96 protein-coding genes, 2 tRNA genes and 2 pseudogenes (1 of these 100 only partly in view) are annotated in these 113397 nt (G+C 70.5%); 62 read left to right on the plus strand and 38 right to left on the minus strand.

Annotation, left to right across the window (positions count from 1 at the left end; all coding sequences use genetic code 11):
* Window positions 1-1723 (plus strand): annotated as a pseudogene (locus AB4112_RS25570) (chromosome partitioning protein ParA); the annotation flags it as partial.
* Between the two features lie 59 nt (window positions 1724-1782).
* Complete coding sequence (locus AB4112_RS25575) at window positions 1783-2556, plus strand: hypothetical protein (RefSeq protein WP_441723780.1); 774 nt, start codon at window positions 1783-1785, stop codon at window positions 2554-2556.
* Window positions 2557-2590: 34 nt separating this feature from the next.
* Here AB4112_RS25575 and AB4112_RS25580 read toward each other — a convergent pair whose 3' ends face one another.
* The gene (locus AB4112_RS25580; RefSeq protein ID WP_309798453.1) at window positions 2591-2794 is read right to left on the minus strand and encodes a phospholipase domain-containing protein; all 204 of its coding nucleotides are present in this window, start codon (window positions 2792-2794) and stop codon (window positions 2591-2593) included.
* Window positions 2795-2834: 40 nt separating this feature from the next.
* Window positions 2835-3071 (minus strand): annotated as a pseudogene (locus tag AB4112_RS25585) (phospholipase domain-containing protein); the annotation flags it as partial.
* Window positions 3072-3177: 106 nt separating this feature from the next.
* Here AB4112_RS25585 and AB4112_RS25590 point away from each other — a divergent pair.
* Complete coding sequence (locus AB4112_RS25590) at window positions 3178-4350, plus strand: enolase C-terminal domain-like protein (RefSeq protein ID WP_441723782.1); 1173 nt, start codon at window positions 3178-3180, stop codon at window positions 4348-4350.
* A 136-nt stretch (window positions 4351-4486) separates the two neighbouring features.
* Here the strand turns inward: AB4112_RS25590 and AB4112_RS25595 are convergent, their stop codons facing one another.
* Window positions 4487-5785, minus strand: coding sequence for a hemolysin family protein (locus tag AB4112_RS25595; protein WP_309798450.1), 1299 nt, complete (start codon window positions 5783-5785; stop codon window positions 4487-4489).
* Between the two features lie 326 nt (window positions 5786-6111).
* Here AB4112_RS25595 and AB4112_RS25600 point away from each other — a divergent pair, with 326 nt between their 5' ends.
* From AB4112_RS25600 to dapB, 4 genes are all read left to right on the plus strand, one after another.
* Window positions 6112-6738: a rhomboid family intramembrane serine protease gene (locus tag AB4112_RS25600; RefSeq protein ID WP_309798448.1), complete on the plus strand. Its 627-nt coding sequence runs from the start codon at window positions 6112-6114 to the stop codon at window positions 6736-6738.
* 162 nt (window positions 6739-6900) lie between these two features.
* Entirely contained in the window at window positions 6901-8817 is a 1917-nt protein-coding gene (gene dnaK, locus AB4112_RS25605; RefSeq protein ID WP_441723785.1) for a molecular chaperone DnaK, read from the plus strand.
* Window positions 8818-8950: 133 nt separating this feature from the next.
* The gene (dnaJ, locus tag AB4112_RS25610) at window positions 8951-10084 is read left to right on the plus strand and encodes a molecular chaperone DnaJ (RefSeq protein WP_309798444.1); all 1134 of its coding nucleotides are present in this window, start codon (window positions 8951-8953) and stop codon (window positions 10082-10084) included.
* A gap of 52 nt (window positions 10085-10136) precedes the next feature.
* Complete coding sequence (gene dapB / locus AB4112_RS25615; RefSeq protein WP_441723917.1) at window positions 10137-10934, plus strand: 4-hydroxy-tetrahydrodipicolinate reductase; 798 nt, start codon at window positions 10137-10139, stop codon at window positions 10932-10934.
* Between the two features lie 36 nt (window positions 10935-10970).
* Here dapB and AB4112_RS25620 read toward each other — a convergent pair whose 3' ends face one another.
* From AB4112_RS25620 to AB4112_RS25630, 3 genes are all read right to left on the minus strand, one after another.
* A complete protein-coding gene (locus AB4112_RS25620; RefSeq protein ID WP_441723787.1) occupies window positions 10971-11852 on the minus strand; it encodes a methylated-DNA--[protein]-cysteine S-methyltransferase in 882 nt (293 codons plus the stop codon).
* Window positions 11853-11916: 64 nt separating this feature from the next.
* Window positions 11917-12816, minus strand: coding sequence for a creatininase family protein (locus AB4112_RS25625; RefSeq protein WP_441723789.1), 900 nt, complete (start codon window positions 12814-12816; stop codon window positions 11917-11919).
* 17 nt (window positions 12817-12833) lie between these two features.
* A complete protein-coding gene (locus AB4112_RS25630; RefSeq protein ID WP_309798436.1) occupies window positions 12834-13424 on the minus strand; it encodes a DUF2244 domain-containing protein in 591 nt (196 codons plus the stop codon).
* A gap of 16 nt (window positions 13425-13440) precedes the next feature.
* On the opposite strand from AB4112_RS25630, the gene nth reads away from it, so the two are divergent.
* Window positions 13441-14085 carry an endonuclease III gene (nth, locus tag AB4112_RS25635; RefSeq protein ID WP_309798434.1) on the plus strand — a complete coding sequence of 215 codons (645 nt, stop codon included), beginning with the start codon at window positions 13441-13443 and terminating at the stop codon, window positions 14083-14085.
* Window positions 14086-14424: 339 nt separating this feature from the next.
* On the opposite strand, the gene AB4112_RS25640 is transcribed toward nth, so the two are convergent.
* Together AB4112_RS25640 and AB4112_RS25645 are read right to left on the minus strand one after the other, a co-directional pair.
* Window positions 14425-15978 (minus strand): calcium-binding protein, encoded by a 1554-nt coding sequence (locus AB4112_RS25640; RefSeq protein ID WP_441723792.1) that lies wholly within the window; start codon window positions 15976-15978, stop codon window positions 14425-14427.
* Between the two features lie 204 nt (window positions 15979-16182).
* Window positions 16183-17064, minus strand: a complete 882-nt coding sequence (locus AB4112_RS25645; protein WP_309798430.1) for an N-formylglutamate amidohydrolase — start codon at window positions 17062-17064, stop codon at window positions 16183-16185.
* A 138-nt stretch (window positions 17065-17202) separates the two neighbouring features.
* On the opposite strand from AB4112_RS25645, the gene AB4112_RS25650 reads away from it, so the two are divergent.
* The 9 genes from AB4112_RS25650 (at window position 17203) to AB4112_RS25690 (ending at window position 27383) form a co-directional block, all read left to right on the plus strand.
* A tRNA-Val gene (locus tag AB4112_RS25650) sits at window positions 17203-17277 on the plus strand.
* Window positions 17278-17511: 234 nt separating this feature from the next.
* On the plus strand, window positions 17512-18891 hold the full coding sequence (locus tag AB4112_RS25655; RefSeq protein ID WP_441723794.1) for an aldehyde dehydrogenase family protein: 1380 nt from the start codon (window positions 17512-17514) through the stop codon (window positions 18889-18891).
* Between the two features lie 101 nt (window positions 18892-18992).
* Complete coding sequence (locus AB4112_RS25660) at window positions 18993-20621, plus strand: NAD-dependent malic enzyme (protein WP_441723796.1); 1629 nt, start codon at window positions 18993-18995, stop codon at window positions 20619-20621.
* 440 nt (window positions 20622-21061) lie between these two features.
* Window positions 21062-21910, plus strand: coding sequence for a carboxylating nicotinate-nucleotide diphosphorylase (gene nadC, locus AB4112_RS25665; RefSeq protein WP_309798331.1), 849 nt, complete (start codon window positions 21062-21064; stop codon window positions 21908-21910).
* On the plus strand, window positions 21907-23994 hold the full coding sequence (gene phnN, locus AB4112_RS25670) for a phosphonate metabolism protein/1,5-bisphosphokinase (PRPP-forming) PhnN (protein ID WP_441723798.1): 2088 nt from the start codon (window positions 21907-21909) through the stop codon (window positions 23992-23994). The genes nadC and phnN overlap by 4 nt, the downstream gene beginning before the upstream one ends.
* A gap of 64 nt (window positions 23995-24058) precedes the next feature.
* Window positions 24059-25033: an ABC transporter substrate-binding protein gene (locus AB4112_RS25675; RefSeq protein WP_309798328.1), complete on the plus strand. Its 975-nt coding sequence runs from the start codon at window positions 24059-24061 to the stop codon at window positions 25031-25033.
* 50 nt (window positions 25034-25083) lie between these two features.
* Window positions 25084-25884 carry an ABC transporter ATP-binding protein gene (locus AB4112_RS25680; protein WP_309798326.1) on the plus strand — a complete coding sequence of 267 codons (801 nt, stop codon included), beginning with the start codon at window positions 25084-25086 and terminating at the stop codon, window positions 25882-25884.
* A 22-nt stretch (window positions 25885-25906) separates the two neighbouring features.
* Window positions 25907-26656, plus strand: a complete 750-nt coding sequence (locus AB4112_RS25685; protein ID WP_441723801.1) for an ABC transporter permease — start codon at window positions 25907-25909, stop codon at window positions 26654-26656.
* A gap of 4 nt (window positions 26657-26660) precedes the next feature.
* On the plus strand, window positions 26661-27383 hold the full coding sequence (locus AB4112_RS25690; protein ID WP_309798322.1) for an ABC transporter permease: 723 nt from the start codon (window positions 26661-26663) through the stop codon (window positions 27381-27383).
* Here the strand turns inward: AB4112_RS25690 and AB4112_RS25695 are convergent.
* Window positions 27380-28573 (minus strand): amidohydrolase family protein, encoded by a 1194-nt coding sequence (locus AB4112_RS25695; protein WP_309798320.1) that lies wholly within the window; start codon window positions 28571-28573, stop codon window positions 27380-27382. The genes AB4112_RS25690 and AB4112_RS25695 overlap by 4 nt on opposite strands.
* Before the next feature lie 135 nt (window positions 28574-28708).
* Window positions 28709-30208, minus strand: a complete 1500-nt coding sequence (locus AB4112_RS25700; protein ID WP_441723803.1) for a CoA-acylating methylmalonate-semialdehyde dehydrogenase — start codon at window positions 30206-30208, stop codon at window positions 28709-28711.
* Between the two features lie 112 nt (window positions 30209-30320).
* Between AB4112_RS25700 and AB4112_RS25705 the strand changes: the two genes are divergently transcribed.
* Window positions 30321-31232: a LysR family transcriptional regulator gene (locus AB4112_RS25705; RefSeq protein ID WP_309798317.1), complete on the plus strand. Its 912-nt coding sequence runs from the start codon at window positions 30321-30323 to the stop codon at window positions 31230-31232.
* Window positions 31233-31431: 199 nt separating this feature from the next.
* A complete protein-coding gene (locus AB4112_RS25710) occupies window positions 31432-32121 on the plus strand; it encodes a DNA-3-methyladenine glycosylase I (protein WP_441723806.1) in 690 nt (229 codons plus the stop codon).
* Between the two features lie 129 nt (window positions 32122-32250).
* On the opposite strand, the gene AB4112_RS25715 is transcribed toward AB4112_RS25710, so the two are convergent.
* Window positions 32251-32751: a MucR family transcriptional regulator gene (locus AB4112_RS25715; RefSeq protein ID WP_309798313.1), complete on the minus strand. Its 501-nt coding sequence runs from the start codon at window positions 32749-32751 to the stop codon at window positions 32251-32253.
* 229 nt (window positions 32752-32980) lie between these two features.
* A complete protein-coding gene (locus tag AB4112_RS25720) occupies window positions 32981-34360 on the minus strand; it encodes an HlyD family type I secretion periplasmic adaptor subunit (protein WP_309798312.1) in 1380 nt (459 codons plus the stop codon).
* A gap of 388 nt (window positions 34361-34748) precedes the next feature.
* Here AB4112_RS25720 and AB4112_RS25725 point away from each other — a divergent pair, with 388 nt between their 5' ends.
* A complete protein-coding gene (locus tag AB4112_RS25725) occupies window positions 34749-35684 on the plus strand; it encodes an MBL fold metallo-hydrolase (protein WP_309798310.1) in 936 nt (311 codons plus the stop codon).
* Window positions 35685-35725: 41 nt separating this feature from the next.
* On the opposite strand, the gene AB4112_RS25730 is transcribed toward AB4112_RS25725, so the two are convergent.
* Window positions 35726-36127: a hypothetical protein gene (locus AB4112_RS25730; protein WP_309798308.1), complete on the minus strand. Its 402-nt coding sequence runs from the start codon at window positions 36125-36127 to the stop codon at window positions 35726-35728.
* A gap of 680 nt (window positions 36128-36807) precedes the next feature.
* Between AB4112_RS25730 and AB4112_RS25735 the strand changes: the two genes are divergently transcribed.
* Genes AB4112_RS25735 through AB4112_RS25745 form a run of 3 tightly spaced genes read left to right on the plus strand, consistent with a single transcriptional unit; the run spans window position 36808 to window position 39340 of the window.
* Window positions 36808-37452, plus strand: coding sequence for a response regulator transcription factor (locus AB4112_RS25735; RefSeq protein ID WP_309798304.1), 645 nt, complete (start codon window positions 36808-36810; stop codon window positions 37450-37452).
* 53 nt (window positions 37453-37505) lie between these two features.
* Window positions 37506-38072 (plus strand): hypothetical protein, encoded by a 567-nt coding sequence (locus AB4112_RS25740; RefSeq protein ID WP_441723810.1) that lies wholly within the window; start codon window positions 37506-37508, stop codon window positions 38070-38072.
* Window positions 38069-39340, plus strand: a complete 1272-nt coding sequence (locus AB4112_RS25745) for a sensor histidine kinase (RefSeq protein WP_441723812.1) — start codon at window positions 38069-38071, stop codon at window positions 39338-39340. The genes AB4112_RS25740 and AB4112_RS25745 overlap by 4 nt, the downstream gene beginning before the upstream one ends.
* Window positions 39341-39393: 53 nt before the next feature.
* Here the strand turns inward: AB4112_RS25745 and AB4112_RS25750 are convergent, their stop codons facing one another.
* The 7 genes from AB4112_RS25750 to AB4112_RS25780 form a co-directional block, all read right to left on the minus strand.
* Entirely contained in the window at window positions 39394-39885 is a 492-nt protein-coding gene (locus AB4112_RS25750; protein ID WP_441723814.1) for a MucR family transcriptional regulator, read from the minus strand.
* A gap of 219 nt (window positions 39886-40104) precedes the next feature.
* Entirely contained in the window at window positions 40105-43578 is a 3474-nt protein-coding gene (locus AB4112_RS25755; protein ID WP_441723816.1) for a beta strand repeat-containing protein, read from the minus strand.
* A gap of 50 nt (window positions 43579-43628) precedes the next feature.
* Window positions 43629-46553 carry a beta strand repeat-containing protein gene (locus AB4112_RS25760; protein WP_441723818.1) on the minus strand — a complete coding sequence of 975 codons (2925 nt, stop codon included), beginning with the start codon at window positions 46551-46553 and terminating at the stop codon, window positions 43629-43631.
* Window positions 46554-46869: 316 nt separating this feature from the next.
* Window positions 46870-47481 carry a response regulator transcription factor gene (locus AB4112_RS25765; RefSeq protein ID WP_441723820.1) on the minus strand — a complete coding sequence of 204 codons (612 nt, stop codon included), beginning with the start codon at window positions 47479-47481 and terminating at the stop codon, window positions 46870-46872.
* 268 nt (window positions 47482-47749) lie between these two features.
* Window positions 47750-48541, minus strand: coding sequence for a DeoR/GlpR family DNA-binding transcription regulator (locus tag AB4112_RS25770; protein ID WP_309798292.1), 792 nt, complete (start codon window positions 48539-48541; stop codon window positions 47750-47752).
* A 144-nt stretch (window positions 48542-48685) separates the two neighbouring features.
* Window positions 48686-49093, minus strand: a complete 408-nt coding sequence (locus AB4112_RS25775) for a RidA family protein (RefSeq protein WP_441723822.1) — start codon at window positions 49091-49093, stop codon at window positions 48686-48688.
* A gap of 268 nt (window positions 49094-49361) precedes the next feature.
* Window positions 49362-49964 (minus strand): helix-turn-helix transcriptional regulator, encoded by a 603-nt coding sequence (locus AB4112_RS25780; protein ID WP_309798289.1) that lies wholly within the window; start codon window positions 49962-49964, stop codon window positions 49362-49364.
* A gap of 252 nt (window positions 49965-50216) precedes the next feature.
* Between AB4112_RS25780 and AB4112_RS25785 the strand changes: the two genes are divergently transcribed.
* The 3 genes from AB4112_RS25785 to AB4112_RS25795 are packed head-to-tail and all read left to right on the plus strand — an operon-like array spanning window position 50217 to window position 55096.
* Window positions 50217-51278: a dienelactone hydrolase family protein gene (locus AB4112_RS25785; protein ID WP_441723824.1), complete on the plus strand. Its 1062-nt coding sequence runs from the start codon at window positions 50217-50219 to the stop codon at window positions 51276-51278.
* Window positions 51279-51281: 3 nt separating this feature from the next.
* The gene (locus AB4112_RS25790) at window positions 51282-53555 is read left to right on the plus strand and encodes a penicillin acylase family protein (RefSeq protein ID WP_441723826.1); all 2274 of its coding nucleotides are present in this window, start codon (window positions 51282-51284) and stop codon (window positions 53553-53555) included.
* Window positions 53552-55096 (plus strand): GH3 family domain-containing protein, encoded by a 1545-nt coding sequence (locus AB4112_RS25795; protein WP_441723828.1) that lies wholly within the window; start codon window positions 53552-53554, stop codon window positions 55094-55096. Before AB4112_RS25790 ends, AB4112_RS25795 begins: the two co-directional genes overlap by 4 nt.
* Here the strand turns inward: AB4112_RS25795 and AB4112_RS25800 are convergent.
* Together AB4112_RS25800 and AB4112_RS25805 are read right to left on the minus strand one after the other, a co-directional pair.
* Entirely contained in the window at window positions 55093-55761 is a 669-nt protein-coding gene (locus tag AB4112_RS25800; protein ID WP_441723830.1) for an SOS response-associated peptidase, read from the minus strand. The genes AB4112_RS25795 and AB4112_RS25800 overlap by 4 nt on opposite strands.
* Before the next feature lie 17 nt (window positions 55762-55778).
* Window positions 55779-56378: a YIP1 family protein gene (locus AB4112_RS25805; protein WP_309798278.1), complete on the minus strand. Its 600-nt coding sequence runs from the start codon at window positions 56376-56378 to the stop codon at window positions 55779-55781.
* Window positions 56379-56524: 146 nt separating this feature from the next.
* Here AB4112_RS25805 and AB4112_RS25810 point away from each other — a divergent pair, with 146 nt between their 5' ends.
* Complete coding sequence (locus AB4112_RS25810; protein ID WP_441723832.1) at window positions 56525-57817, plus strand: class I SAM-dependent RNA methyltransferase; 1293 nt, start codon at window positions 56525-56527, stop codon at window positions 57815-57817.
* A gap of 137 nt (window positions 57818-57954) precedes the next feature.
* On the opposite strand, the gene AB4112_RS25815 is transcribed toward AB4112_RS25810, so the two are convergent.
* Together AB4112_RS25815 and AB4112_RS25820 are read right to left on the minus strand one after the other, a co-directional pair.
* Window positions 57955-58944, minus strand: coding sequence for an adenosine kinase (locus tag AB4112_RS25815; protein ID WP_441723834.1), 990 nt, complete (start codon window positions 58942-58944; stop codon window positions 57955-57957).
* A 206-nt stretch (window positions 58945-59150) separates the two neighbouring features.
* Window positions 59151-59873 carry a DUF6058 family natural product biosynthesis protein gene (locus AB4112_RS25820; RefSeq protein ID WP_441723836.1) on the minus strand — a complete coding sequence of 241 codons (723 nt, stop codon included), beginning with the start codon at window positions 59871-59873 and terminating at the stop codon, window positions 59151-59153.
* Window positions 59874-59964: 91 nt separating this feature from the next.
* Between AB4112_RS25820 and AB4112_RS25825 the strand changes: the two genes are divergently transcribed.
* The 5 genes from AB4112_RS25825 to AB4112_RS25845 all read left to right on the plus strand — a co-directional run bounded on the left by AB4112_RS25825 (window position 59965) and on the right by AB4112_RS25845 (window position 65124).
* Window positions 59965-60675, plus strand: coding sequence for an ArsR/SmtB family transcription factor (locus AB4112_RS25825; protein WP_441723838.1), 711 nt, complete (start codon window positions 59965-59967; stop codon window positions 60673-60675).
* 79 nt (window positions 60676-60754) lie between these two features.
* Window positions 60755-61453, plus strand: coding sequence for an EI24 domain-containing protein (locus tag AB4112_RS25830; protein WP_309800989.1), 699 nt, complete (start codon window positions 60755-60757; stop codon window positions 61451-61453).
* A 270-nt stretch (window positions 61454-61723) separates the two neighbouring features.
* On the plus strand, window positions 61724-62263 hold the full coding sequence (locus tag AB4112_RS25835; RefSeq protein ID WP_309800988.1) for a bactofilin family protein: 540 nt from the start codon (window positions 61724-61726) through the stop codon (window positions 62261-62263).
* Window positions 62264-62972: 709 nt separating this feature from the next.
* Window positions 62973-63923, plus strand: coding sequence for a glucokinase (gene glk / locus AB4112_RS25840; protein WP_309800986.1), 951 nt, complete (start codon window positions 62973-62975; stop codon window positions 63921-63923).
* Between the two features lie 16 nt (window positions 63924-63939).
* Window positions 63940-65124, plus strand: coding sequence for an aminotransferase class V-fold PLP-dependent enzyme (locus AB4112_RS25845; RefSeq protein WP_309800984.1), 1185 nt, complete (start codon window positions 63940-63942; stop codon window positions 65122-65124).
* A gap of 7 nt (window positions 65125-65131) precedes the next feature.
* On the opposite strand, the gene AB4112_RS25850 is transcribed toward AB4112_RS25845, so the two are convergent.
* Entirely contained in the window at window positions 65132-65551 is a 420-nt protein-coding gene (locus AB4112_RS25850; protein ID WP_309800982.1) for a secondary thiamine-phosphate synthase enzyme YjbQ, read from the minus strand.
* 92 nt (window positions 65552-65643) lie between these two features.
* On the opposite strand from AB4112_RS25850, the gene AB4112_RS25855 reads away from it, so the two are divergent.
* On the plus strand, window positions 65644-66786 hold the full coding sequence (locus tag AB4112_RS25855; RefSeq protein WP_309800979.1) for a DUF3095 domain-containing protein: 1143 nt from the start codon (window positions 65644-65646) through the stop codon (window positions 66784-66786).
* Window positions 66783-67112 (plus strand): cupin domain-containing protein, encoded by a 330-nt coding sequence (locus AB4112_RS25860; protein ID WP_309800977.1) that lies wholly within the window; start codon window positions 66783-66785, stop codon window positions 67110-67112. Before AB4112_RS25855 ends, AB4112_RS25860 begins: the two co-directional genes overlap by 4 nt.
* Window positions 67113-67264: 152 nt before the next feature.
* Here AB4112_RS25860 and ade read toward each other — a convergent pair whose 3' ends face one another.
* Window positions 67265-68971 (minus strand): adenine deaminase, encoded by a 1707-nt coding sequence (ade, locus tag AB4112_RS25865; RefSeq protein ID WP_441723843.1) that lies wholly within the window; start codon window positions 68969-68971, stop codon window positions 67265-67267.
* 195 nt (window positions 68972-69166) lie between these two features.
* Between ade and AB4112_RS25870 the strand changes: the two genes are divergently transcribed.
* Genes AB4112_RS25870 through AB4112_RS25880 form a run of 3 tightly spaced genes read left to right on the plus strand, consistent with a single transcriptional unit; the run spans window position 69167 to window position 72385 of the window.
* Window positions 69167-71677, plus strand: a complete 2511-nt coding sequence (locus AB4112_RS25870) for a response regulator (RefSeq protein WP_309800973.1) — start codon at window positions 69167-69169, stop codon at window positions 71675-71677.
* Window positions 71667-72059, plus strand: coding sequence for a response regulator (locus tag AB4112_RS25875; RefSeq protein ID WP_309800971.1), 393 nt, complete (start codon window positions 71667-71669; stop codon window positions 72057-72059). Before AB4112_RS25870 ends, AB4112_RS25875 begins: the two co-directional genes overlap by 11 nt.
* 11 nt (window positions 72060-72070) lie before the next feature.
* Window positions 72071-72385, plus strand: coding sequence for an Hpt domain-containing protein (locus AB4112_RS25880; protein ID WP_309800970.1), 315 nt, complete (start codon window positions 72071-72073; stop codon window positions 72383-72385).
* Between the two features lie 6 nt (window positions 72386-72391).
* On the opposite strand, the gene AB4112_RS25885 is transcribed toward AB4112_RS25880, so the two are convergent.
* Complete coding sequence (locus AB4112_RS25885; protein WP_309800968.1) at window positions 72392-72811, minus strand: OsmC family protein; 420 nt, start codon at window positions 72809-72811, stop codon at window positions 72392-72394.
* 192 nt (window positions 72812-73003) lie between these two features.
* Here AB4112_RS25885 and AB4112_RS25890 point away from each other — a divergent pair.
* Window positions 73004-73080: transfer RNA gene (locus tag AB4112_RS25890), tRNA-Arg, on the plus strand.
* Window positions 73081-73135: 55 nt separating this feature from the next.
* On the opposite strand, the gene AB4112_RS25895 is transcribed toward AB4112_RS25890, so the two are convergent.
* Together AB4112_RS25895 and AB4112_RS25900 are read right to left on the minus strand one after the other, a co-directional pair.
* The gene (locus AB4112_RS25895) at window positions 73136-73600 is read right to left on the minus strand and encodes a hypothetical protein (RefSeq protein ID WP_441723846.1); all 465 of its coding nucleotides are present in this window, start codon (window positions 73598-73600) and stop codon (window positions 73136-73138) included.
* Between the two features lie 115 nt (window positions 73601-73715).
* On the minus strand, window positions 73716-74180 hold the full coding sequence (locus tag AB4112_RS25900; RefSeq protein WP_441723848.1) for a cupin domain-containing protein: 465 nt from the start codon (window positions 74178-74180) through the stop codon (window positions 73716-73718).
* 282 nt (window positions 74181-74462) lie between these two features.
* On the opposite strand from AB4112_RS25900, the gene AB4112_RS25905 reads away from it, so the two are divergent.
* The 3 genes from AB4112_RS25905 to AB4112_RS25915 are packed head-to-tail and all read left to right on the plus strand — an operon-like array spanning window position 74463 to window position 78169.
* Window positions 74463-75491, plus strand: coding sequence for an iron ABC transporter substrate-binding protein (locus tag AB4112_RS25905; protein ID WP_441723850.1), 1029 nt, complete (start codon window positions 74463-74465; stop codon window positions 75489-75491).
* A 54-nt stretch (window positions 75492-75545) separates the two neighbouring features.
* On the plus strand, window positions 75546-77120 hold the full coding sequence (locus AB4112_RS25910) for an ABC transporter permease (protein WP_441723852.1): 1575 nt from the start codon (window positions 75546-75548) through the stop codon (window positions 77118-77120).
* Window positions 77117-78169 (plus strand): ABC transporter ATP-binding protein, encoded by a 1053-nt coding sequence (locus AB4112_RS25915; protein WP_441723854.1) that lies wholly within the window; start codon window positions 77117-77119, stop codon window positions 78167-78169. Before AB4112_RS25910 ends, AB4112_RS25915 begins: the two co-directional genes overlap by 4 nt.
* Here AB4112_RS25915 and AB4112_RS25920 read toward each other — a convergent pair.
* The 6 genes from AB4112_RS25920 to AB4112_RS25945 form a co-directional block, all read right to left on the minus strand.
* Complete coding sequence (locus AB4112_RS25920; protein ID WP_441723856.1) at window positions 78166-79137, minus strand: ABC transporter ATP-binding protein; 972 nt, start codon at window positions 79135-79137, stop codon at window positions 78166-78168. The genes AB4112_RS25915 and AB4112_RS25920 overlap by 4 nt on opposite strands.
* Complete coding sequence (locus AB4112_RS25925; protein WP_309800954.1) at window positions 79137-80114, minus strand: ABC transporter ATP-binding protein; 978 nt, start codon at window positions 80112-80114, stop codon at window positions 79137-79139. Before AB4112_RS25925 ends, AB4112_RS25920 begins: the two co-directional genes overlap by 1 nt.
* 6 nt (window positions 80115-80120) lie before the next feature.
* The gene (locus AB4112_RS25930; protein ID WP_441723858.1) at window positions 80121-81074 is read right to left on the minus strand and encodes an ABC transporter permease; all 954 of its coding nucleotides are present in this window, start codon (window positions 81072-81074) and stop codon (window positions 80121-80123) included.
* A gap of 4 nt (window positions 81075-81078) precedes the next feature.
* Window positions 81079-82041 carry an ABC transporter permease gene (locus AB4112_RS25935; protein ID WP_309800951.1) on the minus strand — a complete coding sequence of 321 codons (963 nt, stop codon included), beginning with the start codon at window positions 82039-82041 and terminating at the stop codon, window positions 81079-81081.
* Window positions 82042-82215: 174 nt separating this feature from the next.
* Window positions 82216-83931: an ABC transporter substrate-binding protein gene (locus AB4112_RS25940; RefSeq protein WP_441723861.1), complete on the minus strand. Its 1716-nt coding sequence runs from the start codon at window positions 83929-83931 to the stop codon at window positions 82216-82218.
* A gap of 99 nt (window positions 83932-84030) precedes the next feature.
* Window positions 84031-84285, minus strand: coding sequence for a sulfurtransferase TusA family protein (locus AB4112_RS25945; protein WP_309800947.1), 255 nt, complete (start codon window positions 84283-84285; stop codon window positions 84031-84033).
* An 89-nt stretch (window positions 84286-84374) separates the two neighbouring features.
* Here AB4112_RS25945 and AB4112_RS25950 point away from each other — a divergent pair, with 89 nt between their 5' ends.
* The 19 genes from AB4112_RS25950 (at window position 84375) to pnp (ending at window position 104672) form a co-directional block, all read left to right on the plus strand.
* Window positions 84375-84785, plus strand: coding sequence for a MucR family transcriptional regulator (locus AB4112_RS25950; RefSeq protein ID WP_309800945.1), 411 nt, complete (start codon window positions 84375-84377; stop codon window positions 84783-84785).
* Between the two features lie 193 nt (window positions 84786-84978).
* Entirely contained in the window at window positions 84979-85815 is an 837-nt protein-coding gene (locus AB4112_RS25955) for a GNAT family N-acetyltransferase (RefSeq protein ID WP_309800944.1), read from the plus strand.
* Between the two features lie 8 nt (window positions 85816-85823).
* A complete protein-coding gene (locus AB4112_RS25960) occupies window positions 85824-86666 on the plus strand; it encodes a lysophospholipid acyltransferase family protein (protein WP_441723864.1) in 843 nt (280 codons plus the stop codon).
* Between the two features lie 181 nt (window positions 86667-86847).
* The gene (miaB, locus tag AB4112_RS25965) at window positions 86848-88206 is read left to right on the plus strand and encodes a tRNA (N6-isopentenyl adenosine(37)-C2)-methylthiotransferase MiaB (RefSeq protein WP_441723919.1); all 1359 of its coding nucleotides are present in this window, start codon (window positions 86848-86850) and stop codon (window positions 88204-88206) included.
* Complete coding sequence (locus tag AB4112_RS25970) at window positions 88203-89231, plus strand: PhoH family protein (protein ID WP_309800941.1); 1029 nt, start codon at window positions 88203-88205, stop codon at window positions 89229-89231. Before miaB ends, AB4112_RS25970 begins: the two co-directional genes overlap by 4 nt.
* Window positions 89228-89776 (plus strand): rRNA maturation RNase YbeY, encoded by a 549-nt coding sequence (gene ybeY, locus AB4112_RS25975; protein WP_441723866.1) that lies wholly within the window; start codon window positions 89228-89230, stop codon window positions 89774-89776. The genes AB4112_RS25970 and ybeY overlap by 4 nt, the downstream gene beginning before the upstream one ends.
* A gap of 55 nt (window positions 89777-89831) precedes the next feature.
* Complete coding sequence (locus AB4112_RS25980; RefSeq protein WP_309800940.1) at window positions 89832-90686, plus strand: hemolysin family protein; 855 nt, start codon at window positions 89832-89834, stop codon at window positions 90684-90686.
* Window positions 90622-92262 carry an apolipoprotein N-acyltransferase gene (gene lnt, locus AB4112_RS25985; RefSeq protein ID WP_441723869.1) on the plus strand — a complete coding sequence of 547 codons (1641 nt, stop codon included), beginning with the start codon at window positions 90622-90624 and terminating at the stop codon, window positions 92260-92262. The genes AB4112_RS25980 and lnt overlap by 65 nt, the downstream gene beginning before the upstream one ends.
* 176 nt (window positions 92263-92438) lie before the next feature.
* Window positions 92439-92852, plus strand: coding sequence for a helix-turn-helix domain-containing protein (locus AB4112_RS25990; RefSeq protein ID WP_309800936.1), 414 nt, complete (start codon window positions 92439-92441; stop codon window positions 92850-92852).
* A 143-nt stretch (window positions 92853-92995) separates the two neighbouring features.
* Window positions 92996-94162, plus strand: a complete 1167-nt coding sequence (metK, locus tag AB4112_RS25995; RefSeq protein ID WP_309800934.1) for a methionine adenosyltransferase — start codon at window positions 92996-92998, stop codon at window positions 94160-94162.
* A gap of 4 nt (window positions 94163-94166) precedes the next feature.
* Entirely contained in the window at window positions 94167-94883 is a 717-nt protein-coding gene (gene trmB, locus AB4112_RS26000) for a tRNA (guanine(46)-N(7))-methyltransferase TrmB (protein WP_309800932.1), read from the plus strand.
* A gap of 172 nt (window positions 94884-95055) precedes the next feature.
* Window positions 95056-95607 carry a ribosome maturation factor RimP gene (rimP, locus tag AB4112_RS26005; RefSeq protein WP_309800931.1) on the plus strand — a complete coding sequence of 184 codons (552 nt, stop codon included), beginning with the start codon at window positions 95056-95058 and terminating at the stop codon, window positions 95605-95607.
* Window positions 95608-95620: 13 nt separating this feature from the next.
* Entirely contained in the window at window positions 95621-97111 is a 1491-nt protein-coding gene (gene nusA / locus AB4112_RS26010; protein ID WP_309800929.1) for a transcription termination factor NusA, read from the plus strand.
* On the plus strand, window positions 97084-97809 hold the full coding sequence (locus tag AB4112_RS26015) for an RNA-binding protein (protein WP_441723872.1): 726 nt from the start codon (window positions 97084-97086) through the stop codon (window positions 97807-97809). The genes nusA and AB4112_RS26015 overlap by 28 nt, the downstream gene beginning before the upstream one ends.
* Window positions 97810-97830: 21 nt before the next feature.
* Entirely contained in the window at window positions 97831-100527 is a 2697-nt protein-coding gene (infB, locus tag AB4112_RS26020) for a translation initiation factor IF-2 (protein ID WP_441723874.1), read from the plus strand.
* 123 nt (window positions 100528-100650) lie between these two features.
* The gene (gene rbfA, locus AB4112_RS26025; protein ID WP_309800925.1) at window positions 100651-101085 is read left to right on the plus strand and encodes a 30S ribosome-binding factor RbfA; all 435 of its coding nucleotides are present in this window, start codon (window positions 100651-100653) and stop codon (window positions 101083-101085) included.
* Window positions 101075-102016 (plus strand): tRNA pseudouridine(55) synthase TruB, encoded by a 942-nt coding sequence (truB, locus tag AB4112_RS26030; RefSeq protein ID WP_309800924.1) that lies wholly within the window; start codon window positions 101075-101077, stop codon window positions 102014-102016. The genes rbfA and truB overlap by 11 nt, the downstream gene beginning before the upstream one ends.
* Window positions 102017-102029: 13 nt before the next feature.
* Window positions 102030-102299, plus strand: a complete 270-nt coding sequence (rpsO, locus tag AB4112_RS26035; protein ID WP_309800923.1) for a 30S ribosomal protein S15 — start codon at window positions 102030-102032, stop codon at window positions 102297-102299.
* Window positions 102300-102545: 246 nt separating this feature from the next.
* Complete coding sequence (gene pnp / locus AB4112_RS26040) at window positions 102546-104672, plus strand: polyribonucleotide nucleotidyltransferase (RefSeq protein ID WP_309800921.1); 2127 nt, start codon at window positions 102546-102548, stop codon at window positions 104670-104672.
* A gap of 62 nt (window positions 104673-104734) precedes the next feature.
* Here the strand turns inward: pnp and AB4112_RS26045 are convergent, their stop codons facing one another.
* From AB4112_RS26045 to AB4112_RS26055, 3 genes are all read right to left on the minus strand, one after another.
* The gene (locus AB4112_RS26045; protein WP_441723877.1) at window positions 104735-106942 is read right to left on the minus strand and encodes a molybdopterin cofactor-binding domain-containing protein; all 2208 of its coding nucleotides are present in this window, start codon (window positions 106940-106942) and stop codon (window positions 104735-104737) included.
* The gene (locus AB4112_RS26050; RefSeq protein WP_309800919.1) at window positions 106942-107421 is read right to left on the minus strand and encodes a (2Fe-2S)-binding protein; all 480 of its coding nucleotides are present in this window, start codon (window positions 107419-107421) and stop codon (window positions 106942-106944) included. Before AB4112_RS26050 ends, AB4112_RS26045 begins: the two co-directional genes overlap by 1 nt.
* Window positions 107422-107593: 172 nt before the next feature.
* The gene (locus AB4112_RS26055) at window positions 107594-108679 is read right to left on the minus strand and encodes a DUF2218 domain-containing protein (RefSeq protein WP_441723879.1); all 1086 of its coding nucleotides are present in this window, start codon (window positions 108677-108679) and stop codon (window positions 107594-107596) included.
* A gap of 161 nt (window positions 108680-108840) precedes the next feature.
* Here AB4112_RS26055 and AB4112_RS26060 point away from each other — a divergent pair, with 161 nt between their 5' ends.
* Window positions 108841-110100 carry a lytic murein transglycosylase gene (locus tag AB4112_RS26060; protein WP_441723881.1) on the plus strand — a complete coding sequence of 420 codons (1260 nt, stop codon included), beginning with the start codon at window positions 108841-108843 and terminating at the stop codon, window positions 110098-110100.
* 109 nt (window positions 110101-110209) lie between these two features.
* Window positions 110210-113397 carry the 5' portion of an AAA family ATPase gene (locus AB4112_RS26065; RefSeq protein WP_441723883.1) on the plus strand. It continues 205 nt past the right edge of the window, so only the first 3188 of its 3393 coding nucleotides appear in the window; its start codon is at window positions 110210-110212; its stop codon lies beyond the right edge, outside the window.

Here is a 113397-nt window from a genome sequence, read left to right on the forward strand (position 1 = left end):
CGCCGATGCCGCCGCCGCCGAGGCGCTGCTGCCGGCGCTGGCGCCCGGCCAGGCGCTGGTGACCAGGGCCGGCGGCCGCTGGCGCTGGGACGGGCTGGTGGCCCGGCCGGGCGCCCCCTCCCCCGCCGCGGCGCGGCTGCAGCAGCGCAACCGGCTGGAACAGCTGGAGGCGCAGCTCGAGACCGCCGCGGATGCCGCCGGCTCGGCGCGCCGGGCGATGGATACGGCCCGCCAGGCGGCGCAGACCGCCCAGGACACCGACCGCGCCGCCCGGCGCAGCCAGCAGGAGGCGGTGGCCGCCATCGGCCGGGCGCGCGAGGCGCAGAGCAAGGCGGCCCAGGCCGAGGCGGCGCGGCGCAGCCGGCTGGCGGCGCTGACGGCCCAGGCCGAGCGGCTGTCGACCGACCGCGACGAGGCCGGCCGCGAGCGCGAGGACATCGCCGGCGAGATCGAGGCCCTGCCGGATGGCGAGGCCCAGCGCCGGGCGGTGAGCGAGATCCGCTCGTCACTGGCCGAGGCCCGCTCGGCGCTGGGCGCCCGGCAGTCGGGGCTGGAGCGGCTGCAGCGCGAGGCCGGCGGCCGGCGCAACCGGCTGCGCACCATCGAGAGCGAGGTCCAGGGCTGGGACAGCCGGGCCCGCGGCAGCGCCGACCGGCTGGCCGAGCTGGAGGCGCGGCTGGAGGAGGCGCACGCGACGCTGATCGAGCTGGACGCCAAACCGGCCGAGATCGCGGCGCGGCGCGAGACCCTGATCGGCCAGATCGACACGGCGGAGCGGGCGCGCCGGCTAGCGGCCGATGCCCTGGCGGTGGGCGAGCAGCGCCAGGACGCCGCCGACCGCGCCCTGCGCGCCGCCGAATCGGCCCTGGCCGAGGCGCGCGAGGGCCGGGTGCGCGGCGAGGCCGCGGTGGTCGCCRGCCAGACCGCGGTGGACGGGCTGAAGATCCGCATTGCCGAGCGGCTGGACTGCGAGCCCGAGGCCGTCGCCGCGCTGGCGGGTCTGGACCCTGACGCCCCACGGCCGGATGCCGAGGAGATCGCCCGCAAGCTGGACCGGCTGAGCCGCGAGCGCGAGACCATCGGCCCGGTCAACCTGCGGGCCGAGGTCGAGATCGTCGAGATCGAATCCCAGCACACCCGGCTGGCGGCGGAGAAGGAGGACCTGACCGCCGCCATCGCCAAGCTGCGCCAGGGCATCGCTTCGCTGAACCGCGAGGCGCGGGAACGGCTGGTGGCCAGCTTCGACGTGGTCGACGGCCATTTCCGGGCACTGTTCACCCGGCTGTTCGGCGGCGGCAAGGCCCATCTGGCCCTGACCGACACCGAGGACCCGCTGGAGGCCGGGCTGGAGATCTACGCCAGCCCGCCGGGCAAGAAGCTGCAGCACCTGTCGCTGCTGTCGGGCGGCGAGCAGGCGCTGACCGCCGCAGCGCTGATCTTCGCGGTGTTCCTGACCAACCCGGCGCCGATCTGCGTGCTGGACGAGGTCGACGCGCCGCTGGACGACGCCAATGTCGACCGGCTGTGCACGCTGCTGTCCGAGATGGCCGAAAGCGGCCGCACCCGCTTCCTGATCATCACCCATCACCGCATGACCATGGCGCGGGTGAACCGGCTGTACGGCGTGACCATGATGGAGCGCGGCGTCAGCCAGCTGGTCTCGGTCGACCTCGAACAGGCCATCCGCCACGCCCAGCCGCACCAGCGGGAACTGGCGGTGTAGGATCGGGCATCGGTCGGCGCAACGGCCTGGCAATCGAAGGTGAGGGGGGGCTTCGCATCATGATGGGAATGAAGGCCCGGGCCGGTCTGATCGCCGCGCTGATTCTGACCGGCGCGCCCGCAAAGGCCGATATCGATGCCTTGGCCGGTGCCCTGGCCGCGAGCCAAGCCGCCTTCGACGCGTTCAGAAAGATGGCTCCCACAGGCACCGATGGAAGCGGCATTCCGGGCATGGCCGATCCAGCCGCAGCCGCAATATTGGATGCTGCATGGAATTTGGACGTCCTGCAGATCGCGAATCCAGTCGAAGCAAGGGATCTTCAAGCTCTAGATAAAATTTGCCTAACCGGAATGATCATATGGAAGTCTTATGTTTTTGAGCGTCTTGATGGACTAGAGATTCTAGATACGAAGATATTAAAAAGAATAGTACAGCATCAGACTGAGATTGGGCCGGGGATGGCTTTTTCAATTCGTTGCGCTGCTGCATTCATTGACGCCTACGAGACCGCCGCTCCCGAGGCCGCGGTCGACCAGAAGAGCACCTATCAATTCTGGATCGAAAAGGAGGAGGGATGGATCGTCTCGTCCTTTGGTGTCGTGTGCGCGGGGATCTTCGCTGCCGACAATTCCCACCCCCTCAACGACGCCTTGCACGCTGTGCTTCCAGGACTGCTCGCCCCGGGTCGCCAGACCCTGGACCGCGACGCCCTCTTGAGGTCGACGCACGACGCCATGACGGAGACTCCGGTCATGCCCGGAGCCAGAGACCTGAAAGGCTGCAGTGACCTGGAAGCACTGCTGGCACCCAGGCCTGGAGGCGAAGCCCGCTGACGGCCCGACGGATGCGGCGGGCCGCCCCTGCCCCTCAGATCGCCAGATGCAGTGCCATGGCCGGGTCGCTGACGCCGGGCCGGCCGGTTTCGAGGCGGCCGGCGAAGCGGCGTTCGAAGCCGTCGGCGGCGATGGTGAAATCGTACCAGCCGGCGCTGTCCGCCCGGCTCCAGCGCCGGCTCGCGGTCGCGCCCGGCGCCACCGTCAGCGTGCCCTGGTCCCCCGCTGGCATCGGCATCCCAGCCATCCTCGAGCCGCTTGCCGGCCTCGACCGTGTAGCGGCGCGGGATGCGGTCGAGATGCAGATTGTCGTAGACGCGAAACACCGCCCCTTGGGCGCCGGTGTTGGCGAAGTCCAGCGTCACCCGGCCGCCGGCCGCGACGCGGGCATTCACATGCAGCTCGCAGGGCAGCGCCCGCGACGGCCGCGTCCCAGCCTCCTGATAGAGCGGCTGCGGCGTATCGGGCGTGGTTCTGGCTCGGCCTCGCATCCGGCTGGAACGGCGGGCCGGCATCCTAGGCGATCAAGATGACAGACAGACGTCGCGGAGACGAAGAGCCGATGCGGCCCGACCCCTTTGATCATATGATTCGTTCAACGACATCGTGAGGGACGGCCGAGTGAAGATCACCGCGATCGAGACGCATGTCGTCAATGCCGGGCTGCGCAACTGGGTGTTCGTCCGGGTCCTGACCGACCAGCCCGGCCTCTACGGCTGGGGCGAGGCGACGCTGGAATGGAAGACCCGCGCCGTCACCGGCGCGGTCGAGGACATCGCGCCGCTGCTGATCGGCCGCGACCCGCGCGACATCGAGGCCGCGGTGCGGGCGGTGAAGAAGCAGGGCTTCTGGATGCTGGGCGTGATCGGCATGACCGCGCTATCGGGCGTCGAGATCGCGCTGTGGGACATCCTGGGCAAGGCGCTGGGCGTGCCGGTGTGGCGCCTGCTGGGCGGCAAGCTGCGCGACCGGGTGCCGGTCTACACCCATCTCGGCATGGGCGAGATGAACGCGGTCTACGGCACCATGGAGGCGGGCCCGCTGGTCGAGCGCGGCCTGGCCGTGGTCGAGGCCGGCTACGACGCCTTCAAGATCGTCAACGTGCCCTACACCCACTACACCGCCGGCGTCGCCCAGATCGACAGCCTGGGCCGGGCCATGGCCGACCTGCGCGCCGCGGTCGGGCCGGGCATCGAGATCATGGTCGACTTCCACGGCCGCCCCGCCTCGCCCACCGCCGCCCTGGCCTATATCGAGGCGCTGGCCCCGGCCCGGCCGCTGTTCGTGGAGGAGCCGATCCCGCCCGGCGACGTGGCGTCGATGAAGCAGATCGCGGCGCGATCACCGGTGCCGGTCGCGGCCGGTGAGAGGCTGACCAGCGCCCTGGAATTCGCGCCGCTGCTGGAGGCCCGCGCCATCGCCATCGCCCAGCCCGACCTGTGCCATTGCGGCGGGCTGACCGAGGCGCGGCGGATCGCGGCGCTGGCCGAGGTCGCCGGCTGCGGCATCGCCCCGCACAACCCGCTGGGGCCGATCGCCGGGGTGGCGGCGCTGCATTACGACGTGGCGACGCCGAACTTCGTGATCCAGGAGGAGATGACCGGCGCCGTGCCCTGGTATTTCGAGGTGGTCCAGGGCCCGATCCGGCGCGAGGGCAGCGCCTGGGCGGTGCCCGAGGCGCCGGGGCTGGGCGTCGAGGTCGACCTCAAGGTCGCCGCGAAGCATCCCTTCGAACAGGAACCCTTCCCGACCCGCGACGCCGTCATGCCCGACGGCACCGTGGTGGACTGGTGACGCGAGGAGGGCGCCTGGCACTGCACCCGCGCGGTGCTGCCGTCGATGCTGGAGCGCAGCGGACGTTCGGTCCGTGAGCACCGGAAGCGCAGGAACCGCCATCAGGCGGCCGCGCCGGCGCGTTTCCAAACGGTCTCTAAGGCTCGGTCATCTCGACCCGCACCAGCACCTTGTCGATGCGGTTGCCGTCCATGTCCATGACCTCGTAGCGCATCCCGTTCTCGACGAAGCTCTCCGCCACCTTCGGCATGCGGCCGAGGTGCCAGAGCACGAAGCCGGCCAGGGTGTGGTAGTCGTCCTCCGGCGAACGCAGGCCGCGCAGGCGCAGCAGCCGCTCGACCTCGTCGATCGGGGTCATGGCGTCGACCAGCCAGCTGCCGTCTTCGCGCCGCACGATCGAATAGCCGTCGGCGTCGATGCTGAGGTCGCCGACCTCGCCCGCGATCGCCGACAGGATATCGCTGGGCGTCACCAACCCCTCGACGCTGCCGTATTCGTCCACCACCACCGCGAGGTGGATGGCGGAGCTGCGGAAGGTCTGCAGCAGCTTCAGCGCCGGCGTGCCGTCCGGCACCACCAGCGGCGGGCGCATGGTCTCGGCGATGTCGAACGGCCCGCCCTGCAGCATGCGGTCGAGCATGTCCTTGGTCTGGACCATGCCTTCGAGCTCGTCCAGCGAGCCGCGCGCCACCGGGAACCGGCTGCACCCGCTCGACGAGATGGTCTTGCGGATCTCGTCCGGGCTGTCGTCGAGGTCGATCCACACCATCTCGTGCCGCGGCGTCATGATCGAACGCACCGACCGGTCGGCCAGGCGCAGCACGCCCTCGATCATCTCGCGCTCGGCCTCGACGAAGACGCCGGCCTCGGTGCCCTCGGCGATCAGCGACTTGACCTCTTCCTCGGTCACCGTCTGGCCCTGGACCGAGGAGATGCCAAGCAGGCGCAGCACCAGCTCGGTCGACCGCTGCAGCAGCCACACCACCGGTGCGCCGACCGAGGCGATCCGCTGCATCGGCCGGGCGACCCGGGCGGCGATGGTCTCGGCGTGGTTCAGGGCGATGCGCTTCGGCACCAGCTCGCCGACGATCAGCGAGAAATAGGTGATGGCGAACACCACCAGGGCGAAGGACAGCCCGTCGGCCCAGGGCCCGACCACCGGCTGGGTCGCCAGCCAGTCGCGCAGCGGCACCGACAGGGTGGCGCCGCCGAAGGCGCCGGCGAAGATGCCGACCAGGGTGATGCCGACCTGCACGGTGGACAGCAGGCGGCTGGGATCTTCGGCCAGGGTGAGGGCGGCGCGGGCGCCGCGATGGCCCGCCTCGGCCATGCCTTGCAGGCGGGCCCGGCGGGCGTTGACCAGCGCCATCTCCGACATCGCGAAGAAGGCGTTGACCAGGATCAGCAGCACGACGATGACGATTTCGACGATCATCGGCGGATGCTAGACGGAGGTTCGTCCGTCTCTTCGGTTTCGGCAGGCATGATGCCGATGAGATAGCCGGTCAGGCGCCCCCGCGTCCACCGTCACGGCCGTCATCATCCGACAGGCCGGCGATCAGCGCTGCCACGAAGGGCGCGGCGATGGCATCCCCAGGGTCGACGGCGCCTCGATGATGGCGAATCCGGTCATCCTGTCCTTCAGAACGGGATCATGGGCCGAATCGATCCCGGGATCCCGGCCTGCGCGGCACCGCGCGGGCTTCCGGTCCGGCCCCCGCTCCTGTATGAGGCCGGGATCCCCATGAGAGCCGAGAGGCCATGTCGCGCCAGCCGATCTTCAACGTCCCGCCGATCACGATGTGGCTCAGCGTCGTCCTGGTCGCCGTCTTCGCCGCGATCCACCTGCTGCCGGAGACGCTGTGGGGACCGATCATCAACCGCATGGTCGTGGTCCCGGTTTACTTTGAGGAACTCGACCGGTGGACGGCGCTGGATGCGCTGACGGTCATCTCCTCGCTGGTGTTCTACGCCTTCATCCATGTCGAGCCGATCCACCTGGTCGCCAATCTCGGCTTCTTCCTGGCCTTCGGCAGCGTCTGCGAACGCCAGTTCGGCAAGCGCCGCTACATCGTGCTGCTGCTGGCCACCACGGTGGCGGCGGCGCTGGTCCAGGTCGCCGCCAGCTGGGGGCAGGAGATCCAGCTGTACGGTGCCTCGGGCGCGGTGTCCGGCTGCATCGGCGCGTTCTGCCGGCTGATGCTGGCGACCCACGACCCGGCCCGGCGGCGGCTGGCGATGAACCTGATCGGCTTCACCGTCATCGCCAACGTCCTGTTCGCCCTGCTGGGGGGCGGGCTGATGGGGCTGGACGCCCAGATCGCCTGGCAGGCCCATATCGGCGGCTTCCTGGCCGGCATCCTCCTCGGCACGCCGAAGCGCGCATAGGCCCGGCGTCACAATCCTGAAGACTCGACGTTGCAGCCCGTGGACGCCCCGCCTATATGACCGTGGGAGCGACGCTGCCCGCGGGCGGCATATCATTGATTGGGGGTCCCGGCGGTGCCTCACCGAGGGCCAGACGCGACCTGCTGAAGGAATGAGGAAGAGATGAGCAAAGTCATCGGTATCGACCTCGGCACCACGAATTCCTGCGTTGCCATCATGGACGGGGCGCAGGGCCGTGTGATCGAGAACGCGGAAGGCGCGCGCACCACGCCGTCGATCGTCGCCTTCACCGAATCGGGTGAGCGGCTGGTCGGTCAGGCGGCCAAGCGCCAGGCCGTGACCAACCCCGAGAACACCATCTTCGCGGTCAAGCGCCTGATCGGTCGCCGCTACGACGACCCGATGACCCAGAAGGACAAGGACCTGGTGCCGTACCAGATCGTGTCCGGCGACAATGGCGACGCCTGGGTCCAGTCGCGCGGCGAGAAGTTCGCCCCCAGCCAGATCAGCGCCTTCATCCTGCAGAAGATGAAGGAGACGGCCGAGAACTTCCTGGGCGAGAAGGTCACCCAGGCGGTCATCACCGTCCCGGCCTACTTCAACGACAGCCAGCGCCAGGCCACCAAGGATGCCGGCCGGATCGCCGGGCTGGAAGTGCTGCGCATCATCAACGAGCCGACGGCGGCCGCCCTGGCCTACGGCCTGGACAAGAAGGCCAGCGGCACGATCGCGGTCTACGACCTCGGCGGCGGCACCTTCGACGTCTCGGTGCTCGAGATCGGCGACGGCGTGTTCGAGGTGAAGTCGACCAATGGCGACACCTTCCTCGGCGGCGAGGATTTCGACGCCAAGATCATCGACTATCTGGCCGACGAGTTCAAAAAGGAGCAGGGCATCGACCTGCGTAAGGATCGCCTTGCGCTGCAGCGCCTGAAGGAAGCGGCCGAGAAGGCCAAGATCGAGCTGTCCTCTTCGGTGCAGACCGAGGTCAACCTGCCCTTCATCACCGCCGACGCCACCGGGCCGAAGCACCTGAACATCAAGCTGACCCGGGCGAAGCTCGAGGCGCTGGTCGACGACCTGATCCAGCGCACGGTCGAGCCGTGCCGCGCCGCGCTGCGCGACGCCGGGCTGAAGGCCAGCGAGATCGACGAGGTGATCCTGGTCGGCGGCATGACCCGCATGCCCAAGGTCATCGAGACGGTGAAGCAGATCTTCGGCAAGGAGCCGAACCGCGGTGTCAACCCGGATGAGGTCGTGGCCATCGGCGCGGCGATCCAGGGCGGCGTGCTGAAGGGCGAGGTCAAGGATGTCCTGCTGCTCGACGTCACCCCGCTGTCCCTCGGCATCGAGACGCTGGGCGGCGTGTTCACCCGGCTGATCGAGCGCAACACCACGATCCCGACCAAGAAGAGCCAGACCTTCTCGACCGCCGAGGACAACCAGACCGCGGTGACAATCCGCGTGTTCCAGGGCGAGCGCGAGATGGCGGCCGACAACAAGCTGCTGGGCCAGTTCGACCTGGTCGGGCTGCCGCCGGCCCCGCGCGGCATGCCGCAGGTCGAGGTCACCTTCGACATCGACGCCAACGGCCTGGTCAATGTCAGCGCCAAGGACAAGGCGACCGGCAAGGAGCAGGCGATCCGCATCCAGGCCTCGGGCGGCCTGTCGGACGGCGACATCGACAAGATGGTGCGCGACGCCGAGGCCAATGCCGTGGCCGACAAGGCGCGGCGCGAAGTGGTCGAGGCCAGGAACCACGCCGACGCGCTGGTCCACACCACCGAGAAGCAGCTGGTCGAGCATGGCGACAAGATCGATGCGGCCGAGAAGGCCGCGGTCGAGAGCGCGATCGCCGAGCTGAAGACGGCGCTGACCGGCGAGGACGCGGCCCAGATCAAGGCCAAGACCGACGCGCTGGCCCAGGCCGCGATGAAGATCGGCGAGGCCATGTACAAGGCCAGCCAGGAGACCGGCGCCGCCCCCGAGGGCGAGCAGGCTTCGGCGAAGCCGGAAGAGGGCGTGGTCGACGCCGATTTCGAGGAAGTCGACGACGACAAGAAGAAGAAGTCGGCGTGACCGCGACTCGGTGATCGCGACACACGATTGAGGGCAGACACCGCCCCCGCGAGGTCCCCGACGGGGCCGCGCGGGGGCGGTTTTCATCCGGGCCGGGGCCGTGCGGCTCTCCCGGTGCGGCACGAGGATGCGGATGGCGAAGCAGGACTTTTACGAGCTCTTGGGGGTTGCGCGCGGCGCCGGCGCGGACGAGATCAAGAAGGCCTACCGCAAGCTGGCGATGCAGTTCCACCCGGACCGCAACCCCGGGAACAAGGACGCCGAGCACAAGTTCAAGGAAATCAGCGAGGCCTATGACGTCCTGAAGGACGATCAGAAGCGTGCCGCCTATGACCGCTTCGGCCACGCCGCCTTCGAGGGCGGCGGCGGTCCGCGCGGCGGCGGCGGGCCCGATTTCGGATCCGGCGGCTTCGCCGACATCTTCGAGGAGATGTTCGGCGACTTCATGGGCGGGCGGCGCGGCGGCGGTGGCCAGCGCGCCCAGGCCGGCCGCGGCGCCGATGTCCGCTTCAACCTCGAGATCTCGCTGGAAGACGCGTTCCAGGGCAAGCAGGCCACGGTCAAGGTGCCGTCCTCGATCGCCTGCGAGGTCTGCGACGGGTCGGGCGCCGAACCCGGCAGCCAGCCGGTGACCTGCCCGACCTGCGGCGGCGCCGGCCGGGTCCGCGCCTCCCAGGGCTTCTTCACGGTCGAACGCACCTGCCCCGGCTGCGGCGGCCAGGGCCGGGTGATCAAGAATCCGTGCCGCGCCTGCAGCGGCTCTGGTCGCACCCGCAAGGACAAGACGCTGAAGGTCGACATCCCGCCGGGCGTCGACGACGGCACCCGGATCCGGCTGTCGAACGAGGGCGAGAGCGGCGCGCGCGGCGCCCCGCCCGGCGACCTCTACATCTTCCTGTCGATCCGGCCGCACGCTCTGTTCCAGCGCGACGGCGCCGACCTGTTCTGCAAGGCGCCGATCCCGATGGCGACGGCGGCGCTGGGCGGGCCGATCGAGATCCCGGCGATCGACGGCGGCCGCGCCAAGATCACGGTGCCGGCCGGCACCCAGTCCGGCGCCCGCTTCCGGCTGCGCGGCAAGGGCATGTCGGTGCTGCGCTCGCCCGGCCGCGGCGACATGTATGTCGAGCTGCAGGTCGAGACCCCGGTCAACATCAGCAAGCGCCAGCGCGAACTGCTCGAGGAGTTCGAGCGCGAGGGCGGCGGCGGCAGCAGCCCGGAAAGCCAGGGCTTCTTCGCCAAGGTGAAGGAATTCTTCAAGGAATGAGGATCGCGACCCGATGACCGCCGGCGACACCCCGCGCCCGATCGAGGGCGCCCTGAAGCTCGGCATCACCGGGGCGGCCGGCCGCATGGGCCGGATGCTGATCCAGACCGTGCTGGACATCCAGGACGGCTCGGTCGTGCTGCACGGCGCCATCGCCAACGAGGGCAGCCCCGCGGTCGGCCAGGACGCCGGCCTGCTGGCCGGGCGGGCGGCCTGCGGTGTCGTGGTCGGCGACGACCCGGTGCAGCTGTTCGCCACCGCCGACGCGGTGGTCGACTTCACTCGGCCCGAGGCCTCGGTGCGCTTCTCCGCGCTGGCGGCGCAAGGCAAGGCGGTGCATGTGGTCGGCACCACCGGCTTCTCGGCCGAGGATCTGGCGGCGCTGGGCCGTGCCGCGCGGCACACGCCGGTGGTGCAGTCCTACAATATGGGCCTGGGCATCAACGTGCTGGCCGCGCTGGTGCGCCAGGCGGCACGGGCGCTGGATGCCGGCTGGGACATCGAGGTGGTGGAGATGCACCACCGCCACAAGATCGACGCCCCCTCCGGCACCGCGATCCTGCTGGGCCGCGCCGCCGCCGAAGGCCGCGGCGTCGACTTCGATGCCGCGCGCGCCGTCGACCGCGACGGCAGGCGCCCCGACGGCGCCATCGGCTTCGCCACGCTGCGCGGCGGCGACGTGGTCGGCGAGCACACGGTGATCCTGGCCGGCGCCGGCGAGCGCATCGAGCTGGCGCACCGGGCGACCGACCGCGGCATCTTCGCCCGCGGCGCGCTCAAGGCCGCGCTGTGGGGCCGCGGCCGCGCCCCCGGCCTCTATTCCATGACCGACGTGCTGGGCCTGGGCTGACGCCCGGATTTCGCGGCCTGCGGCCGACCCGAATCCCTAAGCCGCGGCGCTGGTCCGCGCCGCTTCCCAGGCCAGCAGCGCCTGTTTCTTGTCGGCGCCCCAGCGGTAGTTGTGGATGACGCCGCTGGAGCGGATGACGCGGTGGCAGGGGATCAGCACCGAGACCGGGTTGGACCCGACCGCGCCGCCGACGGCCCGGCTGGCGGACGGGCGGCCGATCGCGGCGGCGACGTCGCCATAGCTTGCGACCCGGCCGGAGGGGATCGACAGCAGCGCCTCCCACACCTTGACCTGGAAGTTGGTGCCGCGCAGCAGCACCGGCAGCGGCAGGGTGCCTGTCGCCGGGCCGGCGACCGGCGCGAACATCCGCGCCGCGACCTCCGCCGTCGCCGCCTGGTCGCGCACCAACTCGGCCCCCGGCCATTCCCCGGCGAATTCGGCGATCGCCGCGGCCTCGCCGCCGACCACGAAGCTGAACCAGCACACGCCGCGGTCGGTGGTGCCGATCAGGCAGGGGCCGAAGGGACTGGCATGGAGGCCCCAGCGGATGGTCAGCCCGGCGCCGCGCCCCTTCCAGTCGCCCGGGGTCATCGCCTCGCAGGTGACGAACAGGTCGTGCAGCCGCGACGGGCCGGACAGGCCGGTGTCGAGCGCGGCGTCGAGCAGGCTGGTCGGCGCGCTGAGCAGCCGTTTGGCGTGGTCGAGCCGCAGATACTGGACGAAGCGCTTCGGGCTGATGCCGACCCAGCGCGAGAACACCCGCTGGAAGTGGTGCGGGTGCAGCCCGACCTCGGCGGCCAGCGCGGTCAGGTCCGGCGGATCCTCGCGCCGCTCCACCAGGATGGCGATGGCCCGGGAGATCGCCTCATGGAAGGGCTCGTCCCCGTCGGCCGGGCTGGATGCGGGATGCGTGCTCATGGCTGTCAATGTCGTGCCGGCGGCCGCTGCCAACAACCCGGTTCTTGCGATGGCGGCGGGAGGCTCAGCCCTCCTCCGCCGCCAGCCAGTTGAGGTGCCAGCGGCTGTCCGGCGGCACCGTCCGGTCCAGGCCGTAGCCGTCGCGCTGCATGGTCAGGAAGCCCGGCAGGGCCGGCGCCACCACAGTGTCCCACAGCCGCTCGACATCGCGGAACCCGAGCAAGCGGGCCGTGGGCCGGGCCGCGTCATGCGCCGCCAGCAGCTCGCGCGCCTTCGCCGCCAGCCATTCGGCCTGGCGCGCCACCATCGCCTCGCCGTCGCGGCGCCGGGCCCGGGCCGCATCCGGCCCCATGGCGAAATGCGGCCCCGGCGCATCCGCCGGCGGCAGGCGCGAGCTGTCGACGCAATCCGGCTCGATCGCCCAGAGCTGCGAGGTCTCGATCCGCCCGGCATGGTCGCCGCCGGCGCGGCCGTCGCCGTCGAACCCTGCCGGGTCGGCCTCGAAATCCGGCAGGGAATGCAGCCGGGCGCCGATGAAGGGCTGCACCAGTTCGACCATGGTGGCGAGATCGCGGTAGTTCTGGCCGTAATGCCCGGTCAGCAGGATCACCGCCTTGAAGCCGATGCGGTCGGCGGCGCGCAGCTGGTAGCAGATCGATTTGAAATGGTGCCAGGGCGGCACCGCCGTCATCCAGTCGCGCGCCACCTCGCCCACCGTATCGCGGGCCCAGATCGCGTAGTCGCCGACCTCATGGATGTGCCAATGGTCCGGCGGGGCGACGATGCCGCCGCCGAGTCGCGCCGCGGCACAGGCGATGCCGTGCGCCTTCAGGGTGTCGAGCCCGACCGCGTTGTGCGGGCCGTGCGGTTCGCACAGCCCGTAGGTCAGGTACAGCACCGGCGATTCGGCGAAGCGGCGTTCCAGCTGATCCGGAAACATCCGCTCCCAGCGCACCTCGTCCATCAACCTCTCCTTCGGCGTCAGTCTTCGTCCGGCCCGGCCCCGCCGCGCAGCCGGTCCAGCGCCGCCGACAGGTCGCGCGCCAGCCCGGCGCGGTCGGCCGGCGCCAGGAAGCCGCCGATGCCGATGCGCTGGCCGTGGCTGGCCAGGGTGATGCGGTTCTGCCCGACCTCGCTGCGGTCGACCGCGACGCGCAGCCAATAGGGCTGCAGCTCGATCCGGTGCGACACGCCGCGATGGTCGCCATGCTCGATCACCAGCCGCTCCGCGGTCAGGCGGATGGTCTCCCAGCTGCGCTCGGCCCGGCGCAGGTTCAGCCGCATCAGGAAATACAGCAGCAGCGCGTCGAGGCCGTAGAAGCCGAACACCGGCCAGGCGCCGAGCGCCAGGAACAGCAGGCCGTTGAACAGGCTGGTGGCGCCGACCACGCCGATGACGATCCAAAACCCGACCCGGCCGAGGCTGCGCTTGGGACGCAGCAGGCGTTCGAACAGGATCGGACCGGGATCCGCGACGGCGCCGGTGGCGCCGATCCGGGTGAGGCTGCTGCTGCGCATGCCGAAAGCATAGTGCTGGCCCGCCGCATGGCAATGGTCGAAGCGCCCTCGCATCGCTAGGCTGCGCCGCATGAAGCCCGCCGCCATCGACGATTTCTACGCCCGCCTCGCCGCCCGCACGCCGGAGCCGGAGACCGAGCTGATCTATCACAGCCCCTTCACCCTGCTGGTCGCGGTGGTGCTGTCCGCCCAGGCGACCGATGTCGGGGTGAACAAGGCCACCGGCCCGCTCTACGCCGTCGCCGACACGCCGGAAAAGATCGCGGCGCTGGGGGTCGAGGGGCTGTCGCGCTACATCCGCACCATCGGCCTTTACAACACGAAGGCCAAGAACGTCATCGCGCTGTCGCAGATCCTGCTGCGGCAGCATGGCGGCGAGGTGCCGCGCGACCGCGCCGCGCTGGAGGCGCTGCCGGGCGTCGGCCGCAAGACCGCCAATGTGGTGCTCAACGTCGCCTTCGGCGAGCCGACCATCGCCGTCGACACCCATATCTTCCGGGTCTCGAACCGCACCGGCCTGGCCCCCGGCAAGACGCCGGACGCGGTCGAGAAGGTGCTGGAGCGGGTGACGCCGGACCGCTGGAAGCGGCACGCGCATCACTGGCTGATCCTGCACGGCCGCTACACCTGCAAGGCGCGCAAGCCGCTGTGCCCCGGCTGCGTGGTCACCGACCTGTGCGCCTGGCCGGACAAGACGGTCACGCTTCCCGCCTAGCCCGCATTTCTCACACTCCCTACACCCTGCGTCGTCTTGCGGTGAGTCGGATGCGGGGCGGGCCGCCGCAAGACGACCCTTCGGGCCGGTTGAAAATGCCGACAGGGTGCGTCGAACGGCTGGCCCGATGCCACCGCATCGCGCTGCGCCGCTCTCCTGCCCCGTCGGCATTTTGAACCGGCACAGGACGCAGGGAGTGTGAGAAATACGGGCTGGATCCCGAACGGAAGCTCCCCCCACCCGGGAAGGGATGGGGGAATCCCATTCCGGGGTGGGGGGAGCCATGCCGAGTCGCCGAACCTCAGGCCCATCGCGGTGGGGGGAGCACCGCGAGGGGCGTCAGACGAACACGAAGTCCGCGGCCGTGAGGTGGGCGGCCTCGACATGTTCCAGGGTGACGTGGTTGCCGCCGCCGAGATCCAGCACGGCGCCATCCGCGCTGTCGCTGAGATGCGCCAGCGGGTCGAAACCGTGACCGAAGCCGACCAGGCTGATCCGGTCCTGGTTCACGTTGAAGTCGGTGATGGTGTCGTTGCCGGCCTGAAGATTGTGGAAGGTGAAGGTGTCCGCGCCGCCATTGCCGGTGAGGATGTCGTTGCCGGCGCCGCCCTCGATGTGGTCGGCCCCGTCGCCGCCGATGACCCGGTCGTTGCCGGCGTCGCCGAACAGCTGGTCCCCGGCGGTGGCGTTCGCCGCGGTGGTGGTGAAGGCCTGGACCAGGTCGTCGCCGTCGCCGCCATGGCTGATGTCGGACGCGGTGTCGCTGCCGATAATCTGGTCGTTGCCGGCACCGCCGAAGACGGTGTCGCCGGTGGCGTCGTTCCACTGGATGACGTCGTCACCGCCGTCGCCGAACACGGTGTCGTGGCCGGCCATGCCGCCGATGTGGTCGGCACCGTCGCCGCCATGGACGATGTCGTCGCCCGCGCCGGTGTTGATGGTGTCGTCCCCGGCCCCGCCGTTCAGGTGGTCGGCACCGTCGCCGCCGCTGATATTGTCATTGCCGTTGCCGCCGTCGATCCGGTCCGCGCCGCTGCCGCCGATGATCGTGTCGTTGCCGTCGCCGCCATCGATCCGGTCGGCACCGGTGGCCGCCGCGGCGGTGGTGGTGAAGCCCTGGAGGACATCGTCGCCCGCGCCGCCGAAGATCACGTCGGCCGCGACGTCGCTGCCGGTGATGGTGTCGTTGCCGTCGCCGCCGAAGACGGTGTCCCCGGTCGGGTCGTTCCAGGCGATGACGTCGTCGCCGGCATCGCCGAAGACGGTGTCGTGGCCGGCCATGCCGCCGATGTGGTCGGCACCGCTGCCGCCATGGACGATGTCGTCGCCCGCGCCGGTGTTGATGGTGTCGTCGCCGGCCCCGCCGGAGAGGTGGTCGACACCGCCATTGCCGGTGATGGTGTCGTCGCCGTTGCCGCCCTGGATGACGTCGTTGCCGTCGCCACCGATCAGGGTGTCATTGCCGTTGCCGCCGAACAGGTGGTCGCCCGCGGTGGCGTTCGCGGCGGTGGTGGTGAAGGCCTGGATGACGTCGTCGCCATCGCCGCCATGGCTGATGTCGGCCGCGGTGTCGCTGCCGATGATGTGGTCGTTGCCGGCACCGCCGAAGACGGTGTCGCCGGTCGGATCGTTCCAGGCGATCACATCGTCGCCGGCGTCGCCGAAGACGATGTCGTGGCCAGCCATGCCACCAATGGTGTCGTTGCCGGTGCCGCCATGGACGATGTCGTCGCCGGCGCCGGTGTTGATATTGTCGTCGCCGGCCCCACCGAACAGGTGGTCATTGCCGGCATTGCCCGCGATGGTGTCGTTGCCGTCCTCCCCCAGCACCAGGTCTGCTGAATCGGAGCCCGTCAGAACATCGTCGCCGTTGGTTCCATGCAGAAGGCTCATCGCCTTGCTCCCGCAGATGTTGTTGAGGTTCTGAACCTCGGGGAGCCGGGTTACCCGATGATGTCACGCGAGATCTATCGGGTGACATATGAAATCTTTGGCAATTCAGAGATTGCCCAACAAATTCTTAAGGATCCCGATTTGGCATCTTATGCAGCAGACCGCATCACCTGTCCGCGATCGCTCAGCACCTCTCCTGCGGCGTCAGCGCAGCAGCGCCTCGGGCTCGATGGCGCCCAGGGCGGCGACGAAATCCGTCATGTCGGCCGTCAGCCGGGCGAGGCCCTTGGTCGGGGCCAGCGTCGCCTCTTCCATATACAGCGCCCGGTTCAGCTCGATCTGCAGCGCATGGACGCCCGCGCGCGGCCGGCCGTAATGCCGGGTGGTGAAACCGCCGGCATAGGGGGTGTTGCGGGTGACGGCGTAGCCGCAGCCGGTCAGCCACTGCTCGGCCGCCTCGGTCACCGCGGGGGCGCAGGCGCTGCCGTAGCAGTCTCCCAGCACGATGTCGACCGAGCGGCCGCCGGGCGTGCGCGAGGCGCCCTGCGACGGCATCGAATGCGCATCGAGCAGGATGGTGCGGCCGAATTCGGTCCGGGTCTCGTCGACCAGCCGGCGCAGCGCGGCGTGATAGGGGGTGTAGTAGCGCTCGACCCGCTCCACCGCCTCGGCGAAGCGCAGCTTGCCGCGGTAGATGTCCTTCCCCTGGGCGACGATGCGGGCGATGGTGCCGAGCCCGGCGACGACGCGCGGCGAGCGGGTGTTGACCCAGCCCGGCAGCGCATCGTCGAACATCTCGGGGTCGAGCTCGAAGGCCTCGCGGTTGACGTCGAGGAAGGCGCGCGGGAACAGCGCGCGCAGCAGCGGCACGCCACGCGCCGGCACCTCGCCGAAGATCTCGTCGACGAAGCCGTCCTCGGACCGGCGCAGCGTGTGCGGGTCGAGCCGCGCGGCGTCGAGGAACGCCCTCGGGTAGTCGCGGCCGCTGTGCGGCGAGGCGACGACGACGGGAAGGCGGGGGCCCGACGGCAGGGCGATCGCCACCGCGTCGGACGCCGGCGACTGCGAGGCGAGTTGACCATCCATGCCACCGTCATATCCCAGCGCCCGAGGGCTGTCGACGGTGCCAGTTGAGCTATATGGTTTGACGCTTGCACCCTCCAGGGGATGATGCTACATCGGCGCTCCCGCGGACGACCGGCTTCGGTCGTCCTTCCCGGTGCCGGGCGCGTAGCTCAGCGGGAGAGCACTACGTTGACATCGTAGGGGTCACAGGTTCAATCCCTGTCGCGCCCACCACCGGAACTCCAGGATTTCCAAAGTTTAGAGAGCCCTCCCCTCTGGGGGACCAGCTCCGATGCGCGGATGTTCCGCCGTCGTGCGCTCATCCTGACCCCTCGACCGCTCAGCTTCGGCATGCAGGTGGTACGGCGTCCGCCTGCCGCTATGATCCATGCGCCATCTGATCCTGCACCTCATGCGCCGATCCCTAGGCTGGGCTGAGCGGCGTGAACCGAACACCGAGGAAAGACCATGATCGAGGTCGTTCAGGCCTATGACCGCGTCCCCTTCGCCGAGGTGCCGTCGGACGACGCCGGCGCGCTGGAGGCCAAGCTGGCGGCCGCCCGCCGGGTGTTCCTGGACCGCGACGGATGGCTGCCGCCGCATCAACGCATCGCCATTCTGCGCCGCCTGGCGGAGCTGCTGGCCGGCAAGGTCGACCATTTCGCCCGGCTGATCGCGCGCGAGGGCGGCAAGCCGCTGACCGACGCCCTGGTCGAGGCACGCCGCGCGGTCGACGGCGTGCAGAACGCGGCGGACGAGCTGCGGAATTTCGCCGGCCGCGAGATCCCGATGGGCCTGACCCCGGCCAGCACCGGGCGCCTGGCCTTCACCATCAAGGAGCCGATCGGGGTCGTCGCCGCGATCTCCGCCTTCAACCACCCGCTGAACCTGATCGTGCACCAGGTGGTGCCGGCGATCGCGGTGGGTTGCCCGGTCATCATCAAGCCGGCCGCGACCACGCCGCTGAGCTGCCTGGAATTCGTGGCGCTGGTGCGCGAGGCGGGGCTGCCGGAGCCGTGGTGCCAGACCTTCCTGCCCGAAGGCAACGCGCTGGCGGAGGCGCTGGCGACCGATCCGCGCGTGGCATTCCTCAGCTTCATCGGCTCGGCGCGCGTCGGCTGGCACCTGCACAGCAAGCTGGCGCCGGGCACCCGCAGCGCGCTGGAACATGGCGGCGCCGCACCCGTCATCGTCGATCGCAGCGCGGATCTCGACCGGGCGATCCCGTCGCTGGTGAAGGGCGGCTACTACCATGCCGGCCAGGTCTGCGTATCGGTCCAGCGCATCTTCGTCCATGACGCCGTGAAGGCCGAGTTCGTGACCCGCTTCACCGCGGCGGTGCAGGCCCTGAAGGTCGGCGACCCGCTGCTGCCGGCGACCGAGGTCGGGCCGCTGATCCTGCCGCGCGAGGCGGACCGGGTGCTGTCGTGGATCGAGGAGGCGAAGGCCGGCGGCGCCCAGGTCCCCACCGGTGGCACGCGCCTGTCCGACACCACGCTTGCCCCCGCCGTGCTGGTCGACCCGCCGGCCGGCGCCAGGGTGTCGCGCGAGGAGGTGTTCGGCCCGGTGACCTGCGTCTACGGCTTCTCGGAGGTCGGGACGGCGATCCAGGCCGCCAACAGCCTGCCGGTGGCCTTCCAGTCGGCCGTCTTCACCCAGGATCTCGGCTTCGCGCTGCAGGTGGCGCCGCGGCTGGACGGTTCGGCGGTGATGATCAACGACCACACCGCCTTCCGCACCGACTGGATGCCCTTCGCCGGCCAGCGGCAATCCGGCGCCGGCATCGGCGGCATTCCCTGGACGATGCGCGAGATGACCCAGGAGAAGATGATCGTGTTCAAATCCTGAGGGGAATAGGCCCGGGCGCGGCGCCATGTCGCGCCGGGATTTCCACCCGGGATCTTAGCCTGAAGCCGATCCGCCGCACCGCCTTGACGGGAGAGATTGCCATGGCTTCCGACACGCCCCGCACCGGCTATGCCCTGCTGCGCGACCCCAGATCCAACAAGGGCAGCGCCTTCACCGAGGAAGAGCGCCGCCGGCACGGGCTGGAGGGGCTGCTGCCGCCGACGCCGAGTTCGCTGGAACACCAGGTCGCCCGCATCCACACCGAGCTGGCGAATCTCGACGTCGACCTGCAGAAGTACCTGCTGCTGTCCGACCTGCAGGCGCGGAACGAGACGCTGTTCTACGCGGTGCTGATGTCCGACCCGGCGACCTTCATGCCGCTGGTCTACACCCCGACGGTCGGCGAGGCCTGCCAGAAGTTCAACCACATCTTCCGGGCGGCGCGTGGCCTGTATCTGCCGATCACGGCCAAGGGCCGGCTGAAGGAGCTGATGGGCCACTGGCCGCAGCCGGATGTGCGCTTCATCGTCGTTACCGATGGCGAGCGGATCCTCGGCCTGGGCGATCTCGGCCTGGGTGGCATGGGCATCCCGATCGGCAAGCTGTCGCTCTACACCGCCTGCGCCGGGGTGCCGCCGGAGGTGTGCCTGCCGATCGTGCTCGACGTCGGCACCAACAACCAGGACCTGCTCGACGACCCGCTCTATCTCGGCCTGCGCGAGGAGCGGGTGCGCGGCGACGACTACCACGCCTTCATCGCCGAATTCGTCGAGGCGGTACAGCTTCTCTACCCGAAGTGCTGCATCCAGTGGGAGGACTTCGCCAACGTCAATGCGGTGCCGATCCTCGCGGCCTACCGCGACAAGGTCTGCACCTACAACGACGACATCCAGGGCACCGCGGCGGTGGCGCTGGCCGGCATCTACGCCAGCCTGCGCATCACCGGCGGCAAGCTGGCCGACCAGCGCTTCCTGTTCCTCGGCGGCGGGTCGGCCGCGACCGGCATCGCCGAGCTGCTGTCGCAGGCGATGGCGCTGGAAGGGCTTGATATCGCCGAGGCGCGCAAGCGCAACGCGCTGTTCGACATCAACGGCCTGATGGTGACGTCGCGCACCGACCTCGCGGAGTTCCAGCGGCCCTTCGCGCTCGACCGCGACCCGATCCATGATTTCACCGAGGCCGTGAAGGTGCTGAAGCCGAACGGCATCATCGGCGTCAGCACCGTGCCCAAGCTGTTCAACCAGCATGTGATCGAGGCGATGGCCGAGGTCAACGACCGGCCGATCATCTTCCCCTATTCCAACCCGACCTCGCGCTCCGAATGCACGGCGGAGGAGGCGTATCGCTGGTCGCAGGGCCGGGCGGTGTTCGCCAGCGGCAGCCCGTTCCCGCCGGTCGAGGTCGACGGCAAGCGCTTCGTCCCCGGCCAGGGCAACAATGTCTACATCTTCCCGGCGATGGGCATGGCGGTCTACGCCACCGAGGCGACGCGCGTCACCGAGGAGATGTTCATCGTCGCCGCCCGCGCGGTGGCCGAGCAGGTCGGCGAGGACAGCCTGGAGAAGGGGCTGATCTATCCGCCGCAGAGCCAGATCCTGGCCGCCTCGCTGCATGTCGCCACCAAGGTCGCGGAATACATCTACGACCATGGCCTCGCCCGCGTGGCGCGGCCGGACGACGTCAAGGCGCAGATCGAGGCCAAGGCCTACAAGCCCGTCTATCCCGGGTGACCTGGCGCACGAGGCCGCCACCGGCAACGGCTCCGATAGAGAGGGGCCGTCGTCGCTGGCGGAGCTTTGCCTGGTAAGGAGGCCCCAACGTCCCGGCACCAGGACAAGGGTGTCCGTGATGCAGGTTCGTGGAGATCGCCCGCGATAGGCTCGCGAGCCCACTGTCCCGTCTCAAATTCTCAACTGGAGAAATAATATCGAAGCGAGGCGGACAGCCAAGACCCGCCTCACGCCCGAGTTCTATTGAACAGGATATTCTCAGCCAGAGAAATAACGCTGTATCGAGAAGTCGTCTAGTTGCCCATATTTGTTTCAGTCAGTGCCTAATCTTTCTCTTTGACAGATTAACCAAGTCATGGTTATCGTTTGCGTACATACAAAAGCATTCTGAAGAACGAGCGGCCGCGCGGCGGTCGAACTCGCATGCGGAGGCTCATGCCATGTACGATCGCTACGCGACCACCCGCCTGATCGACCTCTGGCTGCAGGAGGACATCGGCTATTGCGACCTGACCGTGCAGGTCATGATCGAGCCGGAGGAGACCGGCGCCTTCGTCATGAATGCCCGCGAGCCGATGGTGGTGTCGGGCATCGAGGTCGCCGCCGAGGTGTTCCGCCGCTATGACCCGCGCTGCGCCGTGACCGTCCGGGTCAAGGACGGCGACCGGGTCGCGGCCGGCCAAGTGCTGCTGGACGTCGGCGGCCCGGCCCAGGCGATCCTGACGGCCGAACGCACCGCCCTGAACATCACCCAGCGCCTGTCGGGCATTGCCACCGAGACCGCGCGCTACGTGGCCGAGATCGCGGGCACCGGGGCCCGGCTGCTGGACACCCGCAAGACCACGCCGGGCCTGCGCGTGCTGGAGAAGCACGCCACGGCCTGCGGCGGCGCCCTCAACCACCGCCTCGGCCTCGACAACGGGGTGATGATCAAGGACAACCACATCGCCGTCTGCGGCAGCATCGCCGCCGCGGTCCGCCGGGCGCGGCGCACCCTGCCGATGCTGACCAAGATCGAGGTCGAGTGCGACTCGCTGGAGCAGGTGGACGAGGCGGTGCTGGCCGGCGCCGACGTCATCATGCTGGACAACATGCCGGTGCCGATCATGCGCCGGGCGGTCGAGACCGTGGCCGGGCGCATCCCGCTGGAGGCCTCGGGCGGGGTGCGGTTCGACACCATCCGCGCCATCGCCCAGACCGGCGTCGACTACATCTCCACCAGCAAGATCACTCAGTCGGCGCCCGCCATGGACATCGGGCTCGACGAAGCCGACCGGGCGGCGGCGTGAGCCCGGGCATCTTCTTCCTGGTGGTGGGGCCCAGCGGGTCGGGCAAGGACACGCTGATCGACGGCGCGCGGGCGATCCTGGCGCCGTCCGGCCGCTATCACTTCGCCCGGCGGGTCATCACCCGCCCGTCGGGGGCGGCCGGCGAGGACCATGACGGCACCACCGAAGAGGCCTTCGCCGCGCTGGAGCAGCAGGGCCGGTTCCTGATCACCTGGCAGGCCCACGGCCTGCATTACGGCCTGCCGATCGAGCTGCTGGAGGCCTGCCGCCAGGGACGGCACGTCATCGCCAACGGCTCCCGCTCCGCCGTGCCGGCGCTGGCCGAGCGGGTGCCGCGCCTGGTGCTGGTCGAGGTCTCGGCCCCTGCCGCGGTGCTGGCGCGCCGCATCGCCGGCCGGGGCCGCGAGGCCGGGGCCGACATCGCGGCCCGGCTGGCCCGGCCGGCGCCCGACCTGTCCGCGGCCTTCGCGGGCGGCGTGCGCGTCGTCCGGGTCGCCAATGACGGCACGCCGGAGGCCGGCATCGCCGCCTTCGTCCGGCTGGTGCAGCAGGAGGCGTCGCGCCTGCGCCTGCGCGCCGTGCCGATCGACACCGGCCGGCAGAACACGGCCTTCCTGCCGCGGCACGGCACCGTGCTGCGGGCGACCGACTATCTCGGCCCCCACAAGATCGACGTGGTCGCCGGCGACCGCAGCATCCGGGCCCAGGTCAATGTGCTGGACGACCCGCGGCTGCTCGACGACGACGAGATCGGCCTGTCGACCGAGGCCTTCGCCGATCTCGGCATGGCGGCGGGCACCGACATCTTCATCCGCCGCACCCCGTCCCCGGAAAGCCGAGGGGCCTTGCAATGCAAGATCCGCGGCGGCGCGCTGGGCGAGGAGCAGTACGCGCAGGTGGTGCGCGACATCGTCGAGGGCCGCTATCCCGACAGCGAGGTCGCGGGCTTCCTGGTGGCCGCCAACCGGGGGCTGAGCGACGACGAGGTGGTGTCGCTGGCCCGGGTGCGCAGCGCCTTCTCGGAACGGATCCGCTGGGACGCGCCCCTGGTGGTGGACAAGCATTCCATGGGCGGCATCCCGGGCAGCCGCATCACCCTGATCGTGGTGCCGATCGTCGCCGCCCACGGCCTGACCATGCCGAAGACCTCGTCGCGGGCGATCACCTCCGCCGCCGGCACCGCGGATGCGATGGAGACCGTCGCCCGGGTCGATCTGAGCGTGGAGGAGGTGCGCCGCACGGTCGCCGCCGCCGGCGCCTGCATCGCCTGGAACGGCCGGCTGAACCATTCGGCGCTGGACGACGTGATGAACGCGATCACCCGGCCGCTGGGGCTCGATTCCAACCGCTGGTCGGTGGCGTCGATCCTGTCGAAGAAGCTGACCGCCGGCTCGACCCATGTGATCGTCGACCTGCCCTACGGCCCCAGCGCCAGGCTGAAGAGCCGGGTCGAGGCGGCCGAGCTGGCCACCCTGTTCGAGACCGTCGGCGCCGGGCTGGGCCTGACCGTCCGCGCCTTCCCGACCGACGGCACGGCCCCGATCGGCCGCGGCATCGGCCCGGCGCTGGAGGTGCGCGACGTGCTGCAGATCCTGGACAACCGCCCGGAGGGGCCGGCCGATCTGCGCGAGAAGGCGCTGTTCTACGCCGGCCGGATCATCGCCTGGGACCCCGCGGTGGGCGACGAGGCGGAAGGCCGCCGCCTGGCCGAGGCGCTGCTGGCCAGCGGCCGGGCGCGCGACGCCTTCGACCGCATCGTCGACGCCCAGGGCCGGCGGGCGGACCCGATCCTGCCCGCGCCGCTGGTCCAGCCGGTTTATGCCGACCGGTCGGGCCCGATCGCGGCGATGGATGGCTGGGCCATCGCCGGCATCGCCCGCCGCGCCGGCGCCCCGTCCGACCCCGGCGCCGGCATCGACCTGCTGTGCCGGGTGGGCGAGGAGGTGCGGGCGGGGCAGGCGCTGTTCCTGATCCGCGCCTCGACGCCGCAGGATCTCGATGCCGCCGCGGCCATGGCCGGGCATCATGCCGGGATCGACATCCGCGAGACCGTCACGGCGGGGGGCGGCAGCAGCGGGGTGTGACGACGTCGCGCGGAAGCGCGGCCGGACGGAAAGCCATAACCGATAAACAAACAGGGACACGGCGATGACAGGAATGGCAGGCAAGGCGATGGCGGCGGTGTTTGCGCTGGCCGCCGCGCTGACCGCACCCGCCCGGGCGGCGGAAATCTCCGTCACCCAATGGGGCACCAGCCTCTACGGCGCGCCCTATGCGGTCGCCATGGAGAAGGGGTTCTTCAAGGAGGCGGGGGTCGACATCACCGGCATCATCGGGTCCGGCGGCGGCGGCACCACGGTGCGCAACATCCTGGCCAGCCCCCTGCCCTATGGCGAGGTGGCGCTGAGCGCCGCGCTGGCGGCCCAGCGCCAGGGGCTGGATGTCGTCATCGTCAACGCCGCCATCCGCAGCGCCGCGGAATCCACCCTGCTGACCATGCCCGATTCCGACATCAAGTCGCTGAAGGACCTTGCCGGCAAGAAGGTCGCCATCACCTCGCCCAAGGGCGTGTCGGAGATGCTGCTGCTGATGGAGCTGCAGAAGGAGGGGGTCGACCCGGCCTCGGTCACCCGCGTCGCCTCCGGCGGCTACAGCAACAGCCTGACCCTGCTGCAGCAGGGCGAGGTCGCCGCGGCCGGGATGATCGAGCCGCTGTCGATCATCCGTAAGGCGGAGTTCCGCACCGTGGCGCGGGCCAAGGACATCCTGCCGGCGATGACCACCGCCGTCGGCATCACCACCCGTGAATTCGCCGAGGCCAATCCCGGCGTGATCAAGGCCATCATCGCCGGCCGCCGCGCCGGCGTGCGGGCGATCTACGCCGACCCCGCGGCGGCGGCGGAGATCGTCGGCCGCACCTTCACCCTCGACCCCAAGGTGGCGCAGGAGGCGGTGGCCAACATGATCGGGCCGCGCTACTGGAGCGAGGGCGAGATCAACCAGGCCGAGCTGGACGAGACCGTGAAGGGCCTGGCGCTGGTCGGCGAGGTGCAGGACGGCGTCGACTGGTCCAAGCTGATCGACACCGCCTACCTGCCGCCCGAACTGCAGGCGAAACAATGAGCGTCACGCCCTTGCCGAAGCCGCAGCGCCGCCCGCCGGCCGGGGAGCCCATGAGCCAGACCGAGGAGCTGCACGTCGTCCTGAAGGGCATCACCCGGGTGTTCGGCGGCCGCAAGCGCGAGAGCCAGATCCACGCGCTCGGGCCGCTGGACCTCGAGCTGCGCCGCGGCGAGTTCTTCTCGGTGGTCGGCCCGTCGGGCTGCGGCAAGTCCACGCTGCTGGACGTGGTGGCCGGGCTGGCGCCGCCCACCACCGGCCAGGCCAGCTTCGAGGGCCGGCCGGTCACCGGCGTGCCCGACGGCATCGGCGTGGTGTTCCAGGAGGACGCGTCCTTCCCCTGGCTGACCGTGCGCGACAACGTCGCCTTCGGGCTGCGCCGGGCCGGGGTCGACGCGGCGGAGATCGCCCGCCGGGTCGATTACGCCATCGGCTTCATGGGCCTGCGCGAATTCGCCGGGGCCCTGCCGCCGCAGCTGTCCGGCGGCATGCGCCAGCGTGTCTGCATCGCCCGCACCCTGGTGCTGCAGCCGCGGCTGATCCTGCTGGACGAGCCGTTCGGCGCGCTGGACCAGCAGACCCGCCTGCTGATGGGCGACGAGCTGCTGCGGCTGTGGCGGGAGACCAACGCCACGGTGCTGCTGATCACCCATTCGCTGGACGAGGCGGCGATGCTGGCCGACCGCGTCGGGGTGATGTCGGCCCGGCCGGGCGTGTTCATCGACTTCGTCGAGACCGGCTGGCCGCGCGACCGCGACAGCCGGGTCATCGCCACCCCGGAATTCGGCGCCATCAACGCGCGGCTTTGGGAAAAGCTGCGGGTCGAATCCCTGAAGCACATGGGCGTGCACTGACCCGAACCCGGAGGCCCCGGCCATGCCGCGCGAAGCCTGGATCCGCCTTGCCGTGATCGTTGCCGCCGTCGCCGTGCTCGAGCTGCTGTGCCGCGGCGGCGCGATCCGGCACACCGCCATCATCCCGCCGTCGGAAATGGCGCAGGCGCTGTGGCGGATCCTCCGCGCCGGCACCTTCAACGCCGATATCCTCACCACCTTCCGCGACATCGCCCTGGCGGCGGCGATCTCGATCGGGCTCGGCTTCGCGTTGGGTGTGGGCATCCATGCCTGGCCGGATCTGCGCCTGGGGCTGGAGCCGATGCTGGCGAGCTATTACGCGGTGCCGACCTTCATCCTGTACCCGGTCTTCATCATCCTGTTCGGGGTGGGCAGCGGCGCGATCACGGCGGTCGCCGTCATGCTGGCCATCGTCGCCATGATCACGGCCACGTTGAACGGGCTGGACCGCATCCCCTCGGCGCTGCGCCGCACCGCCCGGGTGCTGCGCATGGGCCCGCTGTCCACCGCGCTCAGGATCAGCCTGCCGGCCGCCCTGCCCTACCTGTTCACCGGCATGAAGCTGTCGGTGGCCTATGCCGTGATCGGCGTGATCGCGTCGGAGTTCATCCTGTCCGGCTCCGGCATCGGCTACTCCATCGCCTATGCCTACAACAACTTCGACAACCAGACGATGTACGGGCTGATGCTGCTGGTGATCCTGGCCGTGGTCGCGATCAACACCGGGCTGCACATGGTCGACCGCCGGCTGAACGCCCGGCGGGGGCGGTGACGCCATGAGGCAGGCCGTCAGCGTCACCCTCATCGTCGCCGTGTTCCTGGTGCTGTGGCAGGTCCTGCACCTGAGCGCCGGGACCGCCATTCCCGGGCCGGGCGAGACCCTGGACCGGCTGCGCGCCCTGGCCGCCACCCCGGCCTTCTGGGGCCATTGCGCCGAGACCGGCCAGGCCTTCCTGCTGGCGGCGGTGCTGTCGATCGCCGGCGGCCTGGTCCTCGGCGTGCTGCTCGGCAGCCACCGCCTCGCCGGCGGCGTGTCCGAGCCGATCCTGATCAACCTCTACGCCCTGCCGAAGGTGACGCTGTACCCGGTCGTGCTGCTGATCTTCGGCCTGGGGATGTCCGCCAAGGTGGCGTTCGGGGTGATGCACGGGATGATCCCGCTGGCCCTCTTCACCATGAACGCCATCCTGCAGACCAAGCCGGTCTATCGCCGCACCGCCAGCGTGATGCGGCTGACGCCGTGGCAGGCGGCCAGCACCGTGATCCTGCCGGCGATCGTGCCGGAGGTGATGTCTGGGGTGCAGATCGCGGTGTCGCTGGCGCTGCTGGGCGTGCTGATCGGCGAGCTGTTCGCGTCGCAGCGCGGCCTGGGCTTCCTGGCGCGGCACGCCATGGAGCTGGGCGACATGCCGACCGTGCTGGCCGTCGCCGCCACCCTGATCGTCTTCGCCCTGGCGCTCAACGCCGCGCTGCGCCGTCTGGCCAGGATCTGGTCCTAGGGCGCCTCGGCCATGGCGCGGCCGTCGCGGGCGACGACGCGGCCGCCCTTCACCACCAGCCGTCGCGGCGGATGGCCGGCCACCGCCTCGGCGACGGTCTCGGCCTCGACCAGCACGAAATCGGCGCGGCAGCCGGCCTCGATGCCGTAGCCGTCCAGCGCCATCACCGCCGCGCCGCCATGGGTGCAGATGTCGAGCGCCAGCTGCAGCTCGTCGTCGCGGCGCAGGTTGTTGCGCATGCCGACGAACATCGCCCGTTCCAGCATGTCGCCGGTGCCGTAGGGACCCCAGGTGTCGCGGATGCCGTCATTGCCGGCGCAGATCGTGACGCCCGCCGCGGCCAGGCGCTTGACCGGCGGCGCGTCGACCGAGGCCGGCCCGGTGGTCATGATGTGGATGCCGGCCTCGCGCAGCCCCTCGATCAGCCTGTCCACCGCGGCCACATCCGGCATGCCCAGGCAGAAGGCGTGGCTGAGCGTCACCCGCCCCTGCAGCCCGAGCGCCTTGGTGCGCTCGATCGTCAGCTCGACCGCGAAGGCGCCGAGTTCGCCGCCCTCGTGCAGATGGATGTCGATCGGTTTGCCGAAGCTGTCCGCCAGGCCGAAGACGGTGTCGAGATGCCCCTTGGGATCGCGGTCGATGCCCGACGGGTCCAGGCCGCCGACGACATCCGCGCCCTGCCGCAGGGCATCGGCCATCAGCCCGACCGTCCCCGGGCGCACCAGCATGCCGCTTTGCGGGAAGGCGACGATCTCGATGTCGACGATGTCGCGATACCGCTCGCGCGTCGCCATCACCCCTTCGATGCCGGCCAGCCCGACCTCGGTGTCGACATCGACATGGCTGCGGATATGGGTGGTGCCGTGGCCGACCGAGAGCACGACCTGCCGCGCGGATTGCCGGGCGGGGTCGATGCCCAGCGTCCGCTTCATCGTCCGTTCGTTGTCGATCCTGTCGATCAGCCGGGGCCCGACCTCGTTGCGGTACCAGCCCATGCCGTACAGCGTCTTGTCGAGATGGGTGTGCGCCTCGACCAGGCCCGGCAGCATCAGGGCACCGCCGCCATCGACCACGGCGGCCCCGGCGGGCGCCGGTTCCCCGGCGGGAACGATGCGGCCGTCGCGGACCAGGATGTCGGTGGCCGCCCGGCCCGCCGGCCGGACATTGGTGAACAGGGTGGCTGAAGCCATCGGATGCATCCTTCGATCAGCGGGCCGGGAGCGTCGCACGACGCCCCTACCGAATACTGCCGTCGAGCGTCCGAGACCATGTCCTGGATGCATGGTCGAACGGCAGCATCCCCCGGTATCACTTCGAGGTGGGCTTCACTTCATCGTCGGCATCACGAATTCGGCGCCGGCGCGGATGCCGGTGGGCCAGCGGGTGGTGATCGTCTTCATCCGGGTGTAGAAGCGCACGCCTTCCGGCCCGTGCATGTGGTGGTCGCCGAACAGCGACGACTTCCAGCCGCCGAAGGAATGGAAGGCCATCGGCACCGGAATCGGCACGTTGATGCCGATCATGCCGACCTGGATCTGGTGGGCGAATTCGCGCGCGGCGTCGCCGTCGCGGGTGAAGATCGCGGTGCCGTTGGCGAATTCATGGCGGTTGATCCAGCCGGCCGCGGTCTCGTAGTCCGGCGCCCGGGCGACCGACAGGACCGGCCCGAAGATCTCCTCGCGATAGATCTTCATGTCGGTGGTGACGTGGTCGAACAGGCTGCCGCCGATGAAGTAGCCGTCCTCATAGCCCTGGCGGCGGAAGTCGCGCCCGTCGACCACCAGCTTCGCCCCTTCGGCGACGCCGGAGTCGATGTAGCCGCGCACCTTGTCGAGATGCTGCCGGGTGACCAGCGGCCCCATCTCGGCCTCCGGATCGGTGCCGGGGCCGATGGCCAGGGCACGGACCCGCGGCTCCAGCCGGGCCAGCAGGGCCTCGGCGGTCTTCTCGCCGACCGGGACGGCGACGGAGATCGCCATGCAGCGCTCGCCGGCGGAGCCGTAGGCGGCGCCCATCAGCGCATCGACCGCCTGGTCGAGATCGGCGTCGGGCATGATGATCATGTGGTTCTTGGCGCCGCCGAGCGCCTGGCAGCGCTTTCCGGTCCGCGCCGCGGTCTCGTAGATGTACCGCGCGATCGGGGTGGAGCCGACGAAGCTGATCGCCGAGATGTCGGGGTCGAACAGCAGCGCGTCGACCGCCTGCTTGTCGCCCTGGACGACGTTGAACACGCCGTCGGGCAGCCCGGCCTCCGTCAGCCATTCGGCCAGCAGCAGCGAGGCCGAGGGGTCGCGCTCCGACGGCTTCAGGATGAAGCAGTTGCCGCAGGCCAGCGCCACCGGGAACATCCACATCGGCACCATGGCCGGGAAGTTGAACGGGGTGATGCCGGCGACGATGCCGAGCGGCTGGCGCAGCGAGTGGCTGTCGACCCGGGTGCCGACATTCTCGGTGATCTCGCCCTTGAGCAGCTGCGGCGCGGCGGTCGCGAACTCGACCACCTCGATGCCGCGCTGGACCTCGCCCTTGGCGTCGCTGAGCACCTTGCCGTGCTCGGCGGTGATGGCGGCGGCCAGCTCGTCGGTCCGCTCCTCCAGGATGCGCAGGAAGCGATTGAGGATGCGGGCGCGGCGCAGCGGCGTGGTGCCGGCCCAGTCCGGGAACGCCTGCTTCGCCGAAGCCACCGCGGCGCGGACGTCGTCGACCGAGGCCAGGGCGACGGTGCCGCTCTGCACACCCGTGGCGGGGTTGAAGACTGGCACGGTCCGCCCGCTGCTGCCGGGAACCCGGCGGCCGCCGATGAAATGGTGAATCTCGGTTGGCATCACGGCATCTCCTGCTCCAGTCCGGCCCGGCGGGCGGAGGGGATGTCATCCCGCTTTACCCGGCGCGCATCAATGGCCAGGATCGAGCAACCATTGTGCGGGATTTGAAGCCATGGACTGGGACCACCTGCGCGTCTTCCTGGCGATCGCCCGGCATGGCCAGCTGCTGGCGGCGTCGCGCAAGCTCGGGCTCAACCACGCCACGGTGGCCCGGCGGCTGGACGCGCTGGAGGCCGATCTCGGCACCGTGCTGTTCGACCGCCGGCCGGCGGGGTCGGTGCTGACCCAGGCCGGCGACCGGCTACTGCCGGTGGCCGAGGGCATCGAGACCGCGCTGCTGGGCGCGGCGGAAGGGCTGCGCGACGACGAGGCCGAGGTCGCCGGCACGGTGCGGATCGGCGCGCCCGACGGTCTGGGCAACTATTTCCTGGCGCGGGAGCTCGGCATCTTCGCCCGGCAATACCCCAATCTGACGATCGAGCTGGTGCCCCTGCCCCGCAGCTTTTCCCTGTCGCGGCGCGAGGCGGACCTGGCCATCGGCCTCGACCGGCCGGTGGAGGGAAGGCTGATCGTGTCCCGCCTGGCCGATTACAGCCTGGGGGTCTATGCCTCCGCCGGCTATCTCGCCGCGGCGGGGACGCCTGATACCGTGGACGCGCTGGCGGACCACATGGTCGTGACCGGGGTCGAGGACTACGCCTACGCCCCGGCCCTGGACTATGTCACGGTGCTGGAGGACCGGTCGCGCCGACGGTTCCGCTGCGCCAGCGTGATGGGCCAGATGGAGGCGGTGCGGGCCGATGCCGGCATCGGTATCCTGCATGATTTCGCCGCCGCCGAAGTGCCCGGCCTGACCCGGATCCTGCCGGAGGTCGGATTCCGCCGCAGCTACTTCATGCTGTCGCATCCGGACACCGCCGGGCTGCGCCGCGTCGCGATCTGCCGGCGCTTCCTCGCCCGCCGCTTCGAGGAGGAGCGCCAGCGGTTCCTGCCGGGATGTCCTCGACGGCCGGATCGCGAATGAATGCGCCGCGGGGCCGGAGGCAGCGGCCGGCCGTGATCGAGAAGGGCGGCGGCGTCCGCTGCAACGGCGCCATCGACAGCCGTTCGGGCTCGGGCGAAGCGCTCGGCTGCTGACACGCAGGCCACATCGGAGCCATGATCGGGCGGGGCGCCTCGGGATCCGGGGCGCCCTTTTCATCGCTCTCGACACGGATTCGACGATGGCACCGGACGACCCGAAGACGATCGCCGACGGCATCACCATCGGCCCGGACGGTGTGCCGCGCTGTTCCTGGCACTTCGACATGCCCGATCATCCCGATTACCACGACCGCGAATGGGGCCGGCCGGTCGGCGACGACCAGCGCCTGTTCGAGAAGATCTGCCTCGAAGGCTTCCAGTCCGGCCTGTCCTGGCTGACCATCCTGCGCAAGCGCGAGAGCTTCCGGGAGGCGTTCGCGGATTTCGAGATCGAGCGGGTGGCCGGCTTCACGGAGACCGATGTCGAGCGCCTGCTCGGCAACCCCGGCATCATCCGCAACCGGGCCAAGATCCTGTCCACCATCAACAACGCCCGGCGGGCGCGCGAACTGATCCAGGAGGCCGGCTCGCTCGGCGGCTGGCTCTGGGCGTTCGAGCCGGGCCCGGAGGAGCGGCCGCGGGTGATGGACCTGCAGTATTGGCGGTCGAACCCGACCAGCCCGGCCTCCGAGCGCCTGTCGAAGGCCTTGAAGACGCGCGGCTGGACCTTTGTCGGCCCGACCACGATCTACGCCTTCATGCAGGCCATGGGCTTGGTGAACGACCATCTGGAGGGCTGCGCCTGCCGGCCCCGCATCGAGGAGGCACGACAGGCCTTCGCCAAGCCCGCCAAGAGACCGTCTGTAAATGCTACTGGCACGGCCATCTGACGGCGGCTTCTGCGCTTCCGGTGCTCACGGACTCAAACGTCCGCTGCGCGCCGGTTCTCGAAACCACCGCCAGCCGACTCCCGTCAGCGCATTTCCAAACGATCTCTTAGGCCAAGCACCATCCGGCGATCAGACGGCGGCCGCTTTCCGGCCCCGGGGAGCCTTGGCCGGCACGGCGGCAGCCTTCTGCGGCGCCGGCGGCGATGCGCGCCGGGTGCCGAGGCCGATCGACTTCGCCAGAGAGCTGCGCTGCTGCGCGTAGGCCGGTGCGACCATCGGGTAGTCCGCCGGCAGACCCCAGCGCTCGCGATACTGCTCAGGCGTCAGGTTGTAGGCGGAAGACAGATGACGCTTCAGCATCTTCAGCTTCTTGCCGTCCTCGAGGCAGATGATCCACTCCGCCGTCACCGACTTCTTGATCGGCACGGCCGGCTGCGGCCGCTCCGCCGCCACCGGCGCGGCCGGCTTGTCGAGATCATGCAAGGATGCGTAGACCTGGGCGATCAGCGCCGGCAAGTCGCTCAGCGCGACGCTGTTGTTCGAAACATGTGCAGAGACGATCTGCACTGTCAGTCGCCGGGTTTCATCCGCGGCAGCCGCCGTCGATGTCGCGGCGCCATTCTCACTCATTCAAACTGCTCCGTACCAGAGGTTCACGCTGTGATAATACCGGATCGCGTTCAATACAGCTTGAATATAGTTAACAAATGGCCCGGGCGGTAGTCCGGACTGTTATTTAATATCCTTTTGTGCAGCGAGAGATCCGTCGGGCGGCGGCAATCCCTGCCCTGGCCCTCCCCTTCCCGAAGGCGCCGGGCGTGAAAAAGCCGTCGCCGCCGCAGAGGATCGGGACCGCCGATTACCGGAAGGTCTGGAGGAGAGGATCGAAGGCGTAGTCGAGCACCGTCCGGCTGCCGGTGGTGATCGAGACCTCGGCCGGCGTGCCGGCGGAGAGTTCGACGCCTGGCGCCACCTGCTTCACCACGGCCGGGTCGACCTCGATCTTGGCCAGGAAATAGGCGCGCCCGGTCTTCTCATCCACGGTGCTGTTGGCGGCGACATAGATCAGCCGGCCCGCCACCCGCGGCACGCTGCGGTGGCTGTAGGCGACGAAACGGACCAGTGCCGGCTGGCCCTCGCGCACCACATCGATGTCGTTGGGCTGGACCTGGACGTCGAGCACCACCTTCGCGCTCTTCGGCACGATCTCCAGGATCGGCGCGCCGGGCGCGACCACGCCGCCGACCGTGTGGAACTTCCGCCCGGTGACGGTGCCGTCGAGCGGCGCCACGATGCGGGTGCGGACGACCACGTCGCCGCTGGAGCGCATCCTCTCCTCCAGCGCCGCCAGTTCCTTCTGCGTCTTGGCGCGCTCGCTCGCGACCTTGTCGCGGAAGTCGCTGTCCAGCGCCAGCATCCGCATCTCGCTTTCGCCGACGGTCTGTTCGGCCCTGGCGATGGATGACAGGGCGGAGGCCTTCTCGCCGATCAGCCGGGCCTGGCCGCGCTGCAGCTGCAGCAAGCGCGGGCGCCGTTCCAACCCCTTCTCGACCAGGGGCGCCACCGCGTCGATCTCCTGCTGGATCAGCTCCATCTGGATGTCCGCGGCCCGGATCTGGCCCTTCAGCCCGACGATTTCCGAACGGCTCTGGGCGATGCGCTGCGCCAGGACCGACTTCTGGCCCACGATCGATTCGCGACGGAAGGTGAACTGGTCCTGCTGCGCCCTGACCAGGGCCGCGGCCGCGGGATTCGACGGGGTCTCGTTCAGCATGGCCTCGGGCCATGCGATGGCGGCCGCGCTGGTCTGTTCCGCATCCAGGCGGGCAATGGTGGCGACGGCGGCCAGGCGCTGCATCCGCACCATGTCGTAGGTCGCCCTGTCGCGCGTGGCATCGAGCACCAGCAGGGTGTCGCCCGCCTTGACCTCGTCGCCGTCGCGCACCGCCAGTTCGCGGATGATGCCGCCTTCGAGATGCTGCACCGTGCGCCGGTTGCCCTCGGGGCTGACCTGCCCGTTCGCGACCGCGGCGGCGGCCAGCGGCGTTAACGCGGCCCAGACGCCGGCCCCCACGACGAACACGGCGATGACGGCACCGCCGATCAGGCTCACGCGGTTCAGGCGCCGGGCGTTCTGCCGCAGCGCCGCCGTCTCCTCCTTCCGCGAAGCAGACAGAAGGGCGCTGCCGGGGATGGCCGGCAGGTTGGGCTTTCCGGGCTCCTGAGGGATCAGTGACATGGTCGGAGCGTCCTTCTGCGCGGCGGCGACATCGGCAATCGGCGATCCCTCGGACGAATGCGTCTCGTCTTCACGTCACGGGATCGATCGGCCGGCCTCATCTCAAAAATCTCTGTCCGAATCGCAAGTCGTAAATGCTCGTTCTGCCGGGTGTCTATCAGACCATCTTGTCATATCCGCGGCGGGCGGCACCACAACAAGCCGATCATACCAACCTTCACCGGCGACGTTACGTCGGTAATGCGTTTCCGCCGGCGCTGAAACTCCGCCGTAGCAGGGCCCGGTCAATTTCACAGTAGGATAGAGGCTTTCCCGCCGCCGCAAGGCGTGACCTCGGGAACCGGCCGGCGGGCCGTACGTTGATGATCTTGGAGAGGTGGTCGACCCGATGCGATCCGTTCCAGCCACCGAGGCGCTGCCCACGCCCCGCGATGCCGTGTCGGCCGCGAACGCCCGGCCGGCGGTGCGGGCCTTCTTCGATCCGCGCACCTGCAGCCTGCAATACGTCGTCGCCGACCGGTCGACCGGGGATTGCGCGATCATCGACCCGGTGCTGGATTTCGACGAGCGGTCCGGCGCGGTCGCGACCCACAGCGCGGACGGGATCCTGGCCCATGTCGAACAGGCGGGGCTGCGCGTCGCCTGGATCCTGGACACCCATCCGCATGCCGACCATTTCTCCGCCGCCGCCTATCTGAAGGCGAAGACCGGCGCGCCGACGGCGATCGGCGAGAAGATCGTCGCGGTCCAGGCGCTGTGGCGTGAGATCTACAATTTGCCGGAGCTGCCGGCCGACGGATCGTCCTGGGACCGGCTGTTCCACGACGGCGAGGTGTTCCGCATCGGCGGCCTGGAGGCGCGGGTTCTGCACTCGCCCGGGCACACGCTGGCGTCGATCACCTATGTCGTCGGCGATGCCGCCTTCATCCACGACACCCTGTTCATGCCCGATGGCGGGACCGCGCGCGCCGACTTCCCCGGCGGCGATGCCCGGCGCCTGTGGGCCTCGATCCAGCAGATCCTGGCGCTGCCGGACGACACCCGCCTGTTCACCGGGCACGACTACCAGCCGGGCGGGCGCGAGCCGCGGTGGAAGAGCAGCGTCGCCGAACAGCGGCTGGGCAACGCCCATGTCGCAGGCAAGACCGAGGCGGAGTATGTGGCGTTCCGGAAGGCACGCGACCGGCTGCTGCCGATGCCCGGGCTGATCCTGCCGGCGATGCAGGTCAACCTGCGCGGCGGGCGGCTGCCGGAGCCGGAGGACAACGGCCGGCGCTATCTGAAGATCCCGATCGACGCGCTGCCGGGTGCGGCCTGGGAGTGATGCCGGAGACGGGTGGCGGCACGGCGCGTCCGCTCCCGGCGTCAGTTGGTGGCGGACACCGCCAGCGGCTGCTCCAGACCGCCGGACAGCGGCGGAGATGCCACGGCGTCCCGGGCATGCAGCGCGTCGCTGCCGGTCCCCGCCTGGATGAAGATCGCGACCACCACGCCGAGCAGCACGGTCAGGGTCGTCGTCAGCAGGAAGCCCTGTCCATCGGCGGATTCTTCCGCCGCCACGGCTTCGCGCGGGATGGATCGGGCCAGCAGCAGGCCGGTGGCGATGCCGACGGCGGTCATGCCGACGATCAGGGCCGCCACCCCGCCGATCTGCCGAAGCCCCACCGGCGCGGGATCCAGGGCGAGCGTCCGGACCACCGCCAGCATGAAGCCCACGGCAAAGCCGACCGCGGCCGACCTGGTCACCACCACCGTCCGCTGCTTCATCGCATCGGGCTGCCCGCGGCGCCCGGACCGGGTCGGCACAGTGTCCCGCAGGACGGCGCCGGATGGACCGGCCGTCGCCGACGACAAATCGCCCCCGGCCATTCCGTCCCGGATCCGGGACGGAATGGCCGGGCGGGTGGAAAATCGCGCTTCCGGCGCCGGTGTGGAAGTTGCCCTCTTCAGGCGTGCCATGGCCAAACCCGGTGGTTCTCGAGTCAGGCCGGGCGGGTGCTGAATTCACCCGCCCGGCCACCTGCCTTCACGTCGTCCGTGCCCGTGATCGCCCCCGTATTGCGTTCGGCTCGTCCCTGCACGTCCGCATGGGCAGGGTTCGGCCGGAAACCCGTGGTGGTTTGCGTCACCCGGCCGGATACGTTGGGCCGAGCGATCGATTTGCCGAATTCACGGGTCTTTACAGGTAATCCATTGTTTGGTTTCCAGCACCGAAGACGATCGTGAAGAAGCTCGATCGGCGCCTCGACATGGAAATAAAGAGAAACTGGCGCGCTTTTTAGTAAACTTCTGATTCGAGCAGCACCTTCGCGAGCATCAAGATCTGGACCGACCCACATGGATCAGACGCACACTTCAAGCCTGATTGCGGAACCTAAAAAAGGGGGGTCGCCCCCCCTATTTGCGATAAGGTTTCGCCGCCTCAGGGAATTCGGGACGATGCTTCGATGATTCCGGCTGAACAGACCTCTCGCGCCTTGGTGATCGAGGACCAGGATCTGATGCGCCTGGCCTTGATCCATGAACTCAAGGCGGTGCTGAAGGACTGCATCGTCCAGGGGGCCGCAACCTGGGAATCCGCGTCCCGGCTGCTGAAGGACCATGATTTCGACCTCGTCATCATCGATCCGGGACTGCCGGGATTCGACCCGACGTCGCCGCTCGACCGCCTGACGGTCGTGAAGGAGGTGGTCGAGGCATGCCCGAATGCCCTGCACATCGTCGTCACCGGATCCGACACGCCGGAGGAAGGCGAGAAGTGCAGGCGACTCGGGGCGAACGCCTATGTCGGCAAGACCGGCCTCGATCGCGACACGCTGATCAGCATCCTGCAGAACATCTCGGAAACCGGGTTCTCCCTGTCCCTGTCCGAGGTCAAGGAGCGCACGCCGGAGTTCTACTATTCCGGATTGACGCCCCGCGAGCAGGAGATCATCGATTTCATGCGGCGCCGGCCGCGGGGCGCCAAGCGCCGCGAGATCTACGAGCAGATGGGCGACCAGTTCGGCATCGATCCCTACACGGTCGAGAAGTACTACAAGCAGGCCCGCGCCAAGCTGATCAAGAACGGACTCTTCCCCAAAGGTGCCTGATGATGGTGATTTCGCCGGCTGCGCAGGGAATCGGGAGCTTCGCGAGACCCAGGATGTCGAGGCTTGTGCCGCCGGCCATGGCGGCCGCCGCCGCGATGCTGGCGGCTTTGCTGGTTGGCGCCGCCCAGGCGGCCCCGGCCGGCCATGACGACCCGCAGGTGCTGCGCATCGAGGACGCGGCGGGGCAGCCGACGACGACATACGGGCTGGAGCGGCTGAAGCGCGACTTCCCCCAGCGCGAGCTGGACACGCGGACGCCCTGGACCGCGGCGGGGGAAAGCATCCGCTACCGCGGGCCGGAGCTCAAGGACGTGCTGGCCGGCAACGGCCTGGGCGACGTGCCCTCGATCGAAGCCTCCGCCTATGACGATTTCGTCACCACCATCCGGATGGACGAGATCGACACCTACAAGCCCATCCTGGCCCTGGAACGGGCGTGCTCCGCCGACGACCACAAGGCCGGCCGCTGCAAGGACGGCGAAGATTTCAGGCCGCTGACCTTGGACGATTCCGGCCCCTATTCCATCATCTGGCCTTACGACAAGCTGCCCAGTTCCTACGTGCCCGGGCGGAACTCGATCTGGGTCTGGTTCGTCACGGCGCTGCGCCCCGCCTCATGATCCGGACGCCGCGATGGTGGCTGGAGCTGTTCCCCTACCTGGCGCTGGCCGTCGCCATATCCCTGAGTTCGTGGTCGTTCATGCGGTCGGAGCACTACCGCGAAGAGACCGACATGCTGCTCACCCAATCCTATGAGATCGAGTGGCGGGGCTCCCAGGTCCGCGAGCGGCTGGCAAACATCATCGGATACCTGAAGATCGCCATCGCCACCGGGGAGCGGGAGCCGCGGCTGGTGCAGGAGATCGGGCTGCTGCAGTTCAACATCGTGGCGCTGAAGAACCTGGAATACGCCGACCACTTTCTCGATCCGAAGGATTTCGACCGGCTCGACAACAGCCTGACCATGATCCGGGCGAACATCAATCCGGCCCTGGCGGATGGCGGCCAGGACCTGAACGTCCTGGCCTGGGTGTCCGCGATCCAGGAGGACATGTTCCACGTCTCCGGCACCGCCGGCGCGCACAGCCGCACCCTGACCGAGACGGCGCAGATCGAGGAGAATGCGCTGCGCAACACGGCGATCTTCGCCCTGGCGCTGTCTGCGGTGATCGTCGTCGGCGTCGTCATCCACCAGAGGGCCGCCTTCGCGCAGCGGAAGGATCGGCAGATCCGCTCCTTCTCCTCGCTGTTCGCGCATATGACGCGGTCCCGCGTGTCCGCCCTGGCGCTGTTCATCGGACGCCTGGCCGACACCACCACGCCCGACCCGGAGATGGTGGCCGCGGCGGTGCGCGCGGCGAAGGAGCTGGACGCCATCAATGACGGGCTGCTGAAGATCGCCTATGCCGGTAAGCCGGCGCGACGGGTGGCGCTCAAGGCCATCCTGGACGCCATCCGCCTGGACCATGGCGACCGGATCCGCCTCGACATTCCCGACGAGGCGCAGGACGCGCCGGTCGCGTTCCCGCAGCTTCACCTGATCCTGGACGAATTGATCCGGAACGCCGAACACGCCGTGGCCGCCGCCGGGCGGGCGGCGCCCAGCGTGGTTCTCCGCGGTCGCCTGGCGCCGCGGTTCCCGTTCGGGCGCCGGCTGATCCTGGAAGTGGTCGACAACGGCGTCGGGATGACCTCGGCGGTCCGCGAGAAGGCCCTGGAGCCGTTCTTTTCGACCCGGGCGGGAAGCCATGTCGGCCTGGGCCTGACCGGCTGCGCCGAGATGGTGAAGACGCTGGGCGGCCGGTTCGCCATCCAGTCGATGGAGAACATCGGCACCACGGTGCGGATCAGCTATCCGATCGCCCGGGACGCCGGGATGCCGGCCTGACCGGCGCGCCGTACGGCCGGGAAACGCCCCCGGCCGTACGGCGCGATCGGCCGTTACTTCGCGGCGGCCTTGCGCGGACGCCGGGCCTTGGCCGGTGCGGGCGGCGGTGCGACCACCTCGACCGGGCGTCGGGTGCCGAGGCCGATGCTCTTCGCCAGCGTGCTGCGCTGCTTGGCATAGTTCGGCGCGACCATCGGATAGTCGGCCGGCAGACCCCAGCGGTCACGATACTCGTCAGGCGTCATGCCGTAGGCGGCCTGCAAATGCCGCTTCAGCATTTTCAGCTTCTTGCCGTCCTCGAGGCAAATGATGTAGTCGGGCCGCACCGACTTCTTGATCGGCACCGCCGGTTCCGGCCGGCTCGGCACCGGTTCGGACGGCGTGCCAAGACCATTCAGGGCCTCGTAGACCTGCCCGATAAGACCAGCCAGGTCGCTGACCGCGACGTTGTTGTGCGAAACATGGGCCGCGACGATCTGCGCGGTCAGCTTGCGCGTCTCATTTGTCGAACTCGGCTTCAAATCACTGGAGACGTCTGCAGGCATCAAATCTCTCCGCCAGAATGGATGTAGAATAGATATCGCATTTGGCCTGCAGGTCCAGACAAATGTGGGATAAGACAGAAATCCGCTAGGCCATGACTTTCCATTCCTTGGACGTAAACCTTGCCGCGGCGGTGTCGCCCCCCGGGTGCCGCGGCGGTCGGGACGGCCGGCGCCGCCGCTCCCCGGATGACGGGACCCCAGGGGGCGGCGCCCGACGCCTCACAGCGTAAAGTCGGCCGCCACCAGGGTGATGGCGCCGGTCAGGACGATGTTGAAGTCGGCGACGCCGTCGCCATTGACGTCGCCGCTGACCGTGGTGACGCCGCCGGCCACGGCCTCGCGCAGTTCGCCGGCATGGTGGGTGAAGGCCCCTGCGCCGATGAAGCGGAACGCCTGGTCGCCGGCGGCCGCGGTGTTGGCATCGATCGCCGCGAGGTCGATGCGGTCGCCCTGGGCGTGGCTGAAATCGGTGATCCGATCGGCCCCGGCGCCGACCGGGCTCTGGCCGACGCTGCCATAGGTGAAGCGGTCGGCCCCGAGCCCGCCGATCAGCGTGTCCGCGCCGCCCAGACCGGCCAGGACGTCGTTGCCGGCGCCGCCGGACAGGGCATTGGCGGCGGCCGACCCGAGCAGCGCATCGTTGCCGTTACCCCCGGCCAGGTTCTCGATCCCGACCAGCGTGTCGCCCTGGGCATTGCCGCCGGCGCCCGTGCCCGTCGTCAGGTTGACCGCCACCCCGGCGGTGCCCTCGGCGTAGTTTGCGGTGTCGATGCCGGCGCCGCCGTCGAGATGGTCGGCGCCCGCGCCGCCGCGGAGCGCGTCGTTGCCGGCGGCCCCGAACAGGGCGTTGGCCCCGGCGCTGCCGATCAGGGCATCGCCGCCCTGGCTGCCGAAGACGTTCTCGATCCCGGTCAGGGTGTCGCCCTGGGCGTTGCCGCCGCGGCCCGTGCCGGCGGCGAGGTCGACCGCCACCCCGACCGTGCCCTCGGAATACATCGCGGCGTCGATGCCGGCGCCGCCGTCGAGATGGTCCGCCCCGGCGGCGCCGCGGAGGACGTCGTTGCCGGCGCTGCCGAACAGGGCGTTGGCCCCGGCATTGCCGGTCAGGATATCGGTGCCCTGGCTGCCGAAGACGTTCTCGATCCCGACCAGGACGTCGCCTTCGGCGTTGCCGCCATGGCCGGTGCCGGCGGCGAGGTCGACCGTCACCCCGACGCTGCCCTCGGAATACATCGCAGCGTCGATGCCGACACCGCCGTCGAGGTGGTCGGCCCCGGCCCCGCCGCGGAGCACGTCGTTGCCGGCATTGCCGGTCAGGATGTTGGCCACCGCGCTCCCGGTCAGGGTGTCGCTGCCCTGGCTGCCATCGACATTCTCGATCGAGACCAGGATGTCGCCCTGGGCATCGCCGCCGCTGCCGAGCCCGGTGGCCAGGTTGACCGTCACCCCGACCGTGCCGTCGTCGTAGAGCGCGGTGTCGTTGCCGTCCTCCGACACCGCGGCGGCGGCGTTGACGCTGCCGTCGTCGCTGAAGCCGCCATTCAGCACATCGGCGCCGGCGCCGCCGCGCAGCACGTCATCGCCGTCCTGGCCGAAGATCATGTTGGCGCCGGCGTCGCCGAACAGCGCATCGGCGAAGTGCGACCCCGACAGGCCCTCGATCGAGATCAGGACATCGCCCCGGGCATCGCCGAGGAACCCGCCGGTGACCAGGCTGACCACCACGCCGGATTCGGCGTCGCCATAATCCGCGATATCGAGGCCGGCACCGCCGTCCAGCCGGTCGGCGCCGACGCCGCCGTCGAGGTCATCATTGCCCGCGGCGCCGAAGAGGGTGTCGACGCCCGCCGCGCCGCCGAGGAAGTCGGCGCCGCCGGCCCCGGTGATGCGGTCGTCGCCGGAGCCGGCGTCGTAGGCCATCGCCTCGACATTGGTCGTCCGCGTTCCGTCGCTGCCGGTGCCGCCGTTCAGGGTGAAGGTGAGATTTGCGGTCGCGTCGCGGCGGTCCAGGAACAGGAAGTCGGTGCCGGTGCCGCCGTCGATGACGTCCGCCCCGGGCCCGGAGAAGATCTGGTCGTCGCCGGCGCCGCCGCTGATCACGTCGTTGCCGACGCCTGAGCTGATCCCGTCGTTGCCGGCGCCGCCGCTGATGATGTTCTTGCCGTCGCCGCCATCGATGAAGTCGTTGCCGGCGCCGCCGGTGATGCGGTCGTCGCCGGAGCCGCCCTCGTAGCTCAGGATCTCGATGTTGGTGGATCGGCTGCCGTCGCTGCCGGGCCCGCCGTTCAGGGTGAAGGTGAAGCCGGTGGCGAGGTCGCTGCGGTCGATCTCGAGGATATCGACCCCGGTGCCGCCATCGGCGATCACCACCCCGGAGCCTTCCACGATCAGGTCGTCGTCACCGCCGCCGCCGTTGAGCGTGTCGTTGCCGCCATTGCCCGTGAGCTCGTTGTTGCCGCCATCCCCGGTCAGCACGTCGTCGCCGCGGCTGCCGATGACGTTCTCGATCCCGGTCAGGGTGTCGCCCTGGGCGTCGCCGCCGGTGCCCAGCCCGGTCGCCAGGTTGATGACGATCGGGTCCGCGCTGCGGTCGTAATCAGCCGTGTCGATACCGGCGCCGCCGACCAGCGCATCGGCGCCGGCCCCGCCGTCGAGGTCGTCGTTGCCGGCCCCGCCATCGAGCTGGTCGGCGCCGCCGGCGGCGTGGATCTCGTCGTCGCCGGCATCGCCGGTCATGACATCGGCGAAGGCCCCGCCATTGATGAAGTCGTTGCCGTCGCCGCCGCTGGCGTGGTCGCCGCCGTCGGGGGTGTTGAAGTTGTCGCTGTTGATGATGTCGTCGCCGGCCCCGCCGTTGATCGTGTCGGCGCCGTCGCCGGCATTGATGACGTCGTTGCCGTCCCCGCCCGACAACGTGTCGCCGCCCGCACCGCCATCCACGACGTCGCTGCCAGCCCCGCCGTCCAGCGTGTCGGCGCCGGCCCCGCCGTCCAGGACGTCGCCGCCGACGGCGCCGTGGACGACGTCGTTGCCCGATCCGCCCTCATACACCAGCGCCTCGATGCCGGTCGCGGTCGACCCGTCGCTGCCGGCCGTGCCGTCGACTGAGAAGGTGGCGCCCACCGTGCTGTTGAAGCGGTCGACGACGAGGGTGTCGTCGCCGGCGCCGCCGTCGATCGTCAGCACCCCGGCCCCGCCCGTGATGGAATCGTCGCCGGCGCCCCCATTCAGCGTGTCATTGCCGTTGCCGCCTTCCAGCTGGTCATTGCCGTCGCCGCCCAGCAGGGAATCGTTTCCATCCAGCCCCAGCAGGTGGTCGTCGCCGCCCAAGCCGCTGATGGCGTTGTCGCCGGCCGACCCGGTCAGGGTGTCGTTGAAGGCGGTGCCGACGAGGTCCTCAATGTCGGCGCCGACGGTGTCGCCCTCGGCGGCGCCGCCATGGCCGGTCGCGCCGATCGCCACGGTCACGCCGTCCGTGCTGTCGGCGAAGCTGGCCGTGTCCCTGCCGGTGCCGCCGCTCAGCACATCCGCCCCGGCGGCACCGAGGAGGATGTCGTTGCCCTCGTCGCCGAACAGCTGGTCGTTGCCGAGGCCGCCGGAGATGCCGTCATTGCCGTCGTTGCCATGGATGACGTCGTCGCCGTCGGTGCCGGTGAGGGCGTCGCTGTTGGGGGTGCCGTCGATGGTCGCCATGGTTGATTGCTTCCTGAAGGGGATGGGACGGGGCGGCTTGGGCCTGCCCGCTAGAGCACGAAGTCGCCGGCCACGAGGGTGATGCTGCCGGTCAGGGTGATGCTGAAATCGGCGGTGCCGTCGCCGTTGACGTCGCCGCTGACCGTGGTGACGCCGCCGGCCACCGTCTCGCGCAACTCGCCGGCATGGTGGCCGAAGGCGGCGCTGCCGATGAAGCTGAAGGCCTGGTCGCCGGCCACGGCAGTGTTGGCGTCGATCCCGGCGAGGTCGATGCGGTCGCCCTGGGCGTGGCTGAAATCAGTGATCCGGTCGGCCCCGGCGCCGACCGGGCTCTGGCCGACGCTGCCATAGGTGAAGCGGTCGGCCCCGAGCCCGCCGATCATGGTGTCCTTGCCCCCCAGCCCACTCAGCACGTCGTTGCCGGCGCCGCCGACCAGCCCGTTGTCGGTCGACGATCCGATCAGCGCGTCATTGCCGCTGCCGCCATAGACGTTCTCGATCCCCATCAGCGTGTCGCCCTGGGCGGTGCCGCCGGCCCCGGTGCCGGTGGCCAGGTTGATCGCCACGCCGGCGGTGTTTTCGGAGTACATCGCGGCATCGATGCCGGCGCCGCCGTCGAGATGGTCGGCCCCGGCCCCGCCGCGGAGCACGTCGTTGCCGGCATTGCCGTTCAGGATGTTGGCCACGGCGCTTCCGATCAGGGTGTCGCTGCCCTGGCTGCCGACGACGTTCTCGATCGAGATCAGCACATCCCCCTGGGCGTTGCCGCCGCTGCCGGTGCCGGTGGCCAGGTTGACCGTCACCCCGACACTGCCTTCGGAATACATCGCCGTGTCGATGCCATCCCCCTCCAGCGCGGCGGCCGCGCTGGAGGAGGCACTGCCATAGCCGCCATCCAGCACGTCGGCGCCGGCGCCGCCGCGAAGCACGTCGTTGCCGCTGCCGCCGTACAGGCCGTTGGTACCGGCATCGCCGGTGAGGGTGTCGGCGAAATTCGACCCCGCGAGACTCTCGATCGAGACCAGGACATCGCCCTGGGCCTCGCCGAGCGACCCGCCCGTGGCCAGGGCGACCGTGACCCCGGACAGGGCGTCGCCATAGCTGGCCATGTCGATGCCGAGACCGCCGTCGAGCCGGTCGGCGCCCGCGCCGCCCTCCAGCACATCGTCGCCCGCCGCGCCCGACAGGATGTCGGCACCGGCCCCGCCATGGATGGCGTCGGCGCCGCCGGCCCCGGTGATGCGGTCGTTGCCCGACCCGGCGGTATAGTCCATCGCCTCGACGCCGACGGCGCTCGACCCGTCGCTGCCGACCCCGCCGTTCAGGGTGAAGGTCAGACCGGCGGTGGCGGCGTGGCGGTCCATGGAGAGGAAATCGATGCCGGCGCCGCCATCGACGGTGTCGACCCCGGCCCCGGCCCACATCGTGTCGTCGCCGGCGCTGCCGATCAGCACATCGTTGTTGGCGCCGCCCTGAATGAAGTCGTTGCCCGCGCCGCCATTCACCGTGTTGTTGCCGTCATTGGCGTCGATGTAGTCGTCGCCCGCCCCGCCGGTGATGGTGTCGGCGCCGCTGCCGCCCCGGTAGTCCAGCGTCTCGATGTTGATCGCGGTCGACCCGTCGCTGCCGGCCGGACCGTTCAGGGTGAAGGTGACGCCCAGGGTGGTGGTGTCGCGACCGACATAGAGGTGATCCGTGCCGGCGCCGCCATCGGCCGTCACCACCCCGGCGCCGTTGAAGACGAGTTCGTCGTCGCCCGCGCCGCCGCTGAGCGAGTCGCTGCCGCCGTCGCCCACGATCCGGTTGTTGCCGCCGTCGCCGATCAGGACGTCGTCATGCGTGCTGCCGGCGATGTCCTCGATCCCGGTCAGCGTGTCGCCCTGGGCATCGCCGCCGCTGCCCAGCCCGGTCGCGAGATTCACCGTCACCCCGGCGGTGCTGTCGATGTAGACGGCGGTGTCGATGCCGATGCTGCCGTTCAGCGCATCGGCGCCGGCCAGGCCATAGAGCGTGTCGTCGTCGGCGCCGCCGTCGAGCTGATCGTCGCCGGCGCCCCCGACCATCATGTCGTCGCCGGCGTTGCCGGTGAGGATGTCGGTGCCGTCGCCACCGTCGACCCGGTCGTCGCCGTCATTGCCGCTGGCCCGGTCGTCGCCGTCCATGGCGTAGATGGTGTCGTTGCCGGATTCGCCGTAGATCGTGTCGGTGCCGGCATAGCCATAGAGGGCGTCGTGTCCGGCCCCGCCATCCAGCGTATCGTTCCCAGCCCCGCCCGTGATGGTGTCGTTGCCGTCGGCGCCGTAGACGATGTCGTCGCCCGAGCCGCCATTGTAGCCCAGCTGCTCGATGTTCGCGGTCGTCGTGCCGTCGCTGGCTGCGCCATTGAGATGGAAGGTGACGCCTACGGTGGAGTCCGAGCGGTCGACGAACAGGCGGTCGGTTCCAGCACCGCCGTCGACCGTCAGCACGCCCGCCTTGGCCTGGATGATGTCGTCGCCGGCGCCACCACTCAGGGTGTCGTTGCCGGTTCCGCCATCCAGCTGGTCGTTGCCGTCGCCGCCGAACAGGGCATCGTTTCCGTCCAGCCCCAGCAGGCGGTCGTTGCCCGCCAGGCCGCTGATGGCGTTGTCGCCGGCCGATCCGGTCAGGATGTCGTCGAAGAACGAGCCGGTGAGGTTCTCGATGTCGGCACCGATGGTGTCGCCCTCGGCGGTGCCGCCATGGCCGGTGCCGCCGATCGCCGCCGTCACGCCGGCCGCGCTGTCGGCGAAGTTCGCGGTGTCGATGCCGGCGCCGCCATTCAGCGCATCCGCCCCGGTGCCGCCGAGGAGGGTGTCGTCGCCGTCGTCGCCGAAGAGCGTGTCGTTGCCGAGGCCGCCGGAGATCCCGTCATTGCCGGCATTGCCATGGATGACGTCGTCGCCGTCGGTGCCGTGGAGGGAGTCGCTGTTGGGGGTGCCGTCGATGGTCGCCATGATCGATCTGCCTGCTTCCTGAGGGGGTGGGGCGCCGGTCGCGGTGACACGGCCCTGGTCTGCGCAATTCGGCGAAAACCCCCTCCATGCAGCGGTGCGCCGGCCGGGACGGGGGGGGCATCGGGGGCGCCCGCGCGCCCTCGGCAGCGGCGCCCCTGTCCCTGCCGCAGGGACCCGAAGGCATCGATCGCCATGGAGCGCACGGGCCCACTGCTTCAAAATCGGGGTTGGACCGGGGCGAGGCAATACCCTCAAAATCCGGTATCTTGACAAGCTCGGAACTCGATGGAAGCCCGAGTCGATCCACCCGGGGACGTCAGATCGCGATCAGCCCGTGCGCGACGGCGACGGCGGCGGCTTCGGTCCGCTTGGTCACGCCCAGCTTGGCCATCGCCGACCGGACATGCTCATCGACGGTGTGGGAGGACAGGCTCAGCTGTCGGGCCGCGAATTTGCTGGTGGCGCCGCGCGCGACCCAGACCAGGCAGTCCTGTTCGCGCTGCGACAGCAGCCGGGTCGCGGTCGCCGCCGCCGGCGGCGCGTCCCGCACCTCGGCGGCGAAGCGGCGGTCGAGCCGCAGCGCCCGGCCGATATGAGGGCCGAGATAGGTCAGGAGGGCGATGTCCGCCTCGCTCCAGAGCGGCGAGGCGCAGGACCGCGTGACGGCGACCTCGGTCGTGACCCCCGTCGCCTCGACATCGGTCCAGACCAGGGCGCCGCCGGGCGCCGGCGCCGCCTGCGGGCGGTGGCCGAAGGGGCCGCGGCCGGAGTCCCGTCGCGGCGCCGCCCCGCGCATCCGGGCCAGGGTGACGGTGCCGCCGCCCAGCACATCCGCCAGGCGCGACAGGGTGTCGGGCCACGCCGCGTCGCCGAGGGCCGCGGCATAGAAAGCGCCGATCAGGTCGGCGACCTCGTGCTCATTCGCCATCACGCCTCCGCCGGACAGGGTCCGCTCGCCCCGGCCCCTCGGAGAGACGGGCGGGAGATTCGCTCGACCTTGTCGGCCGGGAACCAGCGGTCACGGCGACGGTGAGCGGCACAGGAAGGACGCTGAAGTCCCACCTCTAGGAATTGTGGAGTATAGGATAGTTATTATTACAAGTCCAACATTTTTTGTGGAAGACTCAACATTTCCATCGAGCCTGCCGCGGCGTCGTGCCGATCGGCATCCCTTCCGCAGGACGGTGGCGGTCCGGCTATGCTCCCGCCGGCTCCCGCCCGACATGGATTCGCGTGCCTGCCGCCTGCGCCACCTGCAGCAGCTCGGCCGGCGGCGGCCGGTCGACCACCAGGTCGTCGATCGCGTCGAAGCCGCAGACGCGTTCGATCGCCGAGACGCCGAACTTGCTGGCGTCGACCACCAGCATCGAGGCCTCGGACTGGCGCAGCATGGCGCGCTTCACCGCCGCCTGGCCGATGCTGACGTCGCAGGGGCCGTTGTGGCTGAGGCCGGAGGCCCCGAAGATGGCGCGGTGGGCGTTGAACCGCCCGAGATACTCGGTCGTCTCCTCGCCCGCCACCAGGGCCTCGGCCCCGTCATAGGCCCCCGGGCACAGCCTGACATGGAAGGTCGGATTCGCGGCGGCGACCGCGGCGATGCTGGTCGAATTGGTGATGATGGTCAGGTCGCGCGCCCGCTGCGCCAGGTGCCGGATGACCTGGTAGGTGGTCGACCCGCCGTCGATCATCAGCACCGCGCCATCCGCCACCAGGCCGGCGGCTGCGGCGCCGATGCGGTTGCGTTCCGCCACCCGCAGGTTCTGCCGGATCGAGAACGAGGCCTCGCTGGTCAGCGGCCGCAGCGTGGCCCCGCCATAGGTGCGGCTGAGCAGGCCGCTGGCATTGAGCTCGGCGATGTCGCGCCGGATGGTCTCGCCGGTGACGCCCAGCTGTTCCGCCAGCAGCGAGACGCGGATGGACGCGTGCTCCGCGATCTGCTGCAGGATCAGTTCGTGGCGGTCCTTCTTCTTCGGCTTGGCCAGTCCCACCGCACGACCTCGACGCTGTTCCGCGGCGGCGCGCCGACGGTGCCGGGCCAGGGTCAGTCCCATATGTGCCCGGTTCCACATTCGCGGATCGGCAGGGACCTTGCCAAGGGGCATCGCAACCCCCTGCGATCGGAACCGCCCGGGTCAGGCATGCAGAGCCACCTCGGCGGCGATGACGACGGGGCTGTTGAGCGGCGTCGCGACGACACCGATCGCGGTGCGCGCATGCCGGCCGATATCGGGCCCGAACAGGTCGAGCACCAGTTCGGAGGCGGCGCCGACAATGCCGGTCGTGCGGTCGAAGCCCGGCGCCGACAGCACGAAGCTTTCGATCCGGAGCCAGGCGGCGATACGGCCGAGATCGCCGAGTTCTCGCTTCAGCGTGCCGAGCACGGCCAGCATCGCCAGACGGGCGGCATGCCGGGCCTCGTCGGGCGAGACCTCGATGCCGACACGGCCGAACGGGCCGGCGGCGCTGCCGTCCGGCGCCTGCGGGCCGTGACCCGAAACATAGATCCGATCGCGGTGGCAGCGGGCCCAGGCGAACGGCATTGCGGTCTCCGCCGGCATCCGGGCCGGCGCCGGCAGGTACAGCCCCCGCGCGGCGATCCGATCCTCGATCGCCGACGGTTCCGGCCGCCTCAGAGGCTGTGCAGTCATGGCACGATCGCCGCGCCGCCATGGGGTCCGAACCGATTCGTCATGATCAACCTCGTGGTGTCCCAGGGCGGGAAGAATGCCGCCGGGCGGAAAGCCGTTTCAGGATCAGGAGCCGGGCGGCGCGCGGCAATCCCCTCAAGACAGAGGGCTTGACAGGCGGTCAGGGCGTGAGCAGGCCCTGCTCCATCGCCCGCATCACCGCCTCGGTGCGCGTCGTTGCGCCCAGCTTGGCCATCGCCGAGCGGACATGTTCATCGACGGTGTGGGACGACAGGCCCAGCTCCCGCGCCGCGAATTTGCTGCTGGCGCCCCGCGAGATGCAGGCCAGGCACTCCCGTTCCCGCGGGGAGATCGGCCGGCTGGTCGGTGCTTCGCGGGTGCCGCCGCCTGTTGCCTCGGCCGCGAAGCGGTGGTCCAGCCTGAGAGCCCGGCTGAGATGGGATCCGAGATAGCGCAGCAGGGCCGCTTCCCGCTCGTCCCAGGCCGGCTGGCCGGCGGGCCGGAAGACCGTGACCTCGGCCGCCCGCCCGGTGGCGTCGGCCTCCCGCCAGCGCAACCCTCCGCACGGCTCCTGCTCCTCCGGCACGTCACGCTGCCGGGGCGAAGGCTCCCGCCGCAGCGTGGCGCCGCTGCCGCCGAGCAGCAGGGCGAGGTGCGACAGCACCTCGGGCCAGGTCTTCTGGCCAAGCGCCGCATCATACAGCCCGCCGACCACGGTCAGGATCTCGCCGTCGGCCTCCGGTGTTCCCGCTTTGAGATGCAATCGCCCAATCCTATCCTGCGATGCCGCGAACTGTCCCGGCACCCGATTGGCAGACGCTAGCAACGCCGGCGCGGCCCCGCCCCCCACATTTGGGGGGTCCAACATAAAATATTTGGAACTCCACATTTCTGCCGCCGAGCGATCGGATGAGCCTTCAAGGCTGCGACGCCGTGGCCCCGGCCCGCGGGCTGGCCCCGGCCGGAAAGCCGTCTACAATCGCAGCCGACCGCTGAACCCGAGAGGATCCGACGGATGGCGCAGCCCGGCCCGGCCCATTGGCAGAAGCGGATCGGCCTCGTCGCCGTCCTCCTGTTCCTTGCCGCCCCGGCCGCCCGCGCCGAACCCGCCTTCAGCGATCCCTGGCCGGCCGTGTCCGATTCCACCGGCCGGATCGTCGCGGTGCCCAGCCGCAGCCCCTTCGCCCCCGCCGACATCGGGCCCGACGCCCCGGCCACTTCGGCGCGCGTCACCTACTACCCGCCCGCCGGCGGCGACGCGGCCCACAAGGCGCCGGCGGTGCTGCTGCTGCACGGCTCCGCCGGCATCGACGAGAACCGCGAGCCGACCTATGCGCGGCAGCTGGCGGCGATGGGCATCGGCGCCGCGGTGGTGGACGTGTTCGGGGCGCGGCGCGATATGGCCACCAGCTTCGTCGACCGGGTGATCGAGATCACCGAGACCATGGCCCTGGCCGATGCCTACGCCACCCTGGCCTGGCTGAAGGCGCGGCCGGAGATCGACGGCAGCCGGGTCGCGGTGTGGGGCTTCTCCTACGGCGCCATGGCCAGCGTCATCGCCGCCGACGCCCAGATCGCCGACCGGCTGGCGGCGCTGTACGGCCTGGGCGACACCCGCTTCGCTGCCCATGTCGCCTTCTACGGCCCCTGCATCACCAGCTTCGAGGATTCGCGCACCACCGGCGCGCCCGTGCTGATGGCCTGGGGCGACCGCGACGCGCTGATCGACCCGGCACGCTGCCAGGCCACGGCCGCGGCGATGCGCCAGGGCGGGTCGCGGGTGCAGACCATCAGCTATCCCGGCGCCGTGCACCAATGGGATGGCAGCCGGCCCGGCCCGCGCCCGATCGGCCGGCTGCTGAACGACTGCGACTTCCGGGTCGAGCGCGACCTGACGGTGCGCGACGGCAATCTCGGCATCGCCATGACCGGGCCGTTCACCCGCAAGCTGATCCTGGCATACTGCGTCGGCAGCGAGGGTTACCTGATCGGCCGCGACGACGCGGTGCGGGCGAGGTCGAACCGCGACGTCGCCGCCTTCCTGTCCGCCGCCTTCGGGCTGGCGGGCCGCAGCTGAAGCATGGCCGAACAACCGATGCCGGCCCTGCGCCGGCTGATCGCCGCCCTGGCCCCGCTGGTGCCGGCGCTGCGCGCCCTGGCGCCGCGCCCGGTGACCGCGGCGGACCGGCTGGCCGCCTTCCCGACCCGCGGCCTGCCGCTGTCCCGGCCGGTCGACATCCGCTGGAACGACCACCAGGTGCCCTTCGTCGAGGCTGAGACCGACGGCGACCTGGCGGTGGCGCTGGGCCTGGTCCACGCCCATCTGCGCGGCGGCCAGATCGCGCTGCTGAAGCGGGTGGCGCAGGGCCGGCTGGCGGAGATCGCCGGGCCGGTGGCGCGCGACCTCGACCACATCCTGCGCATCCTCGACTTCGGCCATGCCGCCGACACCGTGATCGACCGCATGCCGCAGGATGTGCGCGACTTCGCCGAGGCCTTCGTCACCGGGGTCAACGCCTATCACGCGCTGGAGCGGGCGCCGCCGCCGGAATTCGCGCTGCTGGGGCTGCGGCACGAGCCCTACACCCTGCGCGACATGTGGACGATCGGCCGGCTGGCCGGCACCGACATCAACTGGCTGGCCTATTTCGGGCTGCTGCGCGAGCGCGGCGCGCCGGGCTTCGCCGCCACCTGGGCCCGGATGCTGAAGGCCGGCGCCAACGCCACCGCCAGCTTCGCCATGGATGGCAGGCACGAGGCGCTGGCGACCCTGCTGACCGCGACCGGCCGCAGCGGCAGCAACAGCGTCGCCGTGGCGGCGTCGCGCAGCGCCAGCGGCGGGGCGCTGATCGCCAGCGACCCGCATCTGGCGCTGTCGCTGCCCAACCTGTGGGTGGTCGCCGGCATGCGCTCGCCCGGCTACCACATGGCCGGGCTGATGGTGCCGGGGCTGCCCTTCGTCGCTGTCGGCCGCAGCCTGCACATCGCCTGGGGCGGCACCAACATGCGGTCGGCATCGAGCGATCTGTACGATATCTCGGGCCTGCCGTCCGGAGAGATCGAGACCCGCGAGACGGTGATCCGCACCCGGTTCTGGCGGCCGGCGCGGCGCAAGCTGCGGCGCAGCCGCTTCGGCCCGGTGATCAGCGACGCCAGGCTGGCGCGCAGCCGGCCGGGCGACACCATCGCCCTGCGCTGGATCGGGCATGAGCCGACCGACGAGATCACCGCCCTGCTGCGCGCCAGCCGCGCCACCACGCCGGAGGACTTCCGCGCCGCCTTCGCCGGCTTCGGCGTCTCGGCCCAGAACATGCTGGTGGCCACCGCCGCGGGCCGCATCGGCCAGGTCATGGCGGCGACCCTGCCGCTGCGCACCCGCTTCCCGCCGGCGGACCCGGTGCTGGACGCCGCCGACCCGGACAGCCATTGGCAGGGGCTGGTCGACGCCCCCGGCCTGCCCTGGGCCACCGACCCGCCGGACGGGGTGCTGGCCACCGCCAACAACCGCCCGACCGACGCCGCCGTGCCGGTCGGCTTCTTCTTCTCCCCCGACGAACGGGTGCGGCGGCTCTATGCCCTGCTCGGCGCCAAGCCGCGGCTGACGACAGACGACCTGGCGGCGCTGCAGGCCGACACCCTGTCGCTGGCCGCCGGGATGCTCAGCCGCCACCTGGTCCAGGCGATCCGCGACGCGGGCGCGGCCGGCGGGCACGCGGCCTTCGTCGACCGGCTGGCCGGCTGGGACGGCGACTACACGGCGGACTCGGCCGGCCCCCCGGCCTTCGAGGCCCTGCTGTACCACCTGGTGCCGCGCATCCACGGCGCCAGCTCGGCCGACGCCATGCCGCGGCTGATGGCGCAGTGGAACGCGATCATCGCCTTCCTGCCCGACGACCTGGCGGCGCTGGCGCCGGAGCGGCGGCGGCAGGTGCTGGCCGAATCGGTCGGGCTGGCCGCCGCCGACGCCGCCGCCTTCCCGGCCTGGGGCGACATGCACCGCATGCGGGTGGCGCACATCCTGGGCCGGCTGCCGGTGCTGGGGCGGTTCTTCAGCTTCGGCGACTACCCCACCGGCGGATCGCGCGAGACCCCGATGAAGACCGCGCATGGGCTGGTGCGCGGCCGCCACGACGCCAGCTACGGCTCGATGGCGCGGCATGTCGCCGACCTGTCCGACCCCGATGCCAGCTGGGTCACCCTGTTCGGCGGGCAGGATGGCTGGCTGGGCAGCGCCAACGCCGCCGACCAGATCCCGCTGTGGCGGCAGGGCCGGTCGATCCGGCTGCCGCTGCGGCCGGAGACGGTGGCGCGCGAATTCCCGACCGTGCTGCGCCTGGAATCGGTCCGGCGATGATCGACCCGACCCCGGCCTTCCGGCTGGCGGCGGCGCTGCGCCGCCGGCGGCTCCGCGGGCTGGACCCGGTCGAGAGCCAGCGCCGAACGCTCCTGGGCCTGCTGCGCCGGGCCGCCGCCACCCGCTTCGGCCGCGACCACGGCTTCGACCGCATCGCCGACGTCGCCGCCTTCCAGGCCGCGGTGCCGCTGCGTCGCTACGAGGCGATGTGGCGGGAGTACTGGCAGCCGGCCTTCCCGGTGCTGCTAGACGTGTCCTGGCCCGGCGGCATCCCGTTCTTCGCCCTGTCCTCCGGCACCACCAGCGGCACCAGCAAATACGTGCCGGTCAGCGACGCGATGCGCCGGTCGAATGTCCGCGCCGGCTTCGACCTCGCCGCGTGGCATCTCGGCGCCCGGCCGCGCAGCCGGATGTTCGGCGGCCGCAGCCTGATGCTGGGCGGCAGCACCGCGCTGACCGAGCACGCGCCGGGCATCTTCAGCGGCGACCTCAGCGGCATCGCCGCCCGCACCCTGCCGGCCTGGGCACGGCCCTTCGTCTTCCCCGGGCCGGACCTCGCCCTCTTGTCCGACTGGGAGGACAAGCTGGACCGCATCGCCCGCGGCTCGCTCGACCTGCCGATCCGCAGCCTGTCCGGCACCTCGAGCTGGCTGCTGCCGCTGCTGGACCGGGTGCGGGCGCTGCGCCGGGCCCGCGGCGACGCGGCCGACCCGCCCTACCCCTCGCTCGACCTGCTGGTGCCCGGCGGCGTCGCCCTGGCGCCCTACCGGCCGCGCTTCGAGCGGCTGCTGGCCGGCACCGCCGCCGAGATCCGCGAGGTCTATGCCGCCAGCGAGGGCTTCATCGCCCTGCAGGACGCCGCGCCGGAGGACGGGCTGCGGCTGAGCCTGGACCACGGGCTGTTCCTGGAGTTCGTGCCGGTCGAGGAGCTGGGGTCGCCCGCCCCGACCCGGCACTGGGTGGCCGATGCCGAGCCGGGGGTGAACTACGCCCTGGTGGTGACCAGCTGCGCCGGGCTGTGGGCCTATGTGCTGGGTGACACGGTGCGCCTGGCCACACCACGTCAACTCGGGCGCGACCCACCGCGTGTGCTGATCACCGGCCGCACCGCCTACGGCCTGTCGGCCTTCGGCGAGCACCTGATCGCCGAGGAGGTCGACCGCGCCGCCGTCGACGGGGCCGCGGCGATCGGCGCCGACCTCAGCGACTTCGCTGTCATCGCGGTGTTCCCGGACGAAGCGTCGCCGGTTGGCCGCCACCGCTGGTATGTCGAGTTCGCCGCGATGCCGGATGCCGCCGCGATCGCCCGCTTCGCCGCCGTGATCGACGCCCGGCTGGCGAGCCTGAACGACGACTACGCCGCCCACCGCTCCGGCGGCGCCGGCATGGGCGCGCCGGAGGTGATGGCGCTGCCGCCCGGCCGCTTCGCCGCCTGGATGAAGTCCCGCGGCCGGCTGGGCGGCCAGAACAAGGTGCCGCGCATGATCGCCGACCGCACGCTGGCGGCCGATCTGGCGGCGTTCATGGCGACAGCCGGCTAGGCCGCCCGGTCCATCAGCGTCGGATCGTCGTTCCGCACCGCATTGACGCGGACCGAGACCGGATAGGCCTCGACCGGCAGGTCGGCCGGCGGCGCCAGGATCGCCTGCAGCCGGTCCGGCGCGGCCGCCTCCTGACCCAGCCAGGCGGGCCAGTCCGCCGGCTCCAGCATCACCGGCATGCGGTGGTGGATCGGCCGCAGCCGCTCGATCGCGTCGGCGGTGACGATGCTGAAGGTGCGGACCCATTCGCCCGAGTCGGGGTCCTTCCACCCCTCCCACAGCCCGGCGAAGCTCATCGGCCGGCCGTCGAGCCGGCGGACGAAATGCGGGGTGCGGTCCGGCGCCCATTCGTAGAAGCCGTCGGCCGGGACGATGCAGCGCCGCGCCTGGAACGCCTTGGCGAAGCTGCGCCGCTGGGCCAGCGTCTCGGACCGGGCGTTGATCAGCTTGGCGCCGCCCTTGAGGTCCTTCTCCCAGCTCGGCACCAGGCCCCAACGCAGCAGGCCGATGGCGCGCCGCCCGGTCTGGGCGTTGAAGCGGACGACGGCGAGGTCCTGGGTCGGCGCCGCGTTGTAGCGCGCCGGGACATTGGGGATCGGGCCGTCGGAGTCGTAGGCGGTGGCCAGCTCCTCCGGCGGCAGCTTCTGGACGAATCTTCCGCACATGGGGTCAGGCTATCAAATCAGGCCGGCACCGGCAGCACATAGGGGCCGAGCAGCAGCCCGGCCAGCATCATCAGCACCACCAGCGTGACCAGGGTCAGGCCGAAATGGGCGCCGCGGCTTTCCTGCGGCACGGCCAGCACCAGGCCGGTGCCGCGGTAGAGGATGGCGAAGGCGTAGCCGAGGGCGAGCAGGATCAGCAGGATCGCCGCCGGGCCGGAGAACACCAGCTGCACCGCCGGCCCGATCATCTCGGCGACATAGAGCGGGGTCAGCGCCAGCGCCACTAGCACGAAGGCGGCATCGAAGCCCGCCTTGCCGCCGAACATCCCGGCATAGAAGCGGATGATCGCCGCCATCACGAACAGGCCGGCGAGGTTGAGGACCACGCGCCCCGCCATGAACAGCGCGATCAGGCCGATCGAGGCGCCGGTCTCCGACGCCGAGGTCAGCACCACCAGCAGGATGAAGGCGCCGATCGAGGTCAGCACCAGCACCGGCAGGGCATGTTCCCGCACCACCAGGCGCCAGCCCGGCGCCGGCACGCCATGGGCGGCCAGGGTGGCGTCGGGTTCGAACAGCATGCCGCGCATGCGGCCGACCACAGCGGCGAGATCCAAGACCGTCTCCAGCACGTCTTCGCGGGGCCGGCCCCGCAGGACCGCCCCCCTAGGCCAGGGATATGGCCCCTCCGATCAACCGCATGCAAGACCGCGCCTTGCAAGGCCGGGCAGCGCGTGCCATGGCTTTCCCCATGAAGCAGCGTATGCGACGGACCAAAGCCGCGACCCCCGGGTCGCGGCGTGAGATCGAACTGGTGATCGAGCGCCTCGGGGGCGGCGGCGACGGCGTCGGCACGGCGGAGGATCACCGCATCTACGTGCCCTACGCCGCCCCCGGCGACCGGGTGCGCGCCCGGCTGGGCCGGCCGGACGGGCAGGTGTGGCGCGGCGAGTTCGTCGAGCTGGTCGAGGCCGGCCCCAACCACCGCGACCCGCCCTGCCCGCATTTCGGCCCCTGCGGCGGCTGCCAGGTGCAGCATCTGGCCGCGCCGGTCTACACCGAATGGAAGCGCGGGCTGCTGGTCAACGCGCTGTCCCGCCAGGGCATCGAGGGCGAGGTCGGCGCGCTGGTCGAGACCCCGCCGCGCAGCCGGCGCCGCGCCAGCCTGGCCGCCCGCCGCGGCGGGTCGGGCGTGTTCCTGGGCTTCAACGAGGCGGGGTCGAGCCGGATCATCGACCTGACCGACTGCGTCGTGCTGCGGCCGGAGATCACCGCCCTGCTGCCGCCGCTGCGCGCGGTGCTGGCCGGCATCCTGCCGCAGAACGGCGGCGCCGACCTGACCGTGACCCTGCTGGAGGACGGCATCGACCTGGTGGTCGTGGCCGACAACAAGCTCGACCTGGCGATGCGCGAGCGGCTGGCGGAATTCGCCGTGGCGCAGGACCTGGCGCGGCTGTCCTGGCGCGGTGCCGACGACTTCAACGACCCGGTGGCGCATCGCCGGTCCGGGATGATCCGCTTCGACGGCATCCCGGTCACCATCCCGCCGGGCGGCTTCCTGCAGGCCAGCGCCGAGGGCGAGGCCGCGCTGACCGGGCTGGTGCGCGACGGCGTCGGCGCGGCGAAGAAGATCGCCGACCTGTTTTGCGGCGCCGGCACCTTCGCCCTGCCGCTGGCCGGCGGCGCCCAGGTCACCGCGATCGACGGCGAGGCCGCGGCGATCGACGCCCTGGCCACGGCGGCAAGGCGCGGCGGACGGGGCGAGCGCATCGCGGCGCAGCGCCGCGACCTGTTCCGCCAGCCGCTGACCGCGGTGGAGCTGAAGGGCTTCGACGCCGTGGTGTTCGACCCGCCGCGGGCCGGCGCCCGCGACCAGGCGGAGGCGCTGGCGGCGTCGGCCGTGCCGCTGGTGGTGGCGGTGTCCTGCAACCCGTCCAGCCTGGCGCGCGACGCCCGCATCCTGGTCGATGGCGGCTACCGGCTGGAGCGGGCGACGCCGGTCGACCAGTTCCTGTGGTCGACGCATCTGGAAGCGGTGGCGGTGTTCCGGCGGTAAGGATCCGCTCTCAACGGCTCACGCTCGTCCCTCAGCTTGTCATGCCACGGCTTGACCGTGGCATCCAGGGGCGGCCAGAGCCGCTCTTGATGGCCCCTGGATTGCCCGGTCAAGCCGGGCAATGACAGGGAAACGCCTCAGGCGATCAGCTTGGCCAGCGGCACCAGCGGGCGCGGGCCGACATGGCCGATCACCTCGGCGGCGGCGATGCTGCCGATGCGGCCGCATTCCGCCAGGTCGAACGCCCGGGTGAAGCCGTAGAGGAAGCCCGAGGCGTAGAGGTCGCCGGCGCCGGTGGTGTCGACCAGCTGGGCGATCGGCGCGGCGGCGACCACATGGGTGTCATGGGCGGTCAGGGCCACCGAGCCCTTCTCGCTGCGGGTGACGACCGCGACCTCGCAGCGGCCGCGCACGGCGGCCACGGCGGCGTCGAAATCGCTGACCTGGTACAGCGCCGTGATCTCCGCCTCATTGGCGAACAGCACGTCGACATGGCTGTCGATCAGCGCCAGGAAGCTGTCGCGGTGGCGTTCGACGCAGAAGCTGTCGGACAGGGTCAGCGACACCTTGCGCCCGGCGGCATGGGCGACGCGAGCCGCCTTGATGAAGGCCTCCTTCGCCGTCGGCCGGTCCCACAGATAGCCTTCGAGATAGGTGACCTGGGAAGCCGAGATCACGGCCTCGTCGACATCGTCCGGCGTCAGCTCGACGCAGGCGCCGAGATAGGTGTTCATCGTCCGCTGCGCGTCGGGCGTGACGATGATCAGGCTGCGCGCGGTCGGCGGCGTGCCCGGCACCTTGGGGTCGAGCGGCTTCGAGTCGAAATCGACGCCGACGGCGCGGATGTCGTGGCGGTAGACGTCGCCGAGCTGGTCTGCCGTCACCTTGCCGATGAAGGCGGCCTTGCCGCCGAGCGAGGCGATGCCGGCCGCGGTGTTGCCGGCGGAGCCGCCGGAAGCGGCGAGGCCCGGCCCCATGGCGGCGTACAGCGCCTCGGCCCGTTCGGCGTCGATCAGCGTCATCGCGCCCTTCACCAGGCCGTGCTCGGTGATGAAGCTCTCTTCGTTCTTGGTGATGACATCGACAATGGCGTTGCCGATGCAGGTGACATCGTAGCGGGCGGTCATGGGTCTCGCTGTCTGCGGCCTGGGGGACGACCCGCACGGGGTCCCTGCCCCTCTAGTCTGCGGCCACGCCCGAGTCAACCGGCGCACCGAGTCGCGAGGGGGAAAGAGGGGCATGGCGGAGGCATGCGCATGGCCTTGCCCCCCAAATCGTCATTGCTTCGCTGCGCTCGCAATGACGAAGAAGGGGAAGGCAGGCCCGGTACCGTTCACGCCGCCAGAGCCAGCTCCGGCGCCGGATGGGGCAGGCCGTAGCGGGCGGCAATGCGGTCGATCCACAGGCCCGGGGTGCCGTGCGGCCGCTCATGCGGGGCGAAGGGCGTGAGCACGGCGTCGAGCCGCGCCATCGCCGCCGTCACCGCCGCCGCCTCGACCGGGGTCAGCGCCGGCTTGGAGCCCTCCGCGGTCAGGGCCCGGATGCGGCTGCGCTCAACCAGCTTGGTCACGAGATGGTGCCCGTCGAAGCGGCGCAGGCAGACGCCATAGGCGCCGCCGAGCCAGTTCTCGTCCCAGATCTCGTCCAGCGCCTTGGACAGGGCCGGCTCGTCGAGGCCGCCCCTTGCATCGAACAGCTCCGCCCAGCCATGGAGACGGCCTTCGGAGGCCAGCAGCGCCCGGCGAAAATCCGCCGTGAATTCCTGCCGCAGATCCACGGCGAGGTCCGGCAGCGGCCCTGCCGACTCGGCGGCCCGGCGGGCCCAGGGCAGCACCGCGGCGCCGAACCACTCCTCCGGCGCCGGCACGACCTCCTCGCTGCGGATCGCGCTGCGGATCGACAGGGCGGGGGCCAGGACATAGGTCGGCACCGGCAGGCAGCGCGCGGCGATCAGCGCGCGCAGCCGGTCCTCGCCCACGCCGGCGGAACCGGCGAGATCCTGCGGCGACAGGCCGTGGCGGCGGACATAGTCGAGCAGGGCGAAGGGGTGGGTCATGGTCGCCTCCGATCGGGGTGAACAGGTCCCGCCCAGCTAAGGCCGGCGCCGCCCCCTTGACCAGCAACAACAAATCGACCACCATCGAAGTATGAAGGAAGGACTTGATCTCGCGGGATTATCGTCGCTGATCGGCGACCCCAGCCGGGCCCTGATCCTGTCGGCCCTGTTCGGCGGCGAGGCGCTGCCGGCGGGCGAGCTGGCGTTCCGCGCCCGGGTCACGCCGCAGACCGCGAGCAGCCATCTGGCCAAGCTGGCCGAGGCCGGGCTGGTGGTGGTGGAGCGCATGGGCCGCCATCGCTACTACCGCCTGTCGGGGCCGGAGATCGGCGCGCTCTTGGAGCAGATGCTGGCCGTGGCCTGGGCCCCGTCGGTCGACCAGTCGCGGGTGCCGGCGCCTTTGCGCGGCGGCCGCATGTGCTACGACCATCTGGCCGGCCGGCTGGGCGTGGCGGTGACCGACGCCCTGGTGGCGCGGGGCCTGCTGACCCGCGGCGACGAGGCCTTCGCCCTGACCGGGGACGGCGCCGCCTGGTTCGCGGCGCTGGGCATCGACGCGGCGGCGCTGCGCCACGGCCGCCGGTCCTTCGCCCGCCACTGCATCGACTGGAGCGAGCGCCGGCCGCATCTGGCGGGCGCCTTGGGCGCGGCCATCGCCGAGAGCTTCCTCGTCCGCGGCTGGATCCGGCGCGACCGCGACAGCCGCGCCGTGGACCTGACCGAGGACGGCCGCGCCGGGCTGGCCCGGATCTTCGGGCCGGAGATCCTGGCGGCGGTGGCCCCCGAGGCCGCCGCCGCGTGACCTGCCGGCCCGGCCGGTCCCTTGCGCCGCCGCTTCCGCCACCCTAGGTGAACGGCCGCGCCCCAACCGCCGAGCCCCGATGCCCAACGCCCTGCGCCTCGCCTTCCACCAGATGACGGACGACCCGAAGATCCGCCGGGTGCTGTGGGTCAGCTTCGCCGCCACCATCGCCCTGCTGCTGACCCTGCCGGCCCTGACCGGCTGGGGCCTGTCCTGGGTGCAGATCGCCAACTGGCCCTGGGTCGACACCATCCTCGACGTGCTCGGCGGCGTCGCCGTGCTGGCGCTGGGCATCCTGTTGTTCCCCGCCATCGTCGGGCTGGTGGCCAGCCTGTTCCTCGACGACGTGGCGGAGGCGGTGGAGGCGCGGCACTACCCCAGTTTGCCGCCGCCGCGCCGGCAGCGCATCGGCGAGATGATCTGGGGGTCGGTCCGCTTCTTCGTGGTGCTGGTGGCGGCCAACCTGGTGGCGGTCGGCATCGTGCTGATCGTGCCGGGGGTCAACCTGCTGGTGTTCTGGCTGGTCAACGGCTACCTGCTGGGCCGCGAGTATTTCGAGCTGGTGGCGATGCGGCGGCTGGAGCCGGCGGCCGCCCGCGCACTGTGGCGCGCCGCCCAAGGCCGCTTCATCGTCGCCGGGCTGGTGCTGGCCGCGATCCTGATGGTCCCGGTCGTCAACCTGCTGGTCCCGGTGCTGGGCGCCGCCTTCATGACCCATGTGGTGCACCGCGCCACCGGCAACGCAGCGCAGCGGCAGGCCGCCGCCCGCACGGGGTGAATTCGACGCAAGAAAGTCACAATTCCGCGGCTGCGGGGAACGGGCATGGCCGTGGCGGGTTGATCGCCCCACAATCATCCGTGCTAAAGTCCCGCGCCCATCGCCCGATGGGGCATCAGATACCGGAACCACAACAAGCAGGGGGACACCCGCGTGTTTCGTCGACGCAACCCCGCTGGCGGATCCGACGGCGGCGCCGAGCGGCCAGGTCACACCGCCACGGAAACGTCCGTTCGGCCCGCCGCCCCGACCGCGCCTCAAGGAGAGCCCATGTCCACCGCCAAGCCCGCCACCAGCTACAAGACCGAGCTGCCGCGCCGGATCGACCTGCCAGGCACCGGAGCCGGTGCGATCGGCGGCGTCCGGCGGCCGACCGCGGAGGCGGCCCCGGCGCCCGGCCGCGAATCCCCGCGCAAGCTGATCGTCGGCAGCGAGATCTCGCTGGCCGGCGAGATCACCGCCTGCGACCACCTGGTGGTCGAGGGCCGGATCGAAGCCCGGATCAAGGACTGCCAGACCATCGAGATCGCCGAAGAGGGCGTGTTCAAGGGGTCGGCCGAGATCCGCGACGGCGACATCGCCGGCCGGTTCGAGGGCGACCTGTCGGTGTCCGGCCTGCTGCGCCTGCGCGCCACCGGCGTCGTCACCGGCACCGTCAAATACGGTGAGCTGCATGTCGAGACCGGCGGCAAGCTGATCGGCACGCTGCAGCCGCTGGGCGGCGACACCGGCGGGCGCAGCGAGGCCCCGGCGGCGCCCCAGCCCGCCCCGACCCCGCTGTTCGACGACAAGGCCGCCGGCGAGGCCTGATCCGCGCCGCAAGCGACTCGAAGACAGACGAAGACGGCCGGGACAACCCGGCCGTTTTCGTTTGTGGGGGCAGGAGCCCGTCCCGGTCGACGGCGGGCGCCTCTTTCCTTCCTCCCCCTCCCCTTGCGGGAGGGGGCAGGGGGAGGGGTTGTCGAAGCATCCTGTGTCTATGCCTGTCCAGGCCGACAGGCGCCCAGCCCCTGGATTCGATACCGGCTTTTGCGGCATGAACCCCCTCCCCCCGCCCCCTCCCGCGAGGGGAGGGGGAGACTCAGATTTGGATGTCGACTCGGGGAATTGGGGGCGGCCCGCAATGCGGGGGCAGCCGGGCGTGCCCGCCGCACCAGCAGCCGGAGCCCGGGCAAAGAAAAAGGGCCGCAGCGAACTGCGGCCCGAGTTTAGGGAGGAAACGCCCAAGAAGTGCGTTACGACAGCAGCAAGCTGCATGTCGCAATGCACAATTTAAGGGTTTCGCCGGACAAATCAAGCGGAAAATGAATTCCCCTTGTGCAACAACCCCTTACGATCTATCCGTGCCTAAGATATGTGCAGTTAGCACTAATTTTATGCTGCGCCGCACAATGCGACGCCGAATCCGGGTCCCTAGGGCCGCCCGACTCGCGGCGGCGCCCGGATCGACGCTTGGGGCTTGCCCCGGCGGGCCGCATGGGGGAAGCATGCCAGGCCCGCCCCGAACATCCGGCCCGCCATGCCAGACGCCCTCGCCCTCATCGCCGATCTCGGCGGCACCAACGCCCGATTCGCCCTGGCCGACGCCGGCGGCACGCGCGACGCCAAGATCCTGCACGCCGCCGACTATCCCAGCCTGGCCGAAGCCGCGCATGCCTATCTCGACATGGTGCGACCGCCGGTCGCACCGCGGCTGGCCGCCTTCGACGTGGCCAGCCCGGTCACCGGCGACCAGGTGTCGCTGACCAACGCCACCTGGTCGTTCTCGATCGCGGCATTGCAGAAGGATCTGGGACTGGAGCGGCTGGAGGTGATCAACGACTTCACCGCCGTCGCGCTGGCGGTGCCGCATCTCGAGGAGGCCGACCGATCCCAGATCGGCGGCGGCGCCCCGGTGGCGAACGAGCCGATCGGCGTGCTGGGGCCCGGCACCGGCCTCGGCGTCTCCGGCCTGGTGCCGAGCGGCGGCCGCTGGGCGGCGCTGGCCGGCGAAGGCGGGCACGTCACCATGGCGGCGGCGAGCGAGCGCGAGGCCGCGGTGCTGGACCGGCTGCGCCACCGCTTCCAGCATGTCTCGGCCGAACGCGTGCTGTCCGGCATGGGCCTGACCAACCTGTATGAGACGCTGTCCCAACTGGACGGCGTCGACCCGGTGTCGCGCGACGCGGCGGCGGTGACCGAAGGCGCCCGCACCGGCGACCCGCATTGCGTCGAGGCGGTCAATGTCTTCGCCTCGATGCTGGGCACCGTCGCCGGCAACCTGGCGCTGACCCTGGGGTCGCGCGGCGGCGTCCACATCGCCGGCGGCGTGGTGCCGAAGCTGGGCGACCTGTTCGACCGCGACCTGTTCCGCAGCCGCTTCGAGGCCAAGGGCCGGATGCGCCCCTTCGTCGCCGCGATCCCGACCTATCTCGTCACCCACCCGCTGCCGGCCTTCATCGGACTGCGCTCGGTGCTGGGCCTGACCTGACCGCAACAGGACTGCCGTGACCCTCGACCTCGACCGGCTGCGCGCCGACACGCCGGGCGCCGCCCGGGTGCTGCATCTCGACAATGCCGGCTCGGCCCTGCCGCCGCGGCCGGTGCTGGACGCCATGCTGGACCATCTGCGGCTGGAGGCGGAGATCGGCGGCTATGCCGCGGCGGCCGCCGCCGAGCCGAAGCTGGAGGCCGCCTATGACTCGATCGCCCGGCTGATCGGCGCCGCGCCGGACGAGATCGCGATGATGGAGAACGCCACCCGGGCCTGGGACATGGCGTTCTATGGCCTGGCGTTCCGGCCGGGCGACCGCATCCTGACCGCCAAGGCCGAATACGCCTCGAACACCATCTCGTACCTGCAGGTGGCGCGGCGCACCGGCGCGGTGGTCGAGACCATCCCCGACGACGCCCTCGGCCAGCTGGACGTGGCGGCGCTGGAGCGGGCGGTGACGGCGGCCGGCCGCGGCCCGGTCCGGCTGATCGCGGTGACCCATGTGCCGACCAATGGCGGGCTGGTCAATCCGGCGGCGGCGATCGGCCAGATCGCACGCGCGCATAGCATTCCCTATCTGCTCGATGCCTGCCAGTCGGTGGGCCAGATGCCGGTGGATGTCGGGGCGATCGGCTGCGACATGCTGTCGGCGACGGCGCGCAAGTTCCTGCGCGGGCCGCGCGGCGTCGGCTTCCTCTATATCAGGCGGTCGATGCTGGCGGCGATCGACCCGCCCTTCCTCGACCTGCACGCGGCCGAGATGGTGGCGCCCGACCGCTATGTGGTGCGGCCCGACGCGCGGCGGTTCGAGAATTTCGAGCGCAACTTCGCCGGCATCGTCGGCATGGGCGCCGCGGTCGACTATGCCCTCGACCTCGGCCTCGACACCATCCGCGACCGGGCCTGGGGCCTGGCCGCCCGGCTGCGCGACGGGCTGGCGGCGCTGCCCGGCGTGACGGTGCGCGACAAGGGCGCCGAGCGCTCGGCGATCGTCACCTTCACCCGGGAAAGCGAGGCGGCCGACGCGCTGCAGCGGCGCCTGCGCGCGGCTGGCATCAACACCAGCGTCACCCGCCGCCGCTCGACCATGGCCGACATGACCGACCGCGGCCTGGACGCGATGCTGCGGGCCTCGCCGCACTGCTACAACACCGAGGCCGAGATCGACCGCTTCGTGGCGGCGGTGGCGGCGGGCTGACTCTCGGCTACTCCCCGAGGAGATGCAGCACGACCTCGCGCCGGTGCGGCCGGCTGCGATGCTCGAACAGGTAGACGCCCTGCCAGGTGCCCAGCGCCATGCGGCCCGCCGCCACCGGGATCGACAGCTGCACCTGGGTCAGCGCGGTGCGGAGATGCGCCGGCATGTCGTCCGGCCCCTCGGAATCATGGATGTAGCGGCCCGGCTCCTCCGGCGCGATGTCCTCGAAGAAGGTCTCCAGATCCGCCCGCACGTCGGGGTCGGCGTTCTCCTGGATCAGCAGCGAGGCCGAGGTGTGCCGGCAGAACACGGTCAAGAGGCCGGTCGCGATCCGCTGCGCCTCGACCCAGGGACGGATCCGCGGCGTGATCTCGACCAGGCCCTTGCCGGCGGTGGCGATCTGGAGGGTGTGGAGGGATTGGCGCATGCAGCCACCATCGGTCCGCCGGCCCCACGGATCAAGCGCGGGGGCGGTGGACGCGCCTTTGCGATCCGCCTGGGATCAGCGAGAATGCCGCCATGGCCGACGGACTCGACGATTTCTATGCCCAGATCCCGGTGTTCGAGGGCTTCGCCCGGCTGACCGACCCGGCGCTGTACCGGCCGCTGCCGGAGGACTGGGTGCTCGGCCTGTCCGACGTCGTCGCCTCCACCGCGGCGATCCGGGCCGGGCAGTACAAGAATGTGAACGTCGCCGGCGCCGCGCTGATCGCCGCCGTGTCGAACGCGCTGGGGCAGCGTGACTTCCCCTTCACCTTCGGCGGCGACGGCGCCAGCTTCGCCCTGCCGCCCGAGGATGCCGAGACGGCGCGCGCCGCCCTGGCGGCCACCGCGGCCTGGGTGCGCGACGACCTGGCCCTGGCGCTGCGCGTGGCGCTGGTGCCGGTGGCGGCGATCCGCGCCGCGGGCTGGGATGTGCGGGTGGCCCGCTACGCCCCCTCGCCCCATGTCAGCTACGCCATGTTCATGGGCGGCGGCCTGGCCTGGGCCGAGGGCGAGCTGAAGGCCGGCGCCCATGCGGTCGAGCCGGCGCCCCCCGGCACCCGCCCCGACCTGTCCGGCCTGTCCTGCCGGTGGGAGGAGTTCCCGGCCCGCCACGGCCTGGTGCTGTCGCTGATCGCCACCCCCGTGGTGGCCGAGAGCGAGGCCGCGTTCCAGGAGCTGGTCGGCGACATCCTGCGCATGACCGGGCGCGAGAGCGAGGCGCAGCACCCGATCTCGGACCTCAAGCGCGCCATGAGCTGGCCGCCCGCCGGCTTGGACGTCGAGGCCCGGACCTCGCGCGGCGCCCAATCGGTGCTGCGCCGCAAGGCGGTGCTGGGGCTGCAGACCCTCGCCTCCTGGGCGATCATGCGCTTCGGCATCCGCATCGGCGGCTTCCAGCCCGAGCGCTATCTGCGCGAGCTGGTGGCCAATGCCGATTTCCGCAAATACGACGACGGGCTGCGCATGACGCTGGACTGCACCCCGGCGCTGGCGGACCGGCTGGAGGCGCGGCTGCTGGCGGCGGAGCAGGCCGGCATCGCCCGCTTCGGCCTGCACCGCCAGGATTCGGCGATCGTCACCTGCTACACCCCGTCGGCGCTGCGCAGCGACCATGTCCATTTCGTCGACGGCGCCGCCGGCGGCTATGCCGCGGCCGCGACCCGGCTGAAGCTATGACCGGGCCGGCCGGCAACCTGTTCGACGGGCTGCCGCGGGATGCGGCCGAGGAGCAGTTCATCCCCCTGCTGCAGGCGGCCGGCTTCGTGCTGGAGCGCATCGTGTCGACCGGCCAGGCCAGCCCGCCGGATCATTGGTACGACCAGGAGCGGGCGGAATGGGTCGCGCTGCTGCGCGGTTCGGCCGGGCTGCAATTCGAGGGCGAGCCGGAGCCGCGGGTGCTGCGCCCCGGCGACTGGGTCGCGATCCCCGCCCATGCCCGCCACCGCGTGGCCTGGACCGACCCCGACCAGCCGACCGTGTGGCTGGCGCTGCACCACGATTAGGCGCGGCTCGAGAGACCGTTTGGAAATGCGCTGGCGTGAGTCGGCTGGCGGTGGTTTCGAGAACCGGAGCGCAGCGCACGTTTGGTGCGTGAGCACCGGAAGCGGAGAAACTGCCGTCAGACGGCCGCGCCAGTAGCGTTTACAGACGGTCTCTACGCTTCGATCAGCTCGAACCTGTCCACATCCACCAGGCCACGGTCGGTGATCTTGAGGTGGGGGATCACCGGCAGCGGCAGGAAGGCCAGCTGGATGAAGGGTTCGGGCAGCGGGCAGCCCATCGCCCGCACCGCCCGGCGCAGCGCCACCAGGTCCTGCGCCACCGCCTCGAACGGCTTCAGGCTCATCAGCCCGGCGATCGGCAGCGCGATCTCGCCCACGACCTGGCCGTTGACCACGGCGACGAAGCCGCCCTGCAGCGCGATCAGCCGGTTCACCGCCACCGCCATGTCGGCGTCGTTGTCGCCGACCACGCAGATGTTGTGGCTGTCATGCCCGACCGATGAGGCCAGGGCGCCGCCGCGGAAGCCGAAGCCCTTCACGAAGGCGCGGCCGATGTTGCGGTTCACCCCGTGCCGGGCGAAAACGCAGATCTTGAGGATGTCCTGGTCCGGGTCCGGCAGGCGGCAGCCGTCGCGCCAGGGCAGGGTCGCGACCAGCGCGTCGGTGATGATCTTGCCCGGGATCAGCCCGATCACCGGGCCGGTCGGGCCGCTGGTCGGGGCCCGAAAATCCTCGATCATGACAGGGTCGAGCTGGACCGAGCCGAGGCCGACCGGGGCCGGCGCGGCGCGGCCGGCGAAGATGTCGGGCCCGACGATGCGGCCGGCGCTGATCACCTGGGACACCGCGCAATCCTCGAGGTCGTCGAGCAGCACCAGGTCGGCCCGGCGCCCGGGCGCCACGATGCCTCGGTCGCGCAGGCCAAAGCCCTGGGCGGCCGACCAGGTGGCGGCGCGGTAGACATGGGCGACCGGCGCGCCGCGGCGGATGGCGGCGCGGATCAGGTGGTCGAGATGGCCTTCTTCGGYGATGTCGAGCGGGTTGCGGTCGTCGGTGCACAGGCCGAGGAAGGGCGAGGTCTCGGCCGAGATGATCGGCGCCAGGGCGTTGACGTCCTTGCTGACCGACCCGTCGCGGATCAGGATCTGCATGCCCTTGCGCAGCTTTTCCATCGCCTCCTCGACACCGGTGGTCTCGTGGCAGTTGCGGATGCCGCAGGCGAGGTAGGCGTTCAGCGGCTTGCCGGTCAGCAGCGGCGAATGGCCGTCGATATGGCCGTCCTGGAAGGCGGCCAGCTTCTCCAGCACGCCCTCGTCCTTGGCCAGCACGCCGGGGAAGTTCATGAACTCGGCCAGGCCGATCACCTTGGGGTGGCCGCGGTGGCGGATCAGCGCGGCGGCGTCCAGCCGGGCGCCCGCCGTCTCCAGCTCCGTCGCCGGGACGCAGGAGGACAGCTGGACCCGCAGGTCCATCGCCGTGCCCAGCGCGCCGTCGAGGAAATAGGCCAGCCCCGCCTCGCCCAGCACGTTGCAGATCTCGTGCGGGTCGCAGATCGCGGTGGTGGTGCCGCGCGGCAGCACGCAGCGGTCGAATTCGGCCGGCGTCACCAGGGTCGATTCGCAGTGGACATGGGTGTCGATGAAGCCGGGCACCACGATGCGGCCGCGGCCGTCGATCTCGACCGCGCCGGAATAGTCGTCGCAGGTGCCGACGATGCGGTCGCCGCAGATCGCGACGTCGCCGTCCAGCAGCGCGCCCGTGACCACGTCCAGGGTGCGCGCGCCCTTGATCACCAGATCCGCCGGCGCATGGCCCAACGCCTGGTCGATCCGCGCCTTCAGTTCCGCCGTGCCGCCCATCGCATCGCCTCCAACCGGGAGGCCAGCCTAGCACGCGCGCCCGCTTTCCTGTCGCCTGCGGCAACGGCATATTGATTGCATTTTATGTGAATTAATTTTACCTCCGCCGCCACCGGCGACAGCGCGCATGGTTTTGGATTATCACCGAGGCACCCGGCCGGCGGCGTCGGGGGACAGATCGGGGGACCGCTGGGGATGGAGAGGCTTCTGGGCTCGGTTCGCTCGATCGTGCTGATCGCGATCCTCGGCTTCCTGCTGTTCTTCGGCGCGGCCGGCTGGCTGGGCCAGCAGTTCCTGGCCGACAACGCCCGGACCCAGGAGCGGGTCGACCACACCAGCCGGGTCATCGCCACCATCGCCACCGCCCGCATCCAGCTGTCGCGGGCCCAGCTGTACAGCCGCAGCTTCGTGGTGACCGGCAGCCCGCAGGAGGCGTCGGTAGCCGAGGACGCCGCCCGGGTGGCGACGGACACGCTGCTGGACCTGCGCAGCATGGTCGCCGACAACCCGGCCCAGGTCCGGCGCTTCGACGACGCGGCGACGACCACCGAACAGATCCTGGTCACCAACGACCGGATCATCGCCGCGGTTCGGCGCGGCGATGTCGACGGCGCCCGCGACATCGTCAGGAGCGCCGCCGACCAGGGGCCGGCCTTCCGCGCCACCATCGAGGAGGCGGCCGCCACCGAGCGGACGCTGCTGGCCGAACGCCGGGCCGCCACCGCGGCGACGCTGCAGCGGATCATCTGGCTGCTGGCCGGCATCTCGGCGCTGGCGGCGGCCTGCGGCCTGCTGGCGGTGTGGGCCATGTCGCGCCAGGTGCGCACCGACCAGCGGCGCTACCGCGAGCTGGAGCGGGCGAAGCGCGAGAGCGACGACGCCGCCCGGGCGCTGGCCGAAAGCCAGGCGCAGATGCAGGCGGTGCTGGACAGCGCCCGCGACCCGATCCTGGTGGTCGACCGCCACGGCGTGGTCGAGTTGGCCAACCGGGCCTGCGGCGAGGCCTTCGGCGCCAGCAGCCGCAGCCTGGTCGGCACCGACATCTCGGAGCTGGTGCCGGCCCTCATCGGCGGCGCCCATCCGGCCGGCGAGGTGCAGGTGACGCGGCGCGACGGCAGCGGCTTCCCGGCCGAGATCTCGACCGGGGTGTTCGAGCGCGACGGGCGCGAGATGTCGGTCTGCATCCTGCGTGACAGGACCGAGCGGCACCGGCTGGACCAGCTGAAGAACGAATTCGTGTCGACGGTGAGCCACGAGCTGCGCACGCCGCTGACCTCGATCCGCGGCTCGCTGGGGCTGATCGTGGCAGGGGCGGCGGGGCCGCTGCCGGACAAGGCCAAGGCCCTGCTGGAGATCGCCCACAAGAACAGCGAGCGGCTGGTCGGTCTGGTCAACGACATCCTCGACATCGAGAAGATCGAATCCGGGCGAATGGAGTTCCGCCACGACCGGCTGGAGGCGGGCAGCCTGGTCGAGCAGGCGGTGGAGGCGAACCAGGCCTACGCGGCCCAGCACGAGGTCGAGTACCGGATCACGGCGCGGTCGGACGAGACGCTGCCGGTGCTGGGCGATGCCGACCGGCTGATCCAGGTGCTGACCAACCTGCTGTCGAACGCGGCCAAGTTCTCCCCCGCCGGCACGGCGGTGGAGGTGGCGGTCGAGACCGCCGGGTCGCAGGTCCAGGTCAGCGTGCGCGACCGCGGCGCCGGCATCCCGGAGGCCTTCCGCAACCGCATCTTCCAGCGCTTCGCCCAGGCCGACGCCAGCGATATCAGGCGCAAGGGCGGCACCGGGCTGGGCCTGTCGATCGCCAAGGCGATCGTCGAGCGGCATGGCGGCCGCATCGGCTTCGAGCCGGCGGAGGGCGGCGGCACCCGCTTCTGGTTCACCCTGCCGCTGCTGGCCGAAGCGCAGGAGACCCCGACCACCGCCGGCGACGCGCGCCGCCGCGTCCTGGTGTGCGAGGACGACCCCGACGTGGCGATGCTGCTGGGGCTGATGATCGAACAGGATGGCTGGCGGGTCGACATCGCCCGCGACGCCGAGACCGCGCTGGAGAAGGCGCGGACCGGCCAGTACGACGCGATGACGGTCGACCTGCTGCTGCCCGGCATGGACGGCATCACCCTGATCCGCCAGCTGCGCGCCGACGCCGCCACCGCGGCGCTGCCGATCGTCGTCGTCTCGGCCACCGCCCAGGACGGCAAGCGCGAGCTGAACGGCGACGCGGTCAACATCGTCGACTGGCTGGACAAGCCGATCGAGCAGCTGCGGCTGCGCGCGGCGCTGCGCCAGGCCGGGCTGCGCAGCCGCAGCGGCCGCGCCCGCATCCTGCATGTCGAGGACGACGACGACGTCATCGAGGTGGTCAGCGCCATCGTGCGCGACGAGGCCGAGATCATCCCGGCGCGGTCGCTGCGCGAAGGCCGGCAGAAGCTGGCCGAGCAGCGCTTCGACCTTGTCATCATCGATGTCGGGCTGCCCGACGGCTCCGGCCTCGACCTGCTGGAGACGATCAACGCCCGCACCCCGCGGGAGCCGGTGCTAATCTTCTCGGCCCAGGATTCCAGCGCCGCCTACGCCAGCGCGGTCTCGGCCTCGCTGGTCAAGAGCCGCACCGACAACCGGCAGTTGCACCAGACCATCACCGCCCTGATCAACGGGCTGATCCAGGACAAGCACGAGGATCCCCACCATGGCCGATGAGGCCCTGACCCGCATCCTCTATGTCGAGGACGATGCCGACATCCGCTCGGTCGCCAGCTTCGCGCTCGAGGCGGTCGGCGGCTTCGTGCTGGCCGCCTGCGCCTCGGGCGAGGAGGCGCTGGCCCAGGCGGCGGCATTCGCGCCGCAGCTGCTGCTGCTCGACGTGATGATGCCGGGCATGGACGGGCCGGAGACGCTGGCGGCGCTGCGGGCGCGGCCGGAAACGGCGGCGACGCCGGCGGTGTTCATGACCGCCAAGGTGCAGCCGCAGGAGGTGGCGCGCTACCGCGCCCTCGGCGCGCTCGACGTCATCTCCAAGCCGTTCGACCCGATGACGCTGTCGGACGAGATCCGCGCCCTCTGGGCCCGCCGCGGCGGCTGAGGGCGGGAACGATGGACCAGGACGCCCTACGCGCGCAGCTCGACCGGCTGCGGCAGAAGTTCAAGGCGGAGCTGCCGGCGAAGCTGGCCGAGGCCGACGCGCTGCTGGCCGCCCTGCAGGCCGACGACGGTCAGGCCCTGGCGGCCCTGCGCATGATCGCGCACCGCCTGCACGGCACCGGCGGCACCATGGGCTTCACCGCCCTGTCGGACGCGGCGGCGGCGCTGGAGATGCAGCTGGACGCCTGCCTCAAGGCGGGCGGCGCCGGGCCGCAGGATGTGGCGGCGATCGCCGCCGGGCTGGCGGCGGTGAAGGCAGCGGGCTGAGCGGCCTCAGGCGGCTTCCACAACCTCGATCTCGGCGGTGATCTCCGCCATCGCACCCAGCATGATCGAGGCGGAGCAGTATTTCTCCTTCGACAGCTGGACCGCGCGCTCGACCTTGGCACGGTCGAGGCCGCGACCGGTGACGACGTAGCGCATGCGGATGCGGGTGAAGATCTTGGGGTCGGTCTCGGCACGGTCGGCGTCGACCTCGACCCGGCAATCCGTCACCGGCTCGCGCCCCTTCTCCAGGATCATCACCACGTCGAAGGCGGAGCAGCCGCCGAGGCCGATCAGCAGCATCTCCATCGGCCGGATGCCGAGGTTGCGCCCGCCGCTTTCCGGTGCGCCGTCCATCACGACGGCATGGCCGCTGCCGGATTCGCCGACGAAGGTGCGGCCTTCGACCCAGGTGATGCGGGCTTTCATCTCAATCGCTCCAGGAACCGATTCGTCGCGCACCCTAGCAGCGGCGGGGGCGGCCGTCAGCCGGCCGAAGGGCCGGTGTCCCGGCCGCCAGATCCACCGCAGACTCCAGCGGCAGAATCCAGGCTTTGCATCGCCGCGTCTTTGCAGTATGGTCCGCGCCGCTTCGGGCCTTCGGGCCCCGAGTCACGGCCTGCACTCGTAGCTCAGCTGGATAGAGCGCCGCCCTCCGGAGGCGGAGGTCACAGGTTCGAATCCTGTCGAGTGCGCCAGCCCCCCTCCAAAGACTCGTCGGATCAGTTGCCCGGCTTCGCGGTGCCGCCGATGTCAGTTGCTGAGCGGCGGCGGAACATACCGGCGCGGATTTCCGACTTTGCTCTCGAATCCGGGGTTGCTCTGGTTCCGATACCCGGAGCCAGGCGGCGGATTGGAACGGTTGTTGTTGCCCTGGGAACGATTGTCGTTGCCCTGGGAATGGTTCCGGCCATTGTCGTTGTTCCGCCGGTTTCCGTCGTCATCTCTGTGGCGCGAGCGGCGATTGTCATCGTCGTTCCGGTTGCGATCGCGGTGATAGCGCCGGTAGTCGCTGTACCGGTTGTTGTCGTAACGGTCGTTATCGTAATAGCCGGCGTTGCCGTAATAGCCGCCATTGTAGTAGCGGTCCTGGCGGTAGTCGCCGTCGTACCAGCCATCCCCGTAGCCCTGGGGCTGGCACGCGGCGATCAGCGGCGCCGATGCGCCGAATGCGACAACCACGAACAGAACCCGAACGAACCCGCGACGGCGATTCACGACCGCACTCCGCATTGTTTCCATCCGATCAACATAGACTTGTGCAGCAAAAGTCCATGGTGACGCCGGATCTTGTCAGGAGTTCGGCGGATCGAGGGGCGCCGCGGCGGGCGCCCTACTCGCAGATCGCGGGGCCGACGACGGTGCAGCCATGGCGGGCCAGGATGCCCTCGGCCTGGTCCTTCGCCGATCCGACCAGCTCCAGGAAACAGTCGTCGAAGCCGCCCGGCGTGAACACCAGCAGCATCCGCACGGTGCCGTCGGAGACGACGCTCCAGGTGTGCCGCACGCCCTTCGGCACCGTGACCGTGGTCCCGGCCGAGGCGTCGAACACCCGGTCGCCGCGGACGAAGCGCACCGTGCCCTCGAGGATGATGAAATGCTCGTCCTCGTTGCGGTGGATGTGCAGCGGCGGGCCGCAGCGCGGCACCGCGGTGACCTCCAGCATGGTGTAGCGCCCCTGCGTCGCGGCGGACGGAACCCGCAGGGCGAAGCGTTCGCCCGGCATCCATTCGAGCCATTCGCCGCCGGCCGCGATGCCATCGGGCTGGGGGGCGGGTGCACGGTTCGGCAGTGTCACGTGGAGTCTCCTCGCAGAGTTGGACGCGACCGCGTGGCGGTCGCTTGGGCAAGGATGCGAAAGCGCGGCTACATCAGGGTGTCGGAACCGCCCGGAATGCCTACGGCCGTAACGCGGGGGGCCTTGGGGTGGCGGCGCCGGCTCGGCTCTTTTGCGGCGGGGCCTGCGTCAGCGCGCCACGGCGATGGCGCGGGCAATCCAGAAAGCGAGATTGCGACGCATTCCCATTTTCGGCATGGTGCGACGCATTTCGATTCATGCCAACGAGCAGGCGAGGCCCCGATGAGATTCCCGTTCCCGGCCCTGGCGAGCGCCGCCACCCTGGCCGCGGCCCTGGTGGCCGCCCCCGCCGCTCTGCTGAGCGCCCCGGCGATGGCGCAGGACGCCGGCATCACCGTCTACAACGCCCAGCATGAGAGCCTGACCAAGGCCTGGGCCGAGGGCTTCACCCGCGACACCGGCATCAAGGTGACGCTGCGCAACGGCAGCGACACCGAGCTGGGCAACCAGCTGGTGCAGGAGGGCGCGGCCTCCCCCGCCGATGTGTTCCTGACCGAGAATTCGCCGTCGATGGTGCTGGTCGACAACGCCGGGCTGTTCGCGCCGCTGGGCCAGGACACCCTGGCGCAGGTGCCCGACAGCTACCGTCCGGCGCATGGCCGCTGGATCGGCATCGCCGCGCGCAGCACCGTCTTCGCCTATGACAAGACCAAGCTGAGCGCCGACAAGCTGCCGAAGTCGCTGCTCGACCTCGCCGACCCCGCCTGGAAGGGCCGCTGGGGCGCCTCCCCCTCCGGCGCCGACTTCCAGGCCATCGTCAGCGCGCTGCTGGCCCTCAAGGGCGAGCCGGCGACCGCCGCCTGGCTGAAGGCGATGAAGGAGAACTTCCTGCCCTTCAAGGGCAACAGCACGGCGATGAAGGCGGTCAATGCCGGCCAGGTCGAAGGCGCGGTGATCTACCACTACTACTGGTTTGGCGACCAGGCGAAGACCGGCGAGAACAGCAAGAACGTCGGGTTGCACTATTTCCGCAACCAGGACCCCGGCGCCTTCGTCAGCATCTCCGGCGGCGGCGTGCTGGCCTCGAGCAAGCACCAGCAGCAGGCCCAGGCGTTCCTGAAGTGGATCACCGGCAAGGGCGGCCAGGACGTGCTGAAGACCGGCGATTCCTTCGAATACGCCGTCGGCACCGGCGCGGAGTCGAACCCCAAGCTGGTGCCGCTGGCCGACCTGCAGGCGCCGAAGGTCGAGCCGTCGGGCCTGAACAGCAAGGCGGTTACCGACCTGATGACCCAGGCCGGCCTGCTGTAATGCCCCCGCGGTCCGGCCGGCCTGCGGGGCGGGCATGAGCCCCGTGGGGCGGGCATGACCCAGGCGTCGGTCGGGCTGCGGCCCGGCGGGCCCGCTTTCGCGGCGGGCCGCCGGCCCTTCGTCCCGGGAATGGCGGGCGCGGCCCTGGTGGTTTCGCTCGCCGCCCTGCTGCCGCTGGGCTTCGTCGTCTGGGTCACCCTCCAGACCGGATGGGCGACGGCCTCCGCCCTGGTGTTCCGCCCGCGGGTCGGCGAGCTGCTGGTCAACACCGTACTGCTGGTGGGCGTGACCGTGCCGGTCTGTGCCCTGCTGGCCCTGGCCCTGGCCTGGCTGACCGAGCGCAGCGACCTGCCCGGCGCCCGGATCTGGGCCGGGCTGGCGGTGGCGCCGCTGGCGGTGCCCGCCTTCGTACACAGCTATGCCTGGATCAGCCTGGTGCCCGGCCTGCACGGCCTGTCCGGCGGGGTGCTGGTCTCGGTGATCGCCTATTTCCCGCTGATGTACCTGCCGATCGCGGCGACGCTGCGACGGCTCGATCCCGGGCTGGAGGATGCGGCCGCATCCCTCGGCGATGCGCCGCCCCGGGTGTTCCTGCGGGTGGTGCTGCCGCAGCTGCGGCTGGCGCTGTGCGGCGGGGCGCTGCTGGTCGGGCTGCACCTGCTGGCCGAATACGGCCTGTTCGTGATGATCCGCTTCGACACCTTCACCACCGCGATCGTCGACCAGTTCCAGTCGACCTTCAACGGCCCCGCCGCCAACATGCTGGCCGGGGTGCTGGTGCTCAGCTGCCTCGGCCTCTTGTGGCTGGACGCCGTGCTGCGCGGCCGGGCCCGCTATGCCCGCATCGGGTCCGGCGCCGCCCGCCTGCCGCGGCGCACCCGGCTGGGCCGCGCCACCCTGCCCTGCCTGCTGCTGCCGCTGGCGACGACGCTGCTGGCGCTGGGCGTGCCCTTCGTCACCCTGGGGCAGTGGCTGGCGGCCGGCGGCGCCGCGATCTGGAAGCTGGACGAGATCGGCCCGGCGCTGGGCCAGACCCTGGTCTTCGCCGTGGCCGGCGGCGTCATCACCACCGTCGCCGCCATCCCGATGGCCTGGCTGTCGATCCGCGCCCCCGGGCGGCTGCAGCGGGTGCTGGAGGCCTGCAACTACACCGTCGGGTCGCTGCCCGGCGTGGTGGTGGCGCTGGCCCTGGTCACCATCACCGTGCGGGTGGCGCTGCCGCTGTACCAGACGGTGGCGACCGTGCTGCTGGCCTATGTCCTGTTGTTCCTGCCGCGGGCGCTGATCGGCCTGCGCGCCAGCATCGCCCAGGCGCCGGTCGAGCTGGAGCACGCCGCCGCCAGCCTGGGCCGGTCGCCCGCCCGGGCGCTGTGGTCGGTCACCATCCGGCTGGCAGCACCCGGCGCCGCCGCCGGCATGGCGCTGGTGGCGCTGGGCATCACCAACGAGCTGACCGCGACCCAGATGCTGGCCCCGAACGGCACCCGCACCCTGGCCACCGCCTTCTGGTCCTACAGCGGCGAGATCGACTATGCCGCCGCGGCGCCCTATGCCTTGATCATGATCCTGATCTCCCTGCCCCTGACCTGGCTGCTGCACGCCCAATCCAAACGGACCGCGGGACGATGACCTTCCTGGACCTGCGCGGCATCACCCGGCGCTACGGCGCGGTGGCGGCGCTGGACGGCGTCGACCTCGCCGTGCCCGTCGGCAGCCGCACCGCCATCCTCGGCCCCTCCGGCTCCGGCAAGTCGACGCTGCTGCGCATCATCGCCGGCTTCGAGGCGCCCGATGCCGGCCGCGTCACCCTCGACGGCGCGGTGGTGGCCGACGGCCCGGCGGCGACGCCCGCCCATCTCCGCGGCATCGGGCTGGTGGCGCAGGACGGCGCGCTGTTCCCGCATCTCAGCATCGCCGACAACATCGGCTTCGGCCTGCCCCGCCGAGCGCCGCACCGGGACGACCGCATCGCCGAGCTGATGGCGATGGTGGAGCTGGACCCGGCGATGCTGCGGCGCCGGCCGGACCAGCTGTCGGGCGGGCAGCAGCAGCGCGTGGCGCTGGCCCGGGCCCTGGCCCGCAGCCCGCGGCTGATGCTGCTGGACGAGCCGTTCTCGGCGCTGGACACCGGGCTGCGCGCCAGCACCCGCAAGGCGGTGACCGCGCTGCTGGAGGCGGCCGGCATCACCACCATCCTGGTCACCCACGACCAGGCCGAGGCGCTGTCCTTCGCCGACCAGGTGGCGGTGATGCGCAGCGGGCGGCTGCTGCAGGCCGGCACGCCGCGCGAGCTGTACCTGCGGCCGCAGGATTCGATGATCGCCGAGTTCCTGGGCGACGCCATCATCCTGCCGGCGCAGCTGGCGGAGGGCTGGGCCGACTGCGCCCTCGGCCGCATCGCGGTCGACGACCGCCGCCGCGGCCCGGCGCAGATCATGCTGCGGCCCGAACAGCTGGCGCTGGCGGATGCGCGTGACAGCGCCCCCGGCACGCTGGGCGAGGTCGCCGAGATCGATTTCGCCGGGTCGGTCTGCACCGTCACCGTGCGGCTGCCGGACGGCCCCGCAGGCGCGCAGCGGCTGCTGCTGCGCCGGCCCGGCCTCGGCCTGCCCGTGGTCGGCGCCCGGGTGCGGATCACGGTGCAGGGCGAGGCCCATGTCTTCGCCGGCGATCCCTAGGCGAGGTGACACGCGGCCTGGCGGCCGTCGGCCAGGGTGCGCAGCACCGGCACCTCAGCCCGGCAGCGGTCGATCGCCAGCGGGCAGCGGGTGTGGAAGCGGCAGCCGGCCGGCGGCGCGGCCGGGCTGGGCAGTTCGCCCTGCAGCACGATGCGGTCGCGCCGCGCATCCGGGTCGGCCACCGGGATCGCCGACAGCAGCGCCTGGGTGTAGGGGTGGCGCGGCCGGTCGAACAGCGCGTCGCGGCCCGCCGTCTCGACGATCAGGCCGAGATACATCACCGCGATCTCGTCGCAGAGATGCTCGACCACCGCGAGGTCGTGCGAGATGAACAGGAAGGTGACGCCCTGCTGTTCCTTGAGGTCGGAGAACAGGTTGATGATCTGCGCCTGGATCGAGACGTCGAGGGCCGAGACCGGCTCGTCGGCCACGATCAGCTCCGGCTTCAGCGCCAGGGCCCGGGCGATGCCGATGCGCTGGCGCTGGCCGCCGGAGAATTCATGGGGGTAGCGGGCGAACTGGTAGGGCGCCAGGCCGCAGATCCGCATCACCTCCAGCACCGCGTCGCGCAGCTCGGCCTTGCGGACCAGGCCATGGGCCAGCAGCGCCTCGCCGATCGCGTCGCCGACCCGTACCCGGGGGTTGAGCGAGCCGTAGGGGTCCTGGAACACCAGCTGCATCTTCGGCCGCAGCGCCGCCAGCCCCTTGCGGCCGCCGGCCCGGATGTCGCGGCCGTTGAAGCGGACGGTGCCGGCGGTCGGCTCGTACAGCCCCAGTACGGTGCGGCCGAGCGTGGACTTGCCGCTGCCGGATTCGCCGACCAGGCCGAAGCTGGTGCCGCGGCGGATGCGGAAGCTGACCCCGTCGACCGCGCGGACCTGGCCCGAGATCTGGCCGAACAGCCCGTCGCGGATCGGGAAATGGGTCTTGAGGCCCTCGACCTCGAGCAGAGGGGCGGCGGTGTCCATCAGATCGCCCCCGACTGCGCGAGGAAGCAGGCGGCGCGGTGCGGGGCCGCGGCCGGCTCCAGCGCCGGGATGCCGGTGCGGCACACCTCGGCGGCGGCGAAGCAGCGCTCGGCGAAGGCGCAATGGTCGGGCAGCCGCGCCGGGCTGGGGACCTGGCCGGGGATCGACACCAGCCGCTTCAGCCGCCGGCCCGGCACCGGGCGCGAGGCCAGCAGGCCGCGGGTGTAGGGATGCTTGGGCTGGCGCAGGATGTCGCGCACCGGCCCGGTCTCGACCACCCGCCCGGCATACATCACCACCACCCGGTCGGCCAGTTCGGCCACCATGCCGAGGTCGTGGGTGATCAGCATCAGCGCCGTGCCCTGGTCGCGCTTCAGCCGGCCGAGCAGGTCGAGGATCTGGGCCTGGATGGTGACGTCGAGCGCGGTGGTCGGCTCGTCGGCGATCAGCAGGCGCGGGCCGCAGCTGAGCGCGATGGCGATCATCGCCCGCTGCAGCATGCCGCCCGACAGCTGGTGCGGATAGCCCTCGACGATCCTGTCCGGCCGGGCGATGCCGACCCGGTCCAGGAGTGCGATCGCCTCGGCCCAGGCCGCCTTCGGGCTCAGCTTGCGGTGCTCGATCAGCGGCTCGACGATCTGCTCACCGATGGTCAGCACCGGGTTCAGCGAGCTCATCGGCTCCTGGAAGATCATCGCGATCTCGTTGCCGCGCAGGGCCCGCAGCACCTCCGGCTTCAGGGTCAGCAGGTCCTGGCCGCGATACAGGATGCGGCCGCCGGCGACGCGCCCGGCCGGGCGGGCCAGCAGCCCCATCAGCGACAGCGCGGTCACGCTCTTGCCGCAGCCGGATTCGCCGACCACGCCGACGGTCTCGCCCTCGGCGATGCCGAAGCTGACATGGCTGACCGCCCGGGCCACGCCCTCCTCGGTGCGGAACTGGACGGACAGGTCCTGGAACTCGACAAGATGTTTCACGTGAAACTACCGCTTCATCTTCGGGTCGAGCGCGTCGCGCAGCCCGTCGCCCAGCATGTTGATGGCGACCACGGTCAGGAAGATCGCGACCCCCGGCGGCACCCACAGCCAGGGCCGGCGCTGGAAGTCGACGAAGCTGTTGGCGGTGTCCATCATGTTGCCCCAGGACGGGGTCGGCGGCACCACGCCGAGGCCGAGATAGCTGAGATAGGCCTCGTTCAGGATGGCGCTGGCGACGCCGACGGTGGCGACCACGATCAGGATCGGCACCGTGTTCGGCAGCAGGTGGTGGAACAGCCGGCGGTACAGCGACAGGCCCAGCACCTCGGTCGCCACCATGAAGTCGCGCTCGCGCAGCGACAGGATCTGCGACCGCACCAGCCGGGCGACGGTGACCCAGTTCGGCAGGCTGAGCATGACGATGACCAGGTAGATGCGCTGGTCTGGCGGCACCTTCAGCTCGGACAGCACGGCGCCGAGGATGATCAGCAGCGGCAGGGTTGGGATCGTCATCACTAGGTCGGCGGCGCGCATGATCACGGCGTCGGCCAGCCCGCCGAGATAGCCGGCCACGGCGCCGGCGAGGTAGCCGATCACCACCGACAGCAGCACCGAGGCCAGGCCCACGCTGAGCGAGATGCGTCCGGCCGACATCAGCCGGGCCAGGATGTCGCGGCCCAGGAAGTCGGTGCCCAGCCAGTGCCGCAGGCTGGGCGCCCGGTTGGGGCTGAGCGCGTCGGTGGTGTTGAGGTCCCAGCGGCTGACCCAGGGGCCGGCGACGCAGACCAGGACGATCAGCGCAAGCACCGCCAGCGCCGCCATGGCGACCGGGTTGCGGCGCAGCCGCCACAGCGCGTCGCCCAGCGGCGAGCGGGCGGTGGAGAGCCGGCCGGCCAGGGCCAGCAGGTCGGCCTGCTGCGCCCGGCGGCGGCGGAAGGGGTTCAGCGAGGCAACACCCACGGCCCTAGCCCCGCCGCAGCCGGATGCGCGGGTCGGCCGCGGCATAGGCGATGTCGGCCAAGAGGTTGCCCAGGATGGTCAGCGCCGCCAGCGCCATGGTGAAGCCCATCAGCACGGGGTAGTCGCGCGCCGCCAGCGTGTCGATCTGGATGTGCCCGGCGCCGGGCCAGTTGAAGATCTTCTCGGTGACGATGGCGCCGGAGAACAGGCCCGGCAGCTCGAAGCCCAGCAGCGTGATCACCGGCAGCAGCGCATTGCGCAGCGCGTGCTTGAAGATCACCGTCCGCTCCTTCAGCCCCTTGGCCCGGGCGGTGCGGACGAAGTCCATCGACAGCGCCTCCAGCATGCTGGCGCGGATGTAGCGGGTCAGGCTGCCGGCCTGCAGCGCGGTCAGCACCAGCACCGGCAGCACCATATGCGCCGCGACCTCCGCCACCCAGGCCCAGCCGGTGGTCTCGCTGCCGGTGCTGGTCATGCCGCCGACCGGCAGCCAGCGCAGGTCGACCGCGAACCATTTGATCAGCAGCAGGCACAGGAAGAACACCGGGAAGGACATGGCGCCGAAGATCGCCAGGGTCACCAGCCGGTCGTACCAGGAATAGGGCCTGACCGCGGCGGTGATGCCGGCCAGCAGCGACAACGCCCAGTACAGCAGCAGCGCCGTCCCGGCCAGTAGGAAGGAATTCCAGACATACTGGTTCAGCAGCGTCGCCACCGGGATCCGGTACTGCATGGAATAGCCGAGGTCGCCGGTCAGCAGGTGGCCGAGCCAGTCGAGGTAGCGGTCGAACACCGGCCGGTCGAGCCCGTACAGCGCCTTCAGCTCCGCCGCCCGCTCCGGCGTCAGGGTGATGTTGCCGTCGATGAAGTCGCCGGGGGTCAGGGCGAAGACGAAGAAGATCAGCGCCGACGCCCCCAGCAGCATCGGCACCATCAGCAGCACGCGGCGGATGACGAAGTTCCTCATCGCGCGGCGGCCCGGTGCGCGTGTCGCCTGCCCACCGCCCCCCAACCGTTGCGAGGAGGCGAAGCCGACGAAGCAATCCATGGCGCCGCTTGAGCTGCCCGATGGATTGCTTCCCCCGGCTCAAGGCCGGGGTCGCAATGACGAGGTTGGGAAAGCCCAGCCATCCCCCGCGCCCTAATGCACGATCTTCAGGTTCGGCAGGCTGGCGATGATGCCGTTGTAGATGTCGGGCTTGAAGCCGCTGACCCGGCCGTCCGCGGCGGACAGGATCTTGCGGTAGGCCAGGTAGATCACCGGCGGGTCCTCGGCCAGCGCCTGGTACAGCTTGTGGTAGATCGGCTTGCGCTTCTCCGGGTCCAGCGTGGCGTTGCCCTCCAGGATCAGCCGCTCGACCTCGTCATTGTGGTAGCCGAGCCGGCCGACCTCACCGGTCGGGAGGAAGTCCTCCACCCCGTCATGCGGGTCGCTGAGGCCCGAGGTGCGGAAGGTGGCGAGGTTGTAGTTGCCGGCCTTGCGCTTGGCCAGCAGCGCGCTGAAGTCCGACACCTCGGGCACCAGGTCGACGCCGATCGCCTTGTAGTTCTCCTTGGCGATCGGGATCAGCGCGTCGTTGATCAGCGACTTGGTCGCCAGCAGGGTCAGCGACAGGCGCTGGCCGTCCTTGGCCCGGATGCCGTCCGGCCCGGGCTTCCAGCCGGCCTCGTCGAGCAGCGCCGCGGCCTTGGCCGGGTCGAAGGCGAAGGGTTCGATGCCGTCCGCGTCGTAGGCCCAGGAGATCGGCGCGATCGGCTGGGTCGCGACCTGGCCGTAGCCCTGGTAGACCACCGTCACCAGCGTCTGGCGGTCCAGCCCGTAGGTCAGCGCGTGCCGCACCCGGGGGTCCCGCAGCAGGGGATCCTTCGGGTTGAACTCGATCATGCTGTAGTCGCTGGAGCCGTACAGGTTGATGTCGGCGAAGCCCAGGCTCTGCAGCGTGTCGATGTTGTCCTGGCTGACCGAGAAGCCGTCATAGTCGGTCTCGCCGGTCTGGAACAGCTGCAGCTTGGTGGTGTCCTGGGTGATCCGGTAGATGAAGTGCTCCACCTCCGGCTTGCCGCGGAAGTAGTTCGGGTTGGCGTGGAACCGCACCTCCTGGCCCGGGATGTACTTGTCGAAGACATAGGAACCGGCGCCCAGCGGGTCGCCGCCCAGGGCGCGGATGCCGTCCAGCTGGCCGCGGGCGAAGCCCTTGCCGTAATGCGCCTTGGACAGCACCGGCCCACCGATCAGGTACAGCGTCTTGGCGCCGGGGCTGGTGGTGGTAACCTGGATGGTCTGGGCGTCGATCACCTTGAGGCCGGAGATGCTGTCGGCTTTGCCCGCCTTGTATTCGGGCCCGCCGGCGATGGCCGCCGGGGTGATGTCGAACTCGCTCTCCAGCGTCGGGTCATAGGCCACGGTCAGGGTGAAGGCGACGTCCTCGGCGGTCACCGGCGACCCGTCGCTGTAGGTCAGGCCGGGGCGCAGCTTGATGGTGTAGACCAGGTTGTCCGGGCTGACGGTCCAGGATTCCGCCTGCTCCGGGATCAGCTTGCCCTGGCTGTCGTAGTTGACCAGCCGGCCGAAGATCACCTCGGTGACGTTCTCGTCCCAGCCATTGGTGAAGAAGTAGGGGTTGAACACGCCCTGCGGCGCGCTGATCGCGCCGACCACGGTGTCCTTGCGCGCCTTGGCGGTGGCCGGGATCTGCGACAGGTCGGTGGCCGGGGTGGTGCCGTCCGGCAGCGCGTCCTGCGCCCGGGCGGCCGGGCCGCAGGCGAGGGCGCCGAGGACCAGTGCCAGGGTGGGCAGCGCCAGAGGGCGGGGCCGGCGCAGAACCGGGCCGGCCGGGATCGGGTCGTGGAGTCGCATCGCGGGATCCTTCATGGCAAGGGACTCCGACGTGACAGCCTGTGAAATAAAAGTCAACTACAGGATGAATCAGATAAAAGACGCCGCAAAGGCGTCGGATCAGGCCCCCGGGCCCCGCTCGATCCGCACCAGCCAACGCGCGCGGCCGGCATCCTCGGGCTCCACCGACAGCACGCGATGCCCGGCTTCGGCCGCCGACCGTGGAACATTGACCAGTGGTTCGCCAGCGTTCAGCCGTATTTCCGCCACTTCACCGGGCTTCATATCTTCCAGCAACAGCTTGGTCTTGACGAAAGTGAACGGGCAGACTTCCGCGGTTACATCAAGAACCCGGATGCGGAGATCATTGCTCATGACGCTTTCTCGGATTTCGGGGCGATTCGTATTGCAGTCCAATAGTGGACGACTTATATACCCAAGAATCGTGCCGCGGGAGTATGAACATGAGCAATGAAACGCCGACTAACGATTTGATGAACCTCACGACTCAAATCGTCGCGGCACACGTAGGAAACAATACCGTTGCGATCTCGGACCTGCCGAGCGTCATCGAGCAAGTCTATCGCGCGCTGAACGGCCTCGGCACTGAGCCCGTCCCGGTCGCGGAGAAGCCGCAGCCGGCGGTTCCGATCAAGAAGTCGGTCACGCCCGACTACATCATCTGTCTCGAGGACGGCAAGCAGCTGAAGATGCTCAAGCGGCATCTGAAGACCGCCTACAACATGACCCCGGACGAGTACCGCGACCGCTGGGGCCTGCCGTCCGATTATCCGATGGTCGCGCCGAACTACGCCAAGCAGCGCAGCCGGCTGGCCAAGCAGATCGGCCTGGGCACCCGCGCCCGCAAGGATTGATCCGGTTCGCCGGGACGACTCCCCTTCCCGGGATCGTCCCGGTTTCTGCCGGGGCGCCGCACGCATCACCGTCCGGCCGCGAAATCAGCGCACATTTGTAACCGTTCTGCTTTATAATCGGGTCAGTGGCCCATGTGGTGACACCAGAAGCGCCATGGCGGCCCGAGGGGAATAAGAGCGGACGGACGGCAGCATGGCAGTAACAACCTTCGTCGACGACCACGGGTTCAGTCTGCGCGCAGGCAACCTCGAGGTCAGGCTTGCCGAGACGGAGGAGGAGATTCGAGCGGCCCAGGCGCTGCGCTACGCCGTCTTCTATGAGGAGATGGCCGCCCAGCCTTCGCCCGCCATGGCCGCCGACCGGCGCGACTTCGACGCCTATGACGACGTCGCCCATCACCTTCTCGTCATCGACCATGCCCGCGGCAAGGGCCCGCAGGCCGTGGTCGGCACCTACCGGCTGATCCAGCGCGACGGCGCAGCCAGGATCGGCGCCTTCTATTCCGCCAGCGAATACGACATCGCCAAGGTCGAGGCCCATCCCGGCGCGATCCTGGAGCTGGGGCGGTCCTGCGTCGCCGGCCCCTACCGCTCCGGCGGCACCATGCAGCTGCTGTGGCGCGGCATCGCCGCCTACCTGTTCCACCACGACATCGAGATCATGTTCGGCTGCGCCAGCCTGCCCGGGATCGACGCCGACGCGCTGAAGCTGCCGCTGTCCTACCTCTACCACTATCATCTGGCCCCGCCGGCGCTGCGGCCCAAGGCCCTGCCCGAGCGCTACACCGACATGCGGCTGCTGCCGCTGGAGCAGATCGACCAGCGCGAGGCGATCGCCGCCCTGCCGCCGCTGATCAAGGGCTATCTCCGCCTCGGCGGCCATGTCGGCGACGGCGCGGTGATCGACCAGCAGTTCGGCACCACCGACGTGGCCATCATCGTCAAGACCGACCTGGTGACCGAGAAGTACTTCAAGCACTACGAGCTGAAGCGCGAGCAGCGGCCGATCCTGGCCTTCCGGAAGGACTGACCGGCGCGATGGCGGGATCGCGTCTCGGGTCGAAGCTCCGGGCGGTCTTCCGCCTCGGCCTCTATCTGCCCTGGACCGTGGCGCTGATGCCGGTGCAGGCCCTGGCCGTGCGCTTCGGCTGGCGGCTGCAGACCAGCCTGCCCGCCTTCTACCACCGAATCTGCTGCCGCATCCTGGGCCTGGGCGTCGAGATCCGCGGCACCCCCTCGGCCGCGGCGCCGACCCTGTTCGTGTCCAACCACCTGTCCTATCTCGACATCGAGGTGCTGGGGTCGGTGATCGCCGGCAGCTTCGTGGCCAAGACCGAGGTCAACACCTGGCCGTTCTTCGGCGCCCTGGCGCGGCTGCAGCGCACCGTCTTCGTCGACCGCAGCAAGCGCGGCACCGCCGACGCCCAGCGCGACAGCCTGCAGTCGCGGCTTGAGGCCGGGGACAACCTGGTGCTGTTCCCCGAGGGCACCTCGAGCGACGGCAACCGCACCCTGCCGTTCAAAAGCGCGCTGTTCGCCGCCGCCGGCATGCGCATCGACGACCGGCCGCTGACGGTCCAGCCGGTGTCGATCGCCTGCACCGCGCTGGACGGCATCCCGCTGGGCCGGCGGCTGCGGCCGATCTACGCCTGGTACGGCGACATGGACCTGCTGCCGCATCTGTGGAACGTGGTGAAGCAGGGCCATTTGACCATCACCGTGATCTTCCACCCGCCGGTGACGCTGGAGGATTTCCGCTCGCGCAAATCGCTGGCGGACCATTGCTGGCGCACCATCGCGGTCGGCGTGTCCGCCGCCAATGCCGGCCGGCTGCCGGAGCCGGCGGCCGCGAACCTGCCCGACCAGCGCCACGCCGCGTGAGCAAGCGCTTGATTTCCGAACAGGTCGCCGTGATCTATCATCGCAACCCGATGGAGATGTGGATCGCATCGCCCGGCCGCCTGTGCGGCAGGGACCCGGCCCGATCCATGGAGAGATTGGACAAGCGCGCGTGAGCACTGCGGCCAGCAAGAAGCTTTTCATCAAGACCTGGGGCTGCCAGATGAACGTCTACGACAGCGGTCGTATGGCGGACATCCTGGCGCCGCTCGGCTATGCCCTCACGGACAGTGCCGAGGGGGCCGACATGGTCATCCTCAACACCTGCCACATCAGGGAAAAGGCGACGGAGAAGGTGTTCTCCGACCTCGGCCGGCTGCGCCCGCTTAAGGAGGCGAAGGCTGGGGCGGCGAAGGCTGAGGATGAGCCGATGATCGTCGCCGTGGCCGGCTGCGTCGCCCAGGCCGAGGGCGAGGAGATCGCGCGCCGCGCCCCCTGGGTCGACCTGGTGTTCGGGCCGCAGACCTACCACCAGCTGCCGGAGATGGTGGCCCGCGCCCACCGCCAGGCCGGCCGGCCGCTGGTCAACACCGACTTCCCGGTCGAGAGCAAGTTCGACCACCTGCCCGGCGAGGCCGGAACCCAGGGCGCGTCGGCCTTCCTGTCGGTGCAGGAGGGCTGCGACAAGTTCTGCACCTTCTGCGTCGTGCCCTACACCCGCGGCGCCGAGTATTCGCGCGACGCCGCCGGCATCCTGGCCGAGGCGCGGCGGCTGACCGCCACCGGCGCCCGCGAGATCACGCTCTTGGGCCAGAACGTCAACGCCTTCCACGGCGAGGGGCCGGACGGGTCGGTCTGGGGCCTGGCCCGGCTGATCCGCGCCCTGGCCGAGATCGATGGGCTGGAGCGCATCCGCTACACCACCAGCCACCCGCGCGACATGGATGACGACCTGATCGCCGCCCATCGCGACGTGCCGCAGCTGATGCCGTTCCTGCACCTGCCGGTGCAGAGCGGGTCGGACCGCATCCTGGCGGCGATGAACCGCAAGCATGACGGCGACACCTACCGCCGCGTCATCGACCGGCTGCGCGCGGCGCGGCCGGACCTGGCGCTGTCGTCGGACTTCATCGTCGGCTTCCCCGGCGAGACCGACCGCGACTTCGCCGACACGCTGAAGCTGGTCACCGAGATCGGCTTCGCCCAGGCCTACAGCTTCAAGTACAGCGCCCGGCCCGGCACCCCGGCGGCGGCGCTGGACGACCAGCTGCCCGAGGCGGCGAAGGACGACCGGCTGCAGGCGCTGCAGCAGCTGCTGTGGGCGCAGCAGGGCGCGTTCAACCAGGGCATGGTCGGCCGGGTCATCCCGGTGCTGCTGGACCGCCCCGGCCGCCGGCCCGGCCAGCTGCAGGGCCGCAGCCCGTGGATGCAGTCGGTCCATCTCCAGGTGCCGGCACATCTGCTGGGCACGATCCAGCCGGTCCGCATCATCGACGCCAAGCAATTGAGCCTGACCGGCACCGCCGATCTGGTCGCGCCCGATCTGGTGGCGCCCCATCTCGTGTCGGAGGAAGCGGCATGACCGCGCGCGAGTCCGGCACGATGGTCTCACCCAAGTCCAAGCCCGCGCCCCACCGCGTCGATGTCAGCTTCGACGACAACCGGCTGCTGCCGCTGCTGTATGGCGAGCACGACACCCATCTGCTGCGCATCGAGCACCAGCTCGGCGTCTCGCTGGCCTCGCGCGGCAACACCGTCACCATCAAGGGCGCGACCGAGCCGGTCGAGCAGGCCCGGCTGGTGCTGGAGACGCTGTGGCAGCGCCTGGCCCAGGGCCAGGGCGCCAGCGGCGCCGACATCGACGGCGTGATCCGGATGGTGCGCGACGCGCCGCCCTTGCCCGACGGCGCGCCGCGCGGGCTGCCGCAGGCCGACGGCGCCATCGTCACCCGGCGTAAGCGGATCGGCCCGCGCTCGCCGACCCAGGCGGAGTATATCGCCGCGCTGGGCGAGAGCGAGATGGTGTTCGGCGTCGGCCCGGCCGGCACCGGCAAAACCTATCTCGCCGTGGCCCAGGCGGTGTCGCTGCTGATCGCCGGCCGGGTCGACCGCATCGTGCTGTCGCGGCCCGCGGTCGAGGCCGGCGAGCGGCTGGGCTTCCTGCCCGGCGACCTGAAGGAGAAGGTCGACCCGTATCTCCGCCCGCTCTACGACGCCCTGTACGACCTGCTGCCGGCTGAGCAGGTGGCCAAGCACATCGAGACCGGGACGATCGAGATCGCGCCGCTGGCCTTCATGCGCGGCCGCACCCTGGCCCATTCCTTCGTCATCCTGGACGAGGCGCAGAACACCACGGTGATGCAGATGCGCATGGCCCTGACCCGCATGGGCGAGGCCAGCCGCATGGTGATCACCGGCGACACCAGCCAGATCGACCTCAAGCCCGGCGACAAGTCCGGCCTGGTCGACGCGCTGGAGATCCTGGACGGGACCGAGGGCATCCGCGTGGTCCGCTTCACCGACCGCGACGTGGTGCGCCATCCGCTGGTGGCCCGCATCGTGCGCGCCTATGAGGCGGCGGACCGCGCCCGGAAGCCGCAGCCGTGATCGACATCGCCGTCAGCATCGACGCGCCGGGCTGGGCGACGCTCGGCCCCGATTTCGCCGACGAGGACGCCCTCGCGGAAGCGCTCGAGCCGCTGGTCGAAGCGGCGATCGCGGCCGGCGCCCTGCCGGACGGGCCGATAGAGTCCGGCCGGCCGGCCGAGCTGTCGATCGTGTTCGCCGACGACGCGACGGTGCAGCGGCTGAACCGCGAGTATCGCGGCAAGGACGCGCCGACCAACGTGCTGTCCTTCGCCCTGACCGAGGCCGACGAGCCTGATTTTCCGGGCGCGCCGCTGATGCTGGGCGACGTCATCCTGGCCTATGAGACGGTGCTGGCCGAGGCCGTGCGGGATGGCAAAGCTGCTGTCGACCACACCAGGCACCTGGTGGTGCACGGCATCCTGCACCTGCTGGGCCATGACCACCTGACCGATGCCGAGGCCGAGGCGATGGAGCGGATCGAGACCGCGCTGCTCGCCCGCTTCGGCATCGCCGACCCCTATTCCGATCCCCCCTCCGTCCCCCACTTGCCCGACCCCATCTGAGGCCATGTCCGACTCCCCTTCCGGTCGACCTTCCCGCAGCTCCGAATCCGGTCCGTTGCGCAGCTGGCTGCGCAGCCTGCTGCGCGGCAAGAGCGAGGACGCCTGGCGCGAGACCATCGAGGAGCTGATCGAGGATGGCGAGGAGGGCGAGGACGACGCCTCGGTCGCCCGTCATGAGCGGGTGCTGCTGGGCAACATCCTGCGGCTGCGCGGCCGCACCGCGATCGACGTGATGGTGCCGCGCGCCGACATCGTCGGGGTCGAGGTCGACACCCCGCTGCCCGGCGTGCTGGACATCCTGGCGCGCGAGGCCCACAGCCGCATGCCGGTCTACCGCGACAACCTGGACGACGCGCTGGGCATGATCCACGTCAAGGACGTGGTCTCGGCCCTGAGCCGGGCCCGCGGCGGCGACGGCGACGCGCCGAAGTCGCTGACCGAGATCCTGCGCCCGGTCCAGATCGTCGCACCGTCGATGCCGGTGCTCGACCTGCTGCTGCAGATGCGCGAGAAGCGCCAGCACATGGCGCTTGTCATCGACGAGTTCGGCGGCATCGACGGGCTGATCACGATCGAGGACCTGGTCGAGGAGATCGTCGGCGAGATCGAGGACGAGCACGACATCGACGAGCCGCCGCAGCTGGTCGAGAAGCCCGACGGCACGTTGATCGCCGACGCCCGCCTGCCGATCGAGGCCTTCGAGGCCAAGGTCGGCGCGGTGCTGGAGGAGGATGAGCGCGACGACATCGACACGCTCGGCGGCCTGGTCTTCGCCCTGGCCGGGCGGATTCCGGCACGGGGCGAGCTGCTGACCCACCCCAAGGGGTTCGAGTTCGAGGTGATCGATGCCGATCCGCGCCGGATCAAACGCCTCCGCATCCGCCGCAAGGGCGGCGCCGACGCTGCCTGAGCCGGCGGCGGGAGAGCCCGTCCCGCATCATATCGCCAGGATCGCCGCCGGCTTCGCCGGGCTGGCGCGCTGGCGCCGCTTAGGCGCCGCGGTGCTGCTGGGCGCCATCGCCAGCCTGTCGGTGCCGCCGCTCTACGCCGTGCCGCTGCTGTGGATCGCCTTCCCCGGCCTGTACTGGCTGCTGGCCAGCGCCCGCGGCGGCTGGTCCGCCTTCCTGACCGGCTGGGCCTTCGGCTTCGGCTTCTTCGTGCCCGGCCTGTACTGGGTGTCCTGGGCGCTGACGGTCGATCCGCGCTTCTTCTGGCTGATCCCCTTCGCCATGGCCGGGCTGCCGGCGCTGCTGGGCCTGTTCACCGGCCTCGCCGGCTTCGCCTTCCACCGGCTGAACCGGATCGGCTGGGGCGGTCCCCTGGCCCTGGCCGCGACCTGGGCGCTGGCCGAATGGCTGCGCGGCCATGTCCTGACCGGCTTCCCCTGGAATCTCATCGGCTATGGCTGGGTCGGCTGGCTGCCGGTGCTGCAGGGCGTCTCGGTGGTCGGCATCTATGGCTTGAGCCTGCTGACCGTCGCCGCCGCCACCCTGCCGGCGACCCTGGCCGGGCCGCGCCGCCGCGGGCTGGCCGCTACCGCCGCCGGCATCGCCCTGTTCGTCGCGATCGCCGCCTGGGGCGGCTGGCGCCTGGCCGGCGACGACGGCGCGGTGGTGCCCGGCGTGACCCTGCGCTTGGTGCAGCCGAACATCGCCCAGGCCGACAAATGGTCCGGCGAGAAGATGCGCGACAACTTCCGGCAGCAGCTGGAGATGTCGAAGGCCCCCGGGCTGGACAAGGTCAGCGCCGTGATCTGGTCCGAGACCGCGGTGCCCGGCGTGCTGTCCTGGGACCCCGGGGCGCAGCAGGCGCTGGGCGCCATCCTGCCGCCCGGCGCGCTGGCCCTGGTCGGCGCGGTCCGCGCCACCCCCTATGGCAGCGAGCCGCTGGAGATCTGGAACAGCGTCTTCGCGATCGACCGCACCGGCACGGTCCTGTCGAGCTACGACAAGGCGCATCTGGTGCCGTTCGGCGAATACGTGCCGCTGCACGCCTTCCTGGCCCGGTTCGGGGTCGAGAAGATCACCGCCGGCTCGGTCGACTTCACCGCTGGCCCCGGGCCGCGGACGCTGGACCTGCCGGGCCTGCCGCCGGTCAGCCCGATGGTCTGCTACGAGGCGATCTTCCCCGGCGAAGTGCTGGACCCGGCGGGCGCCCGGCCGGGCTGGATGCTGAACGTCACCAATGACGGCTGGTACGGGCTGACCAGCGGCCCGCACCAGCATTTCGCCATCGCCCTCACCCGCGCGGTCGAGGAAGGGCTGCCGCTGGTGCGCGCCGCCAACACCGGCGTCAGCGGCGTGGTCGACGCCTATGGCCGGGTGAAGGGCGAGATCGCCCTGGGCGAGCAGGGCATCCTCGACGCCGCCCTGCCCGCCGCCCTGCCGGCGACGCCCTATGCCCGCTGGGGCGAGGCCGGTTTCTGGCTGCTGCTGCTGGCCGGCCTGCTGGCCGGCCGGGCCTGGCGCACCGCACCACAGCAATAACCCAGCGGAGCGGAGCGCGATCACCGCCTTGAAGTTGCCCGGCCAGGGGCCTTAGGATGCGCGCCTCGCGAAACGATCGCACTCGGCCCCTTGCGAATTGCTGCGGAGATGATGTGGCCGCCTTCGACGCCCCGAAACGGCCCCGCGGTCGTCCCCGGAACGACGAGCCCAGCCCGTTGGACGTGCATATCGGCGGCCGCATCCGTTTGCGCCGGACCCTGCTGGGCTTCAGCCAGGCCAAGCTGGCGACAGCGGTCGGCCTGACCTTCCAGCAGATCCAGAAATACGAGCACGGCTCGAACCGCATCGGCGCCAGCCGCCTGCACCAGCTGAGCCGGGTGCTCGAGGTGCCGGTCGACTTCTTCTTCGAGGATGCGCCGCCGATCGCCGGGACACTGCCGCAGGGCCTGGCCGACGAGGCCGAGCCCTATGATGCCGGGCCGGACCCGATGCAGCGGCGCGAGACGCTGGAGCTGATCCGCGCCTATTACCGGGTCGAGGACCACGCCACCCGGCGCCGCGTGCTCGACCTGCTCAAGGCGATGTCCGGCGCCCGCACCGACGAGGCCGGCACCGACGGCGAAACCTGAGGCTCCGGCGCGCTTTGCCTCCCCCGGCGGCCGAGGCTGATTGCAGCTCCCCTTGACCGCATGCCGCACCCCTGCGAAAAGACCGGTCGCCGTCGCACGATATTTTCCGCAACTTTCCCTTCAGGGCAGCCCAGGGGTTCGACGTGGCCAAAGGCAATTACATCTTCACCAGCGAATCCGTCGCGGAAGGTCATCCCGACAAGGTTTGCGACCGGATTTCCGATTCCATCGTCGATCTGTACCTGGGCGCCGACCCTGAGGCGCGCGTCGCCGTCGAGACGCTGGCCACCACCAACCGCGTCGTGATCGCCGGCGAAGTCCGCGGTCCGGCCTCGATCACCCCTGACCTGCTGGAGCAGGCCGCCCGCGACGCCGTGCGCGACATCGGCTACGAGCAGGACGGCTTCCATTGGCGCAACGCCAAGGTCGAGGTGCTGGTGCACCAGCAGTCGGCCGACATCGCGGTCGGCGTCGACGCCGCCGGCAACAAGGATGAAGGCGCCGGCGACCAGGGCATCATGTTCGGCTATGCCTGCCGCGAGACCGACGCGCTGATGCCGGCGCCGATCCAGTTCTCGCACCAGATCCTCAAGAACCTGGCCGACGCGCGCCATTCCGGCCGCGCGCCCCAGTTCGGCCCCGACGCCAAGGCGCAGGTGTCGCTGCGGTACGAGAACCACAAGCCGGTCGCCGCGACCTCGGTCGTGGTCTCGACCCAGCATGCCGAAGGCCTGGACCAGGCCGAGGTGCGCGAGATCGTGCGGCCCTACGTCCTGTCCGTCCTGCCCGAGGGCTGGATGTGCGACGAGCCGCATTTCTACGTCAACCCGACCGGCCGCTTCGTCATCGGCGGCCCGGACGGCGATGCCGGCCTGACCGGCCGCAAGATCATCGTCGACACCTATGGCGGCGCGGCCCCGCATGGCGGCGGCGCCTTCTCCGGCAAGGACCCGACCAAGGTCGACCGTTCGGCCGCCTACGCCGCGCGGTATTTGGCCAAGAACGTGGTCGCGGCCGAACTGGCGGACCGTTGCGTCATCCAGCTCAGCTACGCCATCGGCGTGGCCCATCCGCTGTCGGTCTACATCGACACCCAGGGCACCGGCCGGGTCGACGAGGACAAGCTGTCGGACGTGCTGCAGCAGCTGGTCAACCTCAGCCCGCGCGGCATCCGCACCCATCTCGGCCTGAACCGGCCGATCTATGCCCGCACCTCCTCCTATGGCCATTTCGGCCGCGCCCCGGAGGCCGATGGCGGCTTCTCGTGGGAGCGGACGGACCTGGTGGACGAGCTTCGCTCGGCCTTCTGATCCCATGACCGAGACGGACGGCGCCGAGGGGACCTCCCCGAAGCGCCGCAACTTCCACGGCCGGCGCCAGGGGCGAAAGCTCCGCGCCGGCCGCGCCGCTTTGATCGAGACCCTGCTGCCGCAGCTGACGGTCGCGCTGCCCGCGGATGGCGGGGCGCTCGACCCCCTGTCGCTGTTCCCGCGCCCGGCCCGCGAGGTCTGGGTCGAGATCGGCTTCGGCGCCGGCGAGCACCTGGCCTGGCAGGCCGGCCACCACCCCGATGTCGGCATCATCGGCTGCGAGCCCTACATCAACGGCATGTCGACCCTGCTGGCGGCCGTCGCGGGCGAAGGGCTGGACATGGTGCGGCTGTGGGCCGACGACGCCCGGCCGCTGCTCGACCGCCTGCCGGACGGGTCGATCTCCCGCATCTTCCTGCTGTTTGCCGATCCCTGGCCGAAGGCGCGCCACAGCAGCCGGCGCTTCATCCAGGACGCCACCGTGGCCGACCTGGCCCGCCTGCTGCGCGATGACGGCGAGCTGCGCATCGCCACCGACGACGCCCCGCTGCTCGACTGGTCGCTGGAGCGTGTCCGCCGCAACCCGGCTTTCACTTGGACGGCACAAGGTCCGGGTGACTGGCGCGAGCGCCCGGACGACTGGCCGCCGACCCGATACGAGCAGAAGGCGCTGCACGGACGCCCCTACTACCTGCGATTCCGGCGCCACGCGCGAAACTAGACGCGAATCGGGTTGCGTATTGCGGGTGGATCGCTATATATCACCGCAGTTACCCATAGCGTTCGGCTCGAATGTTATTCGGTCGATCGGTCGATTAGGGTGGGCTGCGGCCCGCCTTTTTTGTTGTGGTGACGGCTTTCCATGGCTCTGGACGCGGGGAATGCCGGAGAGAATGACGCAAGTGGATCAAGTGCGCGCGATCGTGGCACCGTCGCTGGAAGCGATGGGCTATGAGGTCGTGCGCGTCCTGATGATGGGCAGCGAGCATCGGCCGCAGCTTCAGATCATGGCCGAGCGGGTCGACCGCCAGGGCATGACCGTGGAGGATTGCGCCGACATCAGCCGCGCCGTGTCGGCGATCCTCGACGTCGAGGATCCGATCAAGAGCGCCTACACGCTCGAGGTCTCCTCGCCCGGCATCGACCGCCCGCTGACCAAGCCCGCCGACTACGAACGCTTCCTCGGCCATGAGGCGCGGATCGAGACCCGGATCGCCGTCGCCGGCCGCAAGCGGTTCCGCGGTACCCTCACCGGGGTCGAGGGCGAGGCGGTGCTGCTTCGCCCGGAGAAGGAGGACGAGGTGGTTCAGGTGCCCTTCGCCGAGATCCAGCGCGCGAAGCTGATCCTCACCGACGCCCTGATCGAAGCCGCTGCGGCGGAAGCCGAGCAGGCCGCCGCCGTTGCGGCAGCCGCTGCCCCGCAGCCTGACGCACAAGACGCATAGGAACGCCCAAGGCATGGAACTCCTTCATGTTGCCGATGTCGTGGCCCGCGAGAAGAGCATCGATCGCGACGAGGTGCTGACCGCCATGGAGCAGGCCATCCAGAAGGCCGGTCGCTCCAAATACGGCCATGAGCACGACATTCGTGCCCACATCAACCGCAAGTCCGGCGAGATCGAGCTGCGCCGCTATCGCCAGATCGTCGAGACTGTCGAGGACGAGGCCACCCAGCTGGCCGCCCCCGACGCCGCCAAGCGCTGGCCGACCATGAAGGTCGGCGAGTTCGTCATCGACGACCTGCCGCCGATCGATTTCGGCCGCATCGCCGCGCAGACGGCGAAGCAGGTCATCGTGCAGAAGGTGCGCGAGGCCGAGCGTCACCGCCAGTTCGAGGAATACAAGGACCGGGTCGACGAGGTCGTCAACGGCGCGGTCAAGCGCGTCGAATACGGCAACGTCACCGTCGATCTCGGCCGCGCCGAGGGCGTCATCCGCCGCGACGAGCTGCTGCCGCGCGAGCACTTCAAGGTCGGCGACCGCGTCCGTGCCTACATCTATGACGTCCGCGAGGAAGCCCGCGGCCCGCAGATCTTCCTGTCCCGCGCCCATGGCCAGTTCATGGCCAAGCTGTTCGCGATGGAAGTGCCGGAGATCTATGACGGCATCATCGAGATCAAGTCGGTGGCCCGCGACCCGGGCAGCCGCGCCAAGATCGCGGTGATCTCGAAGGACAGCTCGATCGACCCGGTCGGCGCCTGCGTCGGTATGCGCGGCAGCCGCGTCCAGGCCGTCGTCGGCGAACTGCAGGGCGAGAAGATCGACATCATTCCGTGGTCGTCGGATCCCGCCACCTTCGTGGTCAACGCGCTGGCCCCGGCCGAAGTCGCCAAAGTCGTGCTCGACGACACCCAGAACCGCATCGAAGTCGTGGTGCCGGACGACCAGCTGTCGCTGGCGATCGGCCGCCGCGGCCAGAATGTCCGCCTGGCCTCGATGCTGACCGGCTGGGACATCGACATCCTGACCGAGGCCGAGGAGAGCGAGCGCCGCCAGGAAGAGACCCGGACGCGCAGCGAGCTGTTCATGGAGGCCCTGGACGTCGACGACGTCATCGCCCATCTGCTGGTGGCCGAAGGCTTCCGCCAGGTCGAGGAGATCGCCTACACCCCGCTGGACGAGCTGGCGGAGATCGAAGGCTTCGACGAGACCGTGGCCGGCGAGCTGCAGCAGCGCGCGCTGCGCTGGCTCGAGGAGCGCGACCGCAAGCTGACCGAACGCTACCGCGAGCTGGGCGTCACCGACGACCTGGCCGCGATCGAGCAGCTGACGCCGGCGATCCTGGTCAAGCTGGCCGAGACCGGCGTGAAGACGCTGGACGACCTGGCGGACCTGGCCGGCGACGAGCTGGTCGAGACGCTCGGCGAAAAGACAATCTCGCTCGATGAGGCCAACGCCCTGATCATGCAGGCGCGGGCCCATTGGTTCGAGGAGGAGACCAAGGCCTGAGCGACACGACCACCCTTCCCCCGGACGACGACGCGGCCGAGCCCGACGCGAACGGGCCGCTGCGCCGCTGCATCGCGACCGCCGCCGTGCGGCCGAAGGCGGAGCTGATTCGCTTCGTCGTCGGCCCTGAGGGGGAGATCGTGCCCGATCTGGCCGAGAAGCTGCCGGGGCGGGGGCTGTGGGTCGCCGCCGAGCGCGCGGCGCTGCAGCGGGCGGTGACCAAGAAGCTGTTCGCCCGGGCGGCGCGGGAATCGGTCAAGGTGCCCGACGATCTGGTCGAACGGGTCGAGGCCCTGCTGTTTCGGAACTGCATCGATCTCATCGGAATGGCACGCCGCGCGGGACAGGCGGTGGCCGGATATGAGAAAGTGCATGCTTGGCTGGTCGAGGGTCGCGTCGCGGTCCTGCTCGGGGCGTCTGACGGCGCCATGGACGGGCGGGGCAAGTTGGCCGCGCTGGCTTCGTCGATCCCGTCGCAACCTCGCCTGGTGGAGACGTTCTCTGCGGATACGCTGGGGATGGCCTTTGCCCGGGACAGAATGGTACATGCCGCGGTAGCGCGCGGTGGGTTGTCGAAACGGCTGCTCGCGGAAGCGCTGCGGTTGGACGGAATTCGTGGTCGAGCCGACGGACCGGCTGGACGTGGTGTGGTCGACGAGGCATCCAATGCCGCGCCGGCCTTCTCTGTACAGGGATAGCGGCGGATCACGCTGGACGATATGACGGATAGCAAGGAACAAGATCGCAAGACGCTGTCGCTGGGCAGTGCCAAGCCGAAGCTGACCCTTAGCGGGAAGCCGGGCGATTCAGGACAGGTGCGCCAGCAATTCAGCCACGGCCGTTCGAAGGCGGTGACCGTCGAGGTCAAGCGCCAGCGCGGCGGCACCAACACGGCCCTGGCCGATGGCGGCGCCGCAGCCCGGCGTGCGGCCGAAGGCGGCGGCCAGCCTGGCCGCAGCGGCCGCGGCGGTGGTGGCGGTGCCGGTGGGCGGGTCCTGTCGCAGGCCGAACGCGAGGCGCGGCAACGCGCCCTGCAGGGGGCCTTGCGCGAGGAGGAAGCCCGGCGCCTGTTGCCGGACGAGCCCGAGCAGGAGTTCGTCGAGGACTCGGCTGCGCCCGTCGAGACGGCGGCGCCCGAGCCGGCCGCCCCGCTGGATCCCGAATCCCTGCGTCGCCGCGAGCTCGAAGAGCTCAACGCGATCGAGGACGAGGCCAAGCGCAAGATCACCGAGGAACGCTTCCTGCTCGACGAGGAGCAGAAGCGCCGCGATGGCGAGCGCGCCGCCGAGGACGCCCGCCGCAAGGCTGTGGCCGACCGGTCCGGCCAGGCGGCCGCCGCCCGTGCCCCGGCCGAGGTGCCCGGCGCCCGCGTCGCGGTCACGGCCGATGACGAGGAAGATCCGCGCCGCAAGGCTGGCGGTGGTCGCGGGGCCCCTGCTGGCCGTGGCGCCCTGCCCGGCCGCGGTGCGCCGCCCAGCCCGCCCCGGCGTGCACCCGGCCCGGGCAAGTCCGAGCCGAAGCGCCGCTCCGGCAAGATGACCGTGGTCCAGGCCCTGAGCGACGACGGCGAGACCCGCGGCCGCAGCTTGGCGGCGATGCGCCGGGCCCGCGAACGCGAGCGTCTGGCCCAGCTGAGCCAGAACCAGGAGAAGTTCTCCCGCGAGGTGGTGATCCCCGAGGTCATCACCGTGCAGGAGCTGGCCAACCGCATGGCCGAGCGTGGCGGCGACGTCGTCAAGTCGCTGATGCGCATGGGTGTGATGGCGACGATCACCCAGTCGATCGATGCCGACACGGCCGAACTGGTGGTGGCGGAATTTGGACATAAGGTAAAACGCGTGGCCGAATCCGACGTCGAGATCGGCCTGCGGGGCGACGAGGACGAGGCGGAGCATCTCCAGCCGCGGCCCCCGGTCGTCACCATCATGGGCCATGTCGACCACGGCAAGACCTCGCTGCTCGATGCGCTGCGGCACACCAATGTCGTGTCCGGCGAAGCCGGCGGCATCACCCAGCACATCGGCGCCTATCAGGTTCAGGTCGCATCCGGCCAGCGCGTCACCTTCATCGACACGCCGGGCCACGCCGCCTTCACCGAGATGCGCGCCCGCGGCGCCAACACCACGGACATCGTCGTCCTGGTGGTCGCCGCGAATGACGGCGTCATGCCGCAGACGGTCGAGGCGATCCGTCATGCCCGCGCCGCTGGCGTGCCGATCATCGTCGCGATCAACAAGATCGACCTGCCCGACGCCAAGCCCGAGCGCGTGCGCACCGAGTTGCTGCAGCACGAGATCGTGGTTGAGGAGATGGGCGGCGAGACGCTGGACGTTCCGGTGTCGGCCAAGACCCGCGAAGGCCTCGACAAGCTGGTCGAGACCATCCTGCTGCAGGCCGAAGTGCTCGACCTCAAGGCCAACCCCGACCGCCCGGCCGAAGGCTCGGTGATCGAGGCGAAGCTGGAGCGCGGCCGCGGTTCGGTCGCGACCGTCCTGATCCAGCGCGGCACCGTCAAGGTCGGCGACATCTTCGTCGCCGGCGGCGAATGGGGCCGCGTGCGCGCCCTGCTCGACGACCGCGGCCAGAACCTGAAATCGGCCGGGCCCGCCCAGCCGGTCGAGGTGCTGGGCCTGAACGGCACGCCGCTGGCCGGTGACGACTTCGTCGTCGTCGACAGCGAAGGCCGGGCCCGCGAGATCACCGAGTTCCGGACCCGCAAGCGGCGCGAGGCCTCTCACGTCGCCACCGCGCGCGGCTCGCTCGAGCAGATGTTCGAGAAGATCCGCGAAGGCGAGGCGAAGGAGCTGCCGGTCATCATCAAGGGTGACGTGCAGGGTTCGGTCGAAGCCATCGCCGGGTCGCTGGAGAAGGTTGCCGGCGACAATCTCGAGGTGAAGGTCCGGGTGCTGCATTCCGCGGTCGGCGCGATCACGGAAAGCGACGTCACCCTGGCCGCATCGACCGGGGCCATGCTGATCGGCTTCAACGTCCGCGCCAACCCGCAGGCGCGCGAAATGGCGAAGCGCGATGGGGTCGAGATCCGCTACTACTCGATCATCTACAACGTGATCGACGACGTGAAGGCGGCCCTGACCGGCCTGCTGGCGCCGAAGATGCGCGAGAACTACATCGGCAACGCCGAGATCCGCGAAGTCTTCAACATCACCAAGGTCGGCAAGGTCGCCGGCTGCATGATCACCAGCGGCGTGGTCAAGCGCGGCGCCGGTGTCCGCCTGCTGCGCGACAACGTCGTGATGCATGAAGGCACGCTGAAGACCCTCAAGCGCTTCAAGGACGAAGTCCGCGAAGTCCGCGAGGGTTACGAATGCGGCATGGCCTTCGAGAATTACGACGACATGCGCACCGGCGACGTCATCGAGTGCTTCGAACTGGTCGAGGAAATCCGCCAGCTGTAAGGCCGGGCTTCCTGATTTCCTGCACCACCGCCGCCGATCGGGCTTACCCTCGGTCGGTGGCGGATGGATCCTTCCCCCCGGTCCGGCATCACTGCCGGACCGCGGCGTTTTGAGAACGACCCCATGCGACACACCACTCCCCAAGGCCCGAGCCAACGCCAGCTGCGCGTCGGCGAGGAGCTGCGCCATTCCATCGCCGCCATCCTGATGCGGGACGAGCTGCACGACCCCGACCTTGCCGGCATCTCGATCACCGTCTCCGAAGTCCGCCCCAGCCCGGACATGAAGCATGCCGTCGTCTTCGTCACCACGCTGAACGGCGAAAAGATGGACACCGTGCTGCCGGCGCTGCGCCGGGCCGCATCGTTCCTGCGCGGCCAGGTGGCCAAGACCGTGCGGCTGCGCCACACGCCGCAGCTGAGCTTCCAGGCCGACACCTCGTTCGACTACGCGCAGAAGATCAACACGCTGATGCACCGGGACGTGATCGCCCGCGACCTGACCGACGACGACGAAGAGCCGTCGAAGGACAGGACGGACGACACCGATGGCGCGTAAGAAAAGGGGCCGCCCGGTCCATGGCTGGGTGGTGGTCGACAAGCCGGTCGGCGTGACCTCGACCCAGGTGGTCGGCCGCATCCGCCGGCTGTTCGACGCCGAGAAGGCCGGCCATGCCGGGACCCTGGACCCGCTGGCCAGCGGCATTCTGCCGATCGCCCTGGGCGAGGCGACCAAGACGGTGTCCTACGCCATGGACGGCGAGAAGACCTACCGCTTCACCGTGCGCTGGGGCGAGGCGCGCGACACCGACGACACCGAGGGCAAGGTCACCGCGACCAGCGACGTCCGGCCCGACCCGGCCGCCATCGCCGCGATCGTGCCCCGCTTCATCGGCGAGATCAGCCAGGTGCCGCCGGCCTATTCCGCGATCAAGGTCGATGGCGAGCGCGCCTACGACCTGGCCCGCAGCGGCGAGACGGTGGAGTTGGCGGCCCGGCTGATCCGGATCGACGACCTGCGCCTGGCCGAGATCCCCGATGCCGACCACGCCACCTTCGACGTCCAGTCGGGCAAGGGCGCCTATATGCGCGGCCTGGCCCGCGACATCGCGCTGGCCCTCGGCACGGTGGGACACATCGTCGCATTGCGCCGCACGCGAGTCGGGCCCTTCGGCCTTGACGCGTCGGTCCCCTTGGCGCATATCGACGCGCTGGCCGAGCAATCGGCCCTCGACAGCATTCTGCTTCCGATCGCGACCCCGCTGGACGACATCCCGGCGGTGGCCTTGACGGAAGCTGAAGCGCATCGGATGCGGCACGGCCAACCGGTCGCGCTGCTACGACGCTCGGATCGGGAGCGGATCGCCGCCCTCGATCTCGATCCGGACAACCCGGACGCCATCGTGTTGGCCACCTGCGGGAACACTCCCGTGGCCCTGGCCCGCATCGACGGCGGCGAGATCCGGCCGGTGCGCATCCTCAACCTCTGATTAGGAGACCACGATGTCGATTACGCCGGAGCGCAAACAAGAGGTCATTGGCACTTATGCCCCCAAGGCCGGGGACACCGGTTCGCCGGAAGTGCAGATCGCCATCTGGTCCGAGCGCATCACGAACCTGACCGAACACCTGAAGACCCATCCCAAGGATTTCCACAGCCGCCGCGGCCTGCTGATCATGGTCGGCCGCCGCCGCAGCCAGTTGGATTATCTCAAGCGCAAGAACGTGGCGCGCTATGAGACGATCATCAAGAGCCTCGGCCTGCGCCGCTGATCCGACGCATGCCGGTCCACTGCCTTTGCCCGGGTCGCCAGATGATCGGGTTCCCACCGATCATGCGGCCATCCGCGGCGAAGGTTCGTGGCGGTCCAGCACCAGACGAAGATTCCGTTTCGTGACATCAGCGCCGCCGGCATCCGTGCCGGCGGCGCTTGTCGTATTTCGCCCCCGGGCCCGGCGTGGAGCGGCCCGACCCCGATAGGCACATCAAGGCACGGGGTGTCCGAGGAAGGAAAAGCGATGTTCAACATCTATCGCAAAGAGATCATCTGGGGCGGCCGCAAGCTGATCCTCGAGACCGGCAAGATCGCCCGGCAGGCCGATGGCGCCGTGCTGGTCACCTATGGCGAGAGCGTCGTGCTCTGCACCGCGGTCGGCTCGAAGCAGAAGTCGAAGTTCGATTTCTTCCCGCTGACCGTGAACTACCAGGAAAAGGCGTTCGCCGCCGGCAAGATCCCGGGCGGCTTCTTCAAGCGCGAAGGCCGCCCGTCCGAGAACGAGACGCTGGTCAGCCGCCTGATCGATCGCCCGATCCGCCCGCTGTTCCACCCGAGCTACCGCAACGAGACCCAGGTCGTCGCCACGGTGCTGAGCCACGACCTGGAGAATGATCCTGACATCGCGGCCCTGGTCGGCGCCTCCGCCGCCCTGACCATCTCGGGCATCCCGTTCCTGGGCCCGATCGGCGCCGCGCGCGTCGGCTACATCGACGGCCAGTACATCCTGAACCCGACGATCGCCCAGACCGCCGAGAGCAAGCTGGACCTCGTCGTCGCCGGCACGACCGAAGGCGTGCTGATGGTCGAGTCCGAGGCCAGCGAGCTGACCGAGGAGATCATGCTCGGCGCCGTCGCGTTCGGCCACGCCGCCGCCCGTGAGGTGATCCAGGCGATCATCGAGCTGGCCGAGCTGTGCGCCAAGGAGCCCTGGGCCCTGACCGAGGAACCGGCCGAGGTCGGTGCCGTCCGCGGCAAGTTCCAGAGCGTCGCCGGCGAGCTGCGCGACGCCTACAAGATCGTGCGCAAGCAGGATCGCTATGCCGCCGTCGACGCGGTGAAGCAGAAGGCGCTGGCGCTGCTCGAGGGCAACGACGCCGAGCTGGCCGTCGGCTCGAAGGTGTTCAAGGATTTCGAGAGCGACATCGTCCGCGGCAACGTGCTGGACACCGGCCTGCGCATCGACGGCCGCGACACCAAGACGGTCCGCCCGATCGTCGCCGAAGTCGGCGTGCTGAAGCGGGCCCATGGTTCGGCCCTGTTCACCCGCGGCGAGACCCAGGCGCTGGTGGTCACCACCCTCGGCACCGGGCAGGACGAGCAGATCGTGGACGCGCTCGAGGGCGAGTACCGCGAAAACTTCATGCTGCACTACAACTTCCCGCCCTATTCGGTCGGTGAAGCGGGCCGCATGGGCAGCCCCGGCCGCCGCGAGATCGGCCATGGCAAGCTGGCTTGGCGGTCGATCCACCCGGTGCTGCCGTCGAAGGAGCAGTTCCCCTACACCATCCGCGTGGTGTCGGAGATCACCGAGTCCAACGGCTCGTCCTCGATGGCGACGGTCTGCGGCACGTCCCTGGCGCTGATGGATGGCGGCGTGCCGCTGTCCAGCCCGGTGGCCGGCATCGCCATGGGCCTGATCAAGGAAGGCGACCGCTTCGCCGTCCTGACCGACATCCTGGGCGACGAGGATCACCTCGGCGACATGGACTTCAAGGTGGCCGGCACCGAGCAGGGCATCACCAGCCTGCAGATGGACATCAAGATCACCTCGATCACCGAGGAGATCATGAAGATCGCCCTGGAGCAGGCCCGCGAAGGCCGCGTCCACATCCTGGGCGAGATGGCCAAGGCGCTGGCGGGTGCCCGTGGCGAGGTCAACAAGAACGCCCCGCGCATCACCACCTTCCAGATCCCGAAGGACAAGATCCGCGAAGTCATCGGCACCGGCGGCAAGGTGATCCGCGAGATCACCGAGACCACCGGCGCCAAGATCGACATCGAGGACGACGGCACCATCAAGGTGGCGGCGGTCGACGAGACGGCGGCCGAGGCGGCGATCAACTGGATCAAGGGCATCGTCGCCGAGCCCGAGGTCGGCAAGGTCTACAGCGGCAAGGTGGTGAAGGCGGTCGATTTCGGCGCCTTCGTCAACTTCCTGGGCAGCCGCGACGGCCTCGTCCACATCTCGGAGATGCGGCCGGGCCGTGTCGCCAAGGTGGCGGACGTGCTGAAGGTCGGCGACGAGGTCAAGGTCAAGGTCCTCGGCTTCGACGACCGCGGCAAGATCAAGCTGTCGATGAAGTTCATCGACCAGCAGACCGGCGCCGAGCTGCCGCGCGACGAGCAGCGCCAGGCCGACGCCAACTGAGGCTCGCGCTTCGGCGGACACGACAAGGGGCGGCCTTCGGGCCGCCCCTTTCCGTTTGTGCCCTATGCCGGGCGCTTGAACCCGGCGGTGTCGATCGGCAGCTGGCGGATGCGCTTGCCCGTCGCCGTGAAGATGGCGTTGCACAGCGCCGGGATCACCGGCGGCAGCGCCGGTTCGCCCAGGCCGGTCGGCGGGAATTCGGTGGTCACGAACGCGACCTCGATCTCCGGCAGGCCCGGGGTCCGCGGCAGCGGATAGGTGTCGAAATTCTCCTGTTCGACCCGCCCGCCGGTCAGCCGGATCGCCAGCCCGCCGAGCGCCTGGCCGAGCCCGTCGATCACCGACCCCCGCACCTGGTTCAGCGCGCCGGACGGGTTGACGATCTGGCTGCCGATGTCGCCCGCCACCCAGACCCGCGGCACCCGCACCGTGCCGTCCTGCGCCACCGCGGCCTCGACCACCTCGGCGAAATAGCCCTGGTGGCAGAAGTAGAAGGCGAAGCCCTTGGCGCTGCCGGCGGCCGGCTTGGTGGTCCAATCCGCCATCGCCAGCACCTTCTCGACCACGCCGCGGGCCCGGCCGGTGTGGAACGGGGTCCGCGACCCCTCGCGCAACGGCAGCAGCCGCGGTTCGCCCAGCAGGCCCAGCGTCAGGCCCGGCAGGTCGGTGCCGGCCGCGACCGCCACCTCGTCGAGGAAGGACTGGAACGCCCAGGCCAGGGCGTTCGAGCGCGGCGCCCGCATCGGGCAGGTCGGCACCACGCTGTCGATGCCGGACTGGGCGAACAGCAGGTTCGGCACCAGCAGCGCCGGCAGCTCCTGGAAGTCGAACTCGCCGCCCGAGGTCGGCTTGCCGCCCTTCGTCAGGGTCACGAAGTGGTTGGTGAAGGCCACCGGCTTGTTGTCGGCGTCGAAGCCGGCGGTGAAGCGGTGCCAGCCGGCGGGGCGGTAGAAGTCGTGCTGGATGTCCTCCGTCCGGCTCCACAGCAGCTTGACCGGCGTGCCGGGCACCTGCTGCGCGATCGCCGCCGCCTGGACCACATAGTCGTTCATCAGCCGCCGGCCGAAGCCGCCGCCGATGCGCGGCATGTGCATGGTGATGGCATCGGGCTTCAGGCCCAGCGCGTCGGCCACCAGGCCGCGCCCGCGCTCCGGCATCTGGGTCGGGGCCCACAGCTCCAGCTTGCCGTCCTGGAACAGCGCCGTGCAGTTCTGCGGCTCCAGCGGCGCATGCGACAGGAACGGGTAGGCGTAGTCCGCGCTGATCCGCCGCGCGGCCCCGGCCAGGGCGCCGTCGACATCGCCGGCGCGATAGTTCTCGCCCTGCGGCTTGCCGTCCAGCAGCGCCTTGGCCTGGGCGTCATAGGCCTCGGTGCTCTGCGCCGCGCCGGCCCCGTCGTCCCATTCGGCCTGCAGCGCGTCGCGCGCCTGGTTCGCCAGCCACCAGTTGGTGGCCAGGATGGCGACGCCGTCGACCAGGCTTTCGGGCCGGCCGTTGCCCTTGACGGTGACGACGTGCTTCACCCCGGGCCGGGCCAGCGCCGCCTCGGCATTCGCCGATTTCAGCGTGCCGCCGAACACCGGGCTGCGCTCCAGCACCGCGTACAGCATGTTGGGCAGCCGGGTGTCGATGCCGAAGATCGGCTCGCCCCGCACGACGCGCGGGCTGTCGCAGCCGCCGGTCGGCTGGCCGATGATGCGGAACGCCGCCGGGTCCTTCAGCGTCAGCGTCTTCGGGTCGGGCGCCGGCAGCGCCGCGGCCGCCGACGCGATCTCGCCATAGCCCAGGCTGCGCCCACTGGCGGCGTGCAGCAGCCGCCCGGACCGGGTGGTGACGCTGTCGGCCGGGACGCCCCAGCGCTGCGCCGCCGCCGCGACCAGGAGAGCCCGCGCCGCGGCGCCGATCTGGCGCATCGGCATCCAGTTGGTCGGCGTGGCCTGGCTGCCGCCGGCCATCTGGGTGCCGTAGACGGCCTGGTCCGCCATCGCCTGGACCACGGTGACCTGGTCCCAGTCGACGTCGAGCTCGTCGGCGATGATCATCGACAGCGACGTCTTGATGCCCTGCCCGATCTCGGGGTTCTTGCCGGTGATCGTCACCCGCCCGTCCGGCGCGATGGCGATGAAGGCGCCGAGCGTTCCGCCCTGCCCGTCATCGGCCGTGGCCAACCCCGGCAGGGTCACGTCGATCAGCAGCCCGCCGCCGACCAGCAGCGAGGTCTTGAGGAAGGCGCGCCGGCCGATACCGGTCTCCGGAAGCACGTGGCCCATCAGCCGGCCCCCCCTGCCGCCGCCTTCCGCTCCGCCGCCTTCAGGATGGCGGCGCGGATGCGGGTGTAGGTGCCGCAGCGGCACAGATTGCCCGCCATGGCGTCGTCGATGTCGGTCTCGTCGGGCGCTGGTTTGGTGTTGAGCAGCGCCGCGGCGGACATGATCTGCCCGGCCTGGCAGTAGCCGCACTGCATCACATCGAGCGCGAGCCAGGCCTGCTGCAGCCGGGCGCCGATGTCGGTGTCGCCGATCGCCTCGATGGTGACGATCTTCGAGGGCCCGACATCGCCGATCGCGGTCTGGCAGGCGCGCACCGCCGCGCCGTCGAGATGCACGGTGCAGGCGCCGCACAGCCCCGCGCCGCAGCCGAATTTGGTGCCGACCAGGCCAAGCTCGTCGCGCAGCGCCCACAGCAGGGGCATCTCCGGCGGCGCCTCGATCCGTTCGGTCCGACCATTGATATTGAGTTCGACAGCCATGGACAGCTCCGTCACTACGACTGGCCGCGCACGGAGGGATCGCCGCCTGCGCGCCGAGTCCTGGGAGGTTACGATCCGTCTGTCGCAGAACTGTGCCAGGGTTTGTCACAGCCGTCACAGCCTGTCGGCCGGCTGGGACATTTGGTCCTCTACGACGGCGGCGGGGTTCCTTTCAGACATCGCCGCGCTTGTCGAACTCGCCTTCGGCCTTGCCGCGGCGCCAATAGGCCACGGCGAGGTGACGGCTCTTGTCGAGGCCGTGATCCTCGCGCCAATGCGCCCGCAGCGCCCGGAAGGAGCCGAACTCGGCGCCGGCCCAGGCGAAGACCCGCTCGTCGCCGCGCGGCCAGGCCACCCTGCGCACCGCATCCTGCAGCTGGGTGGTGGTGCCCGCCGCGGCGCCGCGGCGGTGCAGCCAGACCAGCTCGACCCCCAGCGGGCGGACGAGCGCCTGCTCCTCCGCCGCGTCGGCGACCTCGACGAAGGCGTGGCCGCGCGCGTCGGACGGCAGGGTCTCAAGGATGCGGCCGATCGCCGGCAGCGCCGTCTCGTCGCCGGCCAGGAGATACCAGTCGGCGGCGCCGACGGTGCCGCCGCCGGGGCCGAGCATGCCGACCAGGTCGCCCGGCTGGGCCCGTTCGGCCCAGGCGCTGCCCGGGCCCTCGTCGCCATGCAGGGCGAAATCGATGTCGACCCGCCCGGCCGCCACGTCGATGCGGCGGATGGTGTAGGTGCGCAGCGCCGGCCGCGCCGGGCCCGCGGGCCACACCGGCAGGCCGTTCGGACCCATGACCGGCCATTCCGGCGCGACCGTCCCGGCCGGCGGGATCAGCAGCTTCACATGCAGCCCGCCCGAGGCGTAGCGGGCGAGGTCCGGCCCGGCCAGCGTCACCCGGCGCATATGCGGCGTAACTGCGGAGGCGCCCAGCACCCGCATCTCGCGGAAGTTCGGCGGCCGCGCCACCGCGGCGGCATCGCCGGTCCAGACGATCTGCGCTTCGGCCGCCAGCTCCAGCAGATGGGTGGCCAGGGCCATCTTCACCGTGACCAGCGCCGCCTCGTCCTCAGCCTCCGCCGCCAGGACCATCAGGCCGGGCTCGGCCCGCATGGTGGCGACGCTGGCGCCGAGCACGGCGCGGCCGGACCCCGCCGCCTCGCTGACCTCGACCTCGTGCCGCGCCAGGGCGGCGCAGAGGCGGGAGATGATCGGACCGGGCGCGTCCAGCCGGATCCGCGCCTCGGCCTTCAGCCTGGCCATGTCTCGCTGTCTCCTCGACTCCGGGCTCTCATGGCCGCCGCAAGCTGTAGGGCAAATAAGAATGATTCGCAAGAAAGGCAACATCCGATGCCTTCCGGCCTTGATCTCCGGCCGCTTTGCCGCGACCTTCACCCACTGATTCGGAAATTGCGGAGAGGCCCATGTCGATGACCACGCGGATGGCGATCCTGGGCGCGGCGATGCTGCTGGCCGGGTGCCAGACCTCGGGCATGAGCCAGACGGTCGTGCCGACCCCGGTGCCGGGCGGCACGCCGGCGACGTCGTCCCTGTCGGACGCCCAGGGCTTCCAGCAATGGGTCGCGGCGTTCCGCGCCGAGGCCGCCGGCCGCGGCATCAGCCAGGCCACCCTGGCCACCGCCTTCGACACGGTGCAGTTCCTGCCCAAGGTGATCGATTCCGACCAGTCGCAGTCGGAGTTCACCAAATCGGTGTGGACCTATCTCGACAGCGCCGTGTCGCCCGACCGCATCCGCAACGGCCAGGCGATGCTGGCGCAGTGGTCTTCGGCCGCCAATTCGGCCGAGCAGCGCTACGGCGTGCCGAAGCAGGTCATCGTCGCGATCTGGGGGATCGAGAGCAATTACGGCCAGAATTTCGGCAACATCGAGATCATCGATGCCCTGGCCACCCTGGGCTATGAGGGGCGGCGCCAGGATTTCGCCAAGACCGAGCTGTACGCCGCGCTGCAGATCCTGCAGCAGGGCGACATCAGCCGCGACCGCATGCTCGGCTCCTGGGCCGGCGCCATGGGCAACACCCAGTTCCTGCCCTCGGTGTTCCTGAGTTCCGCGGTCGACGCCGATGGCGACGGCCGCCGCGACATCTGGGGCAGCATCCCCGACGTGATGGCGTCGACCGCCAACTACCTCGCCCAGTCCGGCTGGCAGCGCGGCCAGCCCTGGGGCGTCGAGGTCACGCTGCCGCCCGGCTTCGACTATTCGGTGGCGGAGCTGACGACCAAGCTGCCGGTGGCGCAATGGGCAGCGATGGGCGTGAGGCCAGTGTCCGGCCGCACCCTGCCGGCGCTGGGCGACGCCTCGGTGATCACCCCCGCCGGCGCCCGCGGCCCGGCCTTCCTGGTCGGCCCGAACTTCGGCGTGATCATGAAGTACAACGCCTCCACCAGCTATGCGCTGGCGGTGGGCCACCTGTCCGACCGGCTGGCCGGCGGCGGCCCGATCGCCGGGGCCTGGCCGCGGGACGAACAGCCGCTGTCGCGCAACGAGGTGATGGAGCTGCAGTCGCTGCTGGAGGCCAAGGGCTTCTCCACCGGCGGCACGCCGGACGGCCTGCTAGGCCCGGCGACGCGCAAGGCGATCCGTGGCTGGCAGGTGTCGAAGGGCCAGATCCCCGACGGCTTCGCCACCACCGCCCTGCTGCAAGCGGTCCGCGCAGGGTAGGGTCGGGCGCGAGGGGTAGGCCGGGCGCGTCACAGCCGGAACGCCCTCTTGCCAAACGCCCGGTTTACCGGCGGAGTGAGTCCGCCGGTTCCCTGACGACGACTCGCCCATGTCCGACCTGCTGCTGTACGCCCTTCTCGCCGGTGCCGTGGGCGGCATCCTGTCCAGCCTTGTGATGCGGTTGAAGCCGGAGGCGTCCCGCACGTCGCACGCTCCCGAACCGGTCCCCGGACCTGAGGCAACGGACCCAGCGGATGCGGTCGCCGCACCCGGGCCAGCGACGACGGCGGCCGCCATCCTCCAGCAGCTCAGCCAGGGGTTGGCCGATAAGGGCGAGGAGATCCGCAATCCGGGAGAATTGCTGGGTATCCCGGAGTTCCAGGTGGCTCTCGACGCGATGCGGCGCCCGGATGCCGATTTCGACCTGCTGCACCACCACGCATTGGGCGCCAACTGGCCACTCGCCTGCGCCGCCTTCACAGTGCTGCAGGACCACCCGGACCGGCAATCGCTGGCCGAGGCGGTGCTGCGGCACGTGCCGCACACCCGCCCCTTCGTCCTGCCTGATGCCTTGCGGTTCCTGACCACGCTCGATCCCCGCCCTCTCATCGGGCAGGTGGTCGTGGCCGCCCCGGAATGGTGGGAGCGCAACCCGGTCATCCCTCGCTTCTTCGAGGCCTATTTCAACCGCAGCGCCGAACTCGGCGACACCCCGAGCTTCGGCGCTCTCCTCGGCCGGTATGCCGATCCCGACCTCGGGCCCGTCCGGACCCTGCTGCACAAGATCCAGCACCCCTTCGCCGCGCGCCTGCTCGAGGAGCTCAGGACCTGGCAGGACACGCGGATCGACCGCGGCTTCCTCTCCGGCGTCGGCCGGTTGTGGAGCGAGGACGAGGACGACCGGTTCCTGATCTCGCCTGCCGTCTGGCAGGAGCAGCTTTCCGTCGCCGAAACCGCGGTATCCGCGCCGCGTCCGCGCTCGGTCCTGGTCAGCGGCCCCCCGCGCATCGGCAAGAGCTCGTTCCTGCGCCTGCTCGGCATGCGGCTGCACGACGCCGGCTGGCAGCTGTTCATGGCGAGCGGCCACGAGCTGATGGCCGGCCAGATGTATATCGGCCAGCTCGAAGGACGGATCCGCCAGCTGGTCGAGGCGCTGCATGCCCGCCGCAAGATCGTCTGGTATGTGCGCGACCTCGGCCAGCTCGCCGGCAGCGGCACCCACAGAGGGCAGGCGGCCAGCATCCTCGACCAGATCATGCCGGCGTTGGTGGCCGGCGACCTGATCGTGGTGGGCGAAACCGGGCAGGCGGCCGCGATGCGGCTGTTCCAGGCCTACCCTTCGCTGCGTTCGGTGATCGAGACCGTCGCGCTGGAGCCGATGAATGAAGGCCAGACGCTGGAGCTGACGACGGAACTCGGCCGGCGCATTGCCGACACCGTCGGCGTGACCGTGTCGGAGCAGGCCGTCACCACGACCATGGAGCTTGCCCAGCACTATCTCGGCAACGGCCAGCTGCCCGGTGCCGTCCTGGAACTTCTCAAGCGCTCCACCGCCCGCTCGGTGCATGCCGGTGAAGAGACGCTGACCGCGGCCAGCGTGATCGCCACCCTGTCGCAGATCTCCGGCCTGCCGTCGGTGATCCTCGACACCAGCCAGCGCGTGGAACTGGCCACCATCCGCGACTATTTCAGCAGCCGCGTCATCGGCCAGGACGAGGCGGTGCAGGCGGTGGTCGACCGCATCGCCATGCTCAAGGCCGGCCTGACCGATCCAAGCCGCCCCATCGGCGTCTTCCTTCTGGCCGGCCCGACCGGCACGGGCAAGACCGAGCTGGCCAAGACGCTCGCCTCCTTCCTGTTCGGCGCGCCCGACCGGATGGCGCGGCTGGACATGAGCGAGTTCCAGACGGCGGAGTCCACCGGCAAGATCCTCGGCACGGGCGGCCAGGGCGACACCGATTCGCTGATCGCGCGCGTCCGCAAGCAGCCCTTCTGCGTGATCCTGCTCGACGAATTCGAGAAGGCCCATCCCAACTGCTGGGACCTGTTCCTGCAGATCTTCGACGACGGTCGCCTGAGCGATGCGGATGGGCGCGAAGCCGATTTCCGCCACAGCTTCATCATCCTGACCTCGAATCTCGGAGCGACGGCCCATCGCCGGCAGAGCTTCGGCTTCCTGTCGAACCCGCAGGCCTATGGCGAGGACCAGGTCCTGACCACCATCGGCCGGACCTTCCGCCCCGAATTCGTCAACCGGCTGGACAAGATCATCGTGTTCCGCCCGTTGTCGCGCGAGCTGATGCGCAACATCCTGCACAAGGAGCTCGCCCAGGTGCAGGAGCGCCGGGGCCTGCGCGAACGCAGCTGGGCGGTGGAATGGGAAGCGGGCGCCATCGAATTCCTGCTCGACCGCGGCTTCACGCCGGAGATGGGCGCCCGGCCGCTCAAACGCGCCATCGACCAGCTCGTCCTGGCCCCCCTGGCCGCCACCCTGGTGGAGCACCGGTTCCCCGAAGGGGACCAGTTCCTGTTCGTGCGCTCGGACGGCAAGGCCATCCAGGTGGAGTTCGTCGACCCCGACGCCCCGCCTGCGGGCGAGGCTTTGGCGGACACCGAACTCGACGACACGCTGTCCTTGCCGGCGATCATGCTGCGGCCGAACGGCTCCCAGGCCGAACGGGCCTTCCTCGACGCCAGCTGGCTGGCCATTCGCCAGGAGATGGACGGCCCGGAATGGGCCGCGCTGGGCGACAGGTTGCGGTCCGAACTCGCCGATCCCGACATCTGGTCGCGGGACGACCGCCACGCCGTCTTCTCTCGCCTGGCACTGATGGATCGCATCCGGGAGGCCGCCCGAACCGGCGAAAGGCTGGACGGGCGCTACGCGCACACCGCCGGGGCCGCGCAACGGGCGTCCCGGGAACTGGCGTCGCGGCTGGCGTTGCAGCTCTACAATCTGCGCGGGGGTCTCGACGATCTCGCCGCCGGCGCACCCATCGATGCCCTGCTGCGCATCGAACCCGCCCTCGACGCCGGCGGTGGCAGCAGCCATGCGGACCAGTGGTGCCGGAGGCTGACCGACATGTATCGCGGCTGGGCCGACCGGCGCCATATGCAGCTGCTGGAATACGCCGCGCCCGGCGGCAAGGGCCGGCCCATTCTGCACATCACCGGTTTCGGGGCGTTTCGCATCCTGGCCGGCGAGAATGGCCTGCATGTCCTCGAGGATCCCGCCCCGGACAGCAGCCAGCGCACCGTGGCCCGCGTCTCGGTGGCTGCCGGCCCGGATCAGGACAT

Origin of the sequence: Inquilinus sp. 2KB_23 (assembly GCF_052115705.1) — a bacterium.
Lineage (GTDB): Bacteria > Pseudomonadota > Alphaproteobacteria > DSM-16000 > Inquilinaceae > Inquilinus > Inquilinus ginsengisoli_A.

Excerpts from the sequence above, each read along its gene's own strand:
- AB4112_RS25575 (WP_441723780.1), top strand. The coding sequence starts at position 1,783 with ATGATGGGAATGAAGGCCCGGGCCGGTCTGATCGCCGCGCTGATTCTG.
- AB4112_RS25580 (WP_309798453.1), bottom strand. The coding sequence starts at position 2,794 with ATGCCGATGCCAGCGGGGGACCAGGGCACGCTGACGGTGGCGCCGGGC.
- AB4112_RS25595 (WP_309798450.1), bottom strand. The coding sequence starts at position 5,785 with ATGATCGTCGAAATCGTCATCGTCGTGCTGCTGATCCTGGTCAACGCC.
- AB4112_RS25600 (WP_309798448.1), top strand. The coding sequence starts at position 6,112 with ATGTCGCGCCAGCCGATCTTCAACGTCCCGCCGATCACGATGTGGCTC.
- dnaK (WP_441723785.1), top strand. The coding sequence starts at position 6,901 with ATGAGCAAAGTCATCGGTATCGACCTCGGCACCACGAATTCCTGCGTT.
- dnaJ (WP_309798444.1), top strand. The coding sequence starts at position 8,951 with ATGGCGAAGCAGGACTTTTACGAGCTCTTGGGGGTTGCGCGCGGCGCC.
- AB4112_RS25620 (WP_441723787.1), bottom strand. The coding sequence starts at position 11,852 with ATGAGCACGCATCCCGCATCCAGCCCGGCCGACGGGGACGAGCCCTTC.
- AB4112_RS25625 (WP_441723789.1), bottom strand. The coding sequence starts at position 12,816 with ATGGACGAGGTGCGCTGGGAGCGGATGTTTCCGGATCAGCTGGAACGC.
- AB4112_RS25630 (WP_309798436.1), bottom strand. The coding sequence starts at position 13,424 with ATGCGAGGGCGCTTCGACCATTGCCATGCGGCGGGCCAGCACTATGCT.
- nth (WP_309798434.1), top strand. The coding sequence starts at position 13,441 with ATGAAGCCCGCCGCCATCGACGATTTCTACGCCCGCCTCGCCGCCCGC.
- AB4112_RS25640 (WP_441723792.1), bottom strand. The coding sequence starts at position 15,978 with ATGAGCCTTCTGCATGGAACCAACGGCGACGATGTTCTGACGGGCTCC.
- AB4112_RS25645 (WP_309798430.1), bottom strand. The coding sequence starts at position 17,064 with ATGGATGGTCAACTCGCCTCGCAGTCGCCGGCGTCCGACGCGGTGGCG.
- AB4112_RS25655 (WP_441723794.1), top strand. The coding sequence starts at position 17,512 with ATGATCGAGGTCGTTCAGGCCTATGACCGCGTCCCCTTCGCCGAGGTG.
- AB4112_RS25660 (WP_441723796.1), top strand. The coding sequence starts at position 18,993 with ATGGCTTCCGACACGCCCCGCACCGGCTATGCCCTGCTGCGCGACCCC.
- nadC (WP_309798331.1), top strand. The coding sequence starts at position 21,062 with ATGTACGATCGCTACGCGACCACCCGCCTGATCGACCTCTGGCTGCAG.
- AB4112_RS25675 (WP_309798328.1), top strand. The coding sequence starts at position 24,059 with ATGACAGGAATGGCAGGCAAGGCGATGGCGGCGGTGTTTGCGCTGGCC.
- AB4112_RS25680 (WP_309798326.1), top strand. The coding sequence starts at position 25,084 with ATGAGCCAGACCGAGGAGCTGCACGTCGTCCTGAAGGGCATCACCCGG.
- AB4112_RS25685 (WP_441723801.1), top strand. The coding sequence starts at position 25,907 with ATGCCGCGCGAAGCCTGGATCCGCCTTGCCGTGATCGTTGCCGCCGTC.
- AB4112_RS25690 (WP_309798322.1), top strand. The coding sequence starts at position 26,661 with ATGAGGCAGGCCGTCAGCGTCACCCTCATCGTCGCCGTGTTCCTGGTG.
- AB4112_RS25695 (WP_309798320.1), bottom strand. The coding sequence starts at position 28,573 with ATGGCTTCAGCCACCCTGTTCACCAATGTCCGGCCGGCGGGCCGGGCG.
- AB4112_RS25700 (WP_441723803.1), bottom strand. The coding sequence starts at position 30,208 with ATGCCAACCGAGATTCACCATTTCATCGGCGGCCGCCGGGTTCCCGGC.
- AB4112_RS25705 (WP_309798317.1), top strand. The coding sequence starts at position 30,321 with ATGGACTGGGACCACCTGCGCGTCTTCCTGGCGATCGCCCGGCATGGC.
- AB4112_RS25710 (WP_441723806.1), top strand. The coding sequence starts at position 31,432 with ATGGCACCGGACGACCCGAAGACGATCGCCGACGGCATCACCATCGGC.
- AB4112_RS25715 (WP_309798313.1), bottom strand. The coding sequence starts at position 32,751 with ATGAGTGAGAATGGCGCCGCGACATCGACGGCGGCTGCCGCGGATGAA.
- AB4112_RS25720 (WP_309798312.1), bottom strand. The coding sequence starts at position 34,360 with ATGTCACTGATCCCTCAGGAGCCCGGAAAGCCCAACCTGCCGGCCATC.
- AB4112_RS25725 (WP_309798310.1), top strand. The coding sequence starts at position 34,749 with ATGCGATCCGTTCCAGCCACCGAGGCGCTGCCCACGCCCCGCGATGCC.
- AB4112_RS25730 (WP_309798308.1), bottom strand. The coding sequence starts at position 36,127 with ATGAAGCAGCGGACGGTGGTGGTGACCAGGTCGGCCGCGGTCGGCTTT.
- AB4112_RS25735 (WP_309798304.1), top strand. The coding sequence starts at position 36,808 with ATGATTCCGGCTGAACAGACCTCTCGCGCCTTGGTGATCGAGGACCAG.
- AB4112_RS25740 (WP_441723810.1), top strand. The coding sequence starts at position 37,506 with ATGTCGAGGCTTGTGCCGCCGGCCATGGCGGCCGCCGCCGCGATGCTG.
- AB4112_RS25745 (WP_441723812.1), top strand. The coding sequence starts at position 38,069 with ATGATCCGGACGCCGCGATGGTGGCTGGAGCTGTTCCCCTACCTGGCG.
- AB4112_RS25750 (WP_441723814.1), bottom strand. The coding sequence starts at position 39,885 with ATGCCTGCAGACGTCTCCAGTGATTTGAAGCCGAGTTCGACAAATGAG.
- AB4112_RS25755 (WP_441723816.1), bottom strand. The coding sequence starts at position 43,578 with ATGGCGACCATCGACGGCACCCCCAACAGCGACGCCCTCACCGGCACC.
- AB4112_RS25760 (WP_441723818.1), bottom strand. The coding sequence starts at position 46,553 with ATGGCGACCATCGACGGCACCCCCAACAGCGACTCCCTCCACGGCACC.
- AB4112_RS25765 (WP_441723820.1), bottom strand. The coding sequence starts at position 47,481 with ATGGCGAATGAGCACGAGGTCGCCGACCTGATCGGCGCTTTCTATGCC.
- AB4112_RS25775 (WP_441723822.1), bottom strand. The coding sequence starts at position 49,093 with ATGCCGTTCGCCTGGGCCCGCTGCCACCGCGATCGGATCTATGTTTCG.
- AB4112_RS25785 (WP_441723824.1), top strand. The coding sequence starts at position 50,217 with ATGGCGCAGCCCGGCCCGGCCCATTGGCAGAAGCGGATCGGCCTCGTC.
- AB4112_RS25790 (WP_441723826.1), top strand. The coding sequence starts at position 51,282 with ATGGCCGAACAACCGATGCCGGCCCTGCGCCGGCTGATCGCCGCCCTG.
- AB4112_RS25795 (WP_441723828.1), top strand. The coding sequence starts at position 53,552 with ATGATCGACCCGACCCCGGCCTTCCGGCTGGCGGCGGCGCTGCGCCGC.
- AB4112_RS25800 (WP_441723830.1), bottom strand. The coding sequence starts at position 55,761 with ATGTGCGGAAGATTCGTCCAGAAGCTGCCGCCGGAGGAGCTGGCCACC.
- AB4112_RS25810 (WP_441723832.1), top strand. The coding sequence starts at position 56,525 with ATGCGACGGACCAAAGCCGCGACCCCCGGGTCGCGGCGTGAGATCGAA.
- AB4112_RS25815 (WP_441723834.1), bottom strand. The coding sequence starts at position 58,944 with ATGACCGCCCGCTACGATGTCACCTGCATCGGCAACGCCATTGTCGAT.
- AB4112_RS25820 (WP_441723836.1), bottom strand. The coding sequence starts at position 59,873 with ATGACCCACCCCTTCGCCCTGCTCGACTATGTCCGCCGCCACGGCCTG.
- AB4112_RS25825 (WP_441723838.1), top strand. The coding sequence starts at position 59,965 with ATGAAGGAAGGACTTGATCTCGCGGGATTATCGTCGCTGATCGGCGAC.
- AB4112_RS25830 (WP_309800989.1), top strand. The coding sequence starts at position 60,755 with ATGCCCAACGCCCTGCGCCTCGCCTTCCACCAGATGACGGACGACCCG.
- AB4112_RS25835 (WP_309800988.1), top strand. The coding sequence starts at position 61,724 with ATGTCCACCGCCAAGCCCGCCACCAGCTACAAGACCGAGCTGCCGCGC.
- glk (WP_309800986.1), top strand. The coding sequence starts at position 62,973 with ATGCCAGACGCCCTCGCCCTCATCGCCGATCTCGGCGGCACCAACGCC.
- AB4112_RS25850 (WP_309800982.1), bottom strand. The coding sequence starts at position 65,551 with ATGCGCCAATCCCTCCACACCCTCCAGATCGCCACCGCCGGCAAGGGC.
- AB4112_RS25855 (WP_309800979.1), top strand. The coding sequence starts at position 65,644 with ATGGCCGACGGACTCGACGATTTCTATGCCCAGATCCCGGTGTTCGAG.
- AB4112_RS25860 (WP_309800977.1), top strand. The coding sequence starts at position 66,783 with ATGACCGGGCCGGCCGGCAACCTGTTCGACGGGCTGCCGCGGGATGCG.
- AB4112_RS25870 (WP_309800973.1), top strand. The coding sequence starts at position 69,167 with ATGGAGAGGCTTCTGGGCTCGGTTCGCTCGATCGTGCTGATCGCGATC.
- AB4112_RS25875 (WP_309800971.1), top strand. The coding sequence starts at position 71,667 with ATGGCCGATGAGGCCCTGACCCGCATCCTCTATGTCGAGGACGATGCC.
- AB4112_RS25880 (WP_309800970.1), top strand. The coding sequence starts at position 72,071 with ATGGACCAGGACGCCCTACGCGCGCAGCTCGACCGGCTGCGGCAGAAG.
- AB4112_RS25885 (WP_309800968.1), bottom strand. The coding sequence starts at position 72,811 with ATGAAAGCCCGCATCACCTGGGTCGAAGGCCGCACCTTCGTCGGCGAA.
- AB4112_RS25905 (WP_441723850.1), top strand. The coding sequence starts at position 74,463 with ATGAGATTCCCGTTCCCGGCCCTGGCGAGCGCCGCCACCCTGGCCGCG.
- AB4112_RS25910 (WP_441723852.1), top strand. The coding sequence starts at position 75,546 with ATGACCCAGGCGTCGGTCGGGCTGCGGCCCGGCGGGCCCGCTTTCGCG.
- AB4112_RS25915 (WP_441723854.1), top strand. The coding sequence starts at position 77,117 with ATGACCTTCCTGGACCTGCGCGGCATCACCCGGCGCTACGGCGCGGTG.
- AB4112_RS25920 (WP_441723856.1), bottom strand. The coding sequence starts at position 79,137 with ATGGACACCGCCGCCCCTCTGCTCGAGGTCGAGGGCCTCAAGACCCAT.
- AB4112_RS25935 (WP_309800951.1), bottom strand. The coding sequence starts at position 82,041 with ATGAGGAACTTCGTCATCCGCCGCGTGCTGCTGATGGTGCCGATGCTG.
- AB4112_RS25940 (WP_441723861.1), bottom strand. The coding sequence starts at position 83,931 with ATGCGACTCCACGACCCGATCCCGGCCGGCCCGGTTCTGCGCCGGCCC.
- AB4112_RS25945 (WP_309800947.1), bottom strand. The coding sequence starts at position 84,285 with ATGAGCAATGATCTCCGCATCCGGGTTCTTGATGTAACCGCGGAAGTC.
- AB4112_RS25950 (WP_309800945.1), top strand. The coding sequence starts at position 84,375 with ATGAGCAATGAAACGCCGACTAACGATTTGATGAACCTCACGACTCAA.
- AB4112_RS25955 (WP_309800944.1), top strand. The coding sequence starts at position 84,979 with ATGGCAGTAACAACCTTCGTCGACGACCACGGGTTCAGTCTGCGCGCA.
- AB4112_RS25960 (WP_441723864.1), top strand. The coding sequence starts at position 85,824 with ATGGCGGGATCGCGTCTCGGGTCGAAGCTCCGGGCGGTCTTCCGCCTC.
- miaB (WP_441723919.1), top strand. The coding sequence starts at position 86,848 with ATGAACGTCTACGACAGCGGTCGTATGGCGGACATCCTGGCGCCGCTC.
- AB4112_RS25970 (WP_309800941.1), top strand. The coding sequence starts at position 88,203 with ATGACCGCGCGCGAGTCCGGCACGATGGTCTCACCCAAGTCCAAGCCC.
- lnt (WP_441723869.1), top strand. The coding sequence starts at position 90,622 with ATGCCGATCCGCGCCGGATCAAACGCCTCCGCATCCGCCGCAAGGGCG.
- trmB (WP_309800932.1), top strand. The coding sequence starts at position 94,167 with ATGACCGAGACGGACGGCGCCGAGGGGACCTCCCCGAAGCGCCGCAAC.
- rimP (WP_309800931.1), top strand. The coding sequence starts at position 95,056 with ATGACGCAAGTGGATCAAGTGCGCGCGATCGTGGCACCGTCGCTGGAA.
- nusA (WP_309800929.1), top strand. The coding sequence starts at position 95,621 with ATGGAACTCCTTCATGTTGCCGATGTCGTGGCCCGCGAGAAGAGCATC.
- infB (WP_441723874.1), top strand. The coding sequence starts at position 97,831 with ATGACGGATAGCAAGGAACAAGATCGCAAGACGCTGTCGCTGGGCAGT.
- rbfA (WP_309800925.1), top strand. The coding sequence starts at position 100,651 with ATGCGACACACCACTCCCCAAGGCCCGAGCCAACGCCAGCTGCGCGTC.
- truB (WP_309800924.1), top strand. The coding sequence starts at position 101,075 with ATGGCGCGTAAGAAAAGGGGCCGCCCGGTCCATGGCTGGGTGGTGGTC.
- rpsO (WP_309800923.1), top strand. The coding sequence starts at position 102,030 with ATGTCGATTACGCCGGAGCGCAAACAAGAGGTCATTGGCACTTATGCC.
- pnp (WP_309800921.1), top strand. The coding sequence starts at position 102,546 with ATGTTCAACATCTATCGCAAAGAGATCATCTGGGGCGGCCGCAAGCTG.
- AB4112_RS26045 (WP_441723877.1), bottom strand. The coding sequence starts at position 106,942 with ATGGGCCACGTGCTTCCGGAGACCGGTATCGGCCGGCGCGCCTTCCTC.
- AB4112_RS26050 (WP_309800919.1), bottom strand. The coding sequence starts at position 107,421 with ATGGCTGTCGAACTCAATATCAATGGTCGGACCGAACGGATCGAGGCG.
- AB4112_RS26055 (WP_441723879.1), bottom strand. The coding sequence starts at position 108,679 with ATGGCCAGGCTGAAGGCCGAGGCGCGGATCCGGCTGGACGCGCCCGGT.
- AB4112_RS26060 (WP_441723881.1), top strand. The coding sequence starts at position 108,841 with ATGTCGATGACCACGCGGATGGCGATCCTGGGCGCGGCGATGCTGCTG.